The organism is Bacillus sp. FMQ74, assembly GCF_001875785.1.
Taxonomy (GTDB): domain Bacteria; phylum Bacillota; class Bacilli; order Bacillales; family Bacillaceae; genus Bacillus; species Bacillus stercoris.
Genome location: NZ_MOEO01000013.1, coordinates 1 through 82,625 on the forward strand (window position 1 = coordinate 1; position 82,625 = coordinate 82,625).

Annotated in this window: 81 protein-coding genes and 9 pseudogenes; 50 read left to right on the forward strand and 40 right to left on the reverse strand. The window is 37.7% G+C overall.

What is annotated here, in order from left to right; all coding sequences use genetic code 11:
- The 8 genes and pseudogenes from BLL41_RS22705 to xynB form a co-directional block, all read left to right on the forward strand.
- Window positions 1-165 (forward strand): annotated as a pseudogene (locus BLL41_RS22705) (SMI1/KNR4 family protein); the annotation flags it as partial.
- Window positions 166-222: 57 nt separating this feature from the next.
- A complete protein-coding gene (locus BLL41_RS19000; RefSeq protein WP_071579070.1) occupies window positions 223-1,026 on the forward strand; it encodes a DUF7225 domain-containing protein in 804 nt (267 codons plus the stop codon).
- A gap of 200 nt (window positions 1,027-1,226) precedes the next feature.
- Window positions 1,227-1,739 carry a GNAT family N-acetyltransferase gene (locus tag BLL41_RS19005; protein ID WP_071579110.1) on the forward strand — a complete coding sequence of 171 codons (513 nt, stop codon included), beginning with the start codon at window positions 1,227-1,229 and terminating at the stop codon, window positions 1,737-1,739.
- Between the two features lie 281 nt (window positions 1,740-2,020).
- Window positions 2,021-2,662, forward strand: coding sequence for a DUF3885 domain-containing protein (locus BLL41_RS19010; RefSeq protein ID WP_071579071.1), 642 nt, complete (start codon window positions 2,021-2,023; stop codon window positions 2,660-2,662).
- A 269-nt stretch (window positions 2,663-2,931) separates the two neighbouring features.
- Window positions 2,932-3,096, forward strand: coding sequence for a hypothetical protein (locus BLL41_RS19015; protein WP_003231681.1), 165 nt, complete (start codon window positions 2,932-2,934; stop codon window positions 3,094-3,096).
- Window positions 3,097-3,228: 132 nt separating this feature from the next.
- A pseudogene (locus BLL41_RS23155) lies at window positions 3,229-3,693 on the forward strand (hypothetical protein); the annotation flags it as partial.
- An 873-nt stretch (window positions 3,694-4,566) separates the two neighbouring features.
- On the forward strand, window positions 4,567-5,958 hold the full coding sequence (locus BLL41_RS19025) for an MFS transporter (protein ID WP_071579073.1): 1,392 nt from the start codon (window positions 4,567-4,569) through the stop codon (window positions 5,956-5,958).
- 21 nt (window positions 5,959-5,979) lie between these two features.
- Window positions 5,980-7,581, forward strand: coding sequence for a xylan 1,4-beta-xylosidase (gene xynB, locus BLL41_RS19030; protein WP_071579074.1), 1,602 nt, complete (start codon window positions 5,980-5,982; stop codon window positions 7,579-7,581).
- A 108-nt stretch (window positions 7,582-7,689) separates the two neighbouring features.
- Here the strand turns inward: xynB and xylR are convergent, their stop codons facing one another.
- Window positions 7,690-8,844 carry a transcriptional repressor XylR gene (gene xylR / locus BLL41_RS19035; RefSeq protein WP_071579075.1) on the reverse strand — a complete coding sequence of 385 codons (1,155 nt, stop codon included), beginning with the start codon at window positions 8,842-8,844 and terminating at the stop codon, window positions 7,690-7,692.
- 252 nt (window positions 8,845-9,096) lie between these two features.
- On the opposite strand from xylR, the gene xylA reads away from it, so the two are divergent.
- The 3 genes from xylA to BLL41_RS19050 all read left to right on the forward strand — a co-directional run bounded on the left by xylA (window position 9,097) and on the right by BLL41_RS19050 (window position 13,074).
- Window positions 9,097-10,434 carry a xylose isomerase gene (gene xylA, locus BLL41_RS19040; RefSeq protein WP_071579076.1) on the forward strand — a complete coding sequence of 446 codons (1,338 nt, stop codon included), beginning with the start codon at window positions 9,097-9,099 and terminating at the stop codon, window positions 10,432-10,434.
- A gap of 148 nt (window positions 10,435-10,582) precedes the next feature.
- The gene (gene xylB, locus BLL41_RS19045; protein ID WP_071579077.1) at window positions 10,583-12,085 is read left to right on the forward strand and encodes a xylulokinase; all 1,503 of its coding nucleotides are present in this window, start codon (window positions 10,583-10,585) and stop codon (window positions 12,083-12,085) included.
- 293 nt (window positions 12,086-12,378) lie between these two features.
- Window positions 12,379-13,074 carry a glycoside hydrolase family 11 protein gene (locus tag BLL41_RS19050; protein WP_071579078.1) on the forward strand — a complete coding sequence of 232 codons (696 nt, stop codon included), beginning with the start codon at window positions 12,379-12,381 and terminating at the stop codon, window positions 13,072-13,074.
- A gap of 213 nt (window positions 13,075-13,287) precedes the next feature.
- Here BLL41_RS19050 and BLL41_RS19055 read toward each other — a convergent pair whose 3' ends face one another.
- The gene (locus BLL41_RS19055) at window positions 13,288-13,911 is read right to left on the reverse strand and encodes a thermonuclease family protein (RefSeq protein ID WP_071579079.1); all 624 of its coding nucleotides are present in this window, start codon (window positions 13,909-13,911) and stop codon (window positions 13,288-13,290) included.
- A 422-nt stretch (window positions 13,912-14,333) separates the two neighbouring features.
- Between BLL41_RS19055 and BLL41_RS19060 the strand changes: the two genes are divergently transcribed.
- Window positions 14,334-15,749: a sugar porter family MFS transporter gene (locus BLL41_RS19060; RefSeq protein ID WP_071579080.1), complete on the forward strand. Its 1,416-nt coding sequence runs from the start codon at window positions 14,334-14,336 to the stop codon at window positions 15,747-15,749.
- Between the two features lie 54 nt (window positions 15,750-15,803).
- On the opposite strand, the gene alr is transcribed toward BLL41_RS19060, so the two are convergent.
- Window positions 15,804-16,988 (reverse strand): alanine racemase, encoded by a 1,185-nt coding sequence (gene alr, locus BLL41_RS19065; RefSeq protein ID WP_071579081.1) that lies wholly within the window; start codon window positions 16,986-16,988, stop codon window positions 15,804-15,806.
- Between the two features lie 682 nt (window positions 16,989-17,670).
- Here alr and BLL41_RS19070 point away from each other — a divergent pair.
- Both BLL41_RS19070 and dutA read left to right on the forward strand, forming a co-directional pair.
- A pseudogene (locus tag BLL41_RS19070) lies at window positions 17,671-18,131 on the forward strand (DUF2691 family protein).
- Window positions 18,132-18,159: 28 nt separating this feature from the next.
- Window positions 18,160-18,594: a dUTP diphosphatase DutA gene (gene dutA, locus BLL41_RS19075; RefSeq protein ID WP_071579082.1), complete on the forward strand. Its 435-nt coding sequence runs from the start codon at window positions 18,160-18,162 to the stop codon at window positions 18,592-18,594.
- 92 nt (window positions 18,595-18,686) lie between these two features.
- On the opposite strand, the gene BLL41_RS19080 is transcribed toward dutA, so the two are convergent.
- Window positions 18,687-19,085 carry a VanZ family protein gene (locus tag BLL41_RS19080; RefSeq protein ID WP_256252465.1) on the reverse strand — a complete coding sequence of 133 codons (399 nt, stop codon included), beginning with the start codon at window positions 19,083-19,085 and terminating at the stop codon, window positions 18,687-18,689.
- Between the two features lie 482 nt (window positions 19,086-19,567).
- Here BLL41_RS19080 and BLL41_RS19085 point away from each other — a divergent pair, with 482 nt between their 5' ends.
- The gene (locus BLL41_RS19085) at window positions 19,568-20,407 is read left to right on the forward strand and encodes a thymidylate synthase (protein ID WP_071579083.1); all 840 of its coding nucleotides are present in this window, start codon (window positions 19,568-19,570) and stop codon (window positions 20,405-20,407) included.
- An 87-nt stretch (window positions 20,408-20,494) separates the two neighbouring features.
- Here the strand turns inward: BLL41_RS19085 and BLL41_RS19090 are convergent.
- The 5 genes and pseudogenes from BLL41_RS19090 to BLL41_RS19110 all read right to left on the reverse strand — a co-directional run.
- Window positions 20,495-20,629: pseudogene (locus BLL41_RS19090) on the reverse strand (hypothetical protein); the annotation flags it as partial.
- A 4-nt stretch (window positions 20,630-20,633) separates the two neighbouring features.
- Window positions 20,634-21,350: a YrpD family protein gene (locus tag BLL41_RS19095; protein WP_040083056.1), complete on the reverse strand. Its 717-nt coding sequence runs from the start codon at window positions 21,348-21,350 to the stop codon at window positions 20,634-20,636.
- A 163-nt stretch (window positions 21,351-21,513) separates the two neighbouring features.
- Window positions 21,514-21,870 carry a YoqO family protein gene (locus BLL41_RS19100; RefSeq protein WP_071579085.1) on the reverse strand — a complete coding sequence of 119 codons (357 nt, stop codon included), beginning with the start codon at window positions 21,868-21,870 and terminating at the stop codon, window positions 21,514-21,516.
- A 252-nt stretch (window positions 21,871-22,122) separates the two neighbouring features.
- Window positions 22,123-22,368, reverse strand: a complete 246-nt coding sequence (locus BLL41_RS19105; protein ID WP_071579086.1) for a spore coat protein C — start codon at window positions 22,366-22,368, stop codon at window positions 22,123-22,125.
- Window positions 22,369-22,543: 175 nt separating this feature from the next.
- The gene (locus tag BLL41_RS19110) at window positions 22,544-22,732 is read right to left on the reverse strand and encodes a twin-arginine translocase TatA/TatE family subunit (protein WP_071579087.1); all 189 of its coding nucleotides are present in this window, start codon (window positions 22,730-22,732) and stop codon (window positions 22,544-22,546) included.
- A gap of 71 nt (window positions 22,733-22,803) precedes the next feature.
- Here BLL41_RS19110 and BLL41_RS22715 point away from each other — a divergent pair.
- Window positions 22,804-22,961: pseudogene (locus BLL41_RS22715) on the forward strand (hypothetical protein).
- A 25-nt stretch (window positions 22,962-22,986) separates the two neighbouring features.
- Window positions 22,987-23,385: a hypothetical protein gene (locus tag BLL41_RS19120; protein ID WP_071579088.1), complete on the forward strand. Its 399-nt coding sequence runs from the start codon at window positions 22,987-22,989 to the stop codon at window positions 23,383-23,385.
- A 67-nt stretch (window positions 23,386-23,452) separates the two neighbouring features.
- Here BLL41_RS19120 and BLL41_RS19125 read toward each other — a convergent pair.
- A pseudogene (locus tag BLL41_RS19125) lies at window positions 23,453-23,886 on the reverse strand (SRPBCC family protein).
- 276 nt (window positions 23,887-24,162) lie between these two features.
- On the opposite strand from BLL41_RS19125, the gene BLL41_RS19130 reads away from it, so the two are divergent.
- The 7 genes and pseudogenes from BLL41_RS19130 (at window position 24,163) to pghL (ending at window position 29,960) form a co-directional block, all read left to right on the forward strand.
- Window positions 24,163-24,351, forward strand: a complete 189-nt coding sequence (locus BLL41_RS19130) for a hypothetical protein (RefSeq protein ID WP_071579089.1) — start codon at window positions 24,163-24,165, stop codon at window positions 24,349-24,351.
- Between the two features lie 226 nt (window positions 24,352-24,577).
- Window positions 24,578-25,482 (forward strand): annotated as a pseudogene (locus BLL41_RS22455) (Ger(x)C family spore germination protein).
- A gap of 36 nt (window positions 25,483-25,518) precedes the next feature.
- Window positions 25,519-26,325 (forward strand): hypothetical protein, encoded by an 807-nt coding sequence (locus tag BLL41_RS19140; protein WP_071579090.1) that lies wholly within the window; start codon window positions 25,519-25,521, stop codon window positions 26,323-26,325.
- A gap of 4 nt (window positions 26,326-26,329) precedes the next feature.
- Entirely contained in the window at window positions 26,330-26,947 is a 618-nt protein-coding gene (locus tag BLL41_RS19145; protein ID WP_071579091.1) for a DUF4166 domain-containing protein, read from the forward strand.
- Window positions 26,944-28,584 (forward strand): YndJ family protein, encoded by a 1,641-nt coding sequence (locus BLL41_RS19150; RefSeq protein WP_071579092.1) that lies wholly within the window; start codon window positions 26,944-26,946, stop codon window positions 28,582-28,584. The genes BLL41_RS19145 and BLL41_RS19150 overlap by 4 nt, the downstream gene beginning before the upstream one ends.
- Window positions 28,585-28,661: 77 nt before the next feature.
- On the forward strand, window positions 28,662-28,976 hold the full coding sequence (locus BLL41_RS19155) for a hypothetical protein (RefSeq protein ID WP_040083045.1): 315 nt from the start codon (window positions 28,662-28,664) through the stop codon (window positions 28,974-28,976).
- Between the two features lie 225 nt (window positions 28,977-29,201).
- Window positions 29,202-29,960: a gamma-polyglutamate hydrolase PghL gene (gene pghL / locus BLL41_RS19160; RefSeq protein WP_071579093.1), complete on the forward strand. Its 759-nt coding sequence runs from the start codon at window positions 29,202-29,204 to the stop codon at window positions 29,958-29,960.
- A gap of 25 nt (window positions 29,961-29,985) precedes the next feature.
- On the opposite strand, the gene BLL41_RS19165 is transcribed toward pghL, so the two are convergent.
- Window positions 29,986-30,435, reverse strand: a complete 450-nt coding sequence (locus BLL41_RS19165) for a YndM family protein (RefSeq protein ID WP_071579094.1) — start codon at window positions 30,433-30,435, stop codon at window positions 29,986-29,988.
- 215 nt (window positions 30,436-30,650) lie between these two features.
- Here BLL41_RS19165 and fosB point away from each other — a divergent pair, with 215 nt between their 5' ends.
- A complete protein-coding gene (fosB, locus tag BLL41_RS19170; RefSeq protein WP_071579095.1) occupies window positions 30,651-31,085 on the forward strand; it encodes a metallothiol transferase FosB in 435 nt (144 codons plus the stop codon).
- Window positions 31,086-31,611: 526 nt separating this feature from the next.
- On the opposite strand, the gene lexA is transcribed toward fosB, so the two are convergent.
- Entirely contained in the window at window positions 31,612-32,229 is a 618-nt protein-coding gene (lexA, locus tag BLL41_RS19180) for a transcriptional repressor LexA (RefSeq protein ID WP_003238209.1), read from the reverse strand.
- A 149-nt stretch (window positions 32,230-32,378) separates the two neighbouring features.
- On the opposite strand from lexA, the gene yneA reads away from it, so the two are divergent.
- From yneA to BLL41_RS19210, 6 genes are all read left to right on the forward strand, one after another.
- Entirely contained in the window at window positions 32,379-32,696 is a 318-nt protein-coding gene (gene yneA, locus BLL41_RS19185; protein ID WP_083428079.1) for a cell division suppressor protein YneA, read from the forward strand.
- Between the two features lie 18 nt (window positions 32,697-32,714).
- On the forward strand, window positions 32,715-33,368 hold the full coding sequence (locus tag BLL41_RS19190; protein ID WP_071579097.1) for a YneB family resolvase-like protein: 654 nt from the start codon (window positions 32,715-32,717) through the stop codon (window positions 33,366-33,368).
- 63 nt (window positions 33,369-33,431) lie between these two features.
- Entirely contained in the window at window positions 33,432-33,665 is a 234-nt protein-coding gene (locus tag BLL41_RS19195) for a DUF896 domain-containing protein (protein ID WP_071579098.1), read from the forward strand.
- A 168-nt stretch (window positions 33,666-33,833) separates the two neighbouring features.
- Window positions 33,834-35,837, forward strand: a complete 2,004-nt coding sequence (tkt, locus tag BLL41_RS19200) for a transketolase (RefSeq protein ID WP_071579099.1) — start codon at window positions 33,834-33,836, stop codon at window positions 35,835-35,837.
- Between the two features lie 152 nt (window positions 35,838-35,989).
- Window positions 35,990-36,436: a sporulation inhibitor of replication protein SirA gene (gene sirA / locus BLL41_RS19205; protein WP_003231591.1), complete on the forward strand. Its 447-nt coding sequence runs from the start codon at window positions 35,990-35,992 to the stop codon at window positions 36,434-36,436.
- 85 nt (window positions 36,437-36,521) lie between these two features.
- Window positions 36,522-36,740, forward strand: a complete 219-nt coding sequence (locus BLL41_RS19210; RefSeq protein ID WP_003221221.1) for a YneF family protein — start codon at window positions 36,522-36,524, stop codon at window positions 36,738-36,740.
- A gap of 72 nt (window positions 36,741-36,812) precedes the next feature.
- On the opposite strand, the gene ynzD is transcribed toward BLL41_RS19210, so the two are convergent.
- Window positions 36,813-36,986, reverse strand: a complete 174-nt coding sequence (ynzD, locus tag BLL41_RS19215; RefSeq protein ID WP_024121579.1) for an aspartyl-phosphate phosphatase YnzD — start codon at window positions 36,984-36,986, stop codon at window positions 36,813-36,815.
- Between the two features lie 219 nt (window positions 36,987-37,205).
- Here ynzD and ccdA point away from each other — a divergent pair, with 219 nt between their 5' ends.
- From ccdA to BLL41_RS19230, 3 genes are all read left to right on the forward strand, one after another.
- Complete coding sequence (gene ccdA / locus BLL41_RS19220; RefSeq protein ID WP_071579100.1) at window positions 37,206-37,913, forward strand: cytochrome c-type biogenesis protein CcdA; 708 nt, start codon at window positions 37,206-37,208, stop codon at window positions 37,911-37,913.
- Between the two features lie 89 nt (window positions 37,914-38,002).
- Complete coding sequence (locus BLL41_RS19225) at window positions 38,003-38,365, forward strand: response regulator (RefSeq protein WP_014113939.1); 363 nt, start codon at window positions 38,003-38,005, stop codon at window positions 38,363-38,365.
- A gap of 78 nt (window positions 38,366-38,443) precedes the next feature.
- Entirely contained in the window at window positions 38,444-38,935 is a 492-nt protein-coding gene (locus BLL41_RS19230) for a CcdC family protein (protein ID WP_083428080.1), read from the forward strand.
- A 30-nt stretch (window positions 38,936-38,965) separates the two neighbouring features.
- Here the strand turns inward: BLL41_RS19230 and yneK are convergent, their stop codons facing one another.
- The 4 genes from yneK to sspO form a co-directional block, all read right to left on the reverse strand.
- Window positions 38,966-39,394, reverse strand: coding sequence for a DynA interaction protein YneK (gene yneK / locus BLL41_RS19235; protein WP_003231580.1), 429 nt, complete (start codon window positions 39,392-39,394; stop codon window positions 38,966-38,968).
- A 233-nt stretch (window positions 39,395-39,627) separates the two neighbouring features.
- On the reverse strand, window positions 39,628-40,020 hold the full coding sequence (cotM, locus tag BLL41_RS19240; protein WP_014664130.1) for an outer spore coat protein CotM: 393 nt from the start codon (window positions 40,018-40,020) through the stop codon (window positions 39,628-39,630).
- An 80-nt stretch (window positions 40,021-40,100) separates the two neighbouring features.
- Entirely contained in the window at window positions 40,101-40,247 is a 147-nt protein-coding gene (locus BLL41_RS19245) for a small acid-soluble spore protein P (RefSeq protein WP_003221237.1), read from the reverse strand.
- Between the two features lie 31 nt (window positions 40,248-40,278).
- The gene (gene sspO / locus BLL41_RS19250; RefSeq protein WP_003244839.1) at window positions 40,279-40,425 is read right to left on the reverse strand and encodes an acid-soluble spore protein SspO; all 147 of its coding nucleotides are present in this window, start codon (window positions 40,423-40,425) and stop codon (window positions 40,279-40,281) included.
- A gap of 226 nt (window positions 40,426-40,651) precedes the next feature.
- Between sspO and acnA the strand changes: the two genes are divergently transcribed.
- The 7 genes from acnA to BLL41_RS19285 all read left to right on the forward strand — a co-directional run bounded on the left by acnA (window position 40,652) and on the right by BLL41_RS19285 (window position 45,482).
- The gene (gene acnA / locus BLL41_RS19255; protein ID WP_071579102.1) at window positions 40,652-43,381 is read left to right on the forward strand and encodes an aconitate hydratase AcnA; all 2,730 of its coding nucleotides are present in this window, start codon (window positions 40,652-40,654) and stop codon (window positions 43,379-43,381) included.
- 71 nt (window positions 43,382-43,452) lie between these two features.
- Window positions 43,453-43,965, forward strand: coding sequence for a redoxin domain-containing protein (locus BLL41_RS19260; protein WP_071579103.1), 513 nt, complete (start codon window positions 43,453-43,455; stop codon window positions 43,963-43,965).
- A 79-nt stretch (window positions 43,966-44,044) separates the two neighbouring features.
- Window positions 44,045-44,170, forward strand: a complete 126-nt coding sequence (locus BLL41_RS19265) for an FbpB family small basic protein (RefSeq protein WP_003244964.1) — start codon at window positions 44,045-44,047, stop codon at window positions 44,168-44,170.
- Between the two features lie 64 nt (window positions 44,171-44,234).
- Window positions 44,235-44,381 (forward strand): acid-soluble spore protein SspN, encoded by a 147-nt coding sequence (sspN, locus tag BLL41_RS19270; RefSeq protein WP_003221249.1) that lies wholly within the window; start codon window positions 44,235-44,237, stop codon window positions 44,379-44,381.
- Between the two features lie 35 nt (window positions 44,382-44,416).
- On the forward strand, window positions 44,417-44,668 hold the full coding sequence (gene tlp, locus BLL41_RS19275) for a small acid-soluble spore protein Tlp (RefSeq protein ID WP_003231568.1): 252 nt from the start codon (window positions 44,417-44,419) through the stop codon (window positions 44,666-44,668).
- A gap of 83 nt (window positions 44,669-44,751) precedes the next feature.
- Window positions 44,752-45,168, forward strand: coding sequence for a YbgC/FadM family acyl-CoA thioesterase (locus tag BLL41_RS19280; protein ID WP_071579104.1), 417 nt, complete (start codon window positions 44,752-44,754; stop codon window positions 45,166-45,168).
- A 14-nt stretch (window positions 45,169-45,182) separates the two neighbouring features.
- Window positions 45,183-45,482, forward strand: a complete 300-nt coding sequence (locus BLL41_RS19285; RefSeq protein ID WP_014664137.1) for a hypothetical protein — start codon at window positions 45,183-45,185, stop codon at window positions 45,480-45,482.
- Window positions 45,483-45,514: 32 nt separating this feature from the next.
- On the opposite strand, the gene BLL41_RS19290 is transcribed toward BLL41_RS19285, so the two are convergent.
- Window positions 45,515-45,802 carry a HesB/YadR/YfhF family protein gene (locus tag BLL41_RS19290; RefSeq protein ID WP_003231562.1) on the reverse strand — a complete coding sequence of 96 codons (288 nt, stop codon included), beginning with the start codon at window positions 45,800-45,802 and terminating at the stop codon, window positions 45,515-45,517.
- A gap of 87 nt (window positions 45,803-45,889) precedes the next feature.
- A complete protein-coding gene (gene plsY / locus BLL41_RS19295; RefSeq protein WP_014664139.1) occupies window positions 45,890-46,471 on the reverse strand; it encodes a glycerol-3-phosphate 1-O-acyltransferase PlsY in 582 nt (193 codons plus the stop codon).
- A 169-nt stretch (window positions 46,472-46,640) separates the two neighbouring features.
- Here plsY and BLL41_RS19300 point away from each other — a divergent pair, with 169 nt between their 5' ends.
- From BLL41_RS19300 to parC, 3 genes are all read left to right on the forward strand, one after another.
- Entirely contained in the window at window positions 46,641-47,048 is a 408-nt protein-coding gene (locus tag BLL41_RS19300) for a CoA-binding protein (RefSeq protein WP_003245606.1), read from the forward strand.
- Window positions 47,049-47,443: 395 nt separating this feature from the next.
- Window positions 47,444-49,411 (forward strand): DNA topoisomerase IV subunit B, encoded by a 1,968-nt coding sequence (parE, locus tag BLL41_RS19305; protein ID WP_071579105.1) that lies wholly within the window; start codon window positions 47,444-47,446, stop codon window positions 49,409-49,411.
- Between the two features lie 3 nt (window positions 49,412-49,414).
- The gene (parC, locus tag BLL41_RS19310) at window positions 49,415-51,835 is read left to right on the forward strand and encodes a DNA topoisomerase IV subunit A (protein WP_071579106.1); all 2,421 of its coding nucleotides are present in this window, start codon (window positions 49,415-49,417) and stop codon (window positions 51,833-51,835) included.
- A gap of 47 nt (window positions 51,836-51,882) precedes the next feature.
- Here parC and BLL41_RS23160 read toward each other — a convergent pair whose 3' ends face one another.
- Window positions 51,883-52,008, reverse strand: a complete 126-nt coding sequence (locus tag BLL41_RS23160) for a hypothetical protein (RefSeq protein WP_003231548.1) — start codon at window positions 52,006-52,008, stop codon at window positions 51,883-51,885.
- Window positions 52,009-52,033: 25 nt separating this feature from the next.
- A complete protein-coding gene (locus BLL41_RS19320) occupies window positions 52,034-52,387 on the reverse strand; it encodes a hypothetical protein (RefSeq protein ID WP_014664143.1) in 354 nt (117 codons plus the stop codon).
- 509 nt (window positions 52,388-52,896) lie between these two features.
- Between BLL41_RS19320 and BLL41_RS19325 the strand changes: the two genes are divergently transcribed.
- The 3 genes from BLL41_RS19325 to BLL41_RS19335 all read left to right on the forward strand — a co-directional run bounded on the left by BLL41_RS19325 (window position 52,897) and on the right by BLL41_RS19335 (window position 56,459).
- Complete coding sequence (locus BLL41_RS19325; RefSeq protein ID WP_071579107.1) at window positions 52,897-54,294, forward strand: alanine/glycine:cation symporter family protein; 1,398 nt, start codon at window positions 52,897-52,899, stop codon at window positions 54,292-54,294.
- A 327-nt stretch (window positions 54,295-54,621) separates the two neighbouring features.
- Window positions 54,622-56,121, forward strand: coding sequence for a cellulase family glycosylhydrolase (locus BLL41_RS19330; RefSeq protein WP_071579108.1), 1,500 nt, complete (start codon window positions 54,622-54,624; stop codon window positions 56,119-56,121).
- 74 nt (window positions 56,122-56,195) lie between these two features.
- Window positions 56,196-56,459: a YnfE family protein gene (locus BLL41_RS19335; RefSeq protein ID WP_040083025.1), complete on the forward strand. Its 264-nt coding sequence runs from the start codon at window positions 56,196-56,198 to the stop codon at window positions 56,457-56,459.
- Window positions 56,460-56,720: 261 nt separating this feature from the next.
- On the opposite strand, the gene BLL41_RS19340 is transcribed toward BLL41_RS19335, so the two are convergent.
- The 6 genes from BLL41_RS19340 to BLL41_RS19370 all read right to left on the reverse strand — a co-directional run bounded on the left by BLL41_RS19340 (window position 56,721) and on the right by BLL41_RS19370 (window position 64,195).
- On the reverse strand, window positions 56,721-58,232 hold the full coding sequence (locus tag BLL41_RS19340) for a hypothetical protein (RefSeq protein ID WP_061576694.1): 1,512 nt from the start codon (window positions 58,230-58,232) through the stop codon (window positions 56,721-56,723).
- The gene (locus BLL41_RS19345) at window positions 58,233-59,234 is read right to left on the reverse strand and encodes an ATP-binding protein (protein WP_061576695.1); all 1,002 of its coding nucleotides are present in this window, start codon (window positions 59,232-59,234) and stop codon (window positions 58,233-58,235) included.
- An 11-nt stretch (window positions 59,235-59,245) separates the two neighbouring features.
- Entirely contained in the window at window positions 59,246-61,189 is a 1,944-nt protein-coding gene (locus BLL41_RS19350; protein ID WP_061576696.1) for a DDE-type integrase/transposase/recombinase, read from the reverse strand.
- Between the two features lies 1 nt (window position 61,190).
- Entirely contained in the window at window positions 61,191-61,745 is a 555-nt protein-coding gene (locus tag BLL41_RS19355; protein ID WP_160330753.1) for a TnsA endonuclease N-terminal domain-containing protein, read from the reverse strand.
- A gap of 955 nt (window positions 61,746-62,700) precedes the next feature.
- A complete protein-coding gene (locus tag BLL41_RS19365) occupies window positions 62,701-63,549 on the reverse strand; it encodes a hypothetical protein (RefSeq protein ID WP_061576699.1) in 849 nt (282 codons plus the stop codon).
- 136 nt (window positions 63,550-63,685) lie between these two features.
- The gene (locus BLL41_RS19370; RefSeq protein ID WP_061576700.1) at window positions 63,686-64,195 is read right to left on the reverse strand and encodes a PCYCGC motif-containing (lipo)protein; all 510 of its coding nucleotides are present in this window, start codon (window positions 64,193-64,195) and stop codon (window positions 63,686-63,688) included.
- Window positions 64,196-65,541: 1,346 nt separating this feature from the next.
- Here BLL41_RS19370 and BLL41_RS19375 point away from each other — a divergent pair.
- On the forward strand, window positions 65,542-66,921 hold the full coding sequence (locus tag BLL41_RS19375; protein ID WP_061576701.1) for a murein hydrolase activator EnvC family protein: 1,380 nt from the start codon (window positions 65,542-65,544) through the stop codon (window positions 66,919-66,921).
- 80 nt (window positions 66,922-67,001) lie between these two features.
- Here the strand turns inward: BLL41_RS19375 and BLL41_RS19380 are convergent, their stop codons facing one another.
- Window positions 67,002-67,715, reverse strand: coding sequence for a YwmB family TATA-box binding protein (locus BLL41_RS19380; protein WP_061576702.1), 714 nt, complete (start codon window positions 67,713-67,715; stop codon window positions 67,002-67,004).
- Window positions 67,716-67,864: 149 nt separating this feature from the next.
- Between BLL41_RS19380 and BLL41_RS19385 the strand changes: the two genes are divergently transcribed.
- Window positions 67,865-69,478 carry a multicopper oxidase family protein gene (locus BLL41_RS19385; RefSeq protein WP_061576703.1) on the forward strand — a complete coding sequence of 538 codons (1,614 nt, stop codon included), beginning with the start codon at window positions 67,865-67,867 and terminating at the stop codon, window positions 69,476-69,478.
- Window positions 69,479-69,796: 318 nt separating this feature from the next.
- Here BLL41_RS19385 and BLL41_RS19390 read toward each other — a convergent pair whose 3' ends face one another.
- From BLL41_RS19390 to BLL41_RS19400, 3 genes are all read right to left on the reverse strand, one after another.
- Complete coding sequence (locus tag BLL41_RS19390) at window positions 69,797-71,215, reverse strand: sensor histidine kinase (protein ID WP_061576705.1); 1,419 nt, start codon at window positions 71,213-71,215, stop codon at window positions 69,797-69,799.
- Window positions 71,212-71,916 carry a response regulator transcription factor gene (locus BLL41_RS19395; RefSeq protein ID WP_061576706.1) on the reverse strand — a complete coding sequence of 235 codons (705 nt, stop codon included), beginning with the start codon at window positions 71,914-71,916 and terminating at the stop codon, window positions 71,212-71,214. Before BLL41_RS19395 ends, BLL41_RS19390 begins: the two co-directional genes overlap by 4 nt.
- Before the next feature lie 181 nt (window positions 71,917-72,097).
- Window positions 72,098-72,676, reverse strand: coding sequence for a YdhK family protein (locus BLL41_RS19400; RefSeq protein ID WP_061576707.1), 579 nt, complete (start codon window positions 72,674-72,676; stop codon window positions 72,098-72,100).
- Window positions 72,677-72,982: 306 nt separating this feature from the next.
- Between BLL41_RS19400 and BLL41_RS19405 the strand changes: the two genes are divergently transcribed.
- Window positions 72,983-73,309 carry a four-helix bundle copper-binding protein gene (locus BLL41_RS19405; protein WP_071579109.1) on the forward strand — a complete coding sequence of 109 codons (327 nt, stop codon included), beginning with the start codon at window positions 72,983-72,985 and terminating at the stop codon, window positions 73,307-73,309.
- 132 nt (window positions 73,310-73,441) lie between these two features.
- On the opposite strand, the pseudogene BLL41_RS23165 reads toward BLL41_RS19405, so the two are convergent.
- The 9 genes and pseudogenes from BLL41_RS23165 to BLL41_RS19450 form a co-directional block, all read right to left on the reverse strand.
- A pseudogene (locus BLL41_RS23165) lies at window positions 73,442-73,625 on the reverse strand (hypothetical protein); the annotation flags it as partial.
- Between the two features lie 38 nt (window positions 73,626-73,663).
- Window positions 73,664-74,305: an NAD(P)/FAD-dependent oxidoreductase gene (locus BLL41_RS19410; protein ID WP_061576708.1), complete on the reverse strand. Its 642-nt coding sequence runs from the start codon at window positions 74,303-74,305 to the stop codon at window positions 73,664-73,666.
- A gap of 75 nt (window positions 74,306-74,380) precedes the next feature.
- Entirely contained in the window at window positions 74,381-74,653 is a 273-nt protein-coding gene (locus BLL41_RS19415) for a glutaredoxin family protein (protein WP_061576709.1), read from the reverse strand.
- A 49-nt stretch (window positions 74,654-74,702) separates the two neighbouring features.
- Window positions 74,703-75,530 carry a hypothetical protein gene (locus BLL41_RS19420; protein WP_061576710.1) on the reverse strand — a complete coding sequence of 276 codons (828 nt, stop codon included), beginning with the start codon at window positions 75,528-75,530 and terminating at the stop codon, window positions 74,703-74,705.
- Between the two features lie 21 nt (window positions 75,531-75,551).
- On the reverse strand, window positions 75,552-77,975 hold the full coding sequence (locus tag BLL41_RS19425; protein WP_061576711.1) for a heavy metal translocating P-type ATPase: 2,424 nt from the start codon (window positions 77,973-77,975) through the stop codon (window positions 75,552-75,554).
- An 84-nt stretch (window positions 77,976-78,059) separates the two neighbouring features.
- Window positions 78,060-78,266 carry a copper chaperone CopZ gene (gene copZ, locus BLL41_RS19430; RefSeq protein ID WP_061576712.1) on the reverse strand — a complete coding sequence of 69 codons (207 nt, stop codon included), beginning with the start codon at window positions 78,264-78,266 and terminating at the stop codon, window positions 78,060-78,062.
- A gap of 17 nt (window positions 78,267-78,283) precedes the next feature.
- A complete protein-coding gene (locus BLL41_RS19435; protein WP_061576713.1) occupies window positions 78,284-78,604 on the reverse strand; it encodes a metal-sensitive transcriptional regulator in 321 nt (106 codons plus the stop codon).
- Window positions 78,605-78,899: 295 nt separating this feature from the next.
- Window positions 78,900-81,844, reverse strand: a pseudogene (locus BLL41_RS19445) (Tn3 family transposase).
- Between the two features lies 1 nt (window position 81,845).
- Window positions 81,846-82,415, reverse strand: a complete 570-nt coding sequence (locus BLL41_RS19450) for a recombinase family protein (protein WP_061576715.1) — start codon at window positions 82,413-82,415, stop codon at window positions 81,846-81,848.
- Window positions 82,416-82,625: the final 210 nt, after the last annotated feature.

Here is an 82,625-nt window from a genome sequence, read left to right on the forward strand (position 1 = left end):
TTAGGTTATATGTTATATCTTGATTCAATTGATGATATTGAAGATGCGATTAACTTAGATTCTAATTTCGAAATATGGTTTGATATGCTAGTGTCTTCTAATGGAACGAAATATTGGGAAGTAAATCCGAATCTCCAAGAGTATTATAAACTGGTTTCAGAATAACGTTTAGGTTATGACTAATTTCAACAACCAAAGAAACTGCAATTTGAGGGAAGTGTAATGACAATTTACGAGCAAATTAAAGATGTTTTGAAAAATAAGATCAATGAGTTAGTTACACCTCAAGAAGTAAAGAAAACCCTTCAAGAAAAATACGGAACTAAACCGGATAGCATTATTTTATCAGATTATTGTTATAACCGGTATAATAAGGGGATTTCTTTTAATAAGCACCTCTTTGAATATGTGAATAGAAGTTCTTACAAATACTTAGGTGAAAGCTCTCTTTATACAGGGCTTATTTTCAGAAAATCAAAAGGGGAAGATAAGGAAGTTATCGTAGGCGAATGGGTAAACGGTGTTAAATCACTCCGAAAAGCTTCTATTACTAATAACCAAATAAATGATCAAGCTGAAATCATTAGTAAAGAACAACTTGAAAACCTTTATAATGAATATAACCAAATCTTGAGATATGAAATGAATGTATTGAACTGTAAGCCTACAGAATTGAGGCATTTAATTGGCCGAATCGGTGAATTCATTTGTGCAATCCAAACCAACGGCACTCTAGCACGCCAAACTAATCAGCATGGATTTGATGTTGTGAGTGGTGGCAGACGAATTAGTGTAAAAACAACAGCTCAATTAAATGGTTTTATTTCGATAAATAAAAATACATTTGATGATTTTGGTGATTTTTTTGTAGTTCAATACGTAAATGATGATTTTAAAGTTATTTTTTTTGGCTCAAAGGAAGAAGTTCAAAAAATAAGCAGAGTTTATGGAGGCCAATACGAAGTTGAAATTTCACACCTTGAAAAGCTTAATAAGGAATATCAATTTAAACAATTTTGTTGTTAACACAATATCCCCTACTTAATTGTAAGGGGATGTTTGTTGAATACTCACATATTTTATCTTCGCACTCCGCGTCCTCACTATCAGAAATCAGTTGATTTAAGTAAGAGGCAATATTGTTGAATAAGGATAGTTATTTAAAAGGTTATTGTTGTCTAAATATCGAAATAAAAGATCAAGTATTTATGAGGGGAGTTACTTTAATGCACATAACAACAAAAAGGTTATTGATACGTGAATTCGAATTCAAAGATTGGCAAGCTGTATATGAGTATACGTCAGATATTAATGTTATGAAGTATATACCAGAAGGGGTTTTTACTGAAGAAGACGCAAAAGCATTTGTAAATAAAAACAAAGGTGATGACGCTGAAAAATTTCCTGTCATACTAATAGATGAAGATTTTCTTATAGGTCATATTGTTTTTCATAAGTATTTTGGTGAACATACATATGAGATTGGGTGGGTGTTTAATCCGAATTATCAAAATAAAGGATATGCTTCTGAAGCAGCGCAGGCTATCTTGGATTATGGATTTAAAGAAATGAAATTACATAGGATTATAGCTACTTGTCAACCTGAGAATATTCCATCATACCGAGTTATGGAGAAGATTGGAATGAGAAGAGAAGGTTTTTTTAAAAAGTGTATTCCAAAAGGCAATGAATGGTGTGATGAATATTATTACACCATTTTAGAGGAAGAGTGGAATTGAACTTTACTGATCTAGCGTTAATCATTTTTATAACCGATCTTCTCACTTTTGCCTTAGTAAGAATTGATCTATGTTGAATTACTTAATATGTCATTGAACTCAGAGAATAAAGTGAACCTGTCACAGATGTTCATAATTTTTTAGGGGGTTCCCAAAAGACCATATTCCTATCGATCGCCCAGAGTGAAAATGGTATACTAAAGTTGCAATCATAGGAAGGAATTACAATTTTTCTAGGTCTACATAAAATCATCCGATTAACCGAAAGTGAGAATGTGTGAATGAATGTAATAGGGTATATGGAGGAAAGGTTTCAAAACCTCGAATTAATTCCTAGCATCTATAATCAATGGGGAACAGGAATCCATTTTTGTCTTGGGGAAAATATCTATCAACTCAAAGCAAATGAAGAATTGAATCTAAAGATGTTTCGGATTGTATATGAACAAATCTCAATCATTTTTAATGAATTATTTGAACAAAATGATGACATATTCCTTGTGACGAATATGTATAAGCACAAAAAGAAAGAGAAATGTATAAGAAAATTAAAGGTGTATCAACCGTTTCTAAAGTGTAAAAATCATTTGAATCAAATTCTGGTGAAGACTTATCCCTACCCTTTCGAAATCGATAAAGCTGAAGAATATGAGATGCAACAATTTTCCTTGTTATGCAAACCTCGAGACTTACGTGTAACTGAATTACTTAAAGCAGCCAGTAACGAGGATTTTCCATTAAAACCGAAATTCGGAGGTTACTCTATTGAGTACCCTGATGTTTTCTTTGTGAACATTACAAAAGACATTATTTTCTTTATCTATGATGACCGCGGATGTGAAGTCATAGCTCTTGATTTCAAACGAATACGTCACCTTTATGAAAAATATCACGACTGGGTAGAAGAGTATAAGTACATGTAATACTCTTTTTTAATAGAAACTGAATAAAATCTAAGTTTTATATGGCTCTAGTTCAGTTCGACAAGCCAGGGACAACAGCTAAAATGGTTTTACGCAATTAGGGAAGGATTCTAAAGGTCGGGCTGAGAAATGAATGATTCAATTGGTATAGAACTATCAAAAAACCATATGCTGATGATGAGGATCGAATTAAATTAAGTGTCAACAGAACGGGATGAAAAATTTCAGAATTGCTTGACTTTACTTTATGTTGAAAGGGGTCGAGTAAGATGGATAAAAAAAAGGATGAAATACAAAGAAAATATAGGGAGCAAATGAGGGAGAAGAAAGAACGAGAAAAAGAAGATGGCAGTTCACATACTTTTGAAATTGTTGTTGTGCTGGCCATTATCATATTGATGTTTTTCTTTAATTCAGTATTTAAGGCTTTTTAGATATTGTACAGATGACTTTCAGGATTTTTGAAAAAATAACCCTTTGAGATATTACCTCACGAAAGTATTGAAGGACTTATGGAGATTCAAGATGAATCTTAATCATTAATCACCAAATATCGGGGATGTAAAATGGAATTGTATAATGAATTATCAATATAGCTAAAACCTTTAATAAAGAGTTAGATATAATTCCATTATTATATGGCTCTATAGGTCTTGAAAAGGTAACAGGGTTGGACTTTTCCCAAAAAGATATTGATATCCTTATTCGTTTAATTTTTTAGAGGAAAAGTGGGAAAAACTAAAAAAAGTGATGGAACTACATGGATACAAAATGGTTAATTTACATGAGCATGAATTTAAGAAAACTAATACGAAAATAGGCATTGCTTACATTGAGGATTTAAAACCATTTGCAGATATAGACTATAATAACCTAGAGGTTTTTGAAGATGACGGAGCGAAATATCATTTGCAACGGTTGATGATTACCTCAAGGTTTATAAAAAGTCTTTATTAGATCGTTATAGAAGAAGGAAGAAGAATCATAAAGACCAAAGTAAAATTAACATATTGAATAAATTAATACAGAATTCATTTCTGTATTCTCTTTTGTTTCCAGTCTCGATTAAATTTTTAAGATTAAAATACGTTTGAAAGGATAAATCATAGTGTTTAACACAGTCTTTAATCCTCAGACAGTCAAATAGCCATTTCTGCTCCTGTTGAAAGCTTCTCTATTTTTGCTTCTTATTAATCTTTCCTGTATTGATATATGTATATAGTGTTGGACTTATAACATAAACTACCCTGGCCATTCCTTTTCTTTCAATTCATAACCAGGCTTGCCTTCAGCATAAATCTACTAACAGTCTCCATACATCCTGTGATCACCTTTATCAAACTCTAAAATGCAGCTTACCACTAACCAATTCCTTATTTCGTATAGATCATCTTTGTCATGTGGTTACACCAGAATCTGTTTTTGGACTGATCATCGTTAATTGATACATGACATTCGCAAATATTTGAGACACTGAATATAACGAAAGAGTCAAAAATCAATATTTAATTGATTCTGTTTAAACTTTCTGAAAAATATGTTGAAAAAGTCAAAGGGATTTTATAATATTAAGTCAAGTTAGTTTGTTTGATCAACAAACTAATGAGGTGAACTTTAATTGTCCATTGATAAGGCTCTTGTTAAGTACGGATGGAAGGGGGGTTTAGAGGCTCAATTATTTGGAGCTAAACAATATAAGAAACAAAAGAAAGAGGCTTTTATCCTTTTCCAGCATATAAAGTAAGACGAAAAAAGATGAGTTTACTGCTGTTGATCACCTTTTAGGTGATGAAAATGCTCTGTTTTGAAAGCGCTTTTATAAACACTTCCAGTCCATAAGTTTAAGGGAATTTTCATACCGTTTCACACTGTTCCATATTAAAGGATCGAAAAGGGGAGAAATCATGCTCAGTGAAAATGTAAAGAAGATTAGCATGGTTGAAAAAGTTGGATATGCGTCTGGAGATTTTGCATGTAATTTAATTTATGCAACAGTATCTACGTATCTTTTGTTCTTCTATACAGATGTATTTGGTTTATCGGCAGCAGCAGCCGGTACTATGTTTTTAGTGGTTAGAATAATCGACGCTCTCGCTGATCCTTTTATTGGAACAATAGTTGACAGAACGAACAGCAGATTTGGACGCTTTAGACCGTATCTCTTATTCGGAGCTTTTCCATTTGTCATACTGGCAATACTCTGTTTTACAACCCCAGACTTTTCGGATATGGGGAAATTAATATATGCCTATATGACCTATGTTGGCCTGTCGCTTACATACACTACGATAAACGTTCCATATGGAGCGTTAACTTCTGCAATGACTAGAAATAATCAAGAAGTGGTTAGTATAACATCAGTTCGTATGTTATTTGCGAATCTTGGAGGACTTGTCGTTGCATTTTTTGTTCCCTTACTGGCTGCTTATTTAAGCGATACTTCTGGCAACGAATCTCTTGGCTGGCAACTAACCATGGGTATTTTGGGAATGATAGGCGGGTGCCTTTTAATCTTTTGTTTTAAAAGCACAAAAGAGCGTGTCACTCTTCAAAAATCCGAAGAAAAAATTAAATTTACGGATATATTTGAGCAGTTTCGTGTTAATCGTCCACTTGTTGTATTAAGTATTTTCTTTATTATTATTTTTGGAGTGAATTCCATCAGTAATTCGGTTGGCATTTATTACGTAACGTATAACTTAGAAAGAGAGGATTTGGTGAAGTGGTACGGTTTGATAGGTAGTTTGCCCGCTTTGGTCATTTTACCGTTTATTCCAAAGCTTCATCAATTTTTGGGGAAGAAGAAATTACTAAACTATGCATTATTACTGAATATGATCGGCCTCTTAGCTTTACTGTTTGTTCCGCCAAGTAATGTATACCTCATACTTGTCTGTCGATTAATCGCTGCTGCTGGAAGTCTCACTGCCGGGGGATATATGTGGGCGCTTATTCCTGAAACAATAGAATATGGAGAGTACAGGACTGGGAAAAGAATGGGTGGGCTCATTTACGCTATCATCGGATTTTTCTTTAAGTTTGGTATGGCCTTAGGAGGAGTTGTTCCGGGTCTGGTTCTTGATAAGTTTGGGTATGTGGCAAATAAGGCACAAACCCCGGCGGCATTAACGGGGATTTTAATTACAACAACCATTATTCCCGTGTTCTTGCTGGCTCTGGCTTTAATTGATATTAATTTCTATAACTTAGATGAGAAAAAATATAAAAACATGGTTCGAGAATTAGAGAATAGAGACAAAGTTTATTTGGATCATATTGATGATTTCAAAGCTTAAATAACTGAGGAGGAGTCCCAAATGAAGATTACCAATCCAGTACTTAAAGGATTCAATCCCGATCCAAGTATTTGCAGGGTAGGAGAGGATTATTATATCGCTGTATCTACATTTGAGTGGTTTCCGGGAGTCCAGATACACCATTCAAAAGATTTAGTCAATTGGCGCTTAGTTGCACACCCTTTACAGAGAGTTTCACAATTAGACATGAAAGGAAATCCCAATTCAGGTGGGGTTTGGGCACCATGTTTAAGCTATAGTGATGGAAGGTTTTGGCTGATCTATACGGACGTTAAGGTAGTAGATGGCGCTTGGAAAGATTGTCACAATTATTTAGTTACTTGTGAAACGATTAATGGTGATTGGGGGGAGCCGATTACATTAAACAGCTCGGGGTTTGATGCTTCTTTGTTCCATGATACGGATGGAAAAAAATATTTATTAAATATGTTATGGGATCACCGTATTGATCGGCACTCATTTGGAGGAATTGTTATCCAGGAATATTCTGATAAGGAGCAAAAATTAATCGGTAAACCAAAAGTTATATTTAAAGGAACTGATAGAAAGCTAACAGAAGCTCCGCACCTTTATCATATCGGGAACTATTATTATTTACTAACTGCAGAAGGAGGAACACGGTTCGAACATGCTGCTACAATTGCCCGTTCTACAAATATTGAGGGACCATATGAAGTTCATCCCGATAATCCAATCTTAACGTCATGGCATGATCCAGGAAATCCATTGCAAAAATGCGGACATGCATCCATTGTTCAAACACATACAGGTGAGTGGTATTTAGCTCATTTAACGGGACGTCCGATTCATCCAGACGATGATTCAATTTTTCAGCAGAGAGGATATTGTCCTTTGGGCAGAGAAACAGCTATTCAAAAACTCTACTGGAAAGATGAATGGCCCTATGTAGCAGGTGGAAAAGAAGGAAGCTTGGAGGTGGAAGCGCCTTCTATACCCGAAACCGTGTTTGAAGCAACGTACCCCGAAGTTGATGAATTTGAGGATTCAACATTAAATATCAATTTTCAAACTTTAAGGATCCCGTTCACGAACGAATTAGGTTCATTGACTCAGGTGCCAAATCATTTACGATTATACGGTCATGAATCATTAACCTCGACATTTACTCAGGCATTTGTAGCCAGACGCTGGCAAAGCCTCCATTTTGAAGCGGAAACAGCTGTAGCGTTTTTCCCGGAAAATTTTCAACAAGCCGCTGGATTGGTAAACTACTACAATACAGAGAACTGGACGGCTCTTCAAATCACGCATGATGAAAAACTCGGCCGTATTCTTGAATTAACAATATGTGATAACTTTTCTTTTTCACAGCCATTACACAATAAAATTGTTATTCCTCGTGAAGTAAAGTATGTATATTTAAAAGTAAATATCGACAAGGAAAAATATTATTATTTCTATTCTTTTAACAAAGAACATTGGCACAAAATTGATATTGCATTGGAATCGAAAAAATTATCAGATGATTACATCCGTGGAGGAGGATTCTTCACAGGAGCCTTTGTAGGGATGCAATGTCAAGATACCAGTGGTCATCATATTCCGGCCGATTTTAAATATTTTCGTTATAAAGAAAAATAAAGTGTATATGAAAAAGGAGGCTCTATTTTAGAACTCCTTTTTATATTAGAATGTGCCCTATATATAACAAATAAAAAGCTCATCTTTAAAGATGAGCGTAGAGTGAAATTACATTGTAACCATATCCAGAAAATGATCAATCACAATGGAGGACATTCCTAATGCCGGTGCATTTTTTCCTAAGGAAGATGGTAATAATTCATAGCTATTGCCTAATTGGGAATAAACCCTGGACGATACTTCGCTTCTAATTGAATTGAAAACCAAAGGATGTGATTCAATTATGCTGTTTCTTAAAATGATGGCTTGTGGATTGAATGTATTTAGAATATTGGTAAGGCCTATTCCTAAATAGAATCCGAAATTCTGTAATGCATTTAAGGTGCTGATATCATTCAGGTGGGCGAGCTCTATGATATCTTGGTAGGACACTTTTTTCTCTTTCGTCTGAAGAGATGTTAATAAAGCCTTCTCTGAAGCATACAATTCCCAGCAACCTCGGTTTCCGCAACTGCATTTAGGACCATTAAAGTCAATTGTCATATGTCCCATTTCTCCAGAGAAACCGCTTACCCCTCTATATAAATGGTTGTTGATAATAATACCGATCCCTATCCCTGTACTGATACTTGCATAAATAATGTTATCGTGATTTTTTGCAGCACCAAACACTTTTTCTCCATATGCGCCAGCATTTGCCTCATTTTCAATAAAAACAGGCACATTGAACTTCTCATGTATAGAAAATTTTAAGTCGATATCTCTCCAGTTGGAGTTCGGAGTGAAAACAATTTTTTGATTTTTATCAATGAGTCCAGGGACACATATGCCTATACCAATAAGACCGTAAGGAGATTGGGGCATATGCGTAATAAAATGATGAATCATATCAATTAAAATGCCTTTAGCGATTTCTGGAGAATTCGATTCTAAATGGTGGTGTTGATCAAGAACGATCGTCCCTTCAAGGTCTGTTAAAATGCCATTGATATAATCCACACCAACATCTATTCCTACGGAGTATCCTGCCTTTTTATTAAAAACAAGCATGACAGGCCTTCTTCCGCCACTTGATTGCCCTTGACCTATTTCAAATACAAGATTTTCTTTCATTAGTGTGTTTACCTGTGATGAAACAGTTGATTTATTTAAGCCAGTCATTTCAGATAATTTTGCTCTTGAAATAGGTGAATTTTTAAGTATTTCTTTTAATAATAATTTTTGATTTACTTTTTTAACAAAGGTTTGATCTGCGATATCCACTTCATCCACTCCATTTGTATAACCTTTAAATTAAGTATGAACATAGTACATAGCGAATCTTCCCTTTATTATATCTAATGTGTTCATAAAAAACTAAAAAAAATATTGAAAATACTGATGAGGTTATATAAGATGAAAATAAGTTAGTTTGTTCAGGCAACAAACTAATGTGCAACTTACTTACAATATGAAATAAAATGCAGCTGTATTTGAAGAATCATGTTTTGAATTTATTTTTAAGGGGGATATCACATGGCTCAATCTCATTCTAGTTCAACCAACTATTTTGGAAGCGCAAACAAAGTGGTTTACGAAGGGAAAGATTCGACTAATCCTTTAGCATTTAAATATTATAATCCTCAAGAAGTAATCGGCGGAAAAACGATGAAAGAGCATTTGCGATTTTCTATTGCTTATTGGCATACATTTACTGCTGATGGCACAGACGTTTTTGGAGCAGCTACAATGCAAAGACCATGGGATCACTATAAAGGCATGGATCTAGCGAAGGTGAGAGTAGAAGCAGCATTTGAAATGTTTGAAAAACTAGATGCACCATATTTTGCTTTTCATGACCGGGACATTGCACCAGAAGGAAGTACGCTAAAAGAGACTAACCAAAATTTAGATGTGATCGTGAGCATGATTAAAGATTACATGAGAAATAGCAACGTTAAGTTATTATGGAATACTGCAAACATGTTTACAAATCCCCGTTTCGTCCATGGCGCTGCGACTTCTTGCAATGCAGATGTGTTTGCGTATGCTGCAGCACAAGTGAAAAAAGGGTTAGAAACAGCAAAAGAGCTTGGCGCCGAGAACTATGTATTTTGGGGCGGCCGTGAAGGATATGAAACATTGTTAAATACCGATTTAAAATTTGAGCTTGATAATTTGGCAAGATTTTTGCATATGGCAGTGGATTACGCGAAGGAAATCGGGTACACAGGGCAGTTTTTGATTGAGCCAAAACCAAAAGAGCCGACCACCCATCAATACGATACAGATGCAGCGACAACCATTGCCTTTTTGAAGCAATATGGCTTAGACAATTATTTTAAATTAAATCTCGAAGCCAATCATGCCACACTAGCCGGGCATACATTCGAACATGAATTACGCATGGCAAGAGTGCATGGTCTGCTTGGCTCTGTTGACGCAAACCAGGGACACCCACTGTTAGGCTGGGACACGGATGAATTTCCGACAGATTTATATTCTGCGACTTTAGCAATGTACGAAATTCTGCAAAATGGCGGCCTTGGAAGCGGCGGATTAAACTTTGACGCGAAGGTCAGAAGATCTTCTTTTGAGCCTGATGATCTAATATATGCCCATATTGCAGGGATGGATGCATTTGCAAGAGGGTTGAAAGTCGCCCATAAATTAATCGAAGACCGTGTGTTTGAAGATGTGATTCAACACCGTTACCGCAGCTTTACTGAAGGGATTGGTCTTGAGATTATAGAAGGAAGAGCTACTTTCAATACACTTGAGCAATATGCGCTAAATAATAAATCAATTAAAAACGAATCTGGAAGACAGGAGAGATTAAAAGCGATATTGAACCAATACATTTTAGAAGTATAACGGGATAAGCTCCAGATCCTGCGATACAAAGTCACCGAACTACCCGTCATAATTCCTTTACTCTTTCTGATTGTTATGACGGGTAATTTCTATAATTGGGATTTATTTAGAGTGAATGGTTTTTTAAAAGGGTAAGGAGAGTGAAAAAATGAAGTATGTCATTGGAATAGATCTTGGGACGAGTGCTGTTAAAACCATTTTAGTCAATCAAAACGGCAAGGTTTGTGCAGAAACTTCCAAACGTTATCCGCTCATCCAAGAGAAGACGGGATATAGTGAGCAAAATCCTGAAGACTGGGTGCAGCAAACAATTGAAGCATTGGCTGAATTGGTTTCTATATCCCATGTTCAAGTCAAGGATATTGACGGGATAAGCTATTCAGGTCAAATGCATGGGTTAGTGCTGCTTGACCAAAATCATCAGGTGTTGCGTCATGCAATTCTTTGGAATGATACCAGAACGACGCCTCAATGTATCAGGATTACCGAGAAATTTGGCGATCATCTGCTGGACATCACAAAAAACCGCGTTCTAGAAGGGTTTACATTACCTAAAATGTTATGGGTGAAAGAAAATGAACCCGAACTTTTCAAAAAAACAGCTGTTTTTTTGCTTCCAAAAGACTATGTGAGATTCCGTATGACTGGTGCTATTCACACTGAATACTCCGATGCAGCAGGGACTTTACTTTTACATATTGCCCGCAAGGAGTGGAGCGATGATATTTGCAATCAATTTGGTATTTCTGCAGATATTTGTCCTCCGCTTGTTGAATCTCATGATTGTGTAGGATCGCTGCTTCCGAACGTCGCGGCGGAGACAGGACTATTGGAAAAAACAAAAGTGTACGCTGGGGGAGCAGATAATGCTTGCGGTGCTATTGGAGCGGATATTCTTTCTTCCGGCAAAACATTATGCAGTATTGGGACGTCAGGGGTCATACTTTCCCACGAAGAAGACAATGAAAGAGACTTTAAAGGGAAAGTGCACTTTTTTAATCATGGAAAAAAAGATTCTTTTTATACGATGGGAGTCACGCTCGCTGCAGGATACAGCTTGGACTGGTTTAAAAAAACGTTTGCACCAAACGAATCGTTTGAGCAATTATTGCAGGGGGTGGAATCTATTCCGATAGGAGCCAATGGGCTGCTATACACTCCTTATTTGGTTGGTGAAAGAACGCCGCATGCTGATTCTTCTATTCGGGGAAGCTTGATCGGAATGGATGGAGCCCACAAAAGAGAGCACTTTTTGAGGGCGATAATGGAAGGTATCACGTTCTCTTTACATGAATCAATTGAGCTATTCCGCGAAGCGGGAAAATCAGTTAATACTGTCGTTTCTATTGGTGGGGGAGCTAAAAATGAAACGTGGATGCAAATGCAAGCTGATATTTTCAATGCGAGAGTGATTAAGTTAGAAAATGAACAAGGCCCAGCCATGGGGGCTGCTATGCTGGCTGCCTTTGGAAGTGGGTGGTTTGAATCCCTTGAAGAATGTGCAAAGCAGTTCATTCGTAAGGCTGCTACATTTTATCCGAGGGAACAAAATGTGCAAAAATATAAAACACTATTTGATTTGTATAAGAACATTTACACTCGCACAAAGGATCTCAATACAGCTTTGAAGAGCTTTCGAAAAAACGAATGATAAGGGACAAAAGAACAATTAAAACGACGAATCACCATCAAAGGCGCTTGTTGATATTACAAGTGCATGATGGAAAATTGGTTTTATAAATCTGTTAACAAAATTGAAAGCGGTATCAAAAAGTGATTTCATGCAATTCTATTTTCAAAAAACAAAAGGCTATTACATTATAAACTAAGCTTTTTAGGGGGATAGAGAGAATAATAATCTGACTACCATGGCAGCCTCTTTTGAAAGGTGGTGAGCACAACGGTAAGACCAAATACACTCTCATCAAACAGGAGGGATACCAAATGAAAAAAAGAATGAAGTTTTTGGTAGCAGTTTTATTTAGTCTGACACTGACATTACCTGCATGGTCCGCACAGGCGGCAACTACAATCACCTCAAATCAAACCGGCTCCCAAGATGGCTATGATTATGAATTGTGGAAGGATTATGGGAACACTAGTATGACGCTAAATAGCGGTGGCGCGTTTAGTGCCCAGTGGAGTAACATCGGGAATGCTTTATTCCGAAAAGGCAAGAAATTCGATACAACCAAGACTCACTCACAACTTGGAAATATATCATTTCATTACAACGCAACCTTCAATCCGGGAGGAAATTCATATCTGTGTGTTTATGGATGGACAATAGATCCGCTCGTAGAATATTACATCGTCGATAATTGGGGCACCTATAGACCGACAGGAACGCCTAAGGGTACATTTACGGTTGATGGAGGGACATATGACATTTATGAGACCACTAGAATCAACCAACCTTCCATTATAGGTATCGCAACCTTTAAACAGTATTGGAGTGTCCGGCAGACAAAACGAACAAGCGGAACCGTATCTGTCAGCGAACACTTCAAAAAGTGGGAAAGCTTAGGAATGCCAATGGGTAAGATGTATGAAACCGCACTTACTGTAGAGGGATATCAAAGTAATGGCAGTGCTAATGTAACTACTAATGTATTGACTGTTGGTGGGAAAAGTCAATAATACTTCCTCTTGATTTACGATGAATATTGGTAGTATGTTCATACACAAAAAACCCCCTCACATTAACGTGAAAGGGTTTTTTTATTATCTACACTTTTTATATTATTCAAAAAGATTCAGGTTAAAAAAGCAAGATCAACTCTATCTATTAGGAGTTGCGAAATCAGATATCTCGTGTGTTATACAGCAGAAAATTTCACAGGCATTGTTTTTCTATTTCACACAGCCATTAAAACCTCTATTGGTCACGTATCCATTCTTGCTCCAGATGGAAAGTTTTTCTGATTTTGCCTCTTGCTCATCTAGTCTGAATTGGTCTATGTATTTGGTGTTTGGCTCATATACATATGCTACTCTGGCCAATCCTTCTTTCAACAATGTGTCCTGAACAGATTTGCCGTCAACATAAACGTAAGCTAACAGTCTTCCATACTTATCTCTGCGATCGCCTTTATCAAATTCCAGCTGGAGTTTACCGCTGTTGACCAATTCTTCATTTCGTTTTGACGCATCCTCACCGTATGGTTGAACACAAGAATGAGGTTTCTTCGTTTCAGGTGTATCAACGAGCAAGTAGCGAACTGTGTCTTCCTTTCCGTTGTAAATAACCTTAATCGTATCCCCATCAACTGTTCTATCTAATGTAACATCCACCAATTTTTTATGATTTTTTGAATGAGGCGTGCCAGCCTTTTGTTCTGGCTGTTTATATTCATTAGAGTGAGTATGCTCAGTCTCACTAGAACCAGAATGGTTTGTTGCTGTGCGATTTGATCCGCAAGCTCCCAATGTAATACTTAAAACGGCTGCGATCATACTGACCAAAATCTTCTTCATATTCATTCCCTCTTTATCATTTTCTCTTTTCGCGCTTAAACATCAACATTATAACGATATGGACATTTTTTGTGAATGGAAAATACCTATAACTGCAAGGGAACTTCTTACACTGAAATTGCCAATGGTTAACTGTTCAATAAGGTGACCAAAATATTACCATTACAGAAGGAAGACAAACAATTCCGAAAAATGATATTGACGGAAAATGCTTTTGGAATTATGATAATATCAGAAGTGACAATGATATGACAAAAACATTACTACAACATAACAATTAATGGCTTATGTTTATGTTATTGGTTAAAAATGTAAACGATTACAAACGCAGACGCAGAAATCTAAGATCGAGATGACATTAATTTTGTATCAATATCCACACTGAAAGAGCTTATTAAGTATTCTTAATAAAGGCAGGGGAAATGGATATGAATGAACATCGAAATCGAAGGTTGAAATTCATAATGATCTCAGCAACTTTTGGAGGACTTCTCTTTGGATATGACACCGGAGTTATAAATGGAGCTTTGCCTTTTATGGCAAGACCAGATCAGCTTCATTTAACACCGGTTACAGAAGGGCTTGTTACGAGTATTCTTTTATTAGGTGCTGCGTTTGGAGCGTTGTTATGCGGAAGATTAGCTGATCGATATGGCCGCCGTAAAATGATCCTTAATCTCTCTTTTTTATTTTTCCTGACATCACTTGGAACAGCGTTCGCACCCAGTGTTTTCATCATGGCGGTCTTTCGTTTTTTATTGGGGCTGGCTGTTGGGGGAGCTTCAGCGATGGTACCGGCCTTTTTAGCAGAAATGGCACCGCATGAGAAGAGAGGACGTATGGTAACCCAAAATGAGCTAATGATTGTTGGCGGGCAATTTTTAGCATATGTTTTTAATGCAATCCTTGGTGTAACAATGGCAAATACGGGGCATGTTTGGAGATACATGCTAGTCATTTGTGCCGTTCCGGCTATCATGTTATTTGCCAGTATGCTTAAGGTACCAGAAAGCCCGAGATGGCTAATCTCCAAAGGTAAAAAAAGTGAGGCGCTGCGTGTTCTTAAACAAATTCGTGAAGATAAACGTGCAGAAGCTGAATATAGGGAGATTCAAGAAGCGGTAGAAAAAGATACAGAGCTCGAGAAGGCATCACTCAAGGACTTTTCTACCCCATGGCTGCGCCGTCTTTTGCTGATTGGAATCGGTGTAGCCATCGTGAATCAAATTACAGGTGTGAACTCGATTATGTATTATGGCACACAAATCCTTAAAGAATCTGGTTTTGGTACAAAGGCGGCTTTAATCGCTAATATTGGGAATGGGCTGATATCAGTTATTGCAGTTATATTTGGGATTTGGCTGGTCGGAAAAGTAAGGAGGCGGCCAATATTGTTGATTGGTTTGGCGGGGACGACTACAGCGCTCCTATTGATTGCGATTTTCTCAATTGTACTTGAGGGATCGATGGCACTCCCCTATGTAGTGCTTTCTTTGACCGTTTTATTTCTTGCCTTTATGCAAGGGTGTGTAGGACCTGTGACTTGGCTGGTCATAGCGGAAATATTCCCTCAAAGATTGAGAGGGCTTGGTTCTGGGATAAGTGTTTTTTTTCTCTGGATATTAAACTTTGTGATTGGTTTTGCTTTCCCGGTATTGCTTAGCTCTGTAGGTTTGTCTTTTACATTCTTTATATTCGTGGCTTTAGGTGTATTGGCAATCGGTTTTGTGTACAAATTCATGCCGGAAACAAAGGGGCGTACACTTGAAGAACTAGAAGAGCATTTTCGTTTTCCACATGATCATAATACTCCTGAACAATCAGTTATTGAGGTATAGATATGTTCAAAATCCCTCTGGCAGAGGGATTTTGATTCAGCATTTTAAGATGTTCTACACGTATAATACTGGAGTTGACACTTTAAAAATTTCGCCATCTCTTATATAAAAACGAGGGATGCGGCGGCTTAATGTAGACACCACTTCATAGTTAATCGTATTGAGCATTTCAGCCACTTCATCAACTGAAATCTCAGCTCCTTTTTGCTTACCGTAAATTACGACTTCTTCTCCTTGTTCACCTTCACCGTTTTCTCCTAAACTGACCATGATCATATCCATTGTTACTCTCCCCGCCACTGGCACTCGTTTTCCGCGGTGAAGAACAAACCCGCGATTGGAAAGGGCACGAGAATAGCCGTCAGCATAGCCGATCGGGATTGTAGCAATTACTTCATTAGGTTCTGCAACGTATGTAGCACCATAGCTAACGGTTCGGGGCTCTGTCCGCATGGTTTTGACATAAGCGATGCGCGCTTTTAAATTTAGCGCAGGTTCAAGCTTAACGAGATGTAGTTGTTTAATATAGGCAGAAGGATATAAACCATATAAGCCGATACCTAAACGGATCATATCAGCGCTAAATTCCGGAAATGCGATAGCTGCAGCCGTGTTACACATATGCACGGTGGGCAGCTCAATTCCTTGTTCTTTTAAAAAGCTGAGAAAATTGATGAATTTTTCGTGCTGCAGCTTTGTGAGTGTTGTGTCTGGTTCATCAGCTGTTGAAAAATGTGTAAAAATCCCTGTCCACCTGAGAAATTCGCTTGCCTTTAGGGCTTTCACTACTGCTAAAAGTTCTTCTTTGGTGCGTACACCTAATCGTCCCATGCCGGTATCCACGTTAATATGAATAGACAGCCGATCAGTACTTACTTCTTTCTCCAATATCTCGTTTGCTTCTTTTATCCAATCAACCTGAAATGCTGATAATGTTATCTTCCAAGCCGCTGACTTCTTCACACAACTAAGGGACGTAAAACCAAGCACAAGGATAGGTGCTGTAATCCCCGCTTTTCGTAAAACGATTCCTTCCTCCACGCTGGCAACCGCGAGCTCACTCGCCCCATGTTCTAATGCCTGACGCGCCACTTCAATAGACCCGTGACCATAACCGTTCGCTTTTACGACAGCCATAATTTTGCTCTTATTTGGAATATGACGGCGGATCGCTCGCAAATTCTTTTTAACGGCATCAAGATTGACTTCGATCCAAACTTCTCTGCAAAGCTTTATCATCAACGCTTCCTTCCTTCTTATGGATTGTAACTACCACCTCTTGTTGCAAGAATAAATGTTAATTGTTGGATGATTCGATCTTATTTTATTCAGCTTCATTTGAAATCATTCAACAGCAAATCCATGTGATACGAAAGAGTGCTTATCAATGTTTGAATAGCAAATACGAATAAACGAGGCTTGTAAGGGGGATGAGAATGGATGCGGAGGCTGAGGATATGAGAAGTATAACTAAACAAAAATGGTACACTCTCATAGAAGGAATGATAACCAGAAATCTAAACAGGGAGGTTTCACCGTTCTCAATTACAAGGGATACCGATTAGAATCTGTGGTTTTCATATGTTGTTTTTTGATGTTTGCAGTATAAAACTGCAAAAAAGCATTTTTCTTTTTGTTGAACATTATAACGGAGCAAATTGGCCATAACCTGAAGATGATTAAAGCGTAAAAAGTACGGTCTGCAGAGAATAGACCAAGAAAAATACTTTATATAAAGATACTGACTGAGCAAAGAGGAATAAAGGGGCGGCTAATTAGAAGAACCTTTTAAATGAAATGACTGAGAAAATTCTGTAAAAATAATCCGTTCAAAAAGCAGTCGATTCTTTGTTCCATAAACCTGACATCAGAGTATATAATTAAATTCGTATTCAGAAAATCGTTTAAGTAAGGGGTATACATGAAAAGAGGAGTTAGTTTTCAAATACCGAATGAATATGGAAATTTTCTATGGAGAATACTTCAGCCAGTAGAAATAGCTCATTATAGTGGCAAACGAGTGGGGAATCTTATTTTGTTGTAGATGGAGGGCTAGATGATGAGGAACTCTTTCATGACTTCGCAATTGTTGATGGGGCAGATTTTGCGCAACAATTAAAAACGAATCAGTACTATACCATTTTCGTAGAACTGTAAGCATTTCCATATGGAAAAACGGTTAATCAAGTCAATACATATGAAGAGTTTGCTGTCAGTGATTGCGAACTTGTCCTTTTGATAGCAGATAATAGCTACGTTTCGATTTACTGCAAAAACAAAAATACCATTGAAAAACTTTACTTTAATGCTTTACAGAATGATTTTGAAGACGTTCAGTTTATAACTGATGAAAATGATACAAGAACGGGCTTTACTGTATGATCGTCAATAAAATTAAAGGAGCTAATACATGACAATGCAAATTAAAATCAAATATCTAGATGAAACACAAACAAGAATCAGCAAAATTGAGCAGGGAGACTGGATCGATCTTCGAGCTGCTGAAGATATAACAATCAAAAAAGATGAATTTAAGCTTGTCCCATTAGGTGTAGCAATGGAGCTGCCTGAAGGTTACGAAGCACATGTCGTACCTCGGTCGAGCACATATAAGAACTTTGGCGTTATTCAAACAAATTCAATGGGTGTTATCGATGAGTCATACAAGGGAGACAATGATTTTTGGTTCTTCCCTGCATATGCATTGCGCGATACTGAAATTAAGAAGGGTGATCGTATCTGTCAGTTTAGAATCATGAAGAAAATGCCGGCGGTTGAATTGGTTGAAGTTGAGCATTTGGGAAACGACGATAGAGGAGGACTCGGTTCAACAGGTACTAAGTAAACAAAATAAATCCTTGGCTGCCTTCATGCTGTGTGATTGATCAATGCAGATTACAGCCAAGGTACATATTATCTAATTTGATCAGCAAATGATTAAATGTTTATTGAGGTCCCATTTTTATTCTTATAGCGATTAGCTAGTCTTTTATAATACATGCTTAACATGTAAAAGAACCAATAGCCTATCAAAGTCCCTAAGGTGCTAAGAATTAAATCATCTACATCAAAACTTCTGTAAACAGATCTTATATACACTGAATACGAAAGCTGTGTTAGTTCAATAAACAAAGAAATGAAAAATCCAGTTAGTAACATTTTCTTAAGGTTATTAAGCTTCTCAAATAACAGGGGAAACAAAAAGCCAACTGGGAGCAATAATATCAGGTTTCCTCCGATAGATCTAATTACATAAAATTGTAGGCCTTCGTGATAAACATCTACAAAGAAATAAAATGGGATGAAGTTATTCCCTGATAGTAAACCAATAAACAAAAGATAATGATATGCTTATGTATGGGTAATCGATCTTTTTTGAAAAGGATTCGTGTAAGGAGTCTATAAACTAGAAAGCAAATATATAGGACCATTAAAAATGGCAAGAGAATAGACGAGTCGAGCATAAGTACACCACAATTTCCTTTTTGATTCATTTTAACATAAATAGGAAAATGAAGAAATTTCAAATTAACATAAAAGAATGTTTGATCAGAGAGCAAATCAAAACTAGGATAACATCAACCTCAAGCCAAGATAAATGGTGTGTTTGGTTCAAAACATGCGGTAACTACAAACAATGTCACAGACTATGTTATAGAGAAATATAAGTGTAAAAGAGGGGACTAACTCCTCTCTACAAACACAGTGATTAGAATAAGAATCTCATTTTAACTGCGCGTGCTTACTATTTGCGATAATATTGTATTCGTAATAAATTATGCCAAGCAACTGAAAATGAAGGAAGGAAATGAATCGCCATGACTCAATTCGATAAACAATACAACTCAATCATAAATGACATTATAAATAATGGAATCTCAGACGAAGAATTTCAAGTAAGAACAAAGTGGGATTCTGATGGAACACCGGCTCATACACTAAGCGTGATCAGTAAACAAATGAGATTCGACAACTCAGAAGTTCCTATTTTAACGACAAAAAAGGTTGCCTGGAAAACAGCCATTAAAGAGTTGCTCTGGATTTGGCAGCTAAAATCTAACGATGTTCCTGAATTAAACAAGATGGGCGTACATATTTGGGATCAGTGGAAACAAGAAGACGGCACTATCGGCCATGCATATGGATTTCAGCTGGGGAAGAAAAACAGAAATTTAAATGGAGAAAAGGTGGATCAGGTTGATTATCTTCTTCAACAGTTGAAGAGCAACCCATCTTCACGCAGGCACATTACAATGCTGTGGAATCCTGATGAATTAGATTCAATGGCCTTAACACCATGTGTATATGAGACACAGTGGTACGTAAAACAAGGGAAACTCCACCTTGAGGTAAGAGCGCGGAGCAATGACATGGCCTTGGGGAATCCGTTCAATGTATTTCAGTATAATGTGTTGCAGCGCATGATTGCTCAAGTGACAGGCTATGAGCTTGGCGAATATATCTTTAACATTGGGGATTGCCATGTGTACACACGTCATATAGACAATTTGAAAATCCAAATGGAAAGGGAACAGTTTGAAGCACCTGAACTATGGATTAATCCTGAAGTGAAAGATTTTTATCATTTTACAATCGATGATTTCAAGTTAATCAACTATAAGCATGGGGACAAGCTTTCATTTGAGGTAGCGGTTTAATGCTTCTAATTTCATTAAGCAATCTGGAAGATGAATAAAAATCGAAGGACAAATACGTATAATACACAAAAAAGATTAACTCTACAGTTAATCTTTTTTATTCAGAAGAAAATATCCTAATTTTGAAACTAAATATAAAGTAAAAGCAATCATTAAAGTTCTTGATATCACAATTCCATGAATAGCGAGATCATATCCAGCAGGTACCAACGTATTGTTGCTTCGTTTATTTATTAACAGAGATTGTAACGTTATTTCCTGAAACAGAAACCTTTGCGAAATCCTGTGTATCTACAACAGGAGTGATGGCTTTATTGTCGATTGTGATGCTGTTAAAAGATGTCGAAAAGGCTGTTTTTATGGCATCACGCTGGCTTTCATAAGAAACAGCTGCGGTAGCAAGTGTTTTCCATTTTGAAATCGTGCCGATGTTGGTTCCTTGAATTTCTGTGATAATCCGTCCGGTATAGCCGTCATTGTTCGTTCCCCAAAGAGTCATGCGCGTATTGCCGTTTAAATTTTTATAGATTGTCATTTGGACTGTGCTTCCAGGGCGGAAGCCTTTATTGTATGTGAACTTGTCTTTTCCTTCGATGTACGTTTCTTCATTTTTGGACCCAACCTTCATGAGGGGCTTCCAGACGTTGTATTGTTTGCTGTACTGAAGCCCGATATCTGCCTCAGTTCCGCTTGTTGCCCTAAATCCTGAATAAATATAAGGAGTAGAGACCGTATCATATTTTACAGTGTCAGGAAGATTGATTTTAGCTGTGAAAACGGCGCCTGTACTATTCAGATAGGCGCGGCCGCCGATTCCCTTAGGCAGCTGTGATGCTGCTTTTGCGACTTGAGCATCTGCCGCGGGCAAGCCTGGTATACCTGATGGAAGTGTTCCGAAAAGAATGGCTGTTCCTACTGCACCTGCAATCAATACTTTTTTCACTCAAATTCCCCCTTTTGATAGTGATTTCGTCATTTATTATACCTTATTTTGGAACTGGATTTATGTATATAAATCGACAAAATATTTCATTTTGAGTGATATAGGGGACGAAACGCTTCTCCAATCTGAAAGCTATATACCTTTAACAAAGGAAATAATAAGATCACAATCGTTTTAACCGATTTGAAATTTTCCTCATAATAAAAGCACAAATGCTTAAAGAAACGATAATCAAAAGAATACGCGCTATCGTTTCCCAGCCTGTAAAAAAGGGGTGCTGTTTCATCAATGTCTGTCCTTGTAACATGATAAAAGCACAGATACCGACTAAGAAAAGAAAACAAATGCTTAGGATTGCTAACGCTTTACGTGAGTATGTTTTCATTTCATCTTTAAAATACAGCAATACGAAAACAAAGCAGCTAACATTGGCGATTGTTCTTATCACCTCAAAGCTTTTCATGGCAACTGATATAAATAGACAAAGTAAAATGAGATAAAATACGATGTTTCTAGACAAACAACCTCTCCTTTTATGTATGATACTCAAAGAGTTTATAAAAGTTTCTTTGTAACTGCAATACTTGGAAATCGAATGGAATGTGCTTATAAGAGAACTAAATAAACTATGTACTAAATTTTCATTATTAATTTTTTAAATTCAGTCACCAAGGTTTTCATAGAAAGAGAAGGGAAGCTTCAAAATGATAGTGCTCAAAAAAGCCCCGGCATTAGCCGGGGATAAGCGAAAACGAGGAGATGTGAATGGAGTTTAGTAATGTTTCTTATGCTTTTTATACTCTACAACATAATCATAGTCTTTTTTGTCGTGATCATAATATTTTTTATCATAATCACAGTCATCATCTTTTTTATGATAATCATCATATTTTTTGTCATATTCACAGTCGTAATCTTTTTTATCATGGTGGTATTTTTTATCATATTCGTAATACTTCTTATAATACGTTTTTTTGACCGTATAATACTCTTCTTTGTATTTTTTGTAATAACCCATATATACTCCTCCTTTATTTTTAATACGCTTTATTATACGGCGAGCTGATTTTGCGGCTTGGACAGTTAAAATCATAGAAGGAAAAAAGGGCTGTCCAAATGGAAGAATAAAGACAGATGATATAGAAATAAATCAAAATAAAGAGCCGATTTTTCATCGGCCCAAACGATTTATCTTATATTTGTTTGTCTTCTTTGTTGTCTGAATCACTTTTTCTTATATCCTGAGTCAGTTCGCTGGTTGCTTGTTTAAATTCTGATAAGGCTTTTCCTGCTGCACGGCCAAGCGCCGGCAGTTTATCAGGTCCAAACACTAAAAAACCTACAAACAAAATAACGAGTATTTTTGTGAAGCTTAATTCCATATCCGTTTCCTCCTGATTGAAGTACAACCTTTTAAACAAATTATAAGAGATGGCAGTTCAAATGGGAATGCATTTATTTTGACAAATTAAAACCAGCACAAAGGCGGATTCTTAAAACGGCTGCTGCTGAATATAATGTCCAATGCCCTGCCTAAAAAGCATGGAGGCTGGCTGGATCAATTGTGTGTTAGCACTGCCGGAAATGATACGAACGTATCTGTGGTTATGATTGAAATAAAGGAGAGGTGTGACTGATGAGATTCATTAAGGTCATTGGATTTTTGTCTGTTTTAGGGCTGGCGGCGGTTTTTCCATTAACGGCACAAGCAGAAAAAGCGGGAACTGCGGGGGCTGGAGAGTGGGATAAGTTGGGGACTTACACATATACCTACTCAAGTCCCACTGTATACTCGAGCGGAGGAGATTTTAGAGTGTGCCTTTCAGGAAGCACTCCTTTTTCTGTCTCACTGCACTTATATGAGGATGATGCTGGTGACAATCCTGATGATTATGTAGGGTCAAACTATTTTTCACCAGGAGAATGCTACACCTTTGGCAGTATTGGAAAATTTGTAGATGGGAGCAATAACAAGGCTGAGTTTTTTGTCACCGATTACTCTGGTAAATCTAAAGCTGTTACGTTTTATGATTGATGTGCTCAAATTGTGAAGTATAATCCTTTGTTAAAAACAAAAAAGAGAGAGGTGCCTCTCTCTTTTTTTATTCTTCAACAGCCTTACGAAGCCGTTCATTTACGATGCCAGTCCAGCCGCCATCCATCTTACCGCGAATGACGGAGCTTTTCTCGTTTGCTTTGCCGATCAATTCATTAGGCTCTTTCCAGCCGCCGTGAATAAGGGTAAACCTCGTTTTTCCCCCAAGTCTTCTAATTGAAAGGTAACGACCCATCCTTCTGTATCCCATTCAAAAGAAAGTTCAGTTGGAGCTTGAACAGCCAAAACTTTACAAGGAGACGGTCCAAACGGTGATTGTAAGTGGAATTCTTGTCCTTCTTTGAGCTGAAAGTCATTGGGCATAAACCACTTGGCAATGCCTTCTGAAGTGGAGACTGTCTCCCAGACTTTCTGAATGGGAGCCTCCAGGGTAATGTTTTTTGTAATATCTGGTAATGTATTTTCGTGATTTTGAGCCATTTCGTTTACCTCTTGACATATGATGTTTTTTCAATTTAATCATATAATAACTAATAAGATCATGTCCATAGCTTGCATTGTTTATGCTGCTGCTGATGATGAACAGTGTATCAGCCGAAAATGTATAGTTGTCATTGCGTTCTTGCTTGTTTTGTGAAGCCGCTGTTATGTTTGAAGCAGGTTCCTGTTCAGCCCATTATTTTGCTCGATTTTGCTGCGCTTATCAGTTTTATTTTAATAGTAAATGTGCCATTTTTCTAAAACAGGAGGTTTTTTATGCTTGGAAAAATCAAAGCAGCCATTGATAACAGTCCAGGGAAGCCGGCCAGAATTGTAGTTAGTGAAAAAGCGTTTCAGCAATTAAAGGAAGAAATGCGCTTTGTTTACGTTTCCAAACCGAAAACGATAATGGGGATTCCTGTGGAAGTTTCAGATCAGGCAGAAAACTTTAAACTGGAATTTTAGTTGATCCGAGACTGTCTAAAAAAGGTCAATTATGTTTATTTATGCTAAAAATGTTCAATTTGATTTCTTGAAAGCATGATGAAATGTTCATCATGCTATGTGCGCAGTACATCTTCAATCATGACAACAACTTGAAAATGCGGGCTAAACACTTCTCGGTCCCGCCTTAACACAACCTCACTTCCGAGCTGCTGTAATGAATCCCCTGTTTCACTTATATTTATATATGCTTTTTGAGCCCCTTCCTATCGACGAACTGCTGGATCAATTTTTTCGTGATAATGAAATCAGGCTGAGCTCTCTTGTTTTATCTGCTAAAGGGGAAGCAATAGAAGCCCTCCAGTTGAAAGAGAACGGAGAAATTCCGGCATTTCGGCTGATTGGATTAGGTGAAAATGAACATAAAGTTTCCAGAATTCTTCCCCCTGTGACACTCGCGAATCTAATTGGAAAACTGCATTCTGGCAGCAGTTTTTTACTGCAAAATGTGGTTGCGGCTAATGGAGCGGTCAAGTATTCCGGAGCAGCTGTAATCAACGGAAAATCGAAAAAAATGATCGGCACTTTAAACGAATATGAATCTGAGGGGATTACATGGATTAGAGGAGAAGGAAAAGTCGGAGTTGTCAAAAGCCATGATAAAAAGAGCCAACAAACGATAGCGTACGATATCAATAAAATAAAAAGCAAAATTAAGCCAATCGTAAAAGGACCATATATTTCTTTTCATGTCGATATTGAATCAGAAGGCGATTTAGTTGAAAACTGGAACACTAAAGAGGTGTTAGACACCCAGTTTATAGATCGCCTCGAAATGACTATTGAAAACGAGGTAAAGAAAATAGTTGGTCATGTACTAAAAAAATACAGCATGATTATAAAGTGGATGTTGCGGGTTTTGATGAATCTTTAAGACTTACATATCCTCACTTATGGAAGAGGGTGAAAATAACTGGAATGACACCTTTAGTAAAGCCGAAAACATCACAATTACTCATTATGGGATGGTTAAAACTCAGTAATGAATCACAAGGAAGAGAAGGAAACCTCTCTTCTCTTTTTTTTGCATTTTTTAGGATTAAGATACTTTTTTGGGGAAATATACACTTTTCAAAACGACCAATATGCTAATATAGGAATTACTTGAAATAGAAGGGAGGAGGGGCTATGAGACAGAAACCGATTTATGTAGAAATCGAAATGAAATCTGATCTGGATACACTCTGGGAATATACACAAAACCCATCACTGCATAAGGAGTGGGATCTCCGGTTTTCAAATATCACGTATTTGGATAGACAGCCATGCGAAAAACAGAAGTTTCTTTATGAAACAAGAATAGGCTTTGGGTTAAAGGTGTCAGGTACAGGAGAAACCGTCGGTGTTTTCGAAAAATGTTCATCTGAAAGATCTTCCTCACTGGCTTTCGGCTCAGATCATCCGTTATCTCTGATTCGGCATGGAAGCGGGTACTGGAGGTATATACAGAGAGAAAATGGGAAAATGACGTTTTTAACACAGTACCAATACAAAACAGCCTACGGACTGCCGGGAAGATGGATCGATCGTTTATTATTTCGGCCGCTGCTTGGCTGGGCGACTGCGTGGAGCTTTGATGCATTAAGGCTTTGGATTGAGCAAAATAAACACCCGAAACATTTCATTCGATCTGCTATCGTCTATGTGTTCATGTGCCTGTTTTTCAGCCTGTTTTGGTTTTATCAAGGCTTTACAGATGTTGAAACAAGCATTTTGGCAGGAACAGCGGAGATAGGCTTAGCTATTTTGTGGCTGATTCCTTTAAAAAGAAAATGGATCATTCATGGTGTCCAGGCTTGTATCTTTGCTGTGTTCGCTTGTCTAAGTTCCGAGATGTTCATATGGGTTCTGTCGAGTGTGTTTTCTGCGGCAAGCGGCGCTCTTAGCCTGCAGCTCCCTAGTGCCATGCGCACAAAACGAAAGAGAAAGAAGTGACATTGTGAGTTCGATTTATGAAAAATCAATTATTAACTATCATTTGCTGCATCCCAAGCTGCGGAAACGGTACCAATTAAACGGGTCTCATACCTTTAGCGGGACGGGAACGATGTCAGAAATAAGCGGAGGCTCTTTTCTGGTTAGAATGCTGTTAAAGCTGGGTGTTTTGTTCAGATGTTTTTTTTCAGAAAGAGGCAAAGACATTCCATTTACGATACAAAATAGATCTTGCCTTATGAACTCGGAACATATTGGGGTAGAATGGAATCGTACATTTTTATTTAAAGGCAAAAAACGTTTCTTTGACGCGATTATGATATACGACGAGAAAGAAAATAGAATACTTGATTTCTTCGGCAAACCTCACCTGCTGCTGTCTGTTTTGACGTTCGAGGCATCTCATGACGGCTCTCTTACGATCACATCGGGAAAGCAATGGTTACTAATATGCGGAAAAAGAATCCCGCTGCCAAAATGGCTGACAGGTACATCCATAGTTTGCGAAATGTTTGATGAAAGAAAAAACTGTTTCACTATTGAAGTGCATGTGCGAAATACAATTCTCGGCACTCTTTTCTTTTATAAAGGAACGTTTCAGGAGGAAGAGAGAGAATCATGAAACGAAATGTCATTGTCAGTGCGCTTTGTTTTATAGGATTTTTTGCAGCAGAAGCACCGGATATTTCAGTGGCAGAGGCACTCGTTTTGTTATCGATTCTTTTTTTTGTGCCGGAAATTTTTCCTTTTGTTTTTCGTCAATCGCAGCTTCGTGCAGCTCAATTCATTGAATACGGACTAATCCAGTGCTATCCGGCAGCCGCATTCTTTGCAGTGCTGGCTCTTGTGACAGAGATTGGTGGTTTCGCGCTAATCTGGTGGATGTACACAGTTTTTATTGCATTGTATGCGGTCCTCCGCCTTTGGGAAACAAAGATACATAGAATCGAAGAGACATCTGTTTTGTTCGGTCTTATTTATTTGGCGGGAGGAGGATTTTGGTTTTTTGCATATGCTTCACATTTGCAGATCATGCAATTTGGCCCTCTCATCATTTTGCTGACTGCTGTCCACTTTCACTATTCTGCTTTTCTGATCCCGATCTTCAATGGTTTACTCGGCAGAACCATTAGAAAGCATCGAATGTTGTACAGTTGGATAACATGGGTGATTTTGCTTTCGCCCCTTCTTATCGCACTGGGCATCACATATTCAAAAACACTTGATGTCATTGCGGTTGGCATTTATATGGCGGCGATTTATCTTCATGCATTTTTGGTGTTCACGGCAGCTTTTCGCACCAAGACGGGGACATTTCTTATTCGGCTTTCTTCCGCTGTTTTAATGATAACGATTGCTTTCTCGATGATTTATTCATTTGGTGTATTTCGGCAAGAAGTTACATTGACCATTAATCAAATGATTTGGATTCACGGTTTTGTCAACGCGTTTGGTGTTATCTTGCCCGCTCTCATAGGATGGAGAATAGAGGATCCGAAGCCTTTTGATGCAGGCCGTATAAAGACCTTCAGCCATATCTTCGGAAAAAGAAAGATTGGGAAAGACTTTTTAGCTAACATTCAAGCTGAGAGTAACGCTCAGTACAGCGGACTTGTGGACGATATGGGCAGCCTTCGTTCAAAGGATTTTTTACCTGAAAAACTGGCGCCGCTCATTCTTTCGTTTTATGAACAAACCATCGAATACAATATCAAAGCAAAAGTAACATGGAACACGTGGTTTCGTCCGCTTGCAATTGTTTACGAATGTCTCAGCAGAAGAACCGGCCAAATACATCTTTCGACGAACCCTGACTGGTATAGAATGTACAGCGACATTAAAGGTGTTCATTCGAAAAAAGACGGAAGAGAAAAAGTACGTGCATGGATTAGAACAAATGAAAAAAACGAAACAATTTTTACCGCGCTATATTCAGTGTACCGTTCAAATGGAGAGGGGTATATGAATATTTCTTTACCGCTTCCATTCAGCAGCATGACAGGTATTTTAAAACCATATCATCATCAGGAGAAGCTGGTTTTAACAAGCAGGCGGAGAAAAAGCAGAGCGGGGGATGAGGGGATTTATCTGCAAACAATAGCGGGAACTTGTCCGCTTCCTTTATCTGAAACCTTTCTGATAGAAGCTGCACATGACAAGAAATTAACCGCTGTTCATCACATGTGGCTCTTTGGAATAAAATTTCTAACTGTTCATTACAGCATTACACATATTACCCGGTCTATTGAAAGAACATAACATAAAGAAGAAGCTTCGTCTGCCAGTTGCTGCATTTCAAAATTCTGCGCCGCATCTAGACAGGAAAGGAAGGATTTATGATGTTTTATATCAGTTTATTTCTGATTCTTTGGCTGGCTGCGGGGTTTGCAGTGGGAATGAAACAAGTGTATGTCGATCAACTGTTTGATAAAGCTGTGATCGAAAGACTGGAAAAAGAAGCGAATGATCATGGACACGCTGACCGGATGATCAAACAGCGTGTCCTTTATATCGCAGCAGTGACATTAAGCGGATTTATTTCTGTTTATCATGAACTTAAAACCATTCCGCAAAGGCGAAACATAAGAAAAATTGAAAAAAACATCATGAAATTAAATCAAGCAAAAAAACGAAGAATGAAGAGGAAATAAAAAATGCACAGGCCAAATGGCAGGTGCGTTTTTGTTTTGTATGGAAATGTGGGGAGGTGGTGCCAGATTCCTTTTCATAAATTCAAAAATGAGAAGAACAGCGCCCGGGCTAATGGTATATAATATTGTGAATTTAACAAAAATTTAACAAGGAGGACGAGAGAATTCGTGCTAAAGCCTCAAAAAGACCTACATCCTGTTGATTTGGACTTAGAGGCGGAGTAGATGAAACCGGCCAAAGTATCCCTGCTCCGCCGTTTGCTCCATTCCCTGAAGCATGTTGATTGTAACATAGCCAAACGTTTTCCATCAACTATTAAAATTGTAAAATTATTGTTAATTTTTATGGTATTTACTCCGATTTCTTCAATTTATGCTGAAGATGTATATCAGAATTTTGAGGAATTAAAAAACAATGAAGACCCTTCTGATTACGGCGTTATTACGAGAGAAACCGAAAGCCCTGTACTTGTTTTAGCCATTCACGGAGGAGGTATTGAAGGCGGGACAAGTGAGGTAGCGAGAGAGCTCAGCAAAGAGTACTCGCTGTATTTATTTGAAGGCTTAAAATCGTCGGGAAACTCAGTACTCCACATTACGAGCACACACTTTGATGAACCTCAGGCCCTGAAAATGACGGAACATCATGAATATGTCATTTCATTGCACGGATACGCAGAAGAAGATCAGCAGATCGAAGTCGGTGGTACAGATCGCGTAAGAGCGGCAGATTTAGTTGAGAAGCTGCAGCATGCTGGTTTTCCTGCTGTATTGCTCAATACAGACCATCCGCATGCGGGCGTTAGTCCGAATAACATTGCAAATAAGTCAAAAACAGGTTTAAGTATCCAGATAGAAATGAGCACAGGCTTTAGAAAGTCTTTGTTCGGCATCTTTTCTTTAAAAAGCAGAGCTATTACTCAAAATCAGAGGTTTTATGAGTTTACAGAAGTGATGTCCCGTTTTCTCAAAAATAGCTACTGAAAAATAGGAGGCGATTAGCAGCCTCCTATTCCCTATGCTTCTCATTCGTTTCGGGAAACAGCTCGTCCGCGGTTTCCGTTTGATACTGCAACGTGTTATCTCTGGCTGACAGTTCATCTCGGAAATTTTCATCAAGCACATTTTTCAGTAAATACCGATGAAAAAAGTATTCAAATACAGTAAGACAGGCAGCGGAAAGAAGAGCAGCTCCAAATGGTGAGAAATCGTTTCTTGTTTGGGTTAAAACAAAGACCCAAAGAATAACGAAAGAAAGGCCAAAGTCAGCAAGTGAAGCTGTAACATTGTTTGTTCTCGGTAAGACGAGCATGTCACCAGATAGATAGGAAACAAAACCCAAGAAAAGTGCAATAAACATCACGCTTAAAAAGGATGCGTGATAGACTCTGTCCAAAATCACATATAAAAGGGCGAGAGTGAAAGCAATCTTTGAAGCAAGCGCAATGATATGTTTCATTTGACCACCTAAATTGTTATTTTTTGAAGAAAATTCTTGGGAGAAACAAGTGATAAACATGGCAATTCGATATCATTCATAATGGTCATGACGATTACAGTGATTATTTTAAACAATCCGTTTTTGTTTACACTGGTATTTTTTTCAGCTGTATGAAACTTTCTTATGAAACAGGTCGTATATGTAGATGATCAGCTTTCAAGGGGGAATGGTTTATGGAGATAAAAGGAATCAATCACTTGCTATTTTCAGTTTCGCATTTGGATACATCGATTGAATTTTATCAAAAAGTGTTTGGCGCAAAGCTTCTGGTAAAGGGAAGAACCACTGCATATTTTGATATGAACGGCATCTGGCTTGCGCTTAATGAAGAACCAGACATCCCCAGAAATGAAATTAAGCTTTCTTATACTCATATTGCTTTTACTATTCAGGATCATGAATTTGAGGAAGTATCAGCGGAATTAAAAAGACTTCATGTCAATATTCTGCCTGGCAGAGAACGTGATGAACTCGATCGAGAATCAATTTATTTTACCGATCCTGACGGCCACAAATTTGAATTTCATACCGGAACCCTTCAAGACAGGCTTCGATATTACAAACAAGAAAAAACACATATGTACTTTTATAATGATACGGCCTTTTGATATCACACACCATATATGGTTAAAAGAAGGGGGATTGGTGATACTAATGTTCCGGGGAAGTTTATATTGATTCGTTCATTAATACCATACATTTGTTTGGGTGAAGGAAGTATTGGTATACATATTTACATGATGTATATAGCTCACGACGATTTAGAGAAGTGAGCGGTTTTAACAGAAAATTGAACTAAATAAACTATGTGCTAAATTTTCAATGTGTTCAATCGCCTCGCCCTTTAATAAATATGAAACCATATCCCTCCACGACCCAGACAATGAAACATTTTTAAGAAGAAAGCGTCTAATATTATAAACATGATTATGTTGATGAAAGTTTCCTGAAGGAAAGAAAATTTCTTGACTTCAACAATCTTTTAGTGGATAATTATGGTGTAAACATGATGTTCTTTTTCCTCCTATTCAGGCTCGCACCCAAAAGTCAGGTCGAGCCTGCTTTTTTTGAACAACAAACCCCCTCTCCGTAAAGGAAGAGGGGGTTATTTCATGCGTCTGATAGATCAATAGATTAATGGACCGTTCTGAACACGCCAATTACTTTCCCTAGAATGCTGACATTCTGCAAAATGATGGGTTCCATCGTTGGATTCTCAGGCTGCAAGCGAATGTGAGTATCCTCTTTATAGAAACGTTTTACCGTAGCTTCATCATCTTCTGTCATCGCAACTACAATTTCCCCATTGTTCGCTGTGTTTTGCTGTTTAACGATGACATAGTCCTTATCGAGAATACCAGCGTCTATCATGCTGTCTCCCATAATCTCCAGCATAAATACATGTTCGTCTGGAGGAACCATGCGGTCAGGAAGCGGAAAATATTCTTCAATATTTTCTACTGCTGTAATAGGAGATCCCGCTGTGACTTTCCCAATGACAGGTACATTAACAACCTGGCTTTGCGGAATGTCTACTTCTTCATCAAGAATTTCTATTGCTCTTGGTTTTGTCGGATCCCGTCTGATCAGCCCTTTTGTTTCCAATCGGGCCAAATGGCCGTGGACAGTAGAACTGGACGCAAGCCCGACAGCCTCGCCGATCTCTCTTACGGAAGGCGGATATCCTTTTGATTTAACCTCTGCTTTAATAAAACGGAGGATATCAAGTTGCCTTTTTGATAGCTTCGTCATTTTTCGCACCTCAAAACGTCGATTTTAAGAAGATTATAGCATGATTTTCCTTACAGTACAAACATAGGTTCGAAAAAACAATTGACAGAAACGTTTGTTCGTATATACTAAAATTATAAAAAATGCGAACAAACATTCCTGTCGGAGGTATGATCATGAGTAAAGAATCTATTATTTTTGTCGGTCTGTTCACAGTGATTTTGAGCGTGGTTATCCTGATGCTGTCATATACAAGCAGCGGCCAGGAGCTTAATCAGTATGTTAAAATTGAAGTCCAGCAAGGGGACACACTCTGGTCAATTGCTGATCAGGTAGCTGATACAAAAAAGATAAATAAAAATGATTTTATTGAATGGGTAGCTGATAAAAATCATCTTCAGACGTCTGATATCCAGCCGGGTGATGAATTAGTGATCCCATTGAAAAAGAGGCATCAGGATGCATATGAATTGGCAACTGTAAGATAGAGAGGACAGATAGAAAAAATGAAAGCACTCATTTATGCCCGCGTAAGCACAAATAAAGAACAACAGGAAACGTCATTAAAGCGGCAGGAGGAGGAACTTGCGGCCATTGCAGCTGAGAACGGCATGGAAGTCGTCAAAGTAATTTCTGAAAAAGCCAGCGGATATGAAATGGATCGGGATGGTGTATTTGAGCTGCTTGATGAGATTAAGAACGCTGGAATTGATGTCATTTTGGTTCAGGATGAGACAAGGCTCGGAAGGGGAAACGCAAAAATCGCACTGCTTCATTGCATTTACAGAGAAGGTGTGAAAGTCTATACAACTGCCCACAGAGGTGAATTGGAGTTATCGGAGGCTGACTCAATGGTGCTGGAAATTGTGAGCATTGTGGAAGAGTATCAACGTAAAATTCACAACATGAAAATCAAACGGGGAATGAAGCGTGCAGTAAAAAACGGTTTTAAACCGGAAAAAAACTTGAAAAACCAACACGAGAACAGCGGAAAAGATAGAATAGAGGTGCCAATCTCTGAGATCGTCCGCCTGAGAGCGAATAAACTGACGTTTGCTGAAATCGCGGCTACCTTAAGAGGGTTTGGTTATGATGTCTCTAAAGCAACCGTTCACCGGCGTTTTCGGGAATACATAGAGAATGAAGAGACAGTAGAGTGAATCAGTTGTAAAACTTTTTTTGATCTAGTACTATATAGACAAAATGCAATAAAGGAGTTTAACATGATTTCAAACGCGAAAATTGCCAGAATTAATGAGCTTGCTGCTAAAGCAAAAGCTGGCGTAATGACAGAAGAAGAAAAAGCCGAACAGCAAAAGCTCCGTCAAGAGTACTTGAAAGGTTTTCGTTCTTCTATGAAGAACACCTTAAAAAGTGTGAAAATCATTGACCCAGAAGGCAATGATGTAACACCAGAAAAGCTAAAAAGAGAACAAAGAAATAACAAACTTCACTAATATAAGAGGAATACGGCAATATCGTATTCCTCTTTTGCATATACTATAATCAAAACTCTTATGTGACAAAATTCAACAAGTTTCTCTCAAATTTAAGCTGAAACAGTTGAGAAAAAGTCGTCAGACATTTATGATGTAAGGGTACAACACATAAGGAAGGGGATTTTTATGGATACAATTGAAAAGAAATCAGTTGCTACCATTCGCACACTGTCAATAGACGCTATTGAAAAAGCAAATTCTGGTCACCCAGGGATGCCGATGGGGGCTGCTCCAATGGCATACACGCTGTGGACAAAATTTATGAACGTAAGTCCGGCAAACCCTAGCTGGTTTAACCGTGACCGTTTTGTTTTATCTGCTGGACATGGGTCAGCACTTTTATACAGCATGCTTCATTTAAGCGGGTTTGATCTTAGTATTGAAGATCTTAAGGGATTCCGCCAGTGGGGCAGCAAAACACCTGGACATCCGGAATTCGGACATACTGCCGGTGTCGATGCGACAACAGGTCCGCTTGGCCAAGGAATTGCCATGGCAGTCGGTATGGCAATCGCTGAACGCCATTTAGCGGAAACTTACAACCGTGATTCATTTAACGTAGTCGATCATTATACATACAGTATTTGTGGTGATGGTGATTTAATGGAGGGTATTTCTTCTGAAGCCGCTTCACTCGCAGGCCATCTTCAGCTTGGTCGACTGATCGTACTATACGATTCTAATGACATCTCTCTCGATGGAGATCTCGACCGTTCATTCTCTGAAAACGTAAAACAGCGTTTTGAAGCAATGAATTGGGAAGTTCTTTATGTTGAGGATGGAAACAATATTGAAGAATTAACAGCGGCTATCGAAAAAGCACGCCAAAATGAAAAGAAACCTACATTAATTGAAGTGAAAACGACAATCGGATTCGGTTCGCCTAACCGCGCAGGTACATCCGGTGTTCACGGTGCGCCGCTTGGTAAAGAGGAAAGCAAATTAACAAAAGAAGCTTACGCGTGGACATATGAAGAAGATTTCTACGTTCCGTCAGAAGTATATGAGCATTTCGCTGCAGCTGTTAAAGAATCAGGCGAGAAAAAAGAACAGGAATGGAATGCTCAATTCGCTAAATATAAAGAAGTTTATCCTGAACTTGCTGAACAGCTTGAACTGGCAATCAAAGGAGAGCTTCCGAAGGACTGGGATCAAGAGGTTCCTGTTTATGAAAAAGGAAGCAGCCTGGCATCCCGTGCATCTTCCGGTGAAGTTCTCAACGGACTTGCGAAAAAAATTCCTTTCTTTGTCGGAGGTTCTGCCGACCTAGCCGGATCGAACAAAACGACAATTAAAAATGCCGGTGATTTTACAGCGGTTGATTACTCAGGCAAAAACTTCTGGTTTGGTGTACGTGAATTTGCGATGGGTGCAGCATTAAACGGTATGGCGCTTCATGGCGGACTTCGTGTATTCGGCGGAACTTTCTTTGTCTTCTCTGATTACCTGCGTCCTGCTATTCGCCTTGCAGCGTTAATGGGCCTTCCTGTCACATATGTCTTCACACATGACAGTATTGCTGTAGGTGAAGACGGCCCGACTCACGAGCCTGTTGAACAGCTTGCTTCACTCCGTGCGATGCCTAATCTTTCTTTGATCCGTCCTGCAGACGGCAATGAGACAGCAGCAGCATGGAAGCTTGCGGTACAAAGCACTGATCAGCCAACAGCGCTAGTGCTAACACGCCAGAACCTTCCTACCATCGAGCAAACGCCTGAAGAAGCATTGACAGGAGTAGAAAAAGGTGCATATGTCGTTTCTAAATCTAAAAACGAAACACCTGACGCTCTTCTCATCGCTTCGGGATCTGAGGTAGGTCTTGCGATTGAAGCTCAAGCAGAATTGGCAAAAGAAAATATCGATGTTTCTGTAGTCAGCATGCCTTCAATGGACCGTTTTGAGAAACAATCTGATGAATACAAAAACGAAGTCCTTCCTGCAGATGTGAAAAAACGCCTAGCAATTGAAATGGGCTCATCATTTGGATGGGGCAAATACACGGGGCTTGAAGGAGACGTACTTGGCATAGACCGATTCGGTGCATCTGCCCCTGGTGAAACCATCATTAACGAATACGGCTTCTCAGTACCGAACGTAGTGAATCGAGTAAAGGCATTAATTAATAAGTAAGTCTTTGAAAGAGGATGAGTCAAATCATCCTCTTTTTCTTGTTTATCCGACAAAAATAGTATTGGCTGTTTAACAGTAATAGACAATTCTTTCTTTTCTTCTTTTGTATAATAGAGAGCAAATGAAATGCTGCTGGAAAAGGGGATGAAAAGATGGAACGTCATTACTATACGTACCTGATAAAAGAGGAGTTTGCCAATCACTATTTCGGGCGGGAATCGGTTATGTTTGAGCTGTTTCAAGACTATCATTGGACAAGCCTTGAAAAGCAGCAGTATGAAATGACAGAGAAACAGATTCAATATATTACACAACCAATCCCGATTTTACATATGCATCAGCGGTTAAAAATGAATTTAAACAAAACGGATTACAGGCAGCTGGATTATATTTATAGAATAGCTTTGCCAAAAGCAAAAGGCCATGCGACATTTATGATGAAGGAGCACATGATAGAAATAGTGGCTTCGGGAGATTATGAGGCAGAAACGATTTTCTTTGAGGTGTTAAGAAAAGTAAGCCCTTGCTTTTTAGCAATGGATTTCAATTCGAAGCGTTACGGATGGCTAAATCCGGTGAAAGAAAGAAATTTTGTCTAAAACCGAAGAAAAAGAGATGTAAATGTTGTATAATAGCTTTTGGTTTAGTACACTTTAAACTAGACAACATGAAGGAGGAAATAAAATGACTTTATGGGTTGGCATCCTAGTGGGCGTTGTTGCATTGCTCATAGGTGTTGCACTCGGGTTTTTTATTGCTCGTAAATATATGATGAGCTACCTGAAAAAGAATCCGCCTATTAATGAACAAATGTTACGCATGATGATGATGCAAATGGGAATGAAACCTTCTCAAAAGAAAATCAATCAAATGATGAAAGCCATGAATAATCAAACGAAATAATACGTAAAGATTATGATATAGAGAAACATGGTTATAAAATAAAAAACCCTATACGGGTTTTTTATTTTGCGATCATTCATCACCCGCTACTGCTCGAAGGCGCTGCTTTTGATATTGTATGAGAAGATGGTCAAGCTCCTGACTGAGCTCTATCGTAATATGAGATGTCATTCCGTTCGCCATGACAATTTGCAGCAGCTCTGCTCTTTTTTTTTCAATTTCATTTAATAGATGCTCTCTAATCACAGGGATGTATCCTTTCATACATTAGATCTTCAAGTTGAATGTTTATATTATATCCATATTTATACTAATTTTCAAATGAGAAGGAGTACAATATCTCAATGTCAAATTAAATTATATAAGTTTTTTCTGAGAATAGAAATCCTTCAAGTGAAAGTGTTAAAAAAATGAAATGATTTTGTCATAACTTGAAGGAATGTCAAATCATGAAGGGATGATGACATGGGAGACGTGAATTATTTTTTGACATTCGGAGCAGGGTTTTTATCCTTTATTTCGCCTTGCTGCCTGCCGCTTTATCCAGCTTTCTTGTCATATATTACAGGGGTCAGCATGGATGATGTAAAAACAGAAAAGCTGCTGCTGCAGAAAAGAAGCCTGTTTCATACTTTATGTTTTTTGCTCGGCTTTTCAGTCATTTTTATTGCTTTAGGCTATGGAACATCTTTAATTGGCAGTCTGTTTAGGGATTACCATGATGCGATTCGGCAAATTGGCGCGTTGCTTATTATTTTGTTCGGTTTCTTTACACTCGGCGTGTTCCGGCCAGAGGCTATGATGAAAGAGCGGAGAATCCATTTTAAGCATAAACCGAGCGGGTTTTTAGGTTCAGTCCTAATCGGAATGGCATTTGCGGCGGGATGGACACCGTGTACCGGTCCAATATTAGGGGCTGTTATCTCACTTGCAGGCACCAATCCGGGCTCAGCGGTGCCATACATGATGTTATATGTACTCGGTTTTGCTGTACCGTTTCTTTTATTGTCTTTCTTTATCACAAAGCTGAAGTGGATAAGAAAGAACCAGCTTTTGATCATGAAAGCAGGCGGCGTTTTAATGATTGTGATTGGTGTGCTGTTATTCTTTGATTGGATGAGCCTGATCATTATTTTGCTGTCTGACCTTTTTGGAGGATTTACTGGTTTTTGATGGCGGATTACTTTCGCACTACTACTAAACCTGTTGTTTTTGGTACAATAAGACTATTATTTGTGGAAATCGTTTTTTTGGAGGGGAATATGACAAGAGTTTTAGTTGTAGACGACGCCAAGTTCATGAGAGTGAAAATCAGAGAGATCTTGGAAGAGGCAAATTACATAATCGCAGGCGAAGCGGCGGACGGCGAGCAAGCAGCGGACCTGTATAAAAAACTGCGCCCGGACATTGTGACAATGGATATTACAATGCCGGTGAAAAACGGCATAAAGGCGCTTCGTGATATCCTAACCTTTGATCCTAAAGCGAAGGTCATCATGTGCACTGCCATGCGCCAGCAAAGAATTGTAACGGAAGCAATTGAGCTGGGGGCAAAGGATTTTATTGTGAAGCCGTTTGAGGAAACAAAAGTGCTAGAAGCTGTCAGCCGCGTTATGGGATATTAAAGTCATTTCTTTTCAAAATGGTTTTTTTTATTGTTTTGGAGTATAGTATATAGTATCAACACTCCGAGAAACAAAGGAATGATAAGTATGATGATTATAGTTTCATCGATTATTGCTGTGTTAATGGCTGTAGCTGTGATGGTGGTCAGAATAAAGTCCTCTGACAAGCCTGTTTCACCAAAAAAAATCATTCTCCCGCCGATTTTTATGAGTACGGGAGCGTTAATGTTTTTATTTCCGGTTTTTTGGGTTACTGGTGCAGAGTTTTTGGAAGCATTCACTTTAGGTGTGATTTTCTCTATTTTTCTAATCAAAACCTCTAAGTTCGAAGTTAAAAATAATGAAATTTACATGAAACGCTCTAAAGCATTTGTTTTTATATTAGTCGGTCTTTTGGTGATCAGAATCGTGATGAAATCGATCTTGAGCACATCAATTGATTATGGTGCATTGAGCGGAATGTTTTGGATTCTGGCTTTCGGTATGATTGTGCCCTGGAGAATCGCCATGTATTTATCATATCGAAAACTTCATAACGAGTTGCAGTCAGCTAATATTCAAATGAATTAAAAAACCTTTCCTCTTGCCAGGAAAGGTTTTTTATTTGAGAAGGGTTTGATAAGGCTCCAGATCGATTTTTTTGTCCCGCAGATGCCTTTTTAAGAAGGTATGGTCTCTTTTAGGAGTTGCGAGAATATAACCTTTGATCATAAGTTGCTGATCAATCTTTGCTACCTTTTCTTTTAATGCAAGCTCACCGATTTTGCCTGCGATTTTGGCTTTTGCTGCATCTCTGAACAGTTCTGGCACCGGCGCTGTCAATTCATCTAGAAACTGTTTATTTTCATCGTTCCATAAATGTCTGCTGTTTTCAATATAGTAATCCTGCCAATCAAGCTCTGACCTGCCGTCCTCTTTTGGTAAACGCTTTAAAAACTTTCGAAACATGAAAAAACCGCCGATTGATAATAAGACAACCATCATGATCACCCAAAACAGAATAAACCACAAAAACCATCCTTCCAGCATCAATCATTCCCCCTTATTCTAACCATATTGTATACGAAGAGAGATTAGAAGGACACAGTAAAAAAAGAATAGAAAAAAGTGATAGATGTCTAGTCAAAAGAGATAGTAGATCATATTCTATTGTATAGTGAATCTGCTATTTGGCCATGGGAGAGTCACTAGATGGTATTTGACGATAAATGGACGGAAAAAAAGTCACTTTCATAATAGGGGATGAAAGTGACTTTTTATGTTTAGCTGAGAGGGAATTGAAGAGAAAAAGAAGAGCCATCTTCTGTTTCTTTATTGACGGCGACTGTGAGTATTTGATTTTCGCATTCGGCTTGAATGGTTTTGTCATTAAAATAAAAAGGAAGCATCATTTGTTTTTCAAAAGTCTGTCCTGATGATTTGACTGTTAAAATGAACTCGCAGCCAGACAGGGTAACCATTACTTGTGTCGGCTGTAAAAAAGTCAGGTCCGCTTCTATAATATACTGCTGACTTGTTTCATATAAATCAATAGGCAATGTTTCGTCGTACCAGGCGAAGGGGTCTTCAAAAAATTGCCGAAGCCATTCATCCATACTATCGAAATCATTTGCATCATTACGTTTTGAATGGGTCATGGAAGCATTCCTCCACATATCAACCTTGCCTTACAGCATATGCGGTGGATTATAAATGGGTGAACGCATAAAAAAACAGACACTAAGGTCTGCTTTTCTTACATATCATGGCTTGAGTTGTGCTTTTGTCTTGTGTGGTTTCGGTTCTTCACTTTTTTGCTTCCGCTTAAAGGCTCAGGCTGTCCAGGATTGTGTCCTTTTGGGGCGTTTTTATGCATATCTTTACTTGTATTCTTATTGGTCATAAAATGAGGACCTCCTTAAAAGAGTTCGATGTTATTGATTGGTTTTTCTCTTTTTATTATTTTGGCGTTCAGCTTCAGTCAGTACAAGCTGATCGTTTTCGATGTAGCCGGCACCTTTGCCTTGGCTTTTGGCGTCATTCATTCCGTTAATGACGTGATTCGCTTTTCTTTTAACCATCATTATCACCTCAATCATAATATGGCTCCTTTTATTGTGTTATATGAGAGAGCATAAACAGTAAAAATTACCGGTGCATTTTCTCATAAGTCGAACTTATTGTATTTAATAAAAACATTGATATTTACTTATGTATGATTTTGTTTTAATATGAAATTGTGAGAAAATTGTGATGGAATGTAATGTTCATCTGAGAATGATCTGATCTGAAGGGGGATTTTGGAGAATGGCAAACGAGCAAAAAACTGCAGCAAAAGACGTTTTCCAAGCGAGAAAAACGTTTACTACAAATGGGAAAACATATCATTACTACTCTTTAAAAGCGTTAGAAGATTTAGGTATCGGGAAGGTTTCAAAGCTTCCTTATTCCATCAAAGTTCTTTTAGAATCAGTTTTGCGTCAAGTGGATGGATTCGTCATCAAAAAAGAACATGTGGAAAATTTGGCAAAATGGGGAACTGCCGAATTAAAGGAAATCGATGTACCGTTCAAACCATCTCGTGTTATTTTACAAGACTTCACAGGGGTTCCGGCAGTAGTAGACCTTGCTTCACTGCGTAAAGCGATGGCAGCTGTCGGCGGAGATCCTGATAAAATCAACCCTGAAATTCCTGTTGATCTCGTTATCGACCACTCTGTACAGGTTGATAAAGCGGGTACGGAAGACGCGTTAGCAGTAAATATGGATTTGGAATTCGAAAGAAATGCAGAACGCTACAAATTTTTAAGCTGGGCAAAGAAAGCGTTTAACAATTATCAAGCAGTGCCGCCTGCAACAGGTATTGTGCATCAGGTCAACCTTGAGTTCCTGGCAAGTGTTGTCCATGCCATTGAAGAAGACGGTGAGCTTGTAACGTATCCTGATACGCTTGTCGGGACAGACTCACATACAACAATGATTAACGGTATCGGTGTTCTCGGCTGGGGTGTCGGCGGAATTGAAGCTGAAGCGGGAATGCTTGGACAGCCTTCTTACTTCCCAGTTCCAGAGGTAATCGGCGCGAAACTTGTCGGCAAGCTTCCAAACGGAACAACAGCTACTGACTTGGCGTTAAAAGTAACACAAGTGCTGCGTGAAAAAGGCGTTGTCGGCAAATTTGTTGAATTCTTCGGACCGGGAATTGCTGAACTGCCGCTTGCAGATCGCGCAACAATTGCGAACATGGCGCCGGAATACGGTGCTACATGCGGATTCTTCCCAGTAGACGAAGAAGCGCTTAACTACCTGCGTCTGACAGGCCGTGATCCTGAACATATTGATGTTGTTGAAGCATACTGCAGAAGCAACGGCTTATTCTACACTCCGGATGCGGAAGACCCTCAATTTACTGATGTGGTTGAAATTGATCTGTCTCAAATCGAAGCGAACTTATCAGGTCCAAAGCGTCCACAGGATTTGATCCCGCTTTCTGCTATGCAGGAAACGTTTAAAAAGCACTTAGTCAGCCCTGCAGGCAACCAAGGTTTCGGTTTAAATGCAGAGGAAGAAAATAAAGAAATTAAGTTTAAACTCCTTAACGGCGAAGAAACAGTTATGAAAACGGGTGCGATCGCCATTGCTGCGATTACAAGCTGTACGAATACATCTAACCCATATGTTCTGATCGGCGCCGGACTAGTAGCGAAAAAAGCAGTTGAGCTAGGGCTTAAGGTGCCTAATTACGTGAAAACGTCACTTGCACCGGGTTCAAAAGTTGTTACAGGATATCTTGTGAATTCAGGCCTTCTTCCATACATGAAAGAGCTTGGTTTTAACCTCGTTGGATACGGATGTACAACATGTATCGGAAACTCGGGTCCGCTTTCACCAGAAATCGAAGAAGCGGTTGCGAAAAATGATCTTCTGATTACGTCTGTCCTTTCCGGAAACCGTAACTTTGAAGGGCGTATTCATCCGCTTGTTAAAGGCAACTATCTTGCTTCACCGCCGCTTGTTGTGGCATATGCGCTGGCTGGAACGGTAAACATTAACTTGAAAACCGATCCGATCGGTGTGGGCAAAGATGGTCAAAACGTATACTTTAATGATATTTGGCCGTCAATGGATGAAATCAATGCACTTGTTAAGCAAACTGTTACACCAGAGCTATTCCGCAAAGAGTATGAAACCGTATTTGATGACAACAAGCGCTGGAACGAAATTGAAACAACAGATGAAGCATTATATAAATGGGATAGCGAGTCAACTTACATTCAAAACCCGCCATTCTTCGAAGAAATGTCTGTTGAACCAGGCAAGGTTGAACCATTAAAAGGTTTGCGTGTTGTCGGTAAATTCGGCGATTCAGTCACAACTGACCATATTTCTCCTGCTGGGGCAATCGGAAAAGATACGCCTGCCGGAAAGTACTTGCAAGAAAAAGGAGTTTCTCCTCGTGACTTTAACTCCTACGGTTCCCGCCGCGGAAACCATGAAGTCATGATGAGAGGAACATTTGCCAACATCCGCATCAAAAACCAAATCGCACCGGGTACAGAAGGCGGATTTACGACGTACTGGCCAACTGGTGAAGTAACGTCCATCTATGATGCGTGCATGAAATACAAAGAAGATAAAACCGGTCTTGTCGTTTTAGCAGGAAAAGACTACGGTATGGGATCTTCACGTGATTGGGCCGCAAAAGGAACAAATCTTCTTGGCATCAGAACGGTAATTGCAGAGAGCTTTGAAAGAATTCACAGAAGCAACCTTGTATTCATGGGTGTGCTGCCGCTTCAGTTTAAACAAGGTGAAAATGCGGATACACTCGGCTTAACGGGTAAAGAAGTCATCGAGGTAGATGTTGATGAAACCGTTCGCCCTCGTGACCTTGTGACGGTAAGAGCAATCAATGAAGACGGCAATGTAACAACTTTTGAAGCAGTCGTCCGCTTTGATAGTGAAGTTGAAATTGATTACTACCGCCATGGCGGCATCCTTCAGATGGTGCTTCGCGAAAAAATGAAGCAGTCCTGATGAATCAATAGGAAGAGAAGGCATTTCGCTTTCTCTTCTTTTTATGACACAATGTGCTGCGGAGGTGGCATATGCTGAAAAAATGGCTTGCTGGGATCCTGCTTATCATGCTTGCCGGTTATATGGGTTGGAACCTTTATCAAACATACAGCAAAAAAGAAGTCGGCATTGAAGAGGGGCAACAAGCACCTGATTTTTCTTCGAAAACGCTGTCAGGAGAGAAGAGCTCCTTAAAGGATTCACAAGGCAAAAAAGTATTGCTCAACTTTTGGGCAACTTGGTGTAAGCCGTGCCGTCAGGAAATGCCGGCGATGGAAGAGCTGCAAAAAGAGTACGCCGACAAACTTGCGGTTGTTGCGGTGAATTTCACTTCAGCTGAGAAAAGTGAAAAACAGGTCCGAACGTTTGCTGATACGTATGATTTAACGTTCCCCATTCTGATTGATAAAAAAGGGATCAATGCTGACTATAACGTGATGTCATATCCAACGACATATATCTTAGATGAAAAAGGTGTTATTCAAGACATACACATTGGCACCATGACAAAAAAAGAAATGGAACAAAAACTGGATCTTGATTAGATTCAGTTTTTTTATGTTCAGATATGCTTACAAGTTTTCAGAATTGGAAAAAATAAAAGAATATGCGGAGGTGAGAAGCGTGAAGAAGATGAGAAAACGTTCTTTTCATGAGCTCGTCATGGAAAACAAAAAAGAGCTGATGACTAATACAGAGTACTTAAATCAGCTTGAAGAAAAGCTTGAACAGCGATTTAAGCAAAAATAACCTTTAATTTGTATTCATGTTTACCCCTCCTTTTGAGAAACCTATCTGTTGAGGAGGGATAAGCATGGGAAACAACAAGAAAAACGGTCAGCCTCAATATGCTCCAAGCCACTTGGGTACAAAGCCTGTGAAATATAAAGCCAATAAAGGGGAAAAAATGCATGATACTTCAGGACAGCAGCCGATCATCATGCAGACAAAAGGTGAGTAGCGAAAAATCGAGTTTATTTCTAGGAGGTACATCCGATGACAAAGAACCAAAATCAATATCAGCAGCCTAATCCTGATGATCGTTCTGATAATGTAGAAAAATTGCAGGATATGGTTCAAAATACAATTGAAAATATAGAAGAAGCAGAAGCATCAATGGAGTTTGCTTCAGGAGAAGATAAGCAGCGTATCAAAGAAAAAAATGCAAGACGCGAACAGAGCATTGAAGCATTTCGTAATGAAATACAGGACGAATCCGCAGCGAGACAAAATGGATACCGTTCTTAAAAACCAGGGAAACCTGGTTTTTTTCTTTCTGATTTGGTTATGGTAAAATGGGGCTAAATTGACGTTAAGGGAGCAGAGTAATCTTGCATGTATCAAAAAAAGAAATAGAAGTACGTTATGCAGAAACAGATCAAATGGGGATTGTCTATCACGCAAATTATCTTGTGTGGATGGAGGTCGGCAGAACAGCTTTAATCAAGGACTTAGGCTTTTTATATAGTGAAATGGAAAAGAGAGGCGTTCTGTCTCCGGTCGTTGATATCAACATTTCCTATAAAAAGCCGCTTCATTACGGAGAAACCGCGGTTGTCCATACATGGATAGAGGAATATAACGGCTTTAAAACCGTTTATGGTTATCACATTTATAATCCGGCCGGTGAGCTTTCCATCAAAGCCACCTCATCTCATATTTGTGTGGATAAAGAAAGCTTTAAGCCTATTCAGTTTCGCAAAGCTTTTCCTGATTGGCATGCAGCATATGAAAAGGCCAAAAAATAGGAAGTGAATGGGATATGGCGTTTGGTGTGAAACGGGAGGAACTGAACCGGTGGAAACAAGCAGTGAAAAAAGGAGAAATCGCATTTTTAACACATTACTGGCTGGATGACCGGTTTCCGGAAGCAAAGACTGTGACAAAAGCCGGCTGTGCAGATATTGATAAGCTGATTCGGTGGGGAGCAGCATACGGGTTAAAGAAAGAATGGATACATAAGAAAAGTGAATTTCCTCACTTTGATCTGCTGGGTGAAACCCAAAAATATATTTTGGAACAAGAAAACCTAACCGATCATCTTATACGATTTCATTTGTAAAAAAAAAGAACGCACATCATGTGCGTTCTTTTTTATTGGTATTCAAAAACCGGTTCATCAGCGTCTTCTGAATAGCTGACGAGAAGGTCGTGATTATCAAAGTACCATAAATCACTTTCTTCAATAAAGAAGGTAATGCCGTCTGCTTCTGCAGTGACTCCAGCCTCTTGTGGGGCATCTTTCGCTACACCGAGAGAAAAACCCTTCTGAACGTTGCTGCAGCCTCCGTAGCGGACGAAAAAGCGAACCTGGTCTCCGCTTTCCAAATCGAGCTCTTCTTTATACCAGTTCAATGCGTCTTCGTTAATTGTCATATTCATAACAGAACACCCCTTTGTTCTTCATTTGAATTTTCTCTATTATAAACGTATTAGGCTATTCTGTGTCAAAAGAGAAGGTTTTTAAGCTTATAGCCATTTTACTTTAGGTTCTGTTTTATTGATGATTCGTTTAATGTTTGCCCGGTGTCTGTATATCACAAAAATAGTAAGCAGGGTAACGACAATCAATAAATACGTATCATGGACAAAGAAACTATATATAACAGTATAGATCCCTGTTAACATCGATGATAGAGAAACAAATTTAGTCAAGTATAAAAAGATGAAGAATACCGCAACCATCGTGATAAATAACAGAGGTGCGTAAAATAGCAAAACGCCACCTGATGTTGCCACGGCTTTACCGCCTTTAAATTTAGCGAAGACGGGGAACACATGGCCTATTACCGCAAAGACTCCTGCAAGAAGCGGATGAATATCAACGTGCATGAGAAAAGGCAATGCAGTTGCCAGCGTCCCTTTCAAAATATCTCCGGCTATGACGACCGAACCAGCTTTTACGCCCAGTGTACGGAATGCATTGGTAGCGCCTAAGTTGCCGCTTCCGTGCTCCCGAATATCAATTCCCTTGGCAAGCTTGCCCACAATTAAGCCAGATGGAATGCTGCCTATCAAGTAGGCCAAAATAATCAATAAAGCAATTAACATCTACATTTCTCCTTTTTCAAATTCCCTTCTTTCTATTTTAACATGAGATGTCATGATCTGATGATAAGTTTTTTTGTAAAGTTTGCTTACAAATCCAATCAAACATGCATCATATTTTGATTTCTCCTGTTTTGATCGTGTAAAATAAGTGGAAAAGGAGTGACACATGATGCAAAACCCTTCTAAAGCGGAAATTAAAGAGATTCTTCAAAGAAGCAAACGTATAGCGGTAGTGGGGCTTTCAGACCGTCCGGATAGAACGTCACATATGGTTTCAAAAGCAATGCAGGATGCGGGTTATGAAATTATCCCTGTGAACCCGACAATTGATGAGGCACTAGGTGTCAAAGCCGTTTCATCTTTAAAAGAGATTGACGGTCCGATCGACATCGTCAATGTATTCCGGCGCTCGGAACAGCTTCCTGGAGTGGCGGAAGAGTTTTTAGAGACAGATGCTCCAGTATTTTGGGCACAGCAAGGGCTGGTAAATGAGGAAGCATACCAGATGCTAAAAGAAAAAGGCAGAACGGTTATCATGGATCTGTGCATAAAAGTGGCACACGCTGTAACAAAATAGGTGCAGAACTGCAAAAATCCTTGTGAATTCAAGGATTTTTGCTTTTTAATTTTAAGATATTGTTTGCGTATTACGGTGAAACAGATACAATAAAGCTTGAACAGCTTTTTTTGAATACCTTGTCCAGCTGGGTTTCGGCCGTTCGATTTGCGAAGGTCTGCTGCTTTATATATAATAAACAAACATACGTTCTCATGGTGCAAAAACAGCACTAGCCGATGTTTTGAGAACTGATTCGTTAGCTCTATGTTGCGATTGCAAACATATGGTTATAATGAGGAGTCCAAGGCAGTACCGGTTTGAGGCGAGGTTTATAAAAAATATCTTATATACAAATGATGTGTAACACTGAAAAAGAGAAAGACAATGTTAGTTTTTGAAAGGGGTTTGTACGTTTGGCTAGAAAACAGCAATTTGATTACAACGAAGATGCCATACAGGTGCTCGAAGGCCTTGAGGCTGTCAGGAAAAGGCCGGGTATGTATATTGGCTCTACTGACGCGCGGGGCTTGCACCACTTGGTTTATGAAATTGTAGATAACTCTGTCGACGAGGTGCTTGCCGGCCATGGAGATCACATAATCGTCAAAATACATAAAGACAATAGTATTTCTGTACAGGATAGAGGCCGCGGCATGCCGACCGGAATGCATAAGCTCGGCAAACCAACCCCTGAAGTGATTTTAACGGTGCTTCATGCCGGAGGAAAATTCGGCCAAGGCGGCTATAAGACAAGCGGCGGGCTCCACGGAGTTGGTGCATCAGTCGTGAATGCTTTATCTGAATGGCTGACGGTTACCATTGAGCGGGACGGTTTTATCTATCAGCAGCGATTTGAAAATGGAGGAAAACCGGTTACATCTCTCGAAAAGATCGGCAAAACGAAAAAGACGGGAACACTTACACACTTTAAGCCAGATCCAACGATGTTCAGCACAACAACCTATAATTTTGAAACGCTTTCCGAGCGCTTAAGAGAGTCTGCGTTTTTGTTAAAAGGATTGAAAATTGAGCTGATTGATGAACGCGATGACCAGCATGAGGTCTTTTATTATGAAAACGGCATAGAGGCGTTTGTCGCTTACTTAAATGAAGAAAAAGACGTCTTGTCTGAAGTGGTCTCGTTTGAGGGAGAGCATCATTCTATAGAAGTGGACTTTGCGTTCCAGTTTAACGATGGTTATTCTGAAAATATTTTGTCTTTTGTTAACAATGTCAGAACAAAAGACGGCGGTACGCATGAGTCAGGTGCAAAAACTGCGATGACGCGGGCTTTTAATGAATATGCGCGAAAAGTGGCTTTGCTGAAAGAAAAGGATAAGAACCTTGAAGGCACCGATATAAGGGAAGGGCTTTCAGCCATTATTTCTGTCCGCATTCCTGAGGAGCTTCTACAATTTGAAGGACAAACAAAAGGAAAGCTCGGTACCAGTGAAGCAAGATCAGCGGTTGATGCGATTGTTTCAGAGCAGCTTGCTTACTTTTTAGAGGAAAATCGGGACACCGCAACGCTTCTTGTTAAAAAAGCAATCAAGGCGAGCCAGGCGCGCGAAGCGGCACGCAAAGCCCGTGAAGAAGCAAGAAGCGGCAAAAAACGAAAAAAATCAGAAGCGACATTAAGCGGAAAACTGACGCCTGCGGGTTCGAGAAACCCGGCAAAAAATGAATTGTATCTCGTTGAGGGAGATTCAGCAGGCGGGTCAGCCAAGCAGGGACGAGACCGCAGATTCCAAGCGGTTCTGCCTTTACGCGGTAAAGTCATTAATACGGAAAAAGCTAAGCTTGCAGATATCTTTAAAAATGAAGAGATCAATACGATCATTCATGCGATCGGCGGGGGTGTCGGAGCAGATTTCTCAATCGATGACATCAACTACGACAAAATTATCATTATGACCGATGCCGATACTGACGGCGCCCATATTCAAGTGCTGCTCCTTACCTTTTTCTATCGCTATATGAAGCCGCTTATTGAGCATGGCAAGGTGTTTATTGCGCTGCCACCTTTATATAAGGTCAGTAAAGGAAGCGGGAAGAAGGAAATCATTGAATATGCATGGTCTGATGAAGAGATGGGTGATGTCCTGAAAAAAGTCGGCAAGGGCTATACGATTCAGCGATATAAGGGTCTTGGAGAGATGAATGCAGACCAGCTGTGGGAAACAACGATGAATCCGGAGTCCCGCACACTTGTTAGGGTCAAAATTGACGATGCGGCACGTGTAGAGAGACGTGTAACGACGTTAATGGGAGACAAAGTAGAGCCGCGCAGAAAGTGGATTGAGAAAAACGTCGCTTTCGGCTTAGATGAAGAAAGCAATATTTTAGAAAATGAAAACTTATCGGTCGCTGAGGAGGTTTAATGATTGTCACAGCCAGAATTATTTCATGATTTACCATTAGAAGAGGTGATCGGCGACCGTTTTGGACGCTACAGTAAATATATTATTCAAGACAGAGCGCTGCCTGATGCGAGAGACGGATTAAAGCCGGTACAGCGCAGAATTCTGTATGCGATGCACACAGATGGAAACACGTTTGATAAAAACTTCAGAAAAGCGGCCAAAACGGTCGGTAACGTCATCGGTAACTATCATCCGCACGGTGACAGTTCGGTTTATGAAGCAATGGTGCGGATGAGCCAGGATTGGAAAGTTCGTAATGTGTTGATCGAAATGCATGGTAACAACGGAAGCATCGACGGAGATCCCCCGGCAGCCATGCGTTATACAGAGGCACGATTATCTCCGATAGCATCTGAGCTTCTTCGGGATATTGACAAAAACACGGTTGAATTTGTGCCGAACTTCGATGACACAAGTAAGGAGCCTGTCGTACTCCCGGCGATGTTTCCTAACCTATTGGTCAACGGATCTACCGGGATTTCAGCAGGATACGCGACCGACATTCCCCCTCATCATTTGGGAGAAGTCATTGATGCTGTCATTAAGCGTATTCAAATGCCATCTTGCTCTATTGATGAACTCATGGAAGTCATTAAAGGACCTGATTTTCCGACAGGCGGTATTATTCAAGGCGTTGACGGCATAAGAAAAGCTTACGAAACAGGAAAAGGAAAAATCATTATCCGCGGAAAAGCTGAAATTGAAACAATCAGAGGCGGACGAGAACAAATTGTCATTACTGAAATTCCATTTGAAGTAAATAAAGCAAACCTTGTGAAAAAAATGGACGAGTTCCGTATTGATAAAAAGGTTGAAGGCATCTCAGAGGTTCGTGATGAAACGGATCGAACAGGGCTGAGAGTGGTCATTGAACTGAAAAAAGAAGCGGATGCCAAAGGCATTTTGAATTTCTTATATAAAAACACTGATTTGCAGATCACATATAACTTCAATATGGTGGCTATTCATAACCGCCGTCCAATGCTGATGAGCTTGCCGTCTATTTTGGATGCGTATATTGGACACCAAAAAGAAGTCGTCACAAACCGGTCCGTTTACGAGCTTCAAAAAGCAAAAGACAGACATCACATCGTAGAAGGGCTCATGAAAGCTTTGTCCATTTTAGATGAAGTCATTGCAACGATCCGTTCTTCAAGCGATAAACGTGACGCTAAAAATAATTTGATTGCGAAATACGAATTTACAGAGCCTCAGGCTGAAGCCATCGTCTCATTGCAGTTATATCGTTTAACCAATACAGATATCACAGCGCTTAAGGAAGAGGCAGAAGAGCTCGGTAAAAAAATTGAAGAACTCGAATCTATTTTAAGCAATGATAAAAAGCTGTTAAAAGTGATCACAAACAGCTTAAAAGCACTGAAAAAGAAATATGCAGACACGAGACGCTCCGTGATTGAAGAAAAAATTGAGGAAATTAAAATCAACCTCGAAGTTATGGTTGCGTCTGAGGATGTATATGTAACCGTTACGAAGGATGGCTATCTAAAACGGACAAGCCAGCGCTCATATGCCGCTTCCAACGGCCAGGATTTCGGAATGAAAGATACGGACAGGATGCTGCATCAATTTGAAATGAATACGACGGACGTGCTGCTGCTCTTTACGAACAAAGGAAGCTACATTTATTGTCCTGTTCACCAGCTGCCTGATATCAGATGGAAGGACATGGGCCAGCATTTTTCAAATCTGATCACTATTGACCGTGATGAAACGATTGTAAAGGCCATACCGATAAAAGAATTTGATCCGTCGGCATATCTATTGTTCTTTACGAAAAACGGCATGGTGAAAAAGACAGAGCTCACCCATTATAAAGCACAGCGTTATTCTAAAGCGCTTGTGGCCTTAAATCTGAAGGGTGAAGATGAATTGATTGATGTTCATGTAACAAATGGGGAAAGCCAGATCTTTATGGCCACTCACTTAGGGTACGCCCTATGGTTTGGAGAAGACGAAGTGAATGTAGTTGGCGCGCGTGCGGCAGGTGTCAAAGGGATTAACTTAAAAGAGGATGACTTTGTTGTCTCCGGAGAGATCCTTCAAGAATCTGATTCAATTGTTTTGTTCACACAGCGGGGAGCGGTAAAACGCATGAGTCTTTCTGAGTTCGAGAAAACATCCCGCGCAAAACGCGGTGTCGTGATGCTAAGGGAACTGAAAAAGAATCCTCACCGTGTTGCAGCACTGTTCGCTTGCGGTCTTGAACAGCGGCTTATGGCAGAAACAGAAAAAGGCGACAGAAAAGAACTGCAGGCAAAACAGCTGCGGACAAACGACAGATACAGCAATGGCTCTTTCTTTTTTGATGAAGAGGAATCAGGCAAGGTTACAGCTGTTTGGCGCATGCATACAGACCAATAATAAAAAAACCCGCTCATATAGTGTGAGCGGGTTTCGTTTATTTTTTATCAGCTTTCATGGTTGGTGAATAGATCTGTTACGGCATGAATGACTTCAATTCCCTGCCATACAAATAAATTCAGCGCTGTGAAAGAAAATAAGCCTAATATCACCATTCTTAAGATAAACAACATGTTAAACAGCCTCCTCATATTATCGTTATATAATCGGGTGATGTTGAACATGAAGTTTGCCGAAATAAGACGATTGATAAAATTTGGCCAGTATAAAACTTTTTTTCCGCTGGCGCCTGCGGGTGTATCCCGTACTTTTGCTTTCAGCTGTCAGAAGCAGAACAGCCATTGCCCATAAAGCGGTTAGCGCAAATGCCCCTGTGATGGATTTCTTCTCATCATCAGCATTTTGGCCGGCTTTCATCTCGTGCATTTCCTGCTGGTCGGCTACGGCTTTATAATGATGGCCGATATCAAAGGCGTGGGGAATTGAGAGCAAATGAAAACTGGCAATCGCCAAGAATAAGATGGATGCTTTCAATATCGTTACTTTTTTCAAATGATCTCCCCCTCCTTTAATATTACTGAATATTTTTATAATAATACCCCAATCCATCCTAAAAGTAAACTTGATTTATTAAATTTAAAAACTAAATTTCACTTTGTTAAGTATATATCTTTTTGCTTATTTTTGAAAGAGAAACATTCTTTTATTAGTGTATGTATACCCGGTTTATGGTGTGAATAAAAGCATATTTTAGATGATATGTTTGTTGTTTAAGGTTTATTCCTTTATTTATGAGCTAAATCAAAGGAAAGACAAGAGAATGGGAGGAAATGATTGCATTGTTAATAGGCACTTTTTTAAAAATGCAAGCTTGCAATGAGTGTTTTTATTCATAGGAAAATGCTAGAGAAAGGATCGACAGAGTAACATCCAGCTATGACAATATTCTTCTCGAAAAATCTTCCTAATTCGTCATATTGTGATATAATAAAACTCGTTATGTTAAAAAATCTAACATCAAAATCGAATTCGTATTGAATTGATGAAAACGGGAGGTAAATATGGCGTCTTTTTTCAATAGTTTAATTCATATTCCAAGTGATTTCATTTGGAAATACCTATTTTATATTTTAATAGGGCTTGGATTATTTTTTACCATACGTTTTGGTTTTATCCAATTCCGTTATTTTATTGAAATGTTCAGAATAGTAGGGGAGAAGCCTGAAGGAAATAAAGGTGTTTCCTCTATGCAGGCATTCTTTATTTCGGCTGCATCCCGAGTCGGTACTGGGAATTTGACTGGTGTAGCTTTAGCAATTGCGACAGGCGGACCGGGCGCTGTGTTTTGGATGTGGGTTGTAGCTGCTGTAGGTATGGCTTCAAGCTTTGTTGAAAGTACGCTAGCGCAGCTTTATAAGGTGAAAGACGGGGAGAATTTCCGCGGAGGCCCGGCCTACTACATTCAGAAGGGTCTTGGAGCCAGATGGCTTGGTATCGTTTTTGCTGTCTTAATTACGGTATCATTCGGTTTAATCTTTAACGCTGTTCAAACGAATACTATTGCAGGAGCGTTGGATGGCGCATTTCATGTGAATAAAACAGTTGTAGCCATTGTCTTGGCTGTTTTAACTGCGTTTATCATTTTTGGCGGTTTGAAACGTGTTGTGGCTGTAACACAGCTAATCGTACCGGTTATGGCAGGCATTTATATTCTTATTGCTTTATTTGTTGTCATCACAAATATTACGGCTTTCCCTGGCGTTATCGCTACAATTGTTAAAAATGCTTTAGGTTTTGAACAAGTCGTCGGCGGCGGAATTGGCGGCATCATCGTTATCGGTGCGCAGCGCGGACTTTTTTCAAATGAAGCAGGGATGGGAAGCGCTCCGAATGCGGCTGCAACAGCTCATGTATCGCATCCGGCAAAACAAGGTTTTATTCAAACATTAGGCGTATTTTTCGATACATTTATCGTATGTACGTCCACAGCGTTTATCATTTTGCTGTACAGTGTAACGCCAAAAGGTGATGGTATCCAAGTAACCCAGGCTGCCCTTAATCATCATATCGGTGGCTGGGCGCCTAGCTTCATCGCAGTCGCAATGTTCTTGTTTGCATTCAGTTCAGTTGTCGGCAACTATTATTATGGTGAGACAAATATTGAATTTATTAAAACAAGCAAAACATGGCTGAATATTTACCGGATTGCGGTTGTTGCTATGGTTGTCTACGGTTCTCTATCAGGCTTCCAAATCGTTTGGGACATGGCGGATCTCTTTATGGGTATCATGGCGCTGATTAACTTAGTTGTGATTACGCTGCTGTCAAACGTTGCTTACAAAGTGTATAAAGACTACGCGAAACAGCGTAAACAAGGACTTGATCCTGTATTTAAAGCGAAAAACATTCCAGGGCTGAAAAATGCTGAAACATGGGAAGATGAGAAACAAGAAGCATAAGAACACGGCTGCATTCAATTCATTGAATGCGGCTTTTTATTTGGCGTGAAGAAGCAGAATCTTTCAAATTAAACAAAAAGTAAAGTGAATAGTCCTGATTAAACAATTTTCTATTCGGTCCGTATGTGTCAGCAGTATCTGAAACAAGACAAAAAGAGCAAATTGACAGGCTATTTAATCCGTCTAAAAACAAGAACTTAGGTTGATAGACAAAGATGAGTAAAATTTTTACAATGAGTCCGTGCCAAACAAAGGGAAGGGCGGTGGAGAGGACGAGTTAATAGGCATATATTTTCGCATGATGTAAAGGAGGAAAGAATACTATATATGAAACGCCAAGTCTCTATCTTCATCGTATGTTTATTAATTTCAATACTCGCAATCGGCGTCTTAGGAAATCCAGCAGCATCTGCTGCAGAAGCAAAAACGCCAGTCGCCATAAATGGCCAGCTTAGCATAAAAGGCACGCAGCTGATCAATCAAAACGGCAAAGCGGTGCAATTGAAGGGGATCAGTTCACACGGATTGCAATGGTATGGCGATTTTGTCAATAAAGACAGCTTAAAATGGCTGAGAGACGATTGGGGTATTACCGTTTTCCGAGCGGCGATGTATACAGCAGATGGCGGTTATATTGACAACCCATCCGTGAAAAACAAAGTAAAAGAAGCAGTTAAAGCGGCAAAAGAACTTGGGATATATGTCATCATTGACTGGCATATCTTAAATGACGGCAATCCAAACCAAAATAAAGAAAAGGCAAAAGAATTTTTCAAGGAAATGTCTAGCCTTTACGGAAGCACACCTAATGTCATTTATGAAATTGCGAACGAACCAAACGGCGATGTAAACTGGAAGCGTGATATTAAACCGTATGCGGAAGAAGTAATTTCCGTTATCCGCAAAAATGATCCCGACAACATCATCATTGTTGGAACCGGTACATGGAGCCAGGATGTGAATGATGCAGCCGATGATCAGCTAAAAGATGCAAATGTTATGTACGCGCTTCATTTTTACGCCGGTACTCACGGCCAGTTTTTACGTGATAAAGCAAACTATGCACTCAGCAAAGGAGCGCCTATTTTTGTGACGGAATGGGGGACAAGCGATGCGTCCGGAAATGACGGTGTATTCCTGGATCAGTCGCGGGAATGGCTGAATTTTCTCAACAGCAAGAACATCAGCTGGGTGAACTGGAATCTTTCAGATAAGCAGGAATCATCCTCAGCTTTAAAGCTCGGGGCATCTAAAACAGGCGGATGGCGGTTGTCAGATTTATCTGCTTCAGGAACATTCGTTAGAGAAAACATTCTCGCCACCAAAGATTCGACGAAGGACATTCCTGAAACGCCCACACAAGATCAACCCACACAGAAAAACAGCGTTTCTGTGGAATACAGAGCAGGTGATGGAAGCGTGAACGGAAACCAAATCCGCCCGCAGCTTCACGTAAAAAATAACGGCAACACCAAGGTTAATTTAAAAAATATCACTGTCCGTTACTGGTATAACGCAAAAAACAAACGTCAAAACTTAGACTGTGACTACGCGCAGATTGGATGCGGCAATGTGACCCACAAGTTTGTGACGTTACATAAACCTAAGCAGGGTGCAGATACCTATCTGGAACTAGGTTTTAAAAATGGAACGCTGTCACCGGGTGAAAGCACGGGAGAGATTCAGCTTCGTCTTCACAATGATGACTGGAGCAATTATGCACAAGGCGGGGATTATTCCTTTTTCCAATCAAATACGTTTAAAACAACGAAAAAAATCACATTATATAATCACGGAAAACTGATTTGGGGAACAGAACCCAAATAGTTTAACTTTTGGCGGACATCATTGCTGATGTCCGTTTTCATCATCTTATCCAGTAAAACAAGGAGGTTTAGGTTATGGATGAAACACTGAAACAGTATATGATGCTGTTCAAAGAAATGAATCATGCGATAAATGGTCCGGACTATCCAGGTAAGGAAAAAGACATCCAGTATCAAAAAGAACAAATTGAAGCTTACGAAAAACAGCTGCAGCAAGGATTTTCTACAGATTATGACTATGATGTGTTTGCTGACTCTGTTATCAAATGCGCATATGGCGATATGACGCTAGAAGATTTAGAAGCAGTTTATTATGGATTAACAACGCCATTTTTTTGATTGGCAATAAACAATAAATTTTAATTTCTGTCTCACTAACTTAAGTATACTTTTGATATGAGACGGAAATTCATTTATTTCATTTACTTCCTAGAATATATATTATGTAAACTAGTAAAGATGGAGATTAGAGCTTTGCTGTTATGTACATTCTTCTTCTCCTGTAAAACGACAGAATTATGTTACGTATAGTGACAGAATTCTATTACGTTCCTCCACTAAAGTAACATAATTCTGTCACTTGGATTTCGTTCGGTTATTTCAAGATAATATAATTTGATGGAATTTTTTAATCTCACTCATGAAATTATTGCTTTTATAATAAACTATGCTTGAATTTTTATGTTCAATTATGATTGTATATTGTGGTTTTTCAGCTGCTAATTTTTCAAACAACTCATTTGTTTCAATTGTATCTGCTAGTGTGCATTCCTTTTTTTTATTGATTTTGCTGTTTTTTAAGCAAAAAGTAAACAATTGAAGTAAAAAGTGGCAGTTCATTTTATGCAAAATTGATTTTAATTGTTTAAGGCTTAAGTATGTTATAGATGCTGAAGAAAGCAAAAAGTTATAAACCTCAAGAAAGTCTATCCTCCAAGAATAGATATGATTAAAATAACTAAACTCCCCCCTCTTTGTTTTTTCAAAACCAAGAGTATTAACGTTTCTAATGTAAAGGGGCTCTGAAAAAAAACGCCAAAGTCCATAAGCTCTAATTATAGGGGGTAGATTTTTTTCTTTAAGCACGTTTTCAAAAAAGTCTTTGTTTTTTATTTTTCTGTGTTGTTTTAGGAAAGTTCTGCGCAAGTAACGATGTATTGCTTTATAAATCAGAATACTTTCAAAATAGATTTCCGAATAACCGAATTCTAAAAGAAGTCGGTTTAACTCATGTCTTCTTATTGCTTTTTTAACATCAATTTCTTTTGTTGAATAAGGTTTTCTTTGAATTATGCGGTTGCAGAGATCGTTGTACAATTCTTTAGGAAGTTGACGGATTTCAAAGGCAGAATTATGTTTGGATTTGGAATGGATTTTGAGGTTATTTATGTATAGAATTGATTCAACTGTTAACTTAAGATCCTTTTTAGGGATTGACTGACTTTTTGTAAAATGAGACATGTAGATATCAAAATCTCTTCGATTAATGTTTAACCAACTTTGTATTGTTCCATTACGGATTTTATAGAAAGGCTCAGTTAAGCCCCATTTCAGTATGTTGTATTTCTGTATCATGTATTTCAAGAAGCTGTAACCACATTGACAAGTAAATGCTGCGGTATCTTTGGAGAGGAGGTATTCGATGTCTTGATTGCAATTTGGGCACCTGTTATGAAGAGCTGTTCCATGATAAGGGCATTTATCAAAGAGTCTTAATTGGTGAAATATCGAATGGAATCCTTGGTGGATGCATTTTGGGCAAAAAGTTAGCTGCTCATAGAAAAAATTTGATAATTGATTTAGATTTGAAGGATTTTTAAATAGCGGCCAAATTATTCGAGTGCAGTTTTCCAAATAAATTGTTTTGATATCTTGTCCAAGCAGTTTCAGTAATTCATCATCACTGAAATATCTTAATGCAATGATGTCACGCTTTGATCGTCCGGCAATCGATGGATTTTTTAATTTTTTTATTTCCTCCCCACCTAATGTTTCTAACAATTCATTTGGAGTTAAAAAGTTACTGGACATGATCTTCTGTAGAATTGACCAAGAGGACTCATATGGGTAAACCCAGTTAGCTGACCATATTAGACGTTTTTGTTCTATCACCTATCGCTCACCTTCTGCTAATAAGAATTCACTGTATTTTTCAGCTGCGAGGTATCCAGATTCTTCAATACAACTTCGCCAATCATTTATTGAAATAAGATTTACGTCTGCACCATCAGTTCCCAAAAATCTTAGTGCATTTTCTACAGTGCCAGTAAAATAAAACATTGGGATTTCAATTTTAGTCCGACTATTGTGATCTCTAATGATCTCTACAAAAGCGCTATATAATTCTTTAGAAAAAGTACTTAATCTAAACCCATTTTCATACTGTTCGGGGAAGAAATATTTAGTGAAGGTCCATTCTGTTCCGAGTGGATAAACTGAAATTTCATCGAAGGATTTCAGACAGAGTTCTATATCTGCTTGAGAAACAAGCCCTTTGAAATGATATTCGTGCAACATAAAGCGGCCAATAATCTGCTTTTTATTAGTATGGACAAAAGCAGATCGTTGACTTAATAATTCTCTCTGTCCAACTAAAAAAACAGTTAATAATACACCGGCACTATCTAATTCATTATAAATATCCATTAGCCATTCATAGTGTAATTCTGTGAGTCTTTGAGCGTCATCCAAAAAGAGTATCACTCTATTTTTGGATGACGAGAACCCTTTTTCAATCAAGAAGTTGTATAAACGCTGTCTTTTTGCCACTGCCTTCCCGACTGAAGGAGTGGCATGATTAACTTCTCTTAAAAATAATTCGAAAAAATCATTTTCGTTAACATTCTTAAACTTACTGCATTTAATGTTAAATATAGCAGTATCATACCCGACTATATCAATTGAAGGTAAAGTACTTATTATATAGCGAATGGCTCTTGTCTTCCCGAGTCTTGGATTTCCAACAATAATTGCTCCAGGAGTTCTGCTTTGTATCCACATAACAACTCTTTTGAACATTCTATTTATTTCATTAGTTGCAATCAAATAAGAACCGGTATCAATCGGATGAGTTCCAGGAGAAATATAAGGTCGAACAGATAAATTGTTTACCATTACCCCCACTCCTAATAGAGAATAGTCTCAGTTAACGATGGTATTTTCTTTTGAAGTTTACGTTTACATTTCAAATTATTCGAATAATCATCTCTGTTGATTGACGATTCGGGCTTATTTTTATTTTCTTCTTGAATAGTTGATTCCTTCTCTGTCTTTTTCATGACTTTATTTAATTTATTTCGCGAACTTTTATGTGTCATTGCTTTTTCTCTTAAGTATTCCTGATAAATTTCAATCGGATTTTGATGTTCAGTGAAATAAATTTTTCTGTCTCTCCTCAATTTGAAAATAGCTCTTCGCATTTTTAAATCATGAGGAAGAATACCCCACTTTCCTTTCGCAGTTAATATTCCAAGTTCGCTGCCATCTTCAAAAAAAGCTTTAATAGATCTTAAATCATCGGAATTAGCCAATATAAAAAGTGATTGGCCAGCTAAAGATGAAGAATTGGCTAGAACTTCATTAGTGTAAACAACCCCTTCAAAGTAAATGTAAGGCCTTCTTCCCTTTTTATAACCACCTTGAATTTTCCTCTTTGCTTTAATATTTAACAAAGTAAAGTGCTCTCTCATTTGTTCATTAAGAACTCTTGGCGGACCTTCCCTGAAAATACGTTGTTTCATTGCTTCTACGGGGGTTAAATTATTAACCCCATAATTTGGGGTGTTATTGTAATGGGCTAGACAAACTTCAATTACTTGATGTAATTCGTCTATTGTAATTTCATATTTAATGGCCTTTGCAGAAGAATTACGCCGTTTTGGATCGTTTGGATTGCTGCCGGTTGTACTTGGCAAACGATGAAAGTAATCTTCTTCAATGGTTCTAAAGAATCTTTCAACGATACTTCGATATTCTGGGAATTTAACTGGACCATAATTAACATGGCAGCCTAAATCATTAGTTAAGCTATCCCTTACTCTATTTGCTAGATGTGATTTGGCATTATCGAATAAAATTTGAGTCCATATGCCCCACTGTGTTTCGGGAATAGCCAGAGATGGAAAACCACCATTGTCTGGATAACGCAAATTAGGGATATTTAAATTCATTTTTTTATGCGGTCTAATTGCGTTCATTATGCATTTCAAAACATCGTTTTGATCATATTCTCTTTCTAGGCATAAATGATAGCCGATCACTGCTCTTGTTGCTGTATCAATAATTGTTAGTAAGTAGATACGATTTAACGTATTAACAATTTCATCACCTTCTAACGTCTTAAAACGGAGTGCTAATTCAACATCAATCTTATGCCCATCTAACTGAACTTGTTCAAAAGGAGACGTTATTAAAGATGTTTTTTGATGATGAGAGCCAGTATGTTTAAATGTGTGAGACTTACTTTCTCCTATTCTAACAACTGCTTCTTCAGTATGTTCAACTGTTAATTCCTGAGCGAATCGTAATAACGACCTATAACCTACGTCTGTTGTGTTAAATGGGTATGAATCATTATCTATGTTTAATTTTCTGCATTCTTGAATGAATTTTTGATGAAGATGTTTGATTGAGATCACATTATCCGAGACAGAAGTTTTCATCTTTTTTAAAAATGTTTTTGTTAAAAATTCCTCAAGCTCAGGATACTGTTTCATTAGTTGTGAAAATGAATTTGAAAATCCTTTTTTATTTGAATTCATGCTTGGCTTATTTTTAAAGATCCTTTTTCCAGGTATTAATGCTCTGTAACCATAAATTTGTCCATACTTATCAAAGCTAAGGCATCTTCTTATTAACCGTCTTATTTCATGAGGACAAAGTGAAGTTTTTTTGGATATCTCTTGCATTGTGTGAGCTTGTTTAAAATAAAGATCAATTGCTAATTTCCTTTGGTTGAATTTCCTTTGTTTTTCAGGTGATAATTCGCTTTCAAGGACGGTTGGCCATTGATGTGTATTTAACAAATCCGGGTTTAAATCAATAAACTTTTCAATCATAGTTTTTGGCATTTTAACACCACACCTTTGAATGGATAGTAAACCGTTGAGTTTCAATGTCAATTTTTAGTTTGCCTTGAAACACTAGATTAAGCACACATTCAAAGACACTATTCATATTTTCTTGCAGCATTTCTGTGATATTCTTCAATGAGACACCTTTGGGATTATTTGAATTGTTGACATATCTATAAATTTTATGATTTAGAGGATGGTTTTCTTGACTGTTGGAAAGAAAGGGAATGATCTTTTTTGCGTTATCCAGCAATACCGGATTTTTTCGAATAATTTCATCAGTCTGAACACTGTATTTGTATCCGTTCTCAAGACACCATTTACGTTGAGTGTTTATTTGTTCTTGAGTTCTAGTTTTGGAGAGGTCAGAAAAGTATTTAATTTCTCGGAACTCTTCAGATAAATTAGTATAAAGAACCCAAGCGTCAAAGATGCTTGAATAAATTTTATGTTCGCGTTTGCAATTTATTTTTAGAGGTTGTTCACAAAATGTTTTAATTGACGGGGTGATTTCCAATAAAAGCCAATGATCATATTCTAAGCTGCTATACAATCGTACGACTCTCTTCAACTTTGGACTGTATACTTCCCAATAATTATTTCCATATTTCATGCTTCTGTTTATTTGTATGGGGGTATACATTGAGTAGCACTCCCCTTCTCTTTGAAATTTTGTATATTTTTATATTCGCTATGTCAATCAGGAATCCTTCTTTAAAAGGGATTTTAGAACGAAAAATGACGATATATTAAAGAAAATTTAAAGGGGAGACTTAACTGAAATTTTCAAATAAGGTGAGCGACCAGAAAGCTGTTAAAGTTAATAGTCAAACGGTGGTATCTGTGGAGGGCATATTTTTCATTTCACTTCAAAAAATACCCCTTCTCTTTTTTCAGAAGGGATTTGTCATATTAATCTTCATCGTTCCATTCTTCGCCTTCTTCCCAGTTTTCTTTTTTCTCTTCAAGACGATTGGAAAGATACAAAACTAATCCCTCGGTTAAATTATAAAGTCTCTATACTCTCTTCGACTACGGAGGCTCTAACCAAGTTATATCCAAACAGGTTAAAAAATAATTGAATTTTGTTCTAAAATCAGGGTTGAATCGGAGTGTAAATAACGGACAAAGAATTAGTGGATTCTAAAGATAAAAAGGGACCTTTTGCTGAAATCTGAGTGTGGTGCAAGGCTTACTAAATGAAACTAATAAAGTTCTATGTACTTCTCCTGGTGGATTATAGACAAAAGACACGACTAAAATTAAGGTTTGGTTATGTTTTTTTATTCATTACATGTTTGTCTTGAGGCAAAATAATAAAGTCATTTAATTCTTCTTTCAAAAACACAAAGAAGATACTAATTTTTAAGCTAGCATCTCCTTTTAGAGTTCTGTCTTCCTCATATAAGCACCGTTTATCATGATGTTTTAATATTCCTCTATATACTGTTAGGCAGTGACACTTGTTACCATGATCCTACAATAATTAAGAGCAAAACACAAATTTATTAAATCTCCTGTTCACTAACTGGTTGTTCTGACTCCAAGAAAAATTCTACAAAATCACGTCCAAACTTGGAAATCTCAAAATTGTCTTTTGACTTAAATGTTGGCTCTTTTAATTTTGGTAATGAACGTTTAAACTTCGGATTTGTCAACTTGTCTAAAAAGGAGTATAGTTCTTTAAATGCCTTTGAAATTTCTTCAAGATCGTCCGTGATTTTCAAGTCGGTTCTTGTTGTTAACACTCCAATCCTAAGTAGATTTCTACGCACTGCTTCATATTGCTCATAGCTTATACCATGTCTGTCCATAATTTCCTGAAACGTTTCTTTTGATTCTTGATCAAATGCATAACGAGAAACATACATAAGTCTAAGGACAGATATATCCACCATTCTAAGTTCTTTTAAGACGTCGTAATAGGTTAGGATAAAGTCATTCGACACATGGTGATGTTCAGTAATATTCACGAATCCATTTACCATATATCGGATTTTTTCTTCCTGTTGTTCGTCTATAACGTAATCCAGCACATATTGAAATAACTGATCAATCTGTTCTTTTTGTTCAAATGTTTTTAATTCTAGATTTAAACGGATTTCCTCTATTTTAGATTGCAATTCCTCTGTGAATGTTTTGATGTTTCTTTCAAAACGGGCACGTTTATAACTTTGAACTGCGCCTGAGATCCCAGGAATGAGTGAACTTGCTGCATCAACAAGAATATCACCTGTTATGCTTGTTATAGATTCCTTTGCAATATCAGCAGCTGTGTCACTACTAACATTTAAAAAAGTATCAAGAGCTAGCTCACGCCCTGTTTGTTGGATATCTTTCCTTCTACCGTCATTCAAAAATAACCTCTCCTTTTGACTTAGATAGAACAATGTGCTTTCCCAGACATTCTATTTTTTCAGCCATGAAGGTAATTCTAGTCAGACCTCTTTAATTCCTTCTAAAATTATTGTACTTGGTGAAAAACTAAGCGGATTATACCTGCGGGGTAGGAGTCGGTTTAGCATACCCCTCTTTATATTCTTCATCAATCAACTTCCGAACTTCATTCGATGATTTTCCTTCTTTAAATTTTGAAATCGATTTAGCTGCGATTTCTAAACAAACATTGCAATTTGTTCCATGGTCATCCCAGACAATGGAGTTATCTTTTTTATATTTGTAAACAAAACAATCATAGTTACTTTTATGACCGACAGACTCACCACATCCACAGTAACAAGGGATGTTTTCAAGCAATTCTTTATTCATCGCTGCAGCCTTATACAGATTTTGCATATCTTCCGGTTTGTCATTTAAGAATTTAGGTAACACACCGACTGACCTTGTTTCTTCTCTGATGTCACCCGAGCTTGCTGAAGTATGATTAGCATGATCTACTTCTTTCTGAGAACCTAAGTCATTCTTCAATCCGTTAGTATTATTGGAACAAGCACCTAAGATAATGAAACATACCGAGATTACAAAAAGAACAGTTTTCTTCATAAGTTTTTAACACTCCTTTTTTGATGAACTCCTATGATACAGTCTATATTTCAAGAAGAAATAAAAATTGTCTATGAAATCGCCATCATTTTGCTGAAATATATGCTAACCATGAATAAAAGGCCGAACATAACAGCTACAAAGGATATGGTTTGTTGATAAAAGCTAAGAATAATCAGCCCCAGAAAAATAACCCTCGTAATGAATAATAAATGGTTTGAAGCGTAATAGAAAAATGTATATCGACGGATATTTTACTTTTCCTCCTATAAAGTATTTAAATCAGGAAGAATTCCCTTAAGATGTGACCTTAGAAATAATATCATGAGGAGGAGATAGAGTTCCAAGTATAGAGGTTAAGAAAAATATTATCATTAAGGTTATGCATTCCGGCTTTTATCCAAGAAAAAAGGATTATAAAGTGATAGTGCTTTCGTTTTTCGAATAAGAACACCATTAATAAAAGCAAAAGCAAGCAATGGCAGAATTCCAATATGTTTTAAAAGAAGCATTTGTCCATAAGGTAAAACCCAACACTTCGCATAATCTTTTATATCTACAACGTATGAACAGGTACATCACCATCATCATGTAAGTATAGAATTAAAAGATGAATCAAAGAATAGCCATTTTACTATCCTTAATTCATCTTTCTTTTAATTTAGTCTCAATATAGGTGTTGCCTTAATAGAATAATTCTCCTATCAACTCCACAATAGTCTGTGGACGATTACTGCTGAAGCTAACGATGCCAAGCTTCAGGTAAGGCTAGTGCTAAGGGTATTAGCGGTAATTGATAAACAATACAAACCCTACTTAATGTTTTTCATGCAGTTTTTTCTCCTTCCCTTCTTGTTAGTCACATCGCCCTTGAACTATTAACTTTCCATATAACTATAAAGTGGGTTATAAGTTTAAGTTTTAATTATATGTAAAAAAGATGGCCTTCTCCAAGAAACGAAGATGGCCATTCAAATTAAAGAGGGGTCCCTTCGTATTCATTTAAATATATAAATATGTAGAAGATGTGTAGTTTTTTTATAATAACGTATATGAATGGTGAACCATCTTTCAAATGTGTATTCAAGGCTTATTTTTTGTCTTCCCTATACTGTCATTATTTGTTGAGATCTGCAAATGAATCAAGTTCACTTTCTCTCTTGCTTGTGACCCTAATTATTTAGATAGATTTAAAATTCTATTATGTTCATAGATAAATCGATTGATTACGACATAGTTTGATTTTGAAATAAAAATGTAACATCCTCAAGTCGATTCATGACGTATAATGAAAAAAATGTTGAGAGTGGGTCCCTTTCAACATTTTTTTCAAGGAGGAAGTACATTTGAAACGCAATTATGTATCAATTAGTTTAGCATCCCTTTTAATTTCTTCGGGGCTAATCATTCCATTTTCCGAAAGTCATGCATTAGCTTATGATGATTTGGATAAAAAGCAAAAAGATATTAGTAACAAACTATCCGAAAATCAATCTAAGTTGTCAGAAAATAAAAAAAATCGTTCCCAACTTGATTCAGATCAAGAAAAATTAACTGCTGAGTTAGAGAAAATCGACAATCAGATTATAACAACCAATACTTCAATTACAAATAGACAGAATGAAGTTAAACAAACGAAAACAAAAATTAAAAAACTAAAAAAGGAAATTAAAGAAATCAATAATCGAATCGAAATAAGAAAGAAACTGCTACAGGATCGGATTCGTTCATTACAGGAAAGTGGAGGAAATGTAAATTACATAGACGTTCTCCTAGGTGCTAAAAGTTTTTCTGACTTTATAAGTCGTGCTGTTGCGATCAATACTATTGTAGATGCTGATAAAGAAATTCTTAAAGCCTATAAGAAAGATTTAGAACTTGTTGAACAAAAAGAAAAAGAAATAAATAATAGTCTAGATAACTTAAATGCTGACCTTGCAGCGCTTGAATCATTAAACGCTAAATTAAAGAATCAGCAAGGAGAAAAAAGTAAATTATTGAAGCAAGTTAAAAAAGATCAAAAAGAAGCTGCTGATGAACTCGGTTCTCTTGAAAACGAAGCAGAAATTTTAAAAAGTCAGAATGAAGCCATTAAAGCAGAAGAAGCTTATAGAAAGCAAAAAGAGGAAGAAGCAAATAGAGTAGCAGAAGAAAAGAAAACCGAGAAAAAACCACAACCAAAAGAAAATAAGCAAGTTGTGGAAGAAAAGAAAACTGAGGATAAATCACAACAAAATACAACCCAAACTAATACCGCAACACCTTCTTCTAATGGGTCTGTTTCCCGGAAGACTGTGGAAAAAATTCAGAAATCTACTGATTCAAATACTTCAGGATTTATCAAGCCAGCGCCAGGAGTACTAACATCTAACTTTGGGGCTAGATGGGGAACAACACATTTTGGGGTAGATATTGCTCAGGCTGGGTCAGATGTTCCTATTTATGCTGCTGCTTCAGGTACTGTTTACAGTTCTCGATATTCATCCTCCTATGGGAATGTCATTTTTATCACCCATAATATTAATGGACAGACCTATCAAACTGTATATGCTCATATGTCTTCTAGAAAAGTTCAGACAGGTGATCGTGTAGAGCAAGGTCAGAGAATCGGAACAATGGGAAATACAGGGGAATCACAAGGCCAACATCTGCACTTTGAAATTCATAAAGGTCTTTGGAACGCAGCAAAGACTAACGCAGTTGACCCAACACCTTACATTCAATAGTTTTTCGAAGAAAGAGGCAGACACAATGGTAAATAACCTTTTGTATCAGCCTCTTTTTTAATCTGATGTTTTTTACTAACTTAATATTCTAATGTGATGATTGGAGCCCCCATCGTCACTTGTATAAGTCCATTTCCACGTGCTTCTCTAAGCCCTAATTGAAAATTCATCGTCTTTCCATGTGCTGCCTTAATACCTGTTCCCCATTTATTAGTATACCCAGATATAGAACGAAAGTTACTCTCTTTTAAGCCTTCCACTACTCCAGCATCTGCATCGCGGAAAATCTTTTTTTCTAAGTTTTCAAGTTTAATTGCTTTTTTAATTTTCCCCTTTACTGTTACGTATTGATTGTTTTGTTTATATTTAAATGGAACAATTATTACATTGGATTTATCTGAGAGTAATTGTCCTTTCCCCTCTACGCGATGAGAAAATGTCATTGTATAAGTTTCTTTAATTGGAATAATCGATATCGAAACCTTTTCATTTCGTTTATTGTTTTTGAAGGTCCCTGTAATTGTAGTATGATGTTCATCTTTTTCTGTTTCCCACGAAAAGATGTCTCCTTTTAACTTAACTTCTTGAATGTGTTTTTTAACAATATCCTTACTTACATTTCTCAATGTTTTTTTGGTATAGACACTCCAGTCGTTTATATCAATCTCGTTTTTCTTTGCTATTTCATTTAAATCGGTTAATATTTTGATTTCGGATGCTTCAACAGTATAAATGATTTGTTTAAAAATAATAATTGAAAAGAATATGATAGTGATCATTAATAAATTCTTCATTTTTCTCACTCCTCAATATTATGAAAGATTAGAAATTAAAAAATAGAGTGTTAACTTTATAAAATTGTTTATCAGTAATTCCTTCTTCTTCATGATTTCTACAAAAAATATCGCTAAGATAGGATTGTGAAAAATTTGGAGGTGGGAAAATGAAGAAGGTACTCATACAATTTTTTTTCATTTCTTTATTTGTATTCATCTTAGGTGCATGCTCCAACTTAAAGAGTGAAAGCGAAATGGATCATAGTAATATGAATACGGAAAATAAAGAGGAAAAACCGGCAGAAGACAAAGAAGTAAATATAAGACCGACATCAAACACAGAGAAAATAAATAAAAATGAATTTACGTTAACTGCCCAAGAAAGAAAGCATACGTTAACCGACAAGAAAAAAGTGACTGCTTGGACATTTAACGGTTCTGTTCCTGGCCCTGAAATACGGGTAAAAGAGGGAGAAAATGTGAAAATTAAACTGAAAAATGAATTGCCTGAACCTGTAACTATACATTGGCATGGTTTACCGGTACCTAATAATATGGATGGTATACCTGGAGTAACTATGAATGCTGTTCAACCAGGTAAAAGCTTCACTTATGAATTTAAAGCCACTGTACCGGGCACCTATTGGTACCACAGTCATCAAAATAGTGCAGATCAGGTAGACAAAGGGCTTTATGGATCACTTATCGTTGAGAAAAAAAATGATGAGAAATATAATAAAGACCTCACTCTCGTATTAGATGAATGGATGAGTTCCGATGGTTCTATGGACATGAAAGGTATGGATATGGGTTCTCAATCTAATCAGATGAGTGGTATGGACCATGGCGAAATGAACATGGATTCTGATGAGAGTGAAGGCTCAGATAATTCTACAGGTATGGAACATGATATGAGTATGTACGATATTTTCACCATTAATGGGAAAAGCGGTAAAGATATTTCATCTTTGACAGTGAAAAAAGGAGATAAAGTAAGACTTCGATTGATTAATGCAGGATTTATGTCGCACAAAATGCACTTGCATGGCCATGATTTTAAAGTGATCAGTACAGATGGCCAAGAAATTAATAATCCAGAAGTTATTAAAGATAAATTGTTATCTATTGCTCCTGGTGAACGCTATGATATTGTGTTTACAGCAAATAACCCTGGTAAATGGTACATTGAATGTCATGGAGAAATGAAAGGTACAAAAGGAATGAAGGCACTCATTCAATATAAAGGCTTCTCTGGGAAAGTCGTCGATCAACCAAATGAAAAAGAAACTTTACCAGTCATCGATTTCACTTCTTACGGCAAAAAGAAAAAAGAAGAGTTTACACTGGGTCAATCATATGATCTAGAATATACGATGGACCTGAACACGGTTTCTAAAGGAAATGAATTAAAGTATACGATTAATGGGAAAACATTCCCTGATACAGAAAATCTTAACGTGAAAAAAGGAGATTTAGTCAAAGTCAAAATGGTCAATAACTCAAAAAGTGATGATCATCCCATGCATTTACATGGCCACTTCTTTCAAGTGTTAAGTAAAAACGGTAAACCAGTTCAAGGTTCACCAATTATTAAAGATTCTATTAATTTAAAACCTGGTGAAGAATATGTAGTTGCATTTAAAGCAGGCAATCCTGGAAATTGGATGTTCCATTGTCATGATTTGCATCATGCATCGGCAGGTATGGTATCTGAAGTGAAATATGAAGGTTTTAAACCAAGCTTCACACCTAGCTCTGAAGCAAATAATAAACCAGAGTAACGTAGTATAATGAATTTAAGTTACCGCCCGTTTTACGGGCGGTTTTGTTTTTGCTCGAATGAAAAGACCGCCCCCAACTGAGACCATCAACGGAGCTGTACTTTCTTCATTTTTGGGGATGCTGCTATCTTTTTTTAATTAAAATCAAATATATGATGGCGAAGATCATTGGTACAAACATAAATATGCATATCCCAAAAAACGATTTCATCATGTCTTGATGGAAACCATTTGTGTTAAATACTGTACTTGATAGTGTAAGGCATCCAATACCGACTAGAATAAAAAACAAGGGTATGATGATGCTGGTCAGTTTTTTCATTCCTTTTCTTCACTCACTTTTTGGCCGATTGGAAAGCATAACTTGAAAGTTGTACCAATATTCTCAACACTATTTATTTCGATTCGGCCTCCTAATAATTCGACCAAATTTTTCACGATCGCCAGTCCTAAACCTGTGCCTCCTGTAGATCTCGATCTTGATTTTTCAACCCGATAAAAACGTTCAAAAATAAAAGGCAAATCATCTTTCGGAATCCCTATGCCCGAGTCTATTATAAAAATTTGAATGTCACGTTTTTGAGGTGCAATATATATATCAATTTTTGTATCTTGATTACTGTATCGGATAGCGTTTTCGATTAAATTTATGAATATTTGTTCCAACCTCCTTCCGTCTGAAAATAAAAATGGATTTCCAGTTTTGGTACTCAAATGAATATTAATTCCTTTTTCTTTTGCTTTTAGGTCAACCTTTTTAACAGAGCTTATTAAAACCTCTGAAATGTCTACCCATTCAAAATCTAAATCTAACTTGCCTTCTTCCATTTTTGCCAGTTCGAATAAATCGTTAATAAGCTCTGCTAAACGTGTGGATTCATCATAGATAATCATCAAATATTGTTTTTTTTCTTCCTCACTGTCATAAAGCTCATCTTTTACAACCTTTGAATACCCCTTAATGTATGATATTGGTGTGCGCAATTCATGAGAAATGTTTGCAAAAAACTCTCTTCGATTGTTCCTATAATCCTCAAGCTCTCTTTCTAAATCCATGATAGCTGCAGCCAAACTTCCTACTTCATCTTTTGTAGGTACTACGAGCTTTGTTTTGAGTTTCCCTTTGGCTATTTCACGTGTAGCACGCTCCATCTTCAACAGAGGGGAGGAAAGTTTTTTGGAAATGAAAAATGTAAATCCAATTGCTATAAATAAAGATCCAATTACAGAAACCAAAAGCCAAATACGAACTTTAGCTATAGAGGTGTTCACATTGTCCATATTTGATACAACCACAAGTCCACCTTTGACTTCATTTCCAATTATGATTGGCTTACCTGACAGGAGAAATTTTTGATCTCCTCCTTTTTCGGAATATTCGATTCCAACTGTCTGTTTTTTAGAAATTGGCTGAAAGATATTATCTGATACTTGAGTACCTTCTTGAAATCCTAAGATGCCAGTGCTCTTTATTATTTTTCCCTTCATATTAAAAACGAAAAGATCTGCGTTAATTAATTCTGATGACATCTTAAACATGTGATAAGCAGCTTTATCATCCACATCTGAAATAGATGCCGAATATTTAGTCGCAAAATGATCGAGCTCTTCTTGCTTTTGATTTTTATAAAAAGATGTAAAGAGTTGATCAATCGTAAAAACTAATGGAAAAAAAACTACCAAAAATAAAACAATGATTATTCCACCGAGTTTAAAGGTAATGCTATTAATATTCATATTGATTGGTCCACATCTTTAAATTTATAACCTATTCCCCACACCGTTTGGATTGGATTATAGTCCGAACCAATGTCTCTAATCTTCAATCGAATGTTTTTTATATGTGTATCAATCGTTCTTGTGTCCCTGAAATCATCATATCCCCATAATATATCCAGAAGTACTTCTCGAGTAAATACTCTTTTAGGATTGAGCACCAATGTATGGAGTAATTTGTATTCCTTTGGAGTCAAGTCCAAAACCTTCCCTTCTATGGAGACTGAATGAGCTCCTTGATCAATCTGAAGATAACCATCTCCATATTTTATGATATTTCCATCATCACTCTCTTCTTTATTTAATACAGCTCTTCTTATTAAAGCATTTACTCGAGCGACAAGCTCCTCCGATTCAAAGGGTTTGATTAAATAATCGTCTGCGCCAATTTCCAGTCCATGAACTTTATCCTTTAATTCACTTCTAGCCGTCAGCATCAAGATTGGTGTAGAACTAACTTGTCGGATTTCTTTACATGCTTTCCATCCATCAATTCCAGGCATCATAATATCGAGAATAATTAAATCAAAAGAAGATGTTTTGACTTTCTTAATTGCTTCTTCTCCTTCACTTGCTTCTATAATATCGTAGTCTTCCAAATAAATTTTGAGCAGGTTCCTCATTTTCCATTCGTCGTCAACAATTAAAACTTTCTTCCTCATGTACTCCCTCCTAAACACAAAAATCAGCTAAATTTGGATTTCGCATATAATATTTCTGTATTTGATCATGTAAATAATAAAATATAAATGCTTCCACTTGTAAGCTGATCTATTGAAAAGAGCTTATCCTTTAAAGGAATAAGCTCTTTTCAAAATGAAAATCCTGTGATCTGTCCAAACCTTACTCAGCAGCTGAAAGTTCACTTTCTGTTACCCACTTATGATTTTTTACTTCTTTTCCGCCAGTTGTCGGCTTATAGTCAACCATATATACCGTTGTTTTTTCAGCAGTATCAATCTTAGCGGTTGCTCCTTTCATACCCTCCATATGATTTGCCTCCAAGGTCACTTCTGATCCCGGTTTGAAAGATTTATCACCAGCATCCTTTATGTCTTCTTGAACAACCCATTTATGGTTTTCGACTCTATTACCACCAGTTGTTGGTGTGTACGAAACAGCATACACAGTGGTATCATAAGCCCCTACGATTGTAGCTTTGGCCCCATTCATTCCTTTCATATGATTTGCATTTATAATTGCTTTGCTTCCTACTTTATAGGTTGGATTAGTTGCTTCTTTCATGCCTTTAGGAACTTCTCCACTCATGTCCATTTCACTATGATCCATACCTTGCATTTCTTCATTGTTTTCTTTTTTCTGATTAGCATTATCATTATTTGCGTTTGCACAAGCTCCTAGTATTAAGGAAAGAGATGCGAATAATGATACAATCACTAGACTTTTCTTGCGTTTTTTCATGTAAATATAATCCTCCTTAGGCGTTTGTAATTAACAACATCATATTACGAAAATGTGCAGAAATTGTGGAGATGATCATCAATTTTATAAAAGATCTCTTGTCTTGCTGTATTTATAAAATATTTTGCGCATTTACTATTTAAAATACTCCTATCCTAATGAAAAAAACATTGATCGGCAACTTAATTAATCTTGGTACTTGTTACTTTTATTATACCCCATGATGAATTCTCAACTGAAACGTTTAAACATCTTACTTACGGGAACTATAATTAATAATTATTAAAATGAAAGGGGCTTATTAAAATGCACGAAAAATATCAAGAATGTATTCAAGAATGTTTACATTGTATGCAGATCTGTAACCATTGTTATGATGCCTGTTTAAAAGAAGAGAACGTAAAAATGATGGCCGACTGTATTCGATTGGACCGTGAATGTGCGGACATCTGTGGTTTTGCCGCAAAAGCGATGGCTAGTAATAGCCCATTTGCTCCAGAAATTTGTCAGTTATGTGCGTCTATTTGTGAAGCATGCGGAAATGAATGTAAAAAACATAACGCAGCACACTGTCAAGAATGCGCCGAAGTTTGCTTTAAATGTGCAGAATTATGCAGAAAAATGGCTAGTTAAAAAATCATCAAAAAGGCAGTGGTCTATCGTATAGATCGGCTGCCTTCATTTTTTGCTTACTTGGTTCACATTAACTTAGCTTAAGGAACCCAATGCCTATGGTGATTTAATCCGTAAAATATTTCATAATCTTTAAGAAAAGAATGGGCATTCATTACAACCGATACCAAACCTAAATGCCATTGTTCCACCGGCGAGTATCGGATTCAAGAGTCCAAATGCAGCACTAGGAATTAAGACAAGGTTATAGGTAAATGCCCAGGAATAAATTTTGATGTATCTTGCGCATTGTTGGTTTGGAAAGTTGGTTAGTATTACATCCTTTTGTCTTCATTACTTAAGCACAACAACGAATTAGCTTATTAATTGACCTTTGCCTATTCGTTTGAAAAATTTATAGAATGTCTCTCGTTTTTTACCCTTTTGTGAATATACGGTGATTATTTTTTCTACTTTTTCGTACACTTCTTCTGGTGTAAGATTCTCAAACAGCAAGGAACCAACCTCAGCGTCTTTCCCTTTTGCTTTTCCACCAACATATAAATTGTAATGATCTCTTATTTTCATAATGCCTATGTCACTTACCCTTGGTTCACCACAGCCGATCGGGCAACCTGTATAAGATACCTTTAAGGTAAATGGTACTGGTTTTCCGGCTATTCGGCGATTTAACTCTTTTGCCACCGGCATTCCTTCCTCTTCTTCTCCTTTGCAAAAATTACAGGTACGCAGACTTTTCACAACATTTCCAACCGGATAACAATACAATCCTACTTCCTTAAATTTTTCTTTTACTAATTCCACTTTACTTTCAGGCACCTCAATATAAAGTTGTTGGAATGTAGTCAACTCCAGTTCATCACTATCATTCATGTACTCTACAATTGCAGATAATTGTTTGGCATTTAGTTTAGCACCGAAGGATATCCCACCGTTGACAGCGAGTTTCGCAATTTTTTCTATTTGATCCAAACATCCCCACTCCCTACTATTCATTTTAATTACTTTACCCCGGTAAGGTATTATTGATAGTTGAAAACTTACTCCAACTGATATTTCAATGTTAATTATCTATATATAATATTTTTTTATTTCATCTATATTCTGTTCAAACCCAATCAAAGCTTTTGTTTTTCTGACCAATCCCAAAAAGGATTTGTTTTTAAACACAAATGTTGGAACAATTCTTGTGCCAGTAATTCTGAATAAATCTTCTTCTTTAGAAGGCTGTCTCGTTAAATCATACTCAATATAAGGTACATTATTTTTGGATAGAAATTCTTTTGCTGCCTGACAATCTGAACAGGTAGGTCTTGTATAAAGCTCAAGTTGAACATTTGTCATAACAATCACCTTTCACTTTTATGTTAAGATTTTTATGTGAAATGACACATTATTCTTTAACTTCTATAACAAATGGATAGACATTGACTCGCTCTCCAAACTTAAATTCAGCCCAAATCTTATACACACCTGGCTTATTAAATTGAGTTTTAAATACGGTCTTATCATCTGCTACGGGGTGAACATGGATGTATTTCTCCCCATCTTCATCTAAGATTACAACATGACCTAAAGCTCCCAAATATGGATCGGGTTTAGCATCTTTCACATTAAAATTTAAGGTAATCTCTTTATTTGCTTCAAATGATTGACTGATTAATTCAACAGTTTGACCATTAATTGTCTTTGTTAATTCCAAATCCATATCAAGATCGTTTCTATTGTGTTTCTGATGAATTTTTCCGACGTTTATCTTAATAGGGTTTACTGTATAATTTAATCCCTTTGGTTTAATATCAACGAATATTTTATAAGCATTATCTGGTAAATTGTGCTTCAGTGAATATAGCCCATTGTTCTTTTTCTCCGGGTGAAGATGATAATATTTTTTTAAGTCTGAGCTAACAACAATTAAATGCATTTGTTTTTCATGTGAGACTTCCAGTTCCGGCACATGTTTATTTTTATCTTTTAACTCAATTGTAATTTCTCCATTCGCATAAGATACCTTTGGCGTAACATCGCTGGCTTTGTTTGTGCTATGGTCCTCATGCGCTTGATGCCCCTCTTGATTATCCATTTTCTCCTGATCATGATCAGCATGCTTTGTTTGTTCATTGGTTTTTGGATTTACCGTAGCATATAGACTGTAACCTGCGATGACTAACCCTAGATATACTATAGCTGAGACTGCCCAAATCAATATACCTCGTTTCATAAGCCCCCATCCTTTCTACATTTAAGCCTTTAACTTAATTCTCTGTAGTCGTAAAGCGTTGAGAACTACCGATACGGAGCTAAAAGCCATCGCTGCCCCGGCTAACCAAGGAGCTAAGAAACCTGCAGCTGCAATAGGAATTCCTATACAGTTGTAGGCAAGTGCCCAGAAAAGGTTTTGCTTAATGTTTGTTATCGTTTTCTTACTCATAAAAATTGCGTCTGCTATACTAGTTAAATCACCTCTGATAAGGGTAAGATCAGCAGCTTCCATTGCCACGTCGGTTCCTGTGCCAATTGCCATCCCAATATCAGCTGTCGCAAGCGCCGGAGCGTCATTAATGCCGTCCCCTACCATCGCCACTTTTTTACCGGACTGCTGAAGCTTTTTCACTTCTTCAGCCTTGCCTTCCGGTAAGACCTCTGCAATAACTTTCTTAATTCCAACCTGATCCGCAATCGCTTGTGCCGTTTGGGTATTATCGCCTGTAATCATCACTACGTCTAAGCCCATGCTGTACAAACGGGAAATGGCTTCTTTGGATGTTTCCTTGATTGTATCTGCTACAGCAACAATTCCTGCATAACGACCCTCGATAGCGACTAACATGGCTGTTTTACCTTGCTTTTCTAATCTCTCCATTTTGGCTAACTCGTCTTGTATGATGATATTATGTTTAGCCATTAGTCTGCGTGTACCAATGAATAATTGTTTTCCATTCACCGTTGATTGGATTCCGAATCCCGGAACGGCTTCAAATGTTTCAGATGATCCTAGCTCAATTCCCGTTTCCCTTATACCTTCAACAATCGCTTCGGCAAGTGGATGTTCTGAGTTTTTCTCCGCCGTACCAACAAGGGTAAGAAATTCACTTTCTTCAATACCTTCTGCTAAAATAATGTCGGTTAAAGATGGTTTCCCATTTGTAACCGTACCTGTTTTATCAAGAATAATCGTATCTAAGCGATGAGTGGTCTCCAGATGCTCTCCACCTTTAAATAAAATCCCAAATTCGGCTGCACGGCCTGAACCAGCCATAATCGAAGTTGGGGTAGCAAGACCAAGTGCACAAGGGCAAGCAATAACCAATACAGCAATAAATTTCTCAAGAGCTTCTGCAAATTCGCCGGGACTTACAACAAAATACCATATAAGGAAAGTAACCACTGCAATTCCGACAACGATCGGAACAAATATTCCTGAAATTACATCGGCTAAACGTTGGATTGGTGCTTTTGAACCTTGAGCTTCTTCCACTACCTTAATAATTTGAGCCAAGGCTGTATCTTTACCGACTTTTGTTGCTTTAATTTTCAGGAAACCATTCTTATTAATGGTCGAGCCAATAACGGTATCTCCCACATTTTTATCAATTGGAATACTTTCACCTGTTAACATCGATTCGTCAACAGCTGACTGACCTTCAACAATCTCACCATCAACCGGTATTTTCTCACCTGGTTTTACATAAACAATATCTCCTTCTAAAACTTCTTCAATTGGGATCATGATCTCTTTATCATCACGAACGACTGTTGCATTTTTAGCCTGTAATCCCATTAGCTTCTTAATTGCTTCAGAAGAGCGTCCTTTCGCTTTTGCTTCAAATAGTTTGCCTAATAGAATTAGTGTAATAAGAACTGCGCTTGTTTCATAATAGAGTTCAATCATATGTGCGCCGGATCCAATTGACATTAGACTTAAATATAGACTATAGAAATAGGCAGCTGATGTACCAAGTGCCACAAGCACATCCATATTTGCACTCTTATTTCTTAATGCTTTAAAAGCCCCTACATAAAACTGTTTACCGACAATAAATTGCACTGGAGTTGCAAGAGCAAATTGAACCCAAGGATTCATAAACATATCTGGCAGCCAAATAGCGCGTGTAAATTCAAAGTGACTCACCATGGCCCACAATAATGGAAATGACAAGATAAGAGAGAAAATAAACTTTCCTTGTTGCTTTTCTATTTCTTTTTGTCGATGGTCAATTTGTTGCTCAGTATTTTCTTTTTTTTGTTCGAGAGTATATCCTAGCTTTTTTATAGCCTCTTTTATTTCAGGAACGGAGGCCTGTTCTGGATTATATTCTACAAGAACTGTTTCTAATGCAAAGTTAACAGTTGCTTTATCAATTCCATCTAATTTGTTTAATTTTTTTTCAATTTTACTTGCACAAGCTGCACAGGTCATTCCCGTAATATCAAATTCCACTTTTTCCTTTACAACATCATAGCCTAAATCTTGAATTTTCTTTTGAAACTCCTGTTCTGTTACCACTTCAGGATCATATTTTATACTGGACTTTTCCAGCGCCAAATTAACATTAGCTTCTTTTACCCCATTTATTTTTTTGATGCCTTTTTCAATTCTTGTGGCGCAAGCCGCACATGTCATTCCAGTAATTTGAAAATTTGTTTCTTTTATTTCTTTGTTCATATTGAAGCACCTCACTTATACTGGATGGGGGTATATTTCATTGATAAAGATAACGTGCATTTTAAAGCACGTTATCTATTTTTACTATTCAACCTCATATCCTTGATCATCAATAGTTTCTTTGATCTCACTTAAGGATACTTCAGAAGGGTTAAATTCTACGTCTACATTTCCTGCTTCTAAATGGACTTTTACTGATTTAATACCTTGTAATTCACCTACGCTTCTTTCAATAGAATTAACACAATGACCACAAGACATTCCTTTAACATTCAAAGTGATTTTATCCATCAAATAAACACTCCCATTTATTTTTTCATTAATTTTTCTATTGTTAAAAGAAATTCATCTAATACTTCTGTATCTCCCTCGTTAATCCGTTCCATTACACAAGATTTTAAATGCCCTTCCAGAAGAATTTTGGCTACACTATTTAAAGCCGACTGTGAAGCTGCAATTTGGGTAATAACATCATCACAATAAGTATCTTTCTCGATTAACCCTTTTATTCCTCGTATTTGACCTTCGATTCGATTCAAACGACTAACCAAATTTTTTTTCACTATATCGGAATGATGGCTTTTTCTTTCTTCAGTAAAGTGACAATTTTCATTGGCGATTTCAGACATTTTATCACCTCCACAATCAATATACTATACCCCCCTATGGTATGTAAAGGTTTTTTGGAAATTTTTCCGCCCATTTTTTTTCACCCATTTTATAAAACTCCCGGTTCAGTGTATAATCCTCAACATGATCGAGGGTCTGCTGGTGATTTACCTTAAACTTTCTTTGAGCAATCCCAACCCATTCTTTATCACTTTTAGGGGTCCTACCAACAAAACGCGGAAAACATACGCTAAGCAAATTGCGACATGAAGAAAGCCGGTTTTTCCTACGCTAAGGAATCATCGGCTTTTAGTATTATTGAATAAGAGGTCGTAATGAATGTAGACTTGCTACTTTACTTGCATCAAAGTTGTATTCACCAAGAAAATTAATGTGTTCCCATCCTAACGGAGAGACATGTTTAAGTAAATCTTCTCTCAAACTCCCCTTTTCCTTCAATAATTTTGTTGCTTCTGTAAGATAAACAGTATTCCATACGCTAATAGCGTTTATTAGAATATTTAAAGCGCACTTGCACGTTGTAGTTGGTCTTGTATTCCTCGTTCTCGTAACTCACCTCGTTTTCCAAAGAATAAGGCTCTTGCTAACCCATTCATGGCTTCCCCCTTATTTAGTCCTCGCTGAATTCGACGGCGTAGTGTTTCGTTAGATATGTAATCCAAAATAAAAATGGTCTTTTCGATTCTCCCCATTTCTCGCAAAGTAATTGCAAGTTTATTTTGTCTCGCATATGACCCTAATTTCCCCATAATAAGTGAACCAGACACTTTTCCTTCTCGAATAGAATGAGCTACACGCAATACGTCATCAAAATTCTCTTGAATAATTTTAGTATTAATACGACCACGGAGTATATTTTCTAGTTTTGGGAATTCATTCGGCATTTGGATGGTGAAAAGCTTAGAGTCAGCTAAATCACGTAGCCTTGGTGCAAAACGAAATCCTAGTAAATGACTCAATCCAAATACTGAGTCGGCGTAGCCAGCTGTATCTGTAAAATGCTCTTCAATATTTAAATCTGTCTCATGATGAAGTAATCCATCGATAACGTGTACAGCATCACGAGCATTGGTATTAATGACTTTCGTATAAAAACTTGAAAATTGATCACTGGTAAATCGATCCCCTTTTCCAGACCCATAGTGTGGATTGGCATCGGCATGTAACGATGAAACACCAACCTGTACGCGCATTCCATCAGAGGAAGAGGTACTTCCATCTCCCCAATAGGAAGCTAGTTTAAGCTTATGTTGAAAATTTACTAATGTCACTTGTGCACGACTTATAGCATCATCGAATAAACGCCATTGCGCTGCATTAGCCATTTGATGATAGGTAACTCCTGGTGTCGCTTCTGCCATTTTAGTAAGTCCTATGTTAGTTCCCATCGCCATGAGAGCAGCCATGAGAACTACTTTTTCCTCTCCCTTTGGTGGGCGATTGGTTGATGCATGTATCAACATTTCATCAAATCCTGTCCAGTGTGCTAACTCCATTAAAAGATCAGTGAGCTTTATTCTTGGCAACATATTATATAAAGACAGGCTAAAAGCTCTCGCTTCTTCGGGTGTATTCTTCTCCAAACGGTCCACTCGGATCTTAGCCTTTTCGATATTTACTCCTTCAAGAGAATCAAGATTATTTGAAACCCATGTAAGGCGTTGAGCTAGTGACTTTCTTCTTTCCTCAAGATATTCATCTGCCGATGAACGAACGGCTAGTTTAGTTTCCGTAAGACGAGTTGTTGTCCAATCTTCTTTAGGAACAAGATACTCTTCAAAATCTTTATGAAGTCTACTACCGACTACGGATATGTCGCCTGAACGAATATGATTTTTCAACTCTGTTAGTGCAGCCATCTCCTAATAGTGCCGGTTAATTATTCCATCATCACCATAAACATACTTATTCCAACGTTTGGGAATAAAATCTACCGGGGCATCATTTGGAATTTTTCTTTTACTAGATTCATTTATTTCATTTAGCGTTTTTAGGGCTTGTAATAATGGTTCTGTACCTTGTGTAGAACGAAATTCAAGAGATTTAAGAAAAGTAGGAGTATATTTTCTTAGATAAGAAAACCGATTTTCTAACAAATCTAGATAATCGTAATCCATCGGTCGGGCTAATTTTTGGGCTTCTTCAACGGAAGAAACAATTTTATCCCATGGCATAATCATTTCAATAGCATTAAATGGATCGAGCCCTTCATTTCGTGCTTGAATAAGTGCAGCTCCAATATCTGCAAAATGCACGACTTTTTCATTCACTGCTTTTCCATTTTCTTTTTGCATTTCCTCTTGTGTTTTACGACCCTTTGATTGTAAAATCATCATTTGTCGATCATGAATTTCAATTGCTTGGTCAATTAGATCTTGGCTTAGTGTTACTAGATAGGCAACAAGAATTGCATATTTCTTCATTTCTTTAAATCTTCGAAATGAGTGTGGCTCATACCGTGCTCCAATACGAGATAATTGAAGTAACCGATTGGGATGGATTTGTTCTGTATTTATTTCTAATTTTAATTCTCGAATATATTCTAAGCGCTTTATTACTTTTAAAAAGGCTTCAGGTGAAGATTGGCCGGGAAGCTCCCTCAGCCATGCTAAAGGGGTTTTTCTATTGTCTACAAATGGATCTATAAGTTTATCTAACTTTTGTTTTTGCCATTTGGAAAGAGTACAAGTTAATGATTTAAAAATCCTTTCCTCTGCTCGTTGACGAGTTTCCCAAACAAGCCTTTCTATAGTAGTCATGCCAGGGAGAATAATTTTCTGATTACGTAGTTCTTCTTGTGCTGTACGAAGAAGATACATTGAATTTCCATTTTGAAGGGCATGATTCAAAAGAAAATGAGCTGCCTTGCGATAGTTCCCTAAGGAGAAATTTTGATAACCATAAACTTGACGGATTTCTTCCATATGCTCATGTTTAGTTGGCTCTCGTTGGGCATATAAAGAAAATGAATGAGGATTAACATCAATTTGGCTAGCTATGTATTCTATTATGTAATCTGGAATAGGTCCAACGTCTGAAAGGGACCATCCAGGATAGCATAGAACACATAATTGAATAGCAAAGCCTAATCGATTATGATCTCTTCTGTGTCGTTTTATAATTTCAAGATCATATTGTGAAAAAGTATAATAAGTTTCTAGTTCACTTTCACTCATATCAGCTGGAATTCGTATAAATTCCGTTCTTTGATCTTCTGTTAGTAATTCTTTCCCTCTCATGCTACAACTCCTTGCTAGATATCTTTTTCTTTTCTAGATAACGATATAAGGTTGTCGCTCCAATCCCTGTTGCCGTCTTAATTTGAGATAATGAGTAATCTTTGCTTTCATACATTTTTATAGCAAGTTCTATTTTCTTTAAATCAACCTTCGGTCTACCTCCGTTTCTTCCCCTAGCTCTAGCAGCCGTCAATCCATCCTTCGTTCGTTCACTAATAATATCTCGTTCTAATTCTGCTATACTGGCTAACATTCTGAAAAAGAATCGTCCCATAGCAGTTGTGGTATCGATCTTGTCTTGTATGGAAACAAAATGAATTTCCTTTGATTCGAAATATTCCATAAGCTCAATTAAATGTTTGGTACTACGACTAATACGATCTAATTTATAAACAATGACCGTATCACCTTTACGTAAAACTTTAAGCAGTTCATCTAATTGAGGTCGATTTTTCATTTTTCCTGATTCTTTTTCTTCAAAAATCTGATCCACTCCGTAGTGAGCTAATGCATCGAGTTGTAATGATAATGATTGATCTTGTGTACTTACGCGTGCATATCCAAATTTCAACACAAATCTCTCCTTTTCTAAAATGTTAACTATACCAAAAAGGGGTTTTAAATAGATATATTGGTCTTTTGATTTTGGTTATATTTTTGGTTATCTATTTAGGTAGTTTTTAAGGTTTTTAGAGAAATTCTCTATTCATAACCAAAAACGGTCGTTTATGAAATACTAAGACTAATACGTACAATAGATTTGTTTCTTTTGCTTTTCAAT

Bases quoted from the DNA above. Each gene is read 5' to 3' on its own strand.
- BLL41_RS19000 (WP_071579070.1), top strand. From the start codon at position 223: ATGACAATTTACGAGCAAATTAAAGATGTTTTGAAAAATAAGATCAAT.
- BLL41_RS19005 (WP_071579110.1), top strand. From the start codon at position 1,227: ATGCACATAACAACAAAAAGGTTATTGATACGTGAATTCGAATTCAAA.
- BLL41_RS19010 (WP_071579071.1), top strand. From the start codon at position 2,021: ATGAATGTAATAGGGTATATGGAGGAAAGGTTTCAAAACCTCGAATTA.
- BLL41_RS19015 (WP_003231681.1), top strand. From the start codon at position 2,932: ATGGATAAAAAAAAGGATGAAATACAAAGAAAATATAGGGAGCAAATG.
- BLL41_RS19025 (WP_071579073.1), top strand. From the start codon at position 4,567: ATGCTCAGTGAAAATGTAAAGAAGATTAGCATGGTTGAAAAAGTTGGA.
- xynB (WP_071579074.1), top strand. From the start codon at position 5,980: ATGAAGATTACCAATCCAGTACTTAAAGGATTCAATCCCGATCCAAGT.
- xylA (WP_071579076.1), top strand. From the start codon at position 9,097: ATGGCTCAATCTCATTCTAGTTCAACCAACTATTTTGGAAGCGCAAAC.
- xylB (WP_071579077.1), top strand. From the start codon at position 10,583: ATGAAGTATGTCATTGGAATAGATCTTGGGACGAGTGCTGTTAAAACC.
- BLL41_RS19050 (WP_071579078.1), top strand. From the start codon at position 12,379: ATGAAAAAAAGAATGAAGTTTTTGGTAGCAGTTTTATTTAGTCTGACA.
- BLL41_RS19055 (WP_071579079.1), bottom strand. From the start codon at position 13,911: ATGAAGAAGATTTTGGTCAGTATGATCGCAGCCGTTTTAAGTATTACA.
- BLL41_RS19060 (WP_071579080.1), top strand. From the start codon at position 14,334: ATGGATATGAATGAACATCGAAATCGAAGGTTGAAATTCATAATGATC.
- alr (WP_071579081.1), bottom strand. From the start codon at position 16,988: ATGATAAAGCTTTGCAGAGAAGTTTGGATCGAAGTCAATCTTGATGCC.
- dutA (WP_071579082.1), top strand. From the start codon at position 18,160: ATGACAATGCAAATTAAAATCAAATATCTAGATGAAACACAAACAAGA.
- BLL41_RS19085 (WP_071579083.1), top strand. From the start codon at position 19,568: ATGACTCAATTCGATAAACAATACAACTCAATCATAAATGACATTATA.
- BLL41_RS19105 (WP_071579086.1), bottom strand. From the start codon at position 22,368: ATGGGTTATTACAAAAAATACAAAGAAGAGTATTATACGGTCAAAAAA.
- BLL41_RS19110 (WP_071579087.1), bottom strand. From the start codon at position 22,732: ATGGAATTAAGCTTCACAAAAATACTCGTTATTTTGTTTGTAGGTTTT.
- BLL41_RS19120 (WP_071579088.1), top strand. From the start codon at position 22,987: ATGAGATTCATTAAGGTCATTGGATTTTTGTCTGTTTTAGGGCTGGCG.
- BLL41_RS19130 (WP_071579089.1), top strand. From the start codon at position 24,163: ATGCTTGGAAAAATCAAAGCAGCCATTGATAACAGTCCAGGGAAGCCG.
- BLL41_RS19140 (WP_071579090.1), top strand. From the start codon at position 25,519: ATGAGACAGAAACCGATTTATGTAGAAATCGAAATGAAATCTGATCTG.
- BLL41_RS19150 (WP_071579092.1), top strand. From the start codon at position 26,944: ATGAAACGAAATGTCATTGTCAGTGCGCTTTGTTTTATAGGATTTTTT.
- BLL41_RS19155 (WP_040083045.1), top strand. From the start codon at position 28,662: ATGATGTTTTATATCAGTTTATTTCTGATTCTTTGGCTGGCTGCGGGG.
- pghL (WP_071579093.1), top strand. From the start codon at position 29,202: ATGAAACCGGCCAAAGTATCCCTGCTCCGCCGTTTGCTCCATTCCCTG.
- BLL41_RS19165 (WP_071579094.1), bottom strand. From the start codon at position 30,435: ATGAAACATATCATTGCGCTTGCTTCAAAGATTGCTTTCACTCTCGCC.
- fosB (WP_071579095.1), top strand. From the start codon at position 30,651: ATGGAGATAAAAGGAATCAATCACTTGCTATTTTCAGTTTCGCATTTG.
- lexA (WP_003238209.1), bottom strand. From the start codon at position 32,229: ATGACGAAGCTATCAAAAAGGCAACTTGATATCCTCCGTTTTATTAAA.
- yneA (WP_083428079.1), top strand. From the start codon at position 32,379: ATGATCATGAGTAAAGAATCTATTATTTTTGTCGGTCTGTTCACAGTG.
- BLL41_RS19190 (WP_071579097.1), top strand. From the start codon at position 32,715: ATGAAAGCACTCATTTATGCCCGCGTAAGCACAAATAAAGAACAACAG.
- BLL41_RS19195 (WP_071579098.1), top strand. From the start codon at position 33,432: ATGATTTCAAACGCGAAAATTGCCAGAATTAATGAGCTTGCTGCTAAA.
- tkt (WP_071579099.1), top strand. From the start codon at position 33,834: ATGGATACAATTGAAAAGAAATCAGTTGCTACCATTCGCACACTGTCA.
- sirA (WP_003231591.1), top strand. From the start codon at position 35,990: ATGGAACGTCATTACTATACGTACCTGATAAAAGAGGAGTTTGCCAAT.
- BLL41_RS19210 (WP_003221221.1), top strand. From the start codon at position 36,522: ATGACTTTATGGGTTGGCATCCTAGTGGGCGTTGTTGCATTGCTCATA.
- ccdA (WP_071579100.1), top strand. From the start codon at position 37,206: ATGGGAGACGTGAATTATTTTTTGACATTCGGAGCAGGGTTTTTATCC.
- BLL41_RS19225 (WP_014113939.1), top strand. From the start codon at position 38,003: ATGACAAGAGTTTTAGTTGTAGACGACGCCAAGTTCATGAGAGTGAAA.
- BLL41_RS19230 (WP_083428080.1), top strand. From the start codon at position 38,444: ATGATAAGTATGATGATTATAGTTTCATCGATTATTGCTGTGTTAATG.
- yneK (WP_003231580.1), bottom strand. From the start codon at position 39,394: ATGCTGGAAGGATGGTTTTTGTGGTTTATTCTGTTTTGGGTGATCATG.
- cotM (WP_014664130.1), bottom strand. From the start codon at position 40,020: ATGTGGAGGAATGCTTCCATGACCCATTCAAAACGTAATGATGCAAAT.
- BLL41_RS19245 (WP_003221237.1), bottom strand. From the start codon at position 40,247: ATGACCAATAAGAATACAAGTAAAGATATGCATAAAAACGCCCCAAAA.
- sspO (WP_003244839.1), bottom strand. From the start codon at position 40,425: ATGGTTAAAAGAAAAGCGAATCACGTCATTAACGGAATGAATGACGCC.
- acnA (WP_071579102.1), top strand. From the start codon at position 40,652: ATGGCAAACGAGCAAAAAACTGCAGCAAAAGACGTTTTCCAAGCGAGA.
- BLL41_RS19260 (WP_071579103.1), top strand. From the start codon at position 43,453: ATGCTGAAAAAATGGCTTGCTGGGATCCTGCTTATCATGCTTGCCGGT.
- sspN (WP_003221249.1), top strand. From the start codon at position 44,235: ATGGGAAACAACAAGAAAAACGGTCAGCCTCAATATGCTCCAAGCCAC.
- tlp (WP_003231568.1), top strand. From the start codon at position 44,417: ATGACAAAGAACCAAAATCAATATCAGCAGCCTAATCCTGATGATCGT.
- BLL41_RS19285 (WP_014664137.1), top strand. From the start codon at position 45,183: ATGGCGTTTGGTGTGAAACGGGAGGAACTGAACCGGTGGAAACAAGCA.
- BLL41_RS19290 (WP_003231562.1), bottom strand. From the start codon at position 45,802: ATGAATATGACAATTAACGAAGACGCATTGAACTGGTATAAAGAAGAG.
- plsY (WP_014664139.1), bottom strand. From the start codon at position 46,471: ATGTTAATTGCTTTATTGATTATTTTGGCCTACTTGATAGGCAGCATT.
- BLL41_RS19300 (WP_003245606.1), top strand. From the start codon at position 46,641: ATGCAAAACCCTTCTAAAGCGGAAATTAAAGAGATTCTTCAAAGAAGC.
- BLL41_RS23160 (WP_003231548.1), bottom strand. From the start codon at position 52,008: ATGTTGTTTATCTTAAGAATGGTGATATTAGGCTTATTTTCTTTCACA.
- BLL41_RS19325 (WP_071579107.1), top strand. From the start codon at position 52,897: ATGGCGTCTTTTTTCAATAGTTTAATTCATATTCCAAGTGATTTCATT.
- BLL41_RS19330 (WP_071579108.1), top strand. From the start codon at position 54,622: ATGAAACGCCAAGTCTCTATCTTCATCGTATGTTTATTAATTTCAATA.
- BLL41_RS19335 (WP_040083025.1), top strand. From the start codon at position 56,196: ATGGATGAAACACTGAAACAGTATATGATGCTGTTCAAAGAAATGAAT.
- BLL41_RS19345 (WP_061576695.1), bottom strand. From the start codon at position 59,234: ATGGTAAACAATTTATCTGTTCGACCTTATATTTCTCCTGGAACTCAT.
- BLL41_RS19350 (WP_061576696.1), bottom strand. From the start codon at position 61,189: ATGCCAAAAACTATGATTGAAAAGTTTATTGATTTAAACCCGGATTTG.
- BLL41_RS19370 (WP_061576700.1), bottom strand. From the start codon at position 64,195: ATGAAGAAAACTGTTCTTTTTGTAATCTCGGTATGTTTCATTATCTTA.
- BLL41_RS19380 (WP_061576702.1), bottom strand. From the start codon at position 67,715: ATGAAGAATTTATTAATGATCACTATCATATTCTTTTCAATTATTATT.
- BLL41_RS19385 (WP_061576703.1), top strand. From the start codon at position 67,865: ATGAAGAAGGTACTCATACAATTTTTTTTCATTTCTTTATTTGTATTC.
- BLL41_RS19390 (WP_061576705.1), bottom strand. From the start codon at position 71,215: ATGAATATTAATAGCATTACCTTTAAACTCGGTGGAATAATCATTGTT.
- BLL41_RS19395 (WP_061576706.1), bottom strand. From the start codon at position 71,916: ATGAGGAAGAAAGTTTTAATTGTTGACGACGAATGGAAAATGAGGAAC.
- BLL41_RS19400 (WP_061576707.1), bottom strand. From the start codon at position 72,676: ATGAAAAAACGCAAGAAAAGTCTAGTGATTGTATCATTATTCGCATCT.
- BLL41_RS19405 (WP_071579109.1), top strand. From the start codon at position 72,983: ATGCACGAAAAATATCAAGAATGTATTCAAGAATGTTTACATTGTATG.
- BLL41_RS19410 (WP_061576708.1), bottom strand. From the start codon at position 74,305: ATGAATAGTAGGGAGTGGGGATGTTTGGATCAAATAGAAAAAATTGCG.
- BLL41_RS19415 (WP_061576709.1), bottom strand. From the start codon at position 74,653: ATGACAAATGTTCAACTTGAGCTTTATACAAGACCTACCTGTTCAGAT.
- BLL41_RS19420 (WP_061576710.1), bottom strand. From the start codon at position 75,530: ATGAAACGAGGTATATTGATTTGGGCAGTCTCAGCTATAGTATATCTA.
- BLL41_RS19425 (WP_061576711.1), bottom strand. From the start codon at position 77,975: ATGAACAAAGAAATAAAAGAAACAAATTTTCAAATTACTGGAATGACA.
- copZ (WP_061576712.1), bottom strand. From the start codon at position 78,266: ATGGATAAAATCACTTTGAATGTTAAAGGAATGTCTTGTGGTCATTGT.
- BLL41_RS19435 (WP_061576713.1), bottom strand. From the start codon at position 78,604: ATGTCTGAAATCGCCAATGAAAATTGTCACTTTACTGAAGAAAGAAAA.